Source organism: Micromonospora sp. RHAY321 (genome assembly GCF_023896955.1).
Taxonomy (GTDB): Bacteria; Actinomycetota; Actinomycetes; order Mycobacteriales; family Micromonosporaceae; genus Micromonospora.
Window position 1 is genome coordinate 226,898 of sequence record NZ_JAMHIW010000006.1, and the last position, 114,009, is coordinate 340,906.

102 protein-coding genes, 3 tRNA genes and 1 other RNA gene (2 of these 106 only partly in view) are annotated in these 114,009 nt (G+C 72.2%); 49 read left to right on the forward strand and 57 right to left on the reverse strand.

The window, feature by feature from the left end:
- The 4 genes from eccCa to M8C17_RS16565 all read left to right on the forward strand — a co-directional run.
- Positions 1-2,308, forward strand: the 3' portion of a protein-coding gene (gene eccCa / locus M8C17_RS16550; RefSeq protein ID WP_252417364.1) for a type VII secretion protein EccCa. The gene continues 1,667 nt to the left of window position 1, outside the view; 2,308 of the gene's 3,975 nt are visible here — the last part of the coding sequence; its start codon lies off the left edge, out of view; its stop codon occupies positions 2,306-2,308.
- Positions 2,309-2,382: 74 nt separating this feature from the next.
- Positions 2,383-3,723: a type VII secretion-associated serine protease mycosin gene (gene mycP / locus M8C17_RS16555; protein ID WP_252417365.1), complete on the forward strand. Its 1,341-nt coding sequence runs from the start codon at positions 2,383-2,385 to the stop codon at positions 3,721-3,723.
- 55 nt (positions 3,724-3,778) lie between these two features.
- Entirely contained in the window at positions 3,779-4,570 is a 792-nt protein-coding gene (locus M8C17_RS16560; RefSeq protein ID WP_252417366.1) for a phosphatase PAP2 family protein, read from the forward strand.
- A gap of 37 nt (positions 4,571-4,607) precedes the next feature.
- Positions 4,608-5,315, forward strand: coding sequence for a phosphatase PAP2 family protein (locus M8C17_RS16565; protein ID WP_252417367.1), 708 nt, complete (start codon positions 4,608-4,610; stop codon positions 5,313-5,315).
- A 12-nt stretch (positions 5,316-5,327) separates the two neighbouring features.
- Here M8C17_RS16565 and M8C17_RS16570 read toward each other — a convergent pair whose 3' ends face one another.
- From M8C17_RS16570 to M8C17_RS16595, 6 genes are all read right to left on the reverse strand, one after another.
- Positions 5,328-6,506, reverse strand: coding sequence for a MarP family serine protease (locus tag M8C17_RS16570; protein ID WP_252417368.1), 1,179 nt, complete (start codon positions 6,504-6,506; stop codon positions 5,328-5,330).
- 63 nt (positions 6,507-6,569) lie between these two features.
- On the reverse strand, positions 6,570-7,262 hold the full coding sequence (locus tag M8C17_RS16575) for a CoA pyrophosphatase (protein WP_252417369.1): 693 nt from the start codon (positions 7,260-7,262) through the stop codon (positions 6,570-6,572).
- Entirely contained in the window at positions 7,259-7,873 is a 615-nt protein-coding gene (locus M8C17_RS16580) for a TlpA disulfide reductase family protein (protein ID WP_252417370.1), read from the reverse strand. The genes M8C17_RS16575 and M8C17_RS16580 overlap by 4 nt, the downstream gene beginning before the upstream one ends.
- Positions 7,870-8,658 carry an endonuclease III gene (gene nth, locus M8C17_RS16585; protein ID WP_308209445.1) on the reverse strand — a complete coding sequence of 263 codons (789 nt, stop codon included), beginning with the start codon at positions 8,656-8,658 and terminating at the stop codon, positions 7,870-7,872. Before nth ends, M8C17_RS16580 begins: the two co-directional genes overlap by 4 nt.
- Positions 8,659-8,698: 40 nt before the next feature.
- Positions 8,699-9,877, reverse strand: a complete 1,179-nt coding sequence (locus M8C17_RS16590; protein ID WP_252417371.1) for a CapA family protein — start codon at positions 9,875-9,877, stop codon at positions 8,699-8,701.
- A gap of 56 nt (positions 9,878-9,933) precedes the next feature.
- The gene (locus M8C17_RS16595; RefSeq protein WP_252417372.1) at positions 9,934-10,596 is read right to left on the reverse strand and encodes an adenosylcobinamide amidohydrolase; all 663 of its coding nucleotides are present in this window, start codon (positions 10,594-10,596) and stop codon (positions 9,934-9,936) included.
- Between the two features lie 143 nt (positions 10,597-10,739).
- Here M8C17_RS16595 and M8C17_RS16600 point away from each other — a divergent pair, with 143 nt between their 5' ends.
- The 9 genes from M8C17_RS16600 to M8C17_RS16640 all read left to right on the forward strand — a co-directional run bounded on the left by M8C17_RS16600 (position 10,740) and on the right by M8C17_RS16640 (position 21,627).
- Positions 10,740-11,417 (forward strand): Crp/Fnr family transcriptional regulator, encoded by a 678-nt coding sequence (locus M8C17_RS16600; protein ID WP_007466162.1) that lies wholly within the window; start codon positions 10,740-10,742, stop codon positions 11,415-11,417.
- A gap of 133 nt (positions 11,418-11,550) precedes the next feature.
- Positions 11,551-12,294 (forward strand): metallophosphoesterase, encoded by a 744-nt coding sequence (locus M8C17_RS16605; RefSeq protein WP_252417373.1) that lies wholly within the window; start codon positions 11,551-11,553, stop codon positions 12,292-12,294.
- Between the two features lie 84 nt (positions 12,295-12,378).
- Positions 12,379-12,984: a TetR/AcrR family transcriptional regulator gene (locus M8C17_RS16610; RefSeq protein ID WP_252417374.1), complete on the forward strand. Its 606-nt coding sequence runs from the start codon at positions 12,379-12,381 to the stop codon at positions 12,982-12,984.
- An 11-nt stretch (positions 12,985-12,995) separates the two neighbouring features.
- Positions 12,996-13,805 (forward strand): TIGR03084 family metal-binding protein, encoded by an 810-nt coding sequence (locus tag M8C17_RS16615; RefSeq protein ID WP_252417375.1) that lies wholly within the window; start codon positions 12,996-12,998, stop codon positions 13,803-13,805.
- Positions 13,802-15,511 carry an acyclic terpene utilization AtuA family protein gene (locus tag M8C17_RS16620; protein ID WP_252417376.1) on the forward strand — a complete coding sequence of 570 codons (1,710 nt, stop codon included), beginning with the start codon at positions 13,802-13,804 and terminating at the stop codon, positions 15,509-15,511. The genes M8C17_RS16615 and M8C17_RS16620 overlap by 4 nt, the downstream gene beginning before the upstream one ends.
- Positions 15,508-16,704 carry an acyl-CoA dehydrogenase family protein gene (locus tag M8C17_RS16625; protein WP_252417377.1) on the forward strand — a complete coding sequence of 399 codons (1,197 nt, stop codon included), beginning with the start codon at positions 15,508-15,510 and terminating at the stop codon, positions 16,702-16,704. Before M8C17_RS16620 ends, M8C17_RS16625 begins: the two co-directional genes overlap by 4 nt.
- A 55-nt stretch (positions 16,705-16,759) precedes the next feature.
- Positions 16,760-18,361 carry a carboxyl transferase domain-containing protein gene (locus M8C17_RS16630; protein ID WP_252417378.1) on the forward strand — a complete coding sequence of 534 codons (1,602 nt, stop codon included), beginning with the start codon at positions 16,760-16,762 and terminating at the stop codon, positions 18,359-18,361.
- Between the two features lie 72 nt (positions 18,362-18,433).
- The gene (locus M8C17_RS16635) at positions 18,434-20,467 is read left to right on the forward strand and encodes a biotin carboxylase N-terminal domain-containing protein (protein ID WP_252417379.1); all 2,034 of its coding nucleotides are present in this window, start codon (positions 18,434-18,436) and stop codon (positions 20,465-20,467) included.
- Complete coding sequence (locus M8C17_RS16640; RefSeq protein WP_252417380.1) at positions 20,464-21,627, forward strand: acyl-CoA dehydrogenase family protein; 1,164 nt, start codon at positions 20,464-20,466, stop codon at positions 21,625-21,627. Before M8C17_RS16635 ends, M8C17_RS16640 begins: the two co-directional genes overlap by 4 nt.
- Positions 21,628-21,643: 16 nt before the next feature.
- Here M8C17_RS16640 and M8C17_RS16645 read toward each other — a convergent pair whose 3' ends face one another.
- Entirely contained in the window at positions 21,644-22,819 is a 1,176-nt protein-coding gene (locus M8C17_RS16645) for a hypothetical protein (protein ID WP_252417381.1), read from the reverse strand.
- The gene (locus M8C17_RS16650; RefSeq protein WP_252417382.1) at positions 22,816-23,757 is read right to left on the reverse strand and encodes a transporter substrate-binding domain-containing protein; all 942 of its coding nucleotides are present in this window, start codon (positions 23,755-23,757) and stop codon (positions 22,816-22,818) included. Before M8C17_RS16650 ends, M8C17_RS16645 begins: the two co-directional genes overlap by 4 nt.
- A gap of 169 nt (positions 23,758-23,926) precedes the next feature.
- On the opposite strand from M8C17_RS16650, the gene M8C17_RS16655 reads away from it, so the two are divergent.
- Complete coding sequence (locus tag M8C17_RS16655) at positions 23,927-24,268, forward strand: hypothetical protein (protein WP_252417384.1); 342 nt, start codon at positions 23,927-23,929, stop codon at positions 24,266-24,268.
- Here M8C17_RS16655 and M8C17_RS16660 read toward each other — a convergent pair.
- The 7 genes from M8C17_RS16660 to M8C17_RS16690 all read right to left on the reverse strand — a co-directional run bounded on the left by M8C17_RS16660 (position 24,255) and on the right by M8C17_RS16690 (position 32,137).
- Positions 24,255-25,754, reverse strand: a complete 1,500-nt coding sequence (locus M8C17_RS16660) for a serine/threonine-protein kinase (protein ID WP_252417386.1) — start codon at positions 25,752-25,754, stop codon at positions 24,255-24,257. The two genes, M8C17_RS16655 and M8C17_RS16660, sit on opposite strands and share 14 nt — an antisense overlap.
- Before the next feature lie 30 nt (positions 25,755-25,784).
- Positions 25,785-26,297: a hypothetical protein gene (locus M8C17_RS16665; protein WP_252417387.1), complete on the reverse strand. Its 513-nt coding sequence runs from the start codon at positions 26,295-26,297 to the stop codon at positions 25,785-25,787.
- 125 nt (positions 26,298-26,422) lie between these two features.
- Entirely contained in the window at positions 26,423-30,043 is a 3,621-nt protein-coding gene (locus M8C17_RS16670; protein ID WP_252417388.1) for an adenylate/guanylate cyclase domain-containing protein, read from the reverse strand.
- Entirely contained in the window at positions 30,040-30,876 is an 837-nt protein-coding gene (locus M8C17_RS16675; RefSeq protein ID WP_252417389.1) for an MBL fold metallo-hydrolase, read from the reverse strand. The genes M8C17_RS16670 and M8C17_RS16675 overlap by 4 nt, the downstream gene beginning before the upstream one ends.
- A 120-nt stretch (positions 30,877-30,996) precedes the next feature.
- Entirely contained in the window at positions 30,997-31,458 is a 462-nt protein-coding gene (locus M8C17_RS16680; RefSeq protein ID WP_252417390.1) for a RidA family protein, read from the reverse strand.
- Positions 31,455-31,610 carry a DUF4177 domain-containing protein gene (locus M8C17_RS16685; RefSeq protein WP_007466198.1) on the reverse strand — a complete coding sequence of 52 codons (156 nt, stop codon included), beginning with the start codon at positions 31,608-31,610 and terminating at the stop codon, positions 31,455-31,457. The genes M8C17_RS16680 and M8C17_RS16685 overlap by 4 nt, the downstream gene beginning before the upstream one ends.
- 44 nt (positions 31,611-31,654) lie before the next feature.
- Positions 31,655-32,137, reverse strand: a complete 483-nt coding sequence (locus tag M8C17_RS16690; RefSeq protein WP_252417391.1) for a hypothetical protein — start codon at positions 32,135-32,137, stop codon at positions 31,655-31,657.
- Between the two features lie 702 nt (positions 32,138-32,839).
- Here M8C17_RS16690 and M8C17_RS16695 point away from each other — a divergent pair.
- The 3 genes from M8C17_RS16695 to M8C17_RS16705 are packed head-to-tail and all read left to right on the forward strand — an operon-like array spanning position 32,840 to position 35,547.
- Positions 32,840-33,337, forward strand: coding sequence for a hypothetical protein (locus M8C17_RS16695; RefSeq protein ID WP_374558565.1), 498 nt, complete (start codon positions 32,840-32,842; stop codon positions 33,335-33,337).
- Between the two features lie 26 nt (positions 33,338-33,363).
- Positions 33,364-34,341 carry an ArsA-related P-loop ATPase gene (locus tag M8C17_RS16700; RefSeq protein WP_252417392.1) on the forward strand — a complete coding sequence of 326 codons (978 nt, stop codon included), beginning with the start codon at positions 33,364-33,366 and terminating at the stop codon, positions 34,339-34,341.
- A gap of 54 nt (positions 34,342-34,395) precedes the next feature.
- Positions 34,396-35,547, forward strand: coding sequence for an ArsA-related P-loop ATPase (locus tag M8C17_RS16705; RefSeq protein WP_252417393.1), 1,152 nt, complete (start codon positions 34,396-34,398; stop codon positions 35,545-35,547).
- A gap of 6 nt (positions 35,548-35,553) precedes the next feature.
- Here M8C17_RS16705 and M8C17_RS16710 read toward each other — a convergent pair whose 3' ends face one another.
- Positions 35,554-35,874: a WhiB family transcriptional regulator gene (locus M8C17_RS16710; protein ID WP_030328078.1), complete on the reverse strand. Its 321-nt coding sequence runs from the start codon at positions 35,872-35,874 to the stop codon at positions 35,554-35,556.
- Positions 35,875-36,278: 404 nt separating this feature from the next.
- Between M8C17_RS16710 and M8C17_RS16715 the strand changes: the two genes are divergently transcribed.
- Positions 36,279-38,723, forward strand: coding sequence for a transglycosylase domain-containing protein (locus tag M8C17_RS16715; protein ID WP_252417394.1), 2,445 nt, complete (start codon positions 36,279-36,281; stop codon positions 38,721-38,723).
- An 88-nt stretch (positions 38,724-38,811) separates the two neighbouring features.
- On the opposite strand, the gene M8C17_RS16720 is transcribed toward M8C17_RS16715, so the two are convergent.
- Positions 38,812-39,267 (reverse strand): GatB/YqeY domain-containing protein, encoded by a 456-nt coding sequence (locus M8C17_RS16720; protein ID WP_252417395.1) that lies wholly within the window; start codon positions 39,265-39,267, stop codon positions 38,812-38,814.
- Between the two features lie 25 nt (positions 39,268-39,292).
- Here M8C17_RS16720 and M8C17_RS16725 point away from each other — a divergent pair, with 25 nt between their 5' ends.
- The 5 genes from M8C17_RS16725 to M8C17_RS16745 all read left to right on the forward strand — a co-directional run bounded on the left by M8C17_RS16725 (position 39,293) and on the right by M8C17_RS16745 (position 42,455).
- The gene (locus M8C17_RS16725) at positions 39,293-40,186 is read left to right on the forward strand and encodes a metallophosphoesterase (RefSeq protein ID WP_252417396.1); all 894 of its coding nucleotides are present in this window, start codon (positions 39,293-39,295) and stop codon (positions 40,184-40,186) included.
- Positions 40,187-40,388: 202 nt separating this feature from the next.
- Positions 40,389-40,465 (forward strand) — tRNA-Pro (locus M8C17_RS16730).
- A gap of 79 nt (positions 40,466-40,544) precedes the next feature.
- A complete protein-coding gene (locus M8C17_RS16735) occupies positions 40,545-40,745 on the forward strand; it encodes a hypothetical protein (RefSeq protein WP_252417397.1) in 201 nt (66 codons plus the stop codon).
- A gap of 110 nt (positions 40,746-40,855) precedes the next feature.
- Positions 40,856-41,218 carry a hypothetical protein gene (locus M8C17_RS16740; protein WP_374558530.1) on the forward strand — a complete coding sequence of 121 codons (363 nt, stop codon included), beginning with the start codon at positions 40,856-40,858 and terminating at the stop codon, positions 41,216-41,218.
- A gap of 421 nt (positions 41,219-41,639) precedes the next feature.
- A complete protein-coding gene (locus tag M8C17_RS16745; protein ID WP_252417398.1) occupies positions 41,640-42,455 on the forward strand; it encodes a class I SAM-dependent methyltransferase in 816 nt (271 codons plus the stop codon).
- A gap of 88 nt (positions 42,456-42,543) precedes the next feature.
- Here M8C17_RS16745 and M8C17_RS16750 read toward each other — a convergent pair whose 3' ends face one another.
- The 5 genes from M8C17_RS16750 to M8C17_RS16770 all read right to left on the reverse strand — a co-directional run bounded on the left by M8C17_RS16750 (position 42,544) and on the right by M8C17_RS16770 (position 53,976).
- On the reverse strand, positions 42,544-45,177 hold the full coding sequence (locus tag M8C17_RS16750; RefSeq protein WP_252417399.1) for a right-handed parallel beta-helix repeat-containing protein: 2,634 nt from the start codon (positions 45,175-45,177) through the stop codon (positions 42,544-42,546).
- A gap of 157 nt (positions 45,178-45,334) precedes the next feature.
- Positions 45,335-47,947 (reverse strand): right-handed parallel beta-helix repeat-containing protein, encoded by a 2,613-nt coding sequence (locus tag M8C17_RS16755; RefSeq protein WP_252417400.1) that lies wholly within the window; start codon positions 47,945-47,947, stop codon positions 45,335-45,337.
- Positions 47,948-47,997: 50 nt separating this feature from the next.
- Positions 47,998-50,601, reverse strand: coding sequence for a right-handed parallel beta-helix repeat-containing protein (locus M8C17_RS16760; protein WP_252417401.1), 2,604 nt, complete (start codon positions 50,599-50,601; stop codon positions 47,998-48,000).
- 183 nt (positions 50,602-50,784) lie between these two features.
- Positions 50,785-53,394, reverse strand: a complete 2,610-nt coding sequence (locus M8C17_RS16765) for a hypothetical protein (protein ID WP_252417402.1) — start codon at positions 53,392-53,394, stop codon at positions 50,785-50,787.
- Positions 53,395-53,502: 108 nt separating this feature from the next.
- Positions 53,503-53,976, reverse strand: a complete 474-nt coding sequence (locus M8C17_RS16770) for a hypothetical protein (RefSeq protein ID WP_252417403.1) — start codon at positions 53,974-53,976, stop codon at positions 53,503-53,505.
- A 151-nt stretch (positions 53,977-54,127) separates the two neighbouring features.
- Between M8C17_RS16770 and M8C17_RS16775 the strand changes: the two genes are divergently transcribed.
- Positions 54,128-55,411, forward strand: a complete 1,284-nt coding sequence (locus tag M8C17_RS16775) for an MFS transporter (protein WP_252417404.1) — start codon at positions 54,128-54,130, stop codon at positions 55,409-55,411.
- A gap of 137 nt (positions 55,412-55,548) precedes the next feature.
- On the opposite strand, the gene M8C17_RS16780 is transcribed toward M8C17_RS16775, so the two are convergent.
- From M8C17_RS16780 to M8C17_RS16790, 3 genes are all read right to left on the reverse strand, one after another.
- Positions 55,549-57,276, reverse strand: a complete 1,728-nt coding sequence (locus M8C17_RS16780) for a bifunctional UDP-sugar hydrolase/5'-nucleotidase (protein ID WP_252417405.1) — start codon at positions 57,274-57,276, stop codon at positions 55,549-55,551.
- Between the two features lie 348 nt (positions 57,277-57,624).
- The gene (locus tag M8C17_RS16785) at positions 57,625-58,293 is read right to left on the reverse strand and encodes a histone deacetylase (RefSeq protein ID WP_252417406.1); all 669 of its coding nucleotides are present in this window, start codon (positions 58,291-58,293) and stop codon (positions 57,625-57,627) included.
- Between the two features lie 11 nt (positions 58,294-58,304).
- A complete protein-coding gene (locus M8C17_RS16790; protein ID WP_252417407.1) occupies positions 58,305-59,084 on the reverse strand; it encodes a phosphodiesterase in 780 nt (259 codons plus the stop codon).
- Between the two features lie 198 nt (positions 59,085-59,282).
- Here M8C17_RS16790 and M8C17_RS16795 point away from each other — a divergent pair, with 198 nt between their 5' ends.
- Positions 59,283-60,704: a diguanylate cyclase gene (locus M8C17_RS16795; protein ID WP_252417408.1), complete on the forward strand. Its 1,422-nt coding sequence runs from the start codon at positions 59,283-59,285 to the stop codon at positions 60,702-60,704.
- A gap of 135 nt (positions 60,705-60,839) precedes the next feature.
- Here M8C17_RS16795 and M8C17_RS16800 read toward each other — a convergent pair whose 3' ends face one another.
- Together M8C17_RS16800 and M8C17_RS16805 are read right to left on the reverse strand one after the other, a co-directional pair.
- Positions 60,840-61,898 (reverse strand): aspartate-semialdehyde dehydrogenase, encoded by a 1,059-nt coding sequence (locus tag M8C17_RS16800; protein ID WP_252417409.1) that lies wholly within the window; start codon positions 61,896-61,898, stop codon positions 60,840-60,842.
- Between the two features lie 5 nt (positions 61,899-61,903).
- Entirely contained in the window at positions 61,904-63,169 is a 1,266-nt protein-coding gene (locus M8C17_RS16805) for an aspartate kinase (RefSeq protein ID WP_252417410.1), read from the reverse strand.
- A gap of 269 nt (positions 63,170-63,438) precedes the next feature.
- On the opposite strand from M8C17_RS16805, the gene M8C17_RS16810 reads away from it, so the two are divergent.
- Positions 63,439-64,230, forward strand: coding sequence for a hypothetical protein (locus M8C17_RS16810; RefSeq protein WP_252417411.1), 792 nt, complete (start codon positions 63,439-63,441; stop codon positions 64,228-64,230).
- 84 nt (positions 64,231-64,314) lie between these two features.
- Positions 64,315-64,845 carry a nitroreductase family protein gene (locus M8C17_RS16815; protein ID WP_252417412.1) on the forward strand — a complete coding sequence of 177 codons (531 nt, stop codon included), beginning with the start codon at positions 64,315-64,317 and terminating at the stop codon, positions 64,843-64,845.
- A gap of 12 nt (positions 64,846-64,857) precedes the next feature.
- On the opposite strand, the gene M8C17_RS16820 is transcribed toward M8C17_RS16815, so the two are convergent.
- Positions 64,858-65,844, reverse strand: coding sequence for an ArsR family transcriptional regulator (locus M8C17_RS16820; protein WP_252417413.1), 987 nt, complete (start codon positions 65,842-65,844; stop codon positions 64,858-64,860).
- Positions 65,845-65,920: 76 nt separating this feature from the next.
- Here M8C17_RS16820 and M8C17_RS16825 point away from each other — a divergent pair, with 76 nt between their 5' ends.
- Positions 65,921-67,192 carry an MFS transporter gene (locus tag M8C17_RS16825; RefSeq protein ID WP_252417414.1) on the forward strand — a complete coding sequence of 424 codons (1,272 nt, stop codon included), beginning with the start codon at positions 65,921-65,923 and terminating at the stop codon, positions 67,190-67,192.
- A 237-nt stretch (positions 67,193-67,429) separates the two neighbouring features.
- Entirely contained in the window at positions 67,430-69,181 is a 1,752-nt protein-coding gene (leuA, locus tag M8C17_RS16830) for a 2-isopropylmalate synthase (RefSeq protein WP_252417415.1), read from the forward strand.
- A 27-nt stretch (positions 69,182-69,208) separates the two neighbouring features.
- Here leuA and M8C17_RS16835 read toward each other — a convergent pair whose 3' ends face one another.
- Positions 69,209-70,702 (reverse strand): MFS transporter, encoded by a 1,494-nt coding sequence (locus tag M8C17_RS16835; RefSeq protein WP_252417416.1) that lies wholly within the window; start codon positions 70,700-70,702, stop codon positions 69,209-69,211.
- Between the two features lie 107 nt (positions 70,703-70,809).
- Between M8C17_RS16835 and M8C17_RS16840 the strand changes: the two genes are divergently transcribed.
- On the forward strand, positions 70,810-71,451 hold the full coding sequence (locus tag M8C17_RS16840; protein ID WP_252417417.1) for a DUF1524 domain-containing protein: 642 nt from the start codon (positions 70,810-70,812) through the stop codon (positions 71,449-71,451).
- Positions 71,448-71,840, forward strand: coding sequence for a hypothetical protein (locus tag M8C17_RS16845; protein WP_252417418.1), 393 nt, complete (start codon positions 71,448-71,450; stop codon positions 71,838-71,840). Before M8C17_RS16840 ends, M8C17_RS16845 begins: the two co-directional genes overlap by 4 nt.
- A gap of 88 nt (positions 71,841-71,928) precedes the next feature.
- Here the strand turns inward: M8C17_RS16845 and M8C17_RS16850 are convergent, their stop codons facing one another.
- The 7 genes from M8C17_RS16850 to M8C17_RS16880 all read right to left on the reverse strand — a co-directional run bounded on the left by M8C17_RS16850 (position 71,929) and on the right by M8C17_RS16880 (position 78,982).
- On the reverse strand, positions 71,929-73,032 hold the full coding sequence (locus tag M8C17_RS16850; protein ID WP_252417419.1) for an ABC transporter ATP-binding protein: 1,104 nt from the start codon (positions 73,030-73,032) through the stop codon (positions 71,929-71,931).
- Positions 73,029-74,042 carry an ABC transporter ATP-binding protein gene (locus tag M8C17_RS16855; protein WP_252417420.1) on the reverse strand — a complete coding sequence of 338 codons (1,014 nt, stop codon included), beginning with the start codon at positions 74,040-74,042 and terminating at the stop codon, positions 73,029-73,031. Before M8C17_RS16855 ends, M8C17_RS16850 begins: the two co-directional genes overlap by 4 nt.
- 8 nt (positions 74,043-74,050) lie before the next feature.
- Positions 74,051-75,013, reverse strand: a complete 963-nt coding sequence (locus M8C17_RS16860) for an ABC transporter permease (protein ID WP_252417421.1) — start codon at positions 75,011-75,013, stop codon at positions 74,051-74,053.
- On the reverse strand, positions 75,010-76,014 hold the full coding sequence (locus M8C17_RS16865) for an ABC transporter permease (protein WP_252417422.1): 1,005 nt from the start codon (positions 76,012-76,014) through the stop codon (positions 75,010-75,012). Before M8C17_RS16865 ends, M8C17_RS16860 begins: the two co-directional genes overlap by 4 nt.
- A gap of 82 nt (positions 76,015-76,096) precedes the next feature.
- The gene (locus M8C17_RS16870) at positions 76,097-77,758 is read right to left on the reverse strand and encodes an ABC transporter substrate-binding protein (RefSeq protein WP_252417423.1); all 1,662 of its coding nucleotides are present in this window, start codon (positions 77,756-77,758) and stop codon (positions 76,097-76,099) included.
- A 314-nt stretch (positions 77,759-78,072) separates the two neighbouring features.
- Positions 78,073-78,666 carry a recombination mediator RecR gene (recR, locus tag M8C17_RS16875; RefSeq protein ID WP_252417424.1) on the reverse strand — a complete coding sequence of 198 codons (594 nt, stop codon included), beginning with the start codon at positions 78,664-78,666 and terminating at the stop codon, positions 78,073-78,075.
- A 7-nt stretch (positions 78,667-78,673) separates the two neighbouring features.
- Positions 78,674-78,982, reverse strand: coding sequence for a YbaB/EbfC family nucleoid-associated protein (locus tag M8C17_RS16880; protein WP_252417486.1), 309 nt, complete (start codon positions 78,980-78,982; stop codon positions 78,674-78,676).
- Positions 78,983-79,481: 499 nt separating this feature from the next.
- On the opposite strand from M8C17_RS16880, the gene M8C17_RS16885 reads away from it, so the two are divergent.
- Entirely contained in the window at positions 79,482-80,174 is a 693-nt protein-coding gene (locus M8C17_RS16885; protein ID WP_252417425.1) for a DUF998 domain-containing protein, read from the forward strand.
- A gap of 9 nt (positions 80,175-80,183) precedes the next feature.
- Here M8C17_RS16885 and M8C17_RS16890 read toward each other — a convergent pair whose 3' ends face one another.
- Both M8C17_RS16890 and ffs read right to left on the reverse strand, forming a co-directional pair.
- Positions 80,184-82,955, reverse strand: coding sequence for a DNA polymerase III subunit gamma and tau (locus M8C17_RS16890; RefSeq protein ID WP_252417426.1), 2,772 nt, complete (start codon positions 82,953-82,955; stop codon positions 80,184-80,186).
- Between the two features lie 182 nt (positions 82,956-83,137).
- Positions 83,138-83,227: signal recognition particle sRNA small type (ffs, locus tag M8C17_RS16895), an RNA gene on the reverse strand.
- Positions 83,228-83,309: 82 nt separating this feature from the next.
- On the opposite strand from ffs, the gene M8C17_RS16900 reads away from it, so the two are divergent.
- Positions 83,310-83,394: transfer RNA gene (locus tag M8C17_RS16900), tRNA-Ser, on the forward strand.
- Between the two features lie 480 nt (positions 83,395-83,874).
- Here the strand turns inward: M8C17_RS16900 and M8C17_RS16905 are convergent.
- The 4 genes from M8C17_RS16905 to M8C17_RS16920 all read right to left on the reverse strand — a co-directional run bounded on the left by M8C17_RS16905 (position 83,875) and on the right by M8C17_RS16920 (position 87,720).
- A complete protein-coding gene (locus M8C17_RS16905; RefSeq protein WP_252417427.1) occupies positions 83,875-85,137 on the reverse strand; it encodes a DUF11 domain-containing protein in 1,263 nt (420 codons plus the stop codon).
- A gap of 410 nt (positions 85,138-85,547) precedes the next feature.
- Positions 85,548-85,940, reverse strand: a complete 393-nt coding sequence (locus M8C17_RS16910) for a hypothetical protein (RefSeq protein ID WP_252417428.1) — start codon at positions 85,938-85,940, stop codon at positions 85,548-85,550.
- Positions 85,941-86,209: 269 nt separating this feature from the next.
- Entirely contained in the window at positions 86,210-87,208 is a 999-nt protein-coding gene (locus M8C17_RS16915) for a hypothetical protein (protein WP_252417429.1), read from the reverse strand.
- Positions 87,209-87,210: 2 nt separating this feature from the next.
- A complete protein-coding gene (locus tag M8C17_RS16920; RefSeq protein ID WP_256482800.1) occupies positions 87,211-87,720 on the reverse strand; it encodes a SigE family RNA polymerase sigma factor in 510 nt (169 codons plus the stop codon).
- Positions 87,721-87,813: 93 nt separating this feature from the next.
- On the opposite strand from M8C17_RS16920, the gene M8C17_RS16925 reads away from it, so the two are divergent.
- Positions 87,814-88,653: a class I SAM-dependent methyltransferase gene (locus M8C17_RS16925; RefSeq protein WP_252417431.1), complete on the forward strand. Its 840-nt coding sequence runs from the start codon at positions 87,814-87,816 to the stop codon at positions 88,651-88,653.
- 7 nt (positions 88,654-88,660) lie between these two features.
- Here M8C17_RS16925 and M8C17_RS16930 read toward each other — a convergent pair whose 3' ends face one another.
- Entirely contained in the window at positions 88,661-88,900 is a 240-nt protein-coding gene (locus tag M8C17_RS16930; RefSeq protein WP_252417432.1) for a flavin reductase, read from the reverse strand.
- A gap of 197 nt (positions 88,901-89,097) precedes the next feature.
- Between M8C17_RS16930 and M8C17_RS16935 the strand changes: the two genes are divergently transcribed.
- Together M8C17_RS16935 and M8C17_RS16940 are read left to right on the forward strand one after the other, a co-directional pair.
- Positions 89,098-89,865 (forward strand): helix-turn-helix transcriptional regulator, encoded by a 768-nt coding sequence (locus M8C17_RS16935; RefSeq protein WP_252417433.1) that lies wholly within the window; start codon positions 89,098-89,100, stop codon positions 89,863-89,865.
- Positions 89,856-90,047, forward strand: coding sequence for a DUF397 domain-containing protein (locus M8C17_RS16940; protein WP_252417434.1), 192 nt, complete (start codon positions 89,856-89,858; stop codon positions 90,045-90,047). Before M8C17_RS16935 ends, M8C17_RS16940 begins: the two co-directional genes overlap by 10 nt.
- Here M8C17_RS16940 and M8C17_RS16945 read toward each other — a convergent pair.
- Positions 90,022-91,257, reverse strand: a complete 1,236-nt coding sequence (locus tag M8C17_RS16945) for an MFS transporter (protein WP_252417435.1) — start codon at positions 91,255-91,257, stop codon at positions 90,022-90,024. The genes M8C17_RS16940 and M8C17_RS16945 overlap by 26 nt on opposite strands.
- A gap of 152 nt (positions 91,258-91,409) precedes the next feature.
- Between M8C17_RS16945 and M8C17_RS16950 the strand changes: the two genes are divergently transcribed.
- The 3 genes from M8C17_RS16950 to M8C17_RS16960 all read left to right on the forward strand — a co-directional run bounded on the left by M8C17_RS16950 (position 91,410) and on the right by M8C17_RS16960 (position 94,739).
- The gene (locus tag M8C17_RS16950; RefSeq protein ID WP_252417436.1) at positions 91,410-91,964 is read left to right on the forward strand and encodes a hypothetical protein; all 555 of its coding nucleotides are present in this window, start codon (positions 91,410-91,412) and stop codon (positions 91,962-91,964) included.
- Between the two features lie 92 nt (positions 91,965-92,056).
- On the forward strand, positions 92,057-92,551 hold the full coding sequence (locus tag M8C17_RS16955; protein ID WP_308209449.1) for a hypothetical protein: 495 nt from the start codon (positions 92,057-92,059) through the stop codon (positions 92,549-92,551).
- A gap of 79 nt (positions 92,552-92,630) precedes the next feature.
- Complete coding sequence (locus tag M8C17_RS16960; RefSeq protein WP_252417438.1) at positions 92,631-94,739, forward strand: NACHT domain-containing NTPase; 2,109 nt, start codon at positions 92,631-92,633, stop codon at positions 94,737-94,739.
- A gap of 102 nt (positions 94,740-94,841) precedes the next feature.
- Here the strand turns inward: M8C17_RS16960 and M8C17_RS16965 are convergent, their stop codons facing one another.
- Positions 94,842-95,474 carry a TetR/AcrR family transcriptional regulator gene (locus M8C17_RS16965; protein WP_252417439.1) on the reverse strand — a complete coding sequence of 211 codons (633 nt, stop codon included), beginning with the start codon at positions 95,472-95,474 and terminating at the stop codon, positions 94,842-94,844.
- Positions 95,475-95,602: 128 nt separating this feature from the next.
- On the opposite strand from M8C17_RS16965, the gene M8C17_RS16970 reads away from it, so the two are divergent.
- Positions 95,603-96,352: an SDR family oxidoreductase gene (locus M8C17_RS16970; protein ID WP_252417440.1), complete on the forward strand. Its 750-nt coding sequence runs from the start codon at positions 95,603-95,605 to the stop codon at positions 96,350-96,352.
- Between the two features lie 58 nt (positions 96,353-96,410).
- On the opposite strand, the gene M8C17_RS16975 is transcribed toward M8C17_RS16970, so the two are convergent.
- Positions 96,411-96,497, reverse strand: a tRNA-Ser gene (locus M8C17_RS16975).
- A gap of 75 nt (positions 96,498-96,572) precedes the next feature.
- On the opposite strand from M8C17_RS16975, the gene deoD reads away from it, so the two are divergent.
- From deoD to M8C17_RS16990, 3 genes are all read left to right on the forward strand, one after another.
- Positions 96,573-97,280 carry a purine-nucleoside phosphorylase gene (deoD, locus tag M8C17_RS16980; RefSeq protein ID WP_252417441.1) on the forward strand — a complete coding sequence of 236 codons (708 nt, stop codon included), beginning with the start codon at positions 96,573-96,575 and terminating at the stop codon, positions 97,278-97,280.
- Between the two features lie 125 nt (positions 97,281-97,405).
- Positions 97,406-98,044, forward strand: a complete 639-nt coding sequence (locus tag M8C17_RS16985) for a TetR/AcrR family transcriptional regulator (protein WP_252417442.1) — start codon at positions 97,406-97,408, stop codon at positions 98,042-98,044.
- Positions 98,041-98,496, forward strand: a complete 456-nt coding sequence (locus M8C17_RS16990; RefSeq protein ID WP_252417443.1) for a thioesterase family protein — start codon at positions 98,041-98,043, stop codon at positions 98,494-98,496. The genes M8C17_RS16985 and M8C17_RS16990 overlap by 4 nt, the downstream gene beginning before the upstream one ends.
- An 88-nt stretch (positions 98,497-98,584) precedes the next feature.
- On the opposite strand, the gene M8C17_RS16995 is transcribed toward M8C17_RS16990, so the two are convergent.
- Genes M8C17_RS16995 through M8C17_RS17010 form a run of 4 tightly spaced genes read right to left on the reverse strand, consistent with a single transcriptional unit; the run spans position 98,585 to position 102,130 of the window.
- A complete protein-coding gene (locus M8C17_RS16995) occupies positions 98,585-99,787 on the reverse strand; it encodes an ABC transporter permease (RefSeq protein WP_252417487.1) in 1,203 nt (400 codons plus the stop codon).
- A 32-nt stretch (positions 99,788-99,819) separates the two neighbouring features.
- Entirely contained in the window at positions 99,820-100,533 is a 714-nt protein-coding gene (locus tag M8C17_RS17000) for an ABC transporter ATP-binding protein (protein ID WP_252417444.1), read from the reverse strand.
- A complete protein-coding gene (locus tag M8C17_RS17005; RefSeq protein WP_252417445.1) occupies positions 100,530-101,612 on the reverse strand; it encodes a peptidoglycan-binding protein in 1,083 nt (360 codons plus the stop codon). Before M8C17_RS17005 ends, M8C17_RS17000 begins: the two co-directional genes overlap by 4 nt.
- Positions 101,609-102,130, reverse strand: coding sequence for a hypothetical protein (locus tag M8C17_RS17010; protein WP_252417446.1), 522 nt, complete (start codon positions 102,128-102,130; stop codon positions 101,609-101,611). Before M8C17_RS17010 ends, M8C17_RS17005 begins: the two co-directional genes overlap by 4 nt.
- 159 nt (positions 102,131-102,289) lie before the next feature.
- On the opposite strand from M8C17_RS17010, the gene M8C17_RS17015 reads away from it, so the two are divergent.
- Both M8C17_RS17015 and M8C17_RS17020 read left to right on the forward strand, forming a co-directional pair.
- On the forward strand, positions 102,290-102,946 hold the full coding sequence (locus M8C17_RS17015) for a response regulator transcription factor (RefSeq protein WP_252417447.1): 657 nt from the start codon (positions 102,290-102,292) through the stop codon (positions 102,944-102,946).
- The gene (locus M8C17_RS17020; protein WP_252417448.1) at positions 102,943-104,100 is read left to right on the forward strand and encodes a HAMP domain-containing sensor histidine kinase; all 1,158 of its coding nucleotides are present in this window, start codon (positions 102,943-102,945) and stop codon (positions 104,098-104,100) included. Before M8C17_RS17015 ends, M8C17_RS17020 begins: the two co-directional genes overlap by 4 nt.
- A 49-nt stretch (positions 104,101-104,149) precedes the next feature.
- Here the strand turns inward: M8C17_RS17020 and M8C17_RS17025 are convergent, their stop codons facing one another.
- The 4 genes from M8C17_RS17025 to M8C17_RS17040 form a co-directional block, all read right to left on the reverse strand.
- The gene (locus M8C17_RS17025) at positions 104,150-104,596 is read right to left on the reverse strand and encodes a nucleoside deaminase (protein ID WP_256482873.1); all 447 of its coding nucleotides are present in this window, start codon (positions 104,594-104,596) and stop codon (positions 104,150-104,152) included.
- Between the two features lie 178 nt (positions 104,597-104,774).
- Positions 104,775-105,302 carry a tRNA adenosine deaminase-associated protein gene (locus M8C17_RS17030; protein WP_252417450.1) on the reverse strand — a complete coding sequence of 176 codons (528 nt, stop codon included), beginning with the start codon at positions 105,300-105,302 and terminating at the stop codon, positions 104,775-104,777.
- A gap of 118 nt (positions 105,303-105,420) precedes the next feature.
- Positions 105,421-105,588, reverse strand: coding sequence for a hypothetical protein (locus M8C17_RS17035; RefSeq protein ID WP_252417451.1), 168 nt, complete (start codon positions 105,586-105,588; stop codon positions 105,421-105,423).
- A 112-nt stretch (positions 105,589-105,700) separates the two neighbouring features.
- Positions 105,701-106,093: a hypothetical protein gene (locus M8C17_RS17040; protein WP_374558550.1), complete on the reverse strand. Its 393-nt coding sequence runs from the start codon at positions 106,091-106,093 to the stop codon at positions 105,701-105,703.
- A gap of 64 nt (positions 106,094-106,157) precedes the next feature.
- Here M8C17_RS17040 and M8C17_RS17045 point away from each other — a divergent pair, with 64 nt between their 5' ends.
- Together M8C17_RS17045 and M8C17_RS17050 are read left to right on the forward strand one after the other, a co-directional pair.
- Positions 106,158-106,919: a M23 family metallopeptidase gene (locus M8C17_RS17045; RefSeq protein ID WP_252417452.1), complete on the forward strand. Its 762-nt coding sequence runs from the start codon at positions 106,158-106,160 to the stop codon at positions 106,917-106,919.
- 29 nt (positions 106,920-106,948) lie between these two features.
- Positions 106,949-108,019: a PHP domain-containing protein gene (locus tag M8C17_RS17050; protein ID WP_252417453.1), complete on the forward strand. Its 1,071-nt coding sequence runs from the start codon at positions 106,949-106,951 to the stop codon at positions 108,017-108,019.
- Between the two features lie 17 nt (positions 108,020-108,036).
- Here the strand turns inward: M8C17_RS17050 and M8C17_RS17055 are convergent, their stop codons facing one another.
- Positions 108,037-109,017 carry an EamA family transporter gene (locus M8C17_RS17055; RefSeq protein WP_252417454.1) on the reverse strand — a complete coding sequence of 327 codons (981 nt, stop codon included), beginning with the start codon at positions 109,015-109,017 and terminating at the stop codon, positions 108,037-108,039.
- 142 nt (positions 109,018-109,159) lie between these two features.
- Between M8C17_RS17055 and M8C17_RS17060 the strand changes: the two genes are divergently transcribed.
- Positions 109,160-110,830, forward strand: coding sequence for a DUF885 domain-containing protein (locus tag M8C17_RS17060; RefSeq protein ID WP_252417455.1), 1,671 nt, complete (start codon positions 109,160-109,162; stop codon positions 110,828-110,830).
- Between the two features lie 71 nt (positions 110,831-110,901).
- Here M8C17_RS17060 and M8C17_RS17065 read toward each other — a convergent pair whose 3' ends face one another.
- Complete coding sequence (locus M8C17_RS17065) at positions 110,902-112,386, reverse strand: DUF6114 domain-containing protein (RefSeq protein ID WP_252417456.1); 1,485 nt, start codon at positions 112,384-112,386, stop codon at positions 110,902-110,904.
- Positions 112,387-112,462: 76 nt separating this feature from the next.
- A complete protein-coding gene (locus M8C17_RS17070; RefSeq protein WP_252417457.1) occupies positions 112,463-113,077 on the reverse strand; it encodes a DUF6230 family protein in 615 nt (204 codons plus the stop codon).
- Positions 113,078-113,492: 415 nt separating this feature from the next.
- Here M8C17_RS17070 and M8C17_RS17075 point away from each other — a divergent pair, with 415 nt between their 5' ends.
- Positions 113,493-114,009 carry the 5' portion of a class I SAM-dependent methyltransferase gene (locus M8C17_RS17075; protein WP_252417458.1) on the forward strand. The gene runs 233 nt beyond the window's last position, so 517 of the gene's 750 nt are visible here — the first part of the coding sequence; its start codon is at positions 113,493-113,495; the stop codon falls past the right edge of the window.

Consider the following 114,009-nt stretch of genomic DNA (forward strand, 5'->3'; position numbering starts at 1 on the left):
GGTGGACGCCATCAACGGGGAGCTGGTGCGCCGGCAGGAGCTGCTGCGCCGGGCCGGCAACTTCGCCAGCGTGCGCGACTACGAGCGCGCCCGGGCGGCCGGCAGCCCACTGGCACCGCTGCCGTCGCTGCTGCTGATCTGCGACGAGTTCTCCGAGCTGCTCTCCGCCAAGCCCGACTTCATCGACCTGTTCGTGCAGATCGGCCGGCTCGGCCGGTCGCTCGGCGTGCACCTGCTGCTCGCCAGCCAGCGCCTGGAGGAGGGGCGGCTGCGAGGGCTCGACACGCACCTGTCGTACCGGATCGGTCTGCGTACCTTCTCCGCTCTGGAGTCGCGCACCGTGCTCGGGGTGCCGGACGCGCACGAGCTGCCCCGGTCACCGGGCCACGGCTACCTGCGCGCCGGCACCGACCCGCTGGCCCGGTTCAAGGCCGCGTACGTCTCCGGCGCGGTCCACCGCCGAGCCACGGCGACCGGCGCCACCGCCGGTGGCGGTGCCCGCCTGCTCGCCTTCACCACCCACGTCGTGCCGGTGCCCGAGCCGGCGACGCCGGCCGTGCCCGTCGAGTCCGACGAGGACGGTGCCCGGGAGACCCTGCTCGACCTGCTGGTCGACCGGCTCGCCGGGCAGGGCCCGCCCGCGCACCAGGTCTGGCTCCCGCCGCTCGGGCAACCGCCCGCCCTGGACGAGCTGCTCGGCCAGGTCGAGGTCGATCCGGCTCGCGGGCTCAGCGTGGGCAACCCCGAGCTGCACGGCGCGCTCGGGGTGCCGGTGGCCGTGGTGGACAGGCCGCTGGAGCAGCGCCGGGACCTGCTCTGGCTGGCGCTGGACGGCGCGGCCGGGCACGTCGCGGTGGTCGGTGCGCCGCAGAGCGGCAAGTCGACCGCGTTGCGCACGCTGATCTGCGCGCTGGCGCTCACCCACACCCCGACCGAGGTGCAGGTCTACTGCCTCGACTTCGGCGGTGGCGGGTTGGCCGCGCTGCGCGACCTGCCGCACGTGGGTGGGGTGACGGGCCGCGCCGACCCGACCGCCGTGCGGCGCACCGTCGGCGAGATGAGCACCCTGCTGGCCGACCGGGAACGCCGCTTCGCCGAGGTGGGCGTGGAGTCGATGGCCGCGTACCGGCAGCGCCGGGCCGCGGTGGGGACCGCCAGCCAGCCGGGCGCCGACCCGTACGGCGACGTGTTCCTGGTGATCGACGGCTGGAGCACCGTGCGCGGCGAGTACGACGACCTGGAACCGCTGGTCACCGACCTGGCCACCCGGGGCCTGTCGTACGGGCTGCACGTGGTCGCAACGGCGCTGCGCTGGCTGGACTTCCGCCCGGCGATCCGGGATCTGTTCGGCTCACGGCTGGAGCTGCGGCTCGGCGACCCGTCCGACTCCCTGGTGGCGCGGCGGGCGGCGGCGAACGTGCCGGAGCGCCCCGGTCGGGGGGTGACCGCGGAGAGCCTGCACTTCCTCACCGCGCTGCCCCAGCTCACCAGCGGGGACACCGCCGACCTGGTCAAGCGGGTTGCCGGCGGTTGGGCCGGCCCTCCGGCGCCCCGGGTCCGGCTGCTACCGCCGGTGCTGCCGTACGCCGAGCTGGACCTCGCCGCGACGACCGGGCTGCGGCTGCCCATCGGGATCGCCGAGGCGGACCTGCGCCCGGTGGTGCTCGACTTCGCCACCGAGCCGCACTTCGTGGTCTTCGGTGACTCGGAGTGCGGCAAGTCCTCGTTCCTGCGCGCGCTGGCCACCTCGATCATCACCCGGTTCAGCCCGGAGCAGGCCCGGGTGATCCTGGTCGACTATCGACGCAGCCTGCTCGGCGTCATCGAGACGCCGCACCTGATCGGTTACGGCACCGCGGCGGCGCACACCGCCGACCTCGTCGAGTCGGCCGCCGGCTACCTGGAGCGCCGGGCGCCCGGGCCGGAGGTCACTCCGCAGCAGCTGCGCGAGCGGTCCTGGTGGTCCGGGCCGGAGCTGTTCGTGCTGGTGGACGACTACGACCTGGTGGCGGCCGGGCCGGCGAACCCGTTGCGGGCACTGGAGGAACACCTGCCGCACGCCCGCGACGTCGGGCTGCACCTGGTGCTGGCCCGCCGCTCCGGCGGTGCGGGCCGAGCCCAGTACGAGCCGATCGTGCAGCGGTTGCGGGAGCTCTCCACGGCTGGCCTGGTGATGGCGGGCAGCCCGGAGGAGGGCGCGCTCGTCGGGCCGGTCCGGCCCGGGCCGCTGCCGCCGGGGCGTGGTCGGTTGGTCACTCGGCGGGAGGGTGTACGCCTCGTCCAGCTCGCTCAACTGCCGCCACCGTGACCTGTCTCCCCGGTTCCTCCCGTGACAGGTGGGGAAACCGGTAATCTCCGATCGTCATGGTTCCGTCGGGATGAATGGCTGAGGATGTGACTGGGGTTCGGCACAGCGGTCCGGCAGCGGCCCGACGGGCGACCGGCCGCGTCGTGCTCGGTGTGGTGGCGGCGCTTGCTGTCGTCGCCCCGGCCGCAGCCGCCACGCCCGTCGCCGTGCCCACGGCGGGGGGACAGCTCGCCGGCGCGCCGGTCGCGTTCGCCCCCGGTGACAGCGTGGCCCGCGGCGACCAGGTCCGCGACGAGCAGTGGCAGCTCGACGAGCTGCGCGCCGAGACGGCGTGGCGCACCTCGACGGGACGGGGCGTGACGGTCGCGGTGGTCGACTCCGGAGTGGACGCCAACCATCCCGACCTGGCCGGTCAGGTGCTGCCCGGCGAGGACCTGGTGGGTCCCGACGGCGGCGCCGGGCCCGATCCGGTGGGGCACGGCACCACCGTCGCCGGCCTGATCGCCGGGCGCAACGACGACAAGCGGGGCGTGGTCGGCCTGGCGCCGGACGCCCGGATCCTGCCGGTGCGTGTGCTCGACGAGGAGAACCGGTACGACGACGCGCTGATCGTCGCCAAGGGAGTCCGTTGGGCGGTCGACAACGGCGCCCGCGTGATCAACCTGTCGCTGGGCGGCAGTGGTGACAGCCCGGCGCTGGCGGCCGCGCTGGACTACGCGTTCGCCCGGGACGTGGTGGTGGTCGCCTGCACCGGCAACCTGGCCACCTCCAGCAACTCCAAGGTGTGGTACCCGGCCCGCGAGCCCGGCGTGATCGCGGTCGCCGGCCTGGAGCGCAGCACCGACAACCTCTGGTCCGGCTCGATCACCGGGCGGGCGACGGTGCTGACCGCCCCCGCGACCGGGCTGGTCGGCGCCAAGTCCCCTGGTGGGTACTGGCGGGTGCAGGGCACCAGCTTCGCCGCGCCGCTGGTCACCGCCACCGCCGCGCTGGTCCGTTCCCGCTACCCCCGGATGCCCGCCGGCGAGGTGGTCAACCGGCTGCTGGCCACCGCCCGTGACCTCGGCCCGACCGGGCGCGACGACCGCTTCGGGTACGGGGTGGTGGATCCGGTGGCCGCCCTGACCGCGCAGGTGCCTCCGGTGACCACCAACCCGTTGGACGACTCGACGTCGCCGGGTGTGGTCGGCTTCGGTCCCGCCCCCGGTTCCGCCGACGACGATGCCGTGACCGGCGCGGGCAGTGACCCCCTCGGTCTCACCGCACCCCGGCAGCAGACGCGGTGGACGGCCCGGGTGGCGGGCGCGCAGGACGACTCGGCACCGGAGCAGCTGTGGACCGGGGCCGCGCTCTTCGTCGCCCTGGCCACCGGCGCGGTGTTGATGCTGCGGCGGTTCCGCCAGCGCGCCCGCTGATCGCGGCCGCCGCCCGCAGGCCTGATCGCGCCGCCCGTGGGGTAGAACCGTCCGCATGAGTACGCCCGGCCCGCGCACCCTGGCCCCCGCCGACCACCCGTCCTGGCGGCGGCGCCGTCTCGACCCGGATCATTCGCTGGGCCTGCGGCTGACGCTGGCCGCCACGGCGGCGTTCCTGGTGCTTGTGCCGTTCGCACTGCTCACCCTGCTGGTGCTCGGGGCCTGGGCGCCGCTGCACCGGCTGGACGCGACGATCACCGACGCGCTGCACGGGCATGCGCTCGACCATCCGGCCTGGGTCGCGCTGATGCGGATCTGGACCGAGGTGTTCGCACCGATGCCGCTGCGGGCGGTCGTCCTGCTCGTGGTGATCTGGCTGCTGCGCCGGGGAGCGCGCCGGCTGGCCCTCTGGGTGACCACCACGATGGTGGTGGGCGGGTTGATCGGCCCGCTGCTCAAGCTGCTCGTCGGCCGGAACCGGCCGGAGCTGCTCGACCCGGTCGCCCGGGCTGCCGGTTACTCGTTCCCCTCCGGGCACGCGCTGAACGCCACCCTGGCCGCCGGGGTGCTGCTGCTGGTGCTCCTGCCGTACGCGGGGCGGGGGGTGTGGCGGGTCGTGCTCTGGGTCGCCGCGGTGCTGCTCGTCGTGGTGACCGGGCTGAGCCGGGTGGCGCTCGGCGTGCACTTCGCCAGCGACGTGCTCGGCGGTTGGCTGCTCGGTGCGGCGGTGGTCGCGGCGACCACGGCCGCCTTCACCAGCTGGCGGGCGCACAGCGGTCTGCGACCCGTCCGGCCGACGCGCGACGGTGTCGCCCCGGAGGTCGAGCGGCACCCCGGAGCGGCCTGAGGCGTGCCGACGACCGCGACAGGGTACTGGCCGACCCATGTCCGACACCGTGGTCCAGATCGTCCGGCGTGTGCTGCTGCCGGTGTCCCTCCTGCTCGGCGTCATGGTGCTGCTCGGTCTGCTGGTCACCCGCGTGTTCGCTCGGACCTGGCCGTTCACCGCGGAGGACTCGGTGAACCGGGAGCTCGCCGGGGACCGCACCGCCGGCTGGAACGACGTGTCGCTGGTGTTCAGCACCTTGGCCAGCACCCAGATGATCGTCGTGGTGACCGTCCTGGTGGCGCTGGCACTGCGGCTCTGGCTGAACCGCTGGCGGGAGCCGCTGTTCCTGTGCGCGGCGGTGACCGCCCAGGCGTTGGTGTTCCTGCTGACCACGCTGGCGATCGACCGGCGGCGGCCGGCGGTCGAGCACATGGACGTCTCCCCTCCCACGTCCAGCTTCCCGTCCGGGCACACCTCGGCGGCGGTGGCGCTCTACGTCGGCATCGCGCTGCTGCTGGCGCTCCGGGCACGGAGCACCGGCGCGAAGGTGGCCTGGTGGACACTGCTGCTGGTGGTGCCCCTGGGCGTGGCGCTGACCAGGATGTACCGGGGAATGCACCACCCCAGCGACGTGGTGGCGTCCTTCCTCAACGGCGGCACCTGCGTGGCGATCATGGCGCGCAGCGTGCTCGACCGGGGGGTGAAGTGGGGACGGGCGAAGCTGCCCACCGGCAGCAGGTCGACGGCGCCAGCCCGGAGCTGACCCGGGCGAGGATCAGGTGCACTCGCCGGTGCCGACCCGCCGGTTGCGTTCGGCGCCGGCCAACGCGACCGGACGGGCCTCGGCCGCCGTCACCGCGAAGCCCGTGTTCGGGTCGTCGGCCGCCGCCGCGAAGATCACGCCGAGCACCAGCCCGTTGGCGGAGAGGAGCGGGCCGCCGGAGTTGCCGCTGCGGACCAGCGCCCGGATCGTGTAGACCTCCCGGGTGACGTCACCGGAGGAGTAGATGTCCGGCCCCTTGATCCGGTCGACGTCACGAACCCGTGCCGACTGCGCGTTGTACGGGCCGTCCAGCGGGAAGCCGAGCACGATGGCGTCGGAGCCGCTGCCCGCGTTGCCGGCGGCGAACCGCAGCGACGGCCCCGGCAGCCCGGGGACGAGCAGCACGGCGAGGTCGCGGTCGGGGTCGTAGACCACCACCTCGCCGTCGTACCGGTCGCCGCCCAGCTCGACCGCCACCGAGCGGGTGCCGGCCACGACGTGCGCGTTGGTCATCACCCGGTCGTCGGCGTAGACGAAGCCGGAACCCTCGATCCGGCGCGAGCAGCTGGGCGCGGAGCCGAGCACCTTGACCACCGACCGCTGGCCGTTGACCACCACCTGGGAGCCGGCCAGCGCCGGATCGGGCGGCTCGACCTGCCGTGCCCGGGTGGGTGCGAGGTCGCCGAAGACGTCCGGGAAGCCGTCGGTGTCGACGGTGTCCCGCAGTGCGGTGGAGAACTGGTGGGCCTGGTCGGGCAGGACCCGGTTCACCACCGTGATCAGTGCGCTGTTGCGGACCGACGCGGCCAGCCACGGCAGGGACGACGACCCGAGCGGCACGGCGACCAGCCAGGCGAGCAGCAGCACCGCGAACAGCGACACGAAGGCACCGCCGACATCGTCGGCCCGCTTACCCACGTCGCTGGTGATCGTCTTGCGCAGGTGCGAACCGAGCCAGCCGGCCAGCGCCTGACCGACCACGGCCAGGCCGAAGACCACGACCAGGGAGATCAGCACCCGGGTGCCGGCGTCCGCGAACTGTCGGGCGAACAGCGGCCCGAGCTGGAGGCCCAGCAGCAGCCCCAGGAAGAACCCGGACAGCGACGTGATTCCGATGACGAAACCCTGCCGGTATCCGCTGATCGCGAACACGAGCATGAGCAGCAGCAGGACGAGATCCACGACCGACACGGGTCAAGCGTACGGGCAGCGCGCCCGGCGGATGACCATCGCTCGCTGAAGGTGACCGCGCGGTCAGCGCAGGGCCGTCTGGTCGACGTCGTCAGTGCCGGCGGAGGGCGCGGGTGTCGCCCCGGTCGGCGGCAGCTCGACGACCCTGCCGCGCGACCACGGCCCGGCCCAGCCGCCCATCTCCAGCAGGGTGGCCAGCACCCCGGCGGTGAAGCCCCAGACCAGCATGCCGCGCGCCGAGAACGCCGGCCCGATCCAGCCGCTGGGGTGGCGGACCCGCAGCCGGTTGGCCGGGTCGACCAGCTCGCTGACCGGCAGCCGGGCCACGTGCGCCACCTCGGCGGGCTCCCGGGGGTGCACCGGGTGCGGGTCGTGCCACCAGGCCAGCACCGGGGTGACCACGAAGTCGCTGACCGGGATCCAGAGCTTCGGCAGCTCTGCCAGCACGGTCACGCTGGAGGGGTCGAGGCCGACCTCCTCGTTCGCCTCGCGCAGAGCGGTTGCCCGGACGTCGGCGTCCTCCGGGTCGGCCGCGCCACCGGGGAAGGCCGGCTGACCGGCGTGATTACGCAGGGTGGCGGCTCGTTGCAGGACCAGCACGTCCGGGCCGATGCCGGGTTGCTCGCCGAGCAGCACCAGCACGGCGCTCTCCCGGCCGCCCTCGGCCGGGGTGGTCAGCCGGGTGAAGTCCTCGGCGCGGGCGGTGCCGAGCCGCGTCAGCAACGGCTCGATCCAGTCGGGCGGTCGGCGGGTCACGCCGCAACCTCCAGACCGAGGTGCTGGCGCACCAGCTCGGCGAGCCGGGTGTCGTCGAGCGCGCCGGTGGCGTCGACGTGTCGGATCCGGCCCTGCGCGTCGACGAAGAGGGTCAGCGGGATGGCGTTGCGCTTCAGCTCCCGTTGCAGAGCCTCGCCCTGGTCCACCAGGATCGGGAACCGGACGCCGAAATCCTCGCCGATGGACTGGGCGCCGCTGCGGCTGTCCCGGCTGTTCACACCGACCACCTGGAGCCGGCCGGCGGCCCGCTCGCTGAGCCGCTGGAAGGCGGGCAGCTCCTTGCGGCACGGCGGGCACCAGGAGGCCCAGACGTTGATCACGGCCGGACCGGCGATGGACGGCAGCGTGACCGGGGCGCCGCCGGTGAAACAGGCCAGGGTCAGCTCCGGCAGCGCCTGACCGCCCGAGGTGGGTGTCGCCACGCCCGCGGCGGACGGGGGTGCCGTGCTCAGCGCGGCGCAGTCCTGGAAGGGGGACGGGCGCTCGGCGGCCGCCGGCCGGGGTGGAGGCTCGTCGGCCGTGCCGTCGGTGCAACCGGCACCGACCAGCAGGAGCAGTGGCAGAAGCAGCGGGGCGAGGCGCCGGTTCACGGCACCTCCGCCGCGACCGCCTGGGCGGGCACCAGCGCCGGGTCGACCCCGGCCGCCGCTGCCAGGTCACGCGCCCGGGGGCCCTTGAGCAGCTTGGCGGCGGCAGCCGGCTCGGTCGGGCCGGTGCCGTACGACGGGCAGAGCTTGGCCAGCGTGCACGCGCCGCAGGCCGGCTTGCGGGCGTGGCAGACCCGCCGCCCGTGGAAGATGATCCGGTGCGACAGCATGGTCCAGTCGCGCTTGTCGTACAGCGCGCCGATCGCGTGTTCGATCTTGACCGGGTCGGTCTCCGTGGTCAGCCGCCACCGGTGCACCAGCCGCTGGAAGTGCGTGTCGACCGTGATGCCCGGGACGTCGAACGCGTTGCCCAGGATGACGTTGGCGGTCTTGCGGCCGATCCTGGGAAGCGTCACCAGGTCGACGAGCCGGCCGGGAACCTGGCCGTCGTACCGGTCGAGGAGGGCCTGCCCGAGCTTGAGCAGCGAGTCGGTCTTGTTGCGGTAGAAGCCGGTGGGCCGGATCAGCTCCTCCATCTCGCCCCGGTCGGCGCCGGCGTAGGCGGCGGCGGACGGGTAGCGGGCGAAGAGCTTCGGAGTGACCTCGTTGACCTTCTTGTCCGTGCACTGCGCGGAGAGGATGGTGGCGACGGCCAGCTCCAGTGGGCTGGAGTGGTCCAGCTCACAGTGCGCGTCGGGGTGCGTCTCGGCCAGCACCCGGCCGATCTTCCGAGCGCGACGTTTGCGCCCGAGGTCGGTCTCGCTGGCACCGGGAGGGCTACTGGTCACGACGGTCAGCCTACGTCGCGCCCCGGACGTTCCCGACGGGTCAGCCGGCGGTCGGCGGCGAGATCCTGCCCTGCCCGTCCAACCGGGCGCCGCCCTTCGGGAAGTCACTGCGACTCAGCTCGGTGACGAGCCCCAGGCCCCGGTCGTCCGGGTCCATCGTCGGCTTGCCGGCCGAGTTCATGTAGGTCGAGGTGAACGAGCCGCCTGCCCAGGAGCCGTCCGGCTTCAACGACACCTTGAGCACCCCGCCCCAGCCGAGCCGGCCGGTGTTGCTCAGCGAGTTGCCACCACCGGCGAAGTTGCCCAGGCTGTACGCGATCAGACGCCCCTGGTAGAACTCCATCCCGCGCAGCACGTGCGGCCCGTGGCCGACGATGAGATCCGCGCCGGCGTCGATCATGGCGTGCGAGAACTTCACCGGGTCACCGCGGTTCTCACCGAGGAACATCTCGGTGCCGGGCTTCACCCGGGTCTTGTCCGCGCCCTCACCACCCATGTGCACCTGCACCACGACCAGGTCGGCCAGGGTGGCGGCCTTGGCGACCACCGTCTTCGCCTTGGCGATGTCGACCAGGCTGTTGGACCAGACGTACGACGAGAAGCCGGCCACCGCGACCTTGACGCCCTTGACGTCGACCACCGTGATCTGGTCCGGCGCGCCGGTGTGCTCCAGGTCGTACTTCTCCAGCGCCTGCTGGGTGTTGCGGTAGCCCTTGGGGCCGTAGTCGTAGCCGTGGTTGTTGGCCTGGTTGAGCACGTCGAAGCCGGCGTCGCGCAGGTGCGCGGCGTACTCGGGCGGCGCCCGGAACTGGAAGCAGCGGGTGGAGTTGGCACCGCACTTGCCGGTGCCGGTGTCCACCGTCAGCGGCTCCTCCAGGTTGCCCATCACCAGGTCGGCCTTGAGCGCCTCGGTGACCGAGGTGAAGAAACCCTTCCCGCCGGCGGCGGGCAGCCGGCTCGGGGCGTTGCCCATGATGATGTCGCCGGTGGCGGAGAGCGAGATCGCGTCGCCCCCGCCGGAGGCCGAGGGCCCGCCGCTGGCCGTCGGGCCGGCCGTGGCGACCGGCGCGCCGGTGCCACCGCCGCCGGCGCCCGGCTGCCAGACCGGCGCGTCACCGGACTCGGCGCAACCGGCGACGAGCAGGGCGGCCAGCAGCGCGGCGAGGCCGAGGGCGACACGGCGGCGCGGTCGGGGCGAGAGGAACTCGGAAGCGTACATCGTTCGCGACCCTACCGGGCCGTAAACGCGCCGACGATGGCCGATCGGTCGGAAATTCAGCCGGTCAACCGCTCCGACCAGGGCACCACCGGCCGGCCACCACCGGCGAGAACCGCGGCGTGCACCGCCCGGGCCAGCGGGGCACCCCAGGTGGAGCGCGGTCCGCCGTACGCGGCCTCCGGCCCGTCGACCGGGCAGAGCACGGTGACCGCGTCGGTCGGGGTGCCGGTTCCCGACAGTCCCAGCTCCCCGATCGCCTGGGTCTTCGCCTCGGTAGCGGTGGCCACCGCGTTGACCAGGGCCGAGTCGGCGAGCCGGGCCGGCACGTACACCACGATGTTGACCGTGCCGACCCGCTGGGTTAGCGCGGCCGGAGCCGGCGCGGCGGCGAGCACCGGGATGCCGAGCCCGACGGTCGCCCAGACCCGCACTCCGGTGTCGGTCCGGGCCACCACCTCGGCCACATCGACGCCGGTCAGCAGACCCACTCCGGGCCCGTCGAGGGTGAGGTCGGCGGCGAGCGCGGCCAGGTGCCCGGCGGGGTCGTCGCGGTCGTACGACATGGGCACGGTCGCGTTCAGCACCCAGTGCCGGACGCCGATGCCACCGCCGAGCGGGCCGCTGCTGACCGCCCGCAACGGCGCGTCGGCGCGCCAGACGAGCAGCGGAATGTGCCGCCCGTCTTCGGCGCGGCTGGTCAGGGTCGGGTCGCTCAGCACGTCGGGCAGGTTACGCCCACCGATCAAGATTCCAGGGGCGACCTCTGATTCATGCTCACGTGCGCCTAGACTTGGCGGCGCGCGAGGGGATCAGCGGACGGCGGCCCCGGCCGACGGACGGCACGCGCAACCGGAGGTGCGCGATGGACGAGGTACTGGCCCGCAGCGGGATCTTCCAGGGTGTTGACCCGGAAGCTGCCGAGGCGCTCGCCAAGGAGATGGAGACGATCGAGGTCCGCAAGGGCGAGATCGTCTTCAATGAGGGCGAGCCCGGCGACAGCCTCTATATCCTGCTGTCCGGGAAGATCAAGGTTGGTCGCCGCGCGGCGGACGGCCGGCAGAACCTGATCGCGGTGATGGGCCCGTCGGACATGGTCGGTGAGCTGTCGCTCTTCGACCCGGGTCCGCGTACGGCGACCGCCACCGCGGTGACCGACACCCGGCTGGTGCGACTGCGCAAGCAGGCGCTGCGGCCGTGGCTGAACAACCGTCCGGAGATCGCCGAGCAGTTGCTCCGGGTGCTCGCCCGGCGGCTGCGCCGGACCAACGACTCGCTCGCCGACCTGATCTTCACGGACGTGCCGGGTCGCGTCGCGAAGAACCTGCTCCAGATGGCCGGCCGGTTCGGCACCCGGGACGGCGGCGTGCTGCGCGTGACGCACGACCTCACCCAGGAGGAGATCGCCCAGCTCGTCGGCGCCTCGCGGGAGACGGTCAACAAGGCGCTGGCCGACTTCGCCTCGCGCGGCTGGCTGCGCCTGGACGGCAAGAGCATCATCATCCTGGACCCGGAGCGCCTCGCCCGTCGCGCCCGCGTCTGACAGCACGTTTCGTCCCCGCCCACCGTCACCGACGGTGGGCGGGGACGTTTCGTTTCCCGACCCGCCTCCCGTCCCTCTCTGCCCGGCGCAGAATCGCTGGACTCGGCGCAGCGACGGCGGAGAGGGTGGGGCCATGCTGAACCGGGTCGCGGTGCTGTCCGACATCCACGGGGTGCTCCCCGCTCTGGAGGCGGTGCTGGCCGAGCCGGACGTCGCCGCCGCCGACCTGATCGTGCTCACCGGCGACATCGCGGCCGGTCCGCAGCCGGTCGAGGTGCTGGACGTCCTCGCCGGCCTCGGCGACCGCGTCTGCTGGGTGGGCGGCAACGCGGACCGTGAGCTGGTCGAGGCCCGGGCCGGCCGGGCCGCGTCGATCGAGGTGTCGAACTGGGCCGCCGGGCAGCTCAGCGATGACCACCTCACGCGGCTCGCGGCGCTGCCGCTGACGGTGACCCTGGAGATCGACGGTCTGGGCCCGGTGCTGTTCTGCCACGCCACTCCCCGGGACGACGAGGAGGTCGTGCTCGTCGACACCCGGATGGAGCGTTGGGCGGAGGTCTTCGCCGCCCTGCCGGCGGAGGTGACCACGGTGGTCTGCGGCCACACGCACATGCCGTTCACCCGGTTGGTCGACCGCCGGCTGGTGGTGAACCCCGGCAGCATCGGCATGCCGTACGGCGGGGCGGGCGCGTGGTGGGCGCTGCTCGGGCCGGGTGTGCACCTGCGCCGTACGGACTTCGACGTCGACGCCGCGTGCGCCCGGGTTGCTGCGGAGTCGACCTTCCCGGACGCGGCAGCCTGGGCGGACGAGTACCTGCGCTCCCAGCACAGTGACGCCGACGCGCTGGCCGTCTTCGCCCCGCGCGACGGCCGCTGACGCCAGCACCGACCCGGGCCAGCGCCGGCCACGGGGTAAAAAATCAGTCTTGACTGTTTGTTTCGTAGGCCGCAGGCTGTCCCCGTGTCCACCGCATCGACGCGCGTCCCTCAGCAGGAACGCAGCCGAGCCACCCAGGCCCGGCTGCTGGAGGCGACCGTCGACTGCCTGATCGAGCACGGCTGGTCCGGCACCACCACCACCGTGGTCGCCGCCCGGGCCGGCGTCTCGCGCGGCGCTCAGCTGCACCACTACCCCACCAAGGCCGCGCTGGTCACGGCCGCCGTCGCTCACCTGGCCGAGCGCCGGGCCGACGAGCTGCGCACCGAAGCGGAGGCACTGCCCACCGGGCCGCGGCGGCTGGACGGCGTGATCGACCTGCTCGGGGCCGCGTTCACCGGACCGCTCTTCGTCGCCGCTCTCGAACTGTGGGTCGCCGCCCGCACCGACCGCGAGCTTCGCGACGCCCTGGTGCCCCTGGAGGCGACGGTCGGCCGGGAGATGCACCGGCTCACCGTGGCCCTGCTCGGCGTGGACGAGCGCCGGCCCGGCGTCCGCGAGGCGGTGCAGGCCACGCTCGACCTGCTGCGCGGTCTCGGGGTGGCCAACCTGCTCACCGACGACTCCGCCCGCCGCACGGCCCTGCTCGCCACCTGGAAACGCCAGCTCGCCACCCTGCTCACGCCCTGACCGGAGGCATCATGGTCGACCTCAAGGACCTACTCGCGGACCTGGCCGACGAGTCCGATCAGCTGGACGCCCTGGTCAGCGAGCTGCCGACGACCGACTGGGCGCGGCCGACCCCCGCACCGGGCTGGAGCATCGGGCACCAGGTCGCCCACCTCGCCTGGACCGACCACGTGGCGCTGCTGGCAGCCACCGACGCGACGGCCTTCTACGCCTCGGTGACCGCCGCCCCGGATCCGGCCCGACTCGTCGACCACGGCGTGGAGCAGTTCCTCGCCCCGCCGGTCGAGCTGCTGGCCCGCTGGCGCACCGGTCGGACGGCGCTCGCCACCGCGTTGGCCGCCGTTCCGACCGGCGAGAAGCTGCCCTGGTACGGCACCCGGATGTCGGCCACCTCGATGGCGACCGCCCGGATCATGGAGACCTGGGCGCACGGCGAGGACGTTGCCGACGCGCTCGGCGTCGTCCGCCCTGCCACCGACCGGCTCCGGCACGTCGCGCACCTCGGCGTGCGTACCCTCGGGCACGGCTTCGCCGCGCACGGCCGGCCGGCACCGACGGCACCGGTCCGGGTCGAGTTGACCGGGCCCGGCGGCGACACGTGGAGCTGGGGTCCGGCGGAGGCCGCCGACCGGCTGACCGGCCCGGCCCGGGACTTCTGCCTCCTGGTCACCCAGCGCCGGCACCGCGCCGACCTCGCCCTGCTGGCGAGCGGCCCGGTCGCCGACGAGTGGCTCGACGTGGCGCAGGCGTTCGCCGGTCCGCCAGGTGCCGGCCGCGAGCCGGCCGCCGCGACGGCGGGTGGCGACGGAGCGCGGGCATGATCCGGATCGGCAACGCCTCCGGCTTCTACGGCGACCGGTTCACCGCCTGGCAGGAGATGCTCGACGGCGGTGAGCTGGACGTGCTGACCGGTGACTACCTGGCCGAGCTGACCATGCTGATCCTCGGCCGGGACCGGCTGCGCGACCCCGACCTCGGCTACGCGAAGACCTTCCTGCGGCAGCTGGAGACCTGCCTCGGCACCGCCCTCGACCGGGGGGTACGGATCGTCACCAACGCCGGCGGGTTGAACCCCGCCGGCCTGGCCGCCGCCATCGACCGGCTCGCCGACCGGCTGGGCCTACCGGCCCGGGTGGGGTACGTCGAGGGCGACGCGATCACCCGGCCCGACGCGCTGACGGCGAACGCCTACCTGGGCGCGTTCGGGATCGCCGCCTGCCTCGACGGTGGGGCGGACGTGGTCGTCACCGGACGGGTCACCGACGCGTCGCTGGTCGTCGGGCCGGCCATCGCCCGCTACGGGTGGGGCCGCGACGACCTGGACGAGCTGGCCGGGGCGACCGTCGCGGGGCACCTCGTCGAGTGCGGCGCGCAGGTCACCGGTGGCAACTTCAGCTTCTTCACCGAGCTGCCCGACGGTGGGCACCGGCCCGGCTTCCCCATCGCCGAGGTGCACCCGGACGGCTCCACGGTGCTCACCAAGCATCCGGGCACCGGCGGAGCGGTCACCGTGGAGACGGTCACCGCCCAACTGCTCTACGAGATCGGTGGGCCGGCGTACCTCGGGCCGGACGTGGTCACCCGGTTGGACAGCGTGACGCTGCGCCCCGACGGGCCGGACCGCGTGCTGGTCTCCGGTGTCCGGGGCACCCCGCCGCCCGCCACGCTGAAGGTGGGCGTCAACAACCTCGGCGGCTTCCGCAACTCCATGACGTTCGTGCTCTGCGGGCTGGACATCGAGGCGAAGGCGGCCCTGGTCCGCGGCCAGGTCGAGGAGGCGGTGGGCAAGGACGGGCTGGAGTTCACACTGGCCCGGACCGACCATCCGGACGCCGTCGACACCGAGGCGGCAAGCGCCCTGCTCCACGTACACCTGCGCGACAGCGACCGGACTCGGGCCGGGCGGGCCTTCTCGGCCGCCGCGGTGGAACTGGCGCTGGCCTCCTACCCGGGCTGCACGTTGACCACCCTGCCGGGCGACGCGACACCGTACGGCGTGTTCACCGCCGACACCGTGGCGCAGGACGCGGTGGCGCACGTGGCGGTGCTGCCCGGCGGCGAGCGGGTGCCGATCGCCCCACCGATCCGCACCGTACCGGCGCCCGCCCCCGACGCCGAGACGTCACCGGGTGGCGGGGCGGCGGTCGACGGTCCGACCCGGCGAGGGCCCCTCGGCGAGATCGTCGGCGCGCGCTCCGGGGACAAGGGCGGGGACGCCAACCTCGGCGTCTGGGCACGCTCGGACGCGGGGTACGCCTGGCTGCGCGAGTGGCTGACCGTCGAACGGCTGGCCGAACTCCTGCCGGAGACGTCGCCGCTGGGCGTGCGGCGGTACGAGCTGCCGAACCTGCGCGCCGTCAACTTCGTGATCGAGGGACTGCTCGGGGCGGGGGTGGCCGCGTCCACGCGGTTCGACCCGCAGGCCAAGGCACTCGGTGAGCTGCTGCGCTCCCGAGTGGTCGACCTGCCGGTGGACGTGCCGAGCGGCCCGGCGACCCCGGTCGGGACGGGTGAGGTGACGGCGTGAGCATCGTGGACACACCGGAGCGTCGGCAACTGCGCGAGCTGACCCGGGCCTTCGTGACCCGCGAGGTGCTGCCGCACCTCGACGAGTGGGAACGCGCCGGTGAGGTGCCCCGCGCACTGCACGCCACCGCCGCGAAGCTCGGCCTGCTCGGCATCGGCTTCCCCGAGTCGGTCGGCGGTAGCGGCGGTGACCTGCTCGACTCCATCCTCGTGACCGAGGAGCTGATCCGCTCCGGCGGCTCGTCCGGCCTGGTCGCCGCCCTGTTCACGCACGGCATCGCGTTGCCGCACATGGTCGCGGCGGCCGGCGCCCGCTCCGGCGGGTCGCTGGGCGGCCGGCTCGGCGGCGGGTCGACACCCGGTGGCGACGACCTGATCGAACGGTACGTCCGGCCCACCCTGGCCGGCACGACGATCGGCGCGCTGGCGATCACCGAGCCGGACGGCGGCTCGGACGTGGCCGGAATCCGCACCACCGCCCGCCGCGACGGCGACCACTACGTCGTGAACGGGTCGAAGACGTACATCACCAGCGGGCACCGGGCCGACTTCGTGACCACGGCGGTCTGCACCGAGTTTCCGGGCAGCGGCGAACTCACCCTGCTGGTGATCGACAAGGGCACGCCCGGCTTCACCGTGGGCCGCCGGCTGGAGAAGCTCGGCTGGCACTGCTCGGACACCGCCGAGCTCTCCTTCGTGGACGTCCGGGTGCCGGTGGCGAACCGGATCGGCGCGGAGAACACCGGCTTCCTGGCGATCATGCAGCACTTCGCGGCGGAGCGACTGTCGCTGGCGACCCAGGCGTACGCCACCGCGCAGCGCTGCGTCGAGCTGGCCGTGCGCTGGTGTCGGGACCGGGAGACCTTCGGCCGCCCGCTGGTCAGCAGGCAGCTGGTCCGGCACCGGTTGGCCGAGATGCACACCCGCACCGAGGCGGCCCGCTCGTACGTGCACGAGGTGGCCGCGCGGGTGGCGGCCGGTGAGCCGGTGGTGACCGAGGTGGCGATGGCCAAGAACATCGCGGTGGCCGCCTGCGACCACGTCGTCGACCAGGCGTTGCAACTGCACGGGGGCTTCGGTTACCTGCGCGACGCCGAGGTGGAGCGGCACTACCGCGACGCCCGGATCCTCGGCATCGGCGGCGGCACCACCGAGATCATGAACGAGATCATCGCGAAGGGGATGGGTCTGTGAGCGTGCGGAGTGAACCGGGCCTGCGAGCCCCGCAGTCGCGAACGCAGGAGGCACGGTGAGCATCCTGGGCAGCGCGATCGACCCGTCCGCGGCCGGCTACACGGCGAACCGGGCGGCGCTGCTGGACCGGCTGGCCGAACTGGACGCCGCACTGGATCAGGCTCGGGCCGGTGGTGGCGAGAAGTACGTGTCCCGGCACCACGCCCGCGGCAAGCTGCTCCCCCGGGAGCGGATCGAGCTGCTGGTGGACGCCGACAGCCCGTTCCTGGAGCTGTCGCCGGTCGCCGCGTACGGCACGGACTTCCCGGTCGGCGCCAGCGTGGTCACCGGCATCGGTGTGGTCGAGGGCGTGGAGTGCTTGATCGTCGCGAACGACCCGACGGTACGCGGCGGCGCCGTCAACCCGTGGTCGCTCGCGAAGACCCGGCGGGCCGGCGAGATCGCCCTGGCCAACCGGCTGCCGATGGTCAACCTGGTCGAGTCGGCCGGGGCGGACCTGCCCACCCAGGCGGAGATCTTCATCCCGGGCGGCCGGGTGTTCCGCGACCTGACCCGGCTCTCCGCGGCGGGCATCCCCACGGTCAGCGTGGTCTTCGGCAACGCCACGGCCGGTGGGGCGTACGTGCCGGGCATGTCCGACCACGTGATCATGATCCGGGACCGGTCGCAGGTATACCTGGCCGGGCCGCCGCTGGTGAAGATGGCCACCGGCGAGGTCACCGACGACGAGTCGCTGGGCGGCGCGGCGATGCACGCCGGCACCTCGGGGCTCGCCGACTACCTGGCCGAGGACGAGCGGGACGGCATCCGGCTGGCCCGGCAGTGCGTCCGCCGGTTGAACTGGCGCAAGCAGGGCCCGCCGCCGCGTACGCCCGTTCCGCAACCACCCAGGTACGACCCGGAGGAGCTGCTCGGCATCGCCAGCGCCGACCTCAAGGTGCCGTTCGACCCGCGCGAGGTGCTGGCCCGGATCCTGGACGGCAGCGACTTCGACGAGTTCAAGCCGGCGTACGGGGACGCCCTGGTCACCGGCTGGGGCGAGCTGCACGGGTACCCGGTGGGTGTGCTGGCCAACGCCCGCGGCGTGCTGTTCAGCGAGGAGGCGCAGAAGGCGGCGCAGTTCATCCAGCTCGCGAACGCCGCCGACACCCCGCTGATCTTCCTGCAGAACACCACCGGCTACATGGTGGGCACCGAGTACGAGCAGCGCGGCATCATCAAGCACGGCGCACTGATGATCAATGCGGTGTCCAACTCGACGCTGCCGCACCTGACGGTGAACCTGGGCGCCTCGTACGGGGCCGGCAACTACGGCATGTGCGGCCGGGCGTACGAGCCGAGGTTCCTGTTCACCTGGCCGAACGCGAAGTCGGCGGTGATGGGCCCGGCGCAGCTCGCCGGCGTGCTGTCCATCGTGGCCCGGCAGGCTGCCGCCGCCCGCGGGCGCGACTACGACGAGGAGTCCGACGCGGCGATGCGGATGATGGTCGAGCAGCAGATCGAGTCGCAGTCGGGGGCGCTCTTCCTCTCCGGCCGGCTCTACGACGACGGGGTGATCGACCCTCGGGACACCCGGACCGTCCTCGGGCTCTGCCTCTCGGCGATCCACAACGGACCGGTGAAGGGCGCCGAGGGCTTCGGCGTCTTCCGGATGTAGGGGGCTGACAGCCGTGAGCGCGAGGAACGCAGCGAAGCGGAGTCCCGCAGTCGCGAACGAAAGGCAGGCACAGTGATCTCGAGATTGCTCGTTGCCAACCGGGGGGAGATCGCCCGTCGGGTCTTCGCGACCTGCCGGTCGCTCGGCGTGGAGACAGTCGCCGTGTACTCGGACGCCGACGCCGCCGCGCCGTTCGTCGCCGAGGCTGACCAGGCGGTCCGGCTGCCGGGGGACACGCCGGCCGAGACGTACCTGCGGGTGGATCTGATCCTGGACGCGGCCCGCCGCAGCGGCGCGGACGCCGTCCACCCTGGCTACGGCTTCCTGGCCGAGAACGCCGAGTTCGCGGCAGCGGTGACCGACGCCGGGCTGACCTGGGTGGGGCCACCGGCCAAGGTGATCGCCACGATGGGCGACAAGCTGGCGGCGAAGGCGCTGCTCGCCGAGGCGGGAGTGCCCATGCTGCCCAGCTGGACCGCCACCGACGAGATCACCGACTTCCCGGTGCTGGTGAAGGCATCCGCCGGCGGCGGTGGGCGCGGCATGCGGATCGTCCGGGACGCCGGCGGGCTGCCCGAGGCCGTCGCCTCCGCGCGCCGCGAGGCGGCGTCGGCGTTCGGCGACGGCACGGTCTTCATCGAGCGGTACGTCGAGCGCGGCCGGCACGTCGAGGTGCAGATCTTCGGTGACGTCCACGGCACGGTCGCCGCTCTGGGAGTGCGGGAGTGCTCCATCCAGCGCCGACACCAGAAGATCATCGAGGAGGCGCCCGGGGTCGTCCCCTCGGAGCTGCGGGAGCGGCTGCACGAGGCGGCCGTGGCCGCCGGGCGGGCGGTCGACTACGTGGGGGCCGGCACGGTCGAGTTCCTGCTGGCGCCGAGCGGGGAGTTCTTCTTCCTGGAGATGAACACCCGCCTCCAGGTGGAGCACCCCGTCACCGAGCTGATCACCCCGGTCGGGCTGGACCTGGTCCGGCTGCAACTGCTGGTGGCCGAGGGCGCCCCGCTACCCGAGCACGCCCACTATCCCGCCGCGCGCGGCTACGCGATCGAGGTGCGGCTGTGCGCCGAGGAGCCGGCGCAGGGCTGGCGGCCTGCCACGGGCACCCTGCACCGGTTCAGCGTGCCCGGGGTGGACCGGGAGTTCGGCTGGCTCCAACGGGCGGGCCTGCGGCTCGATTCCGGCGTGGTGGCGGGCTCGGTGGTGGGCGTGCACTACGACTCGCTGCTCGCCAAGCTGATCGCCGTGGCGCCGACCCGGGCGGAGGCGACCCGGGCGCTGGCGGGCGCCCTGGCCCGGGCCGAGCTGCACGGGGTGGCCACGAACCGCGATCTGCTGGTCCGGGTGCTGCGCAGCCGCGAGTTCGCGGCGACGGAGATCGACACCGGGTTCCTGGACCGGCACCCGGAGGTCTTCGAACCGCTGCTCCCCGCCGACCAGCTTCCGGTCACCGCCCTCGCCGCGGCACTGGCGGCCGCCGCGCACCGCCGGGCGACCGCACCGGTGCTTTCCGGGCTCCCCTCCGGCTGGCGCAACGTGCCCGCCGTCCCGCAGGTAGCCCGGTTCGCCGGCCCCGACGGCGACGAGATGGAGATTCGCTACCGCCTGGACCGGACCGGCCGGCTCGCCGACTGGTCCAGCACGCCGGCGGCTTCCGGTGCCACCGAGGGCTCCCCGGACGAACGGGAGGCGGCTGCCACGCCCATCGTGGCGCTGGTGGAGGCCGCCCCGGACCGGGTCGTGCTCGACGTCGTCGGGGTGCGGCGCGCGTATCGCGTACACCGGGTGGGGTCGGAGATCTTCGTGGACGGCCCGGACGGGGCGACGAGCCTGACCGAGCTGCCGCGTTTCCCGCTGCCCACCGCGGAGCTGGCCGCCGGGTCGCTGCTCGCGCCGCTGCCGGGCGCGGTGACTCGGGTGCACGTCCAGGTCGGTCAGCGGGTCGCGGCCGGCGACCCGCTGCTCACCCTGGAGGCGATGAAGCTGGAACATCCCGTGCTCGCCCCGACCGACGGCGTCGTCGCCGAGCTGCCGGTGCCGGCCGGCGGTCAGGTGCGCACCGGCGCCGTACTGGCCGTGGTCACTTCTGAGGAGGACTCCCGATGACCTTCGACCTCACCTCCGAGCAGGACCAGCTGCGCGACGCCGTACGGGCGTTGGGTCGCCGGTACGGTCACGGCTACTTCGTCGAGAAGGCCAAGGCCGGCGAGCACACCACCGAGCTGTGGGCCGAGGCCGGCCGGCTCGGCTACCTGGGGGTCAACATCCCCACCGCGTACGGCGGTGGCGGCGGTGGCATCACCGAGCTGGCCATCGTCTGCGAGGAGCTGGCGGCGGCCGGCTGCCCGCTGCTGCTGCTGGTGGTCTCTCCCGCCATCGCGGCCACCGTCATCAACCGGCACGGCACCGAGGAGCAGCGCAAGCGGCACCTGCCCGGCCTCGCCGACGGGTCGGCGAAGATCGTCTTCGCGATCACCGAGCCGGACGCCGGGTCCAACTTCCACCGTCTCGGCACGGTGGCCCGCCGCGACGGTGACGGCTGGCTGCTCTCCGGCCGAAAGTGCTACATCTCCGGGGTGGACGAGGCGGACCACGTGCTGGTCGTCGCCCGTACCGAGGATGCCGGGACCGGAAAGCTCAAGCCGGCGTTGTTCATCGTGCCGACCAACGCCGCCGGGCTGACCCGGTCCAAGCTGGACATGGAGATCGTGTCCCCGGAGAACCAGTTCCTGCTCTACCTTGACGACGTGCGGCTGCCCGCCGACGCGCTGGTCGGCGAGTCACTGGACGCCGGGTTGCCGGCGCTCTTCGCCGGTCTCAACCCGGAGCGCATCACGGTCGCCGCGATGGGCGCCGGCACCGGCCGGTACGCCATCGAGCGCGCCAGCGGGTACACCGCCACGCGCAAGGTGTGGGGTGGCCGGAGCATCGGCTCACACCAGGGGGTGTCGCACCCGCTGGCACACGCGGCGGTGCAGGTGGAGCTGGCCCGACTGATGATCCAGAAGGCGGCCACCCTGTACGACGCGGGCCGCGACCTGGAGGCCGGTGTGGCCGGCAACATGGCCAAGTACGCCGCCGGGGAGGCCGCCGCGCTCGCCGTGGACACCGCCGTCCAGGCGCTCGGCGGGGCCGGGATGACCACCGAGTACGGGGTGGCCACCCTGCTCGGCGCCGTACGGGCCGGCCGGATCGCCCCGGTCAGCCGGGAGATGATCCTCAACTTCGTCGCCCAACACGTCCTCGGCCAGGACAAGTCCTACTGAGCAGGCGGCACGGTCGTCAGCCGGGGGCGCGGCAGGCGGCGTCGATGCGGTGCACCGGCCGGACGCGGCGGCCCATCCCCTCCAGCAGCGAGTCCTCGACGTGGAAGTCGTGGATGCGCAGCCGGTGTCGAGGCAGCTCCTCCTCGCTCGGGCAGAGCACCTGGGCGCGAACCTGGTCGACCGGGACGTACCGCACGCCGCCCCGCTCCTGAAGGATCACCATGTTGACGTCGTCGGTGGTGACGACATGCCCCCGCACGTCCTCGGTGGGCCCGTTCTCCGCGCCCACCGTCGTGACGGTGAGCGGCAGCACCGGCGTGCTGATCACCGGCAGGGCGGCCCAGACCAGCATGGCCAGCACCGCCACCTCGGTCACCGACGCCAGCGGTCGGATCACCATCCCGGGCAGCGGGCCGGCGATGAAGAGGGCCAGCACCGGCGGCACCACGATGAGCGCCAGGACCAGCCGCTCGCCGCCCTGCTCGACCGCGTCGCGCAGTGTGGGCAGCACCAGCCAGCCGTACGCCGCGAGCAGCGCGACGATCAGCAGCAGCCGTGGCGCGACCCGCTCGTGCAGCCGCCCGGGGCGGAGCTGGAAGGCGGCCACGATCGCCGGCAGCAGCAGCGGCAGGTAGAGCAGCGGCCAGGTGAGCAGGGCGAGCAGGAAGCTGGCCAGCACCACCCAGGCCGGGGTGAGGTCGGCCCAGCGGGCGAAGAGCGGGCGGCGGGTGCCCGGCGGCAACCGGTCCACACTGACCGCCAGCACGGCACCGAGCGCGAAGACGGCGACCAGCCCGGTGGAGAGCAGTCGGGCCGCGGTGGTCAGGAAGCCGGCGAGCAGGTTGACCGGCCCCACGTTCGCCACGAGCAGCAGCGTGGTCTGGAGTTCACCGCCCGCCTCCACACCGAGCCGGAGGACCGAGAAGATCGCCGGTACGCCCACCACCGCCGTCCAGAACGACTGGCTGGCCCGCGCGCGCCGCTCCGCCGGGTCCCACCGCACCCGCCCGGGCTCGACGGCCGCGACGACCGGTTCGGCGGGTTCGGCGACCGGCACGCCCGCCGGCCAGCGGGCAGAGTCCGCGTCGACAGCGGTTGGAACGTCGACACCCGGCGTGGCGGCGGTGTCGCCCGGCACGGACGCCCGGGGCGGCGGGACCGGGCCGTCGGTGGCGGTCGGCGTCGTGCTCACCTCCGGGGCGCCTTGTCGTCGAAGTCGACCAGCTTCGGCACGTCCAGCGGCTGCGGTTGGCGCTTCTCGGCCCGCAGCCACGGGCCGAGCGTCCGGTTGTACGCCGTCTGCCACGGGCTCGCCTGCCCGTCCCGACCCTGCTCGTAGCTCTTCTGCAGGAAGAACGCGACCAGGTCGCGCAGCGCGGGGTCGCCGATCGGCACACCGATGCCGAGCAGTTCGCTGGTGCCGAACGGCATGTCCACCAGCTCGAACTCCTTGGGGAAGCTGGCCAGGAAGCCGGCGAGGATCGCCTCGTCGGAGCTGACCGCGTCGTACCGGCCCTCCCGGATGCCGTCGACGCAGTCGCCGACGTCCTTCACCACGAACGTCCTGACCTGATGCTTCTCCAGCTCGGCCTCGGTGGTGGAGCCGCCGCTGGTGCAGACCTTGTAGATCGGGTCGCGCAGGTCCTCGATGGTGCGGATCTTGTCCTTGAGCCGGGTCGGCACCATCACCTCCTGCGTGGTGACGAGGTACGGCCCCGCGAAGCTGACGAGCTTCTTGCGGTCCTCGGTGATGGAGAAGCTGGACACCACCAGGTCGACCGTGCCGCCCTGGAGAGCGGGAATCCGGTCCTCCGTGGACACGGACACGAACTCCAGCCGCTGGTCGCCCTCGTAGCCCAGCGAGGCCGCGACGTACCGGCCGATCTCCACGTCGAAGCCGTAGTGCTGGCCGTTGCGCAGCTCACCCATCAGTGGCTCGTTGGTGGCGACCCCGATGCGCAGCTTCGACTGCCCGTAGATGTGCGACTCGCGGAGTTTCTCCTGCACCGACGGGAGGTCCGGTTCCTGTCGACTGTCGCACCCGGCAGCGGCGGCCAGGGTGAGCGTTAGGGCGACCGCCACCGTCGTCGCGATCGAGCGGAGCCGGGACTGGGAACTGCCTGCGTTCATGGGCGACCTCGCTGACCGAACGGCCCTGTGGGACACCGAGAGTAGCGGCTTCGGTCCATTCCGTGTGGACGCCGATCGGCCCGCCTCGGGCGACCGGTCGGGCGACGTGATCGGCGCGCCGGGTCGGCTCCGCGGTTGACAGCCGGCCCACCCGCGACATGCTGGTGGGGTGAGCAGACTGTCCAGGCTCGACGCGCGGGTCGTGGCGGCCGTCGCGGCGCTGGGAGCCCTTGCGCTGCTGGTCATGCTGGTCGTCTGGCGCCGTCAGGATCTTCTCGGCGTGGTCCTCGCACTGCTCTGCGTCCTGCTGGCCATGGTCACCGGGGTGGCCGTCTCCGCCGCCCGTCAGGCCCAAGACCCGGAGCCGACGGACCGTCCGGCGGCCGCCGGGCCCCCGGAGTTGATGCCGTACGGGCTCGACGCGGACACCCTCGACGCCCTGGACAGCCGGGACGCGTTGCGTGCGGTGCGTGACCGGCGACGCGGGCGGGGCGGGGTCAGCGACCGGTGAGGGTGGGCGCGGTGAGCGCGTCCACGCCCCGCCCGGCCAGGCACCGGTAGGTCCGGTCGATGCTGCCGTCCACCGGTGGCAGCACCTCCAGGTGCCAGCCGGTCGACTCGGTGATCCCGGTGGTCAGCCGGAACGTGGTCATGCTGCACACCTGGCGCACCGGCTCGGCGGCGACCACCTCGGCGTGTTCCGCGCCGATCAGCGACACCGGCAGGATGCCCTCGGCGTACGTCTCCCAGGTGTGCCGCCCGGCGCAGGGCACACGTGCCGCCTCGGCGCTGGTGCCGCGGATTCGCACCGGACCGAAGCACTCGAGCTCGGGCAGGCACCGCGCACCGTCGGGCAGGGCGCTCGGCGCGCCCGCGCCGGTGGTGCAGCCGGGCAGCGGACCGGTGGCCGGCGCGGCGACCCGGCTGACCGAGGGGGTGGGTCCGGGCGACTGTGGATTGCCGGCCACCAGGGCTCCGGCGGTGGCCGAGGCGGCCAGCGCGAGCACCCCGGCGCCGCCGAGGAACCAGCGTCGCAGCGAGCGCCGCCCGCCGGGGACCGTCGGGTGGACATCCTCGACCGGAGGTCGGGGCACCGGCTGACCGGCGGCGTACGGGCCGGTGTGGGTGGCGCCGCCGCTGACCGGGGCACCGCTGACGGGTGCCGACGGCGAGCCGAACGGCAGGCTGACGAGCAGGTCGTGCAGTTCGAGGGCGGAGGGCCGCTCAGCCGGGTCGTTGGCCATGCCGGCGCGCAGCACGTCGATCAGCTCGTCCGGCACGCCGGGCAGGCCGGGGACCGGCTGGTTGAACATCTCCAGCACGGTGACCAGGCTGGGGTTGCGCTCGGACTGCCAGCGCGGCGGCCGACCGTGCATCACCGCGTAGAGGGTGGCGCAGAGCGCGTACACGTCGACGGACGGCGACGGTGGGCTGTGGCTGAACATCTCCGGTGGCGCGTACGCCGGGGTGAGCACCTCCAGGGTGACCGAGGCGTCCCGGGCCTCGGCCAGCACGGCCAACCCGAAGTCGGCCAGCACGGCCGGGTTGAAGTGGGAGTAGAGGATGTTCGCGGGCTTCACGTCGCGGTGGAGCACGCCGGCCGCGTGCGAGTGGGCCAGCGCGTCAGCGATCTTGATGCCGAGGTCGCGGGCCTCGATCGGGCCCAGCCGCGACGTGCGCATGCGTTCGGCGTACGACCCGTCGCAGAGTTCCATGATCAGGTAGGGATGCTGGTCGACGGTGACCCCGACGTCGAAGAGGTCCACGACGTGCGGGTGCGACGACATCCGCCCGGCCGCCCGCGCCTCGCGGAGGAAACGCGCCTGGTCGCGTTCGCTGTCCAGCGTGCGGTTCTCCACCTTGACGGCGACCTCACGGCCCACCGAGATCTGGGTGGCCTGGTAGACCGTCGCGTAACCACCTCGGGCAAAGACCCGCAAATCGGTCAGACCGGGCACGATCGGCACCGGTAGGCCGCCGGTCGGAGTGTCGGTCACTGCTCGAAAATACCCAACCCGGCCGGTCGCTCAGCGCACCGCGTCCGCCGGAGCGGCACCGGCCGAGCCCGTACCCTCCCCGGCGTCGGCCGCGGGCGGCACCGGGTCGGTGCCATCGGGCGTCGCGTCACTGTCGACCGGCGCGCCCCTGCGGGCGTCCAGGCGCAGGCCGACGGCGGTGGCCAGCGCGCCCAGCCCCTCCCAGGCGGCCACCCCGAAGAACCGGTCGGGGGCGATGTCGGCCAGCACCGCGATGCTGAACACGGTGAACGTGACCAGCCGGAAGACCACCGTGAACCGGTAGAACGCCCGCCACTCGGTGACCGTGGCCAGCAGGTAGTAGACCCCCATGTTGAACGACGCCATCGACGACGCGAGAACGAACGTGCCGGTGTGGTCACCCGTCGAACGGGCGGCCGGCACCTCCAGCCCGAGCATGCGCAGCATCGCCTCCGGCCAGAGCAGCCCGAGCGTGCCCATCATCAGCGCCAACACGCCGAAGACCGCGATGGTCCAGCCCGCGACGGAACGCGGCAACCTCATGGAGTGCCTCCCCAGGCGCGGCGACGGTCACCTGTGGACCGCCGCACGGTGTTGACACGCTAGCCGCTACCCCCGACCACCACATCCCCAAAACCGCCAAAATCCGCCCTCGCGCGGGCGGAGGGTCAGAGGGCTGCGGCGAGACGGGCGCGCAGGGCATCGGCGGCGGCTCGCTCGCTGCGCTGCTCGGTGGAGTACGCCAGGCGGACCGCCTCCTCCGCGCAGGACAGCGCCTCCGCCGGGCGGCCACAGGCAGCCAGTGCCTCGGCCAGCACACTGGCCGCGATCACCTGGCTGCGCACGTCCTCGGCCGGCGCGGTGACCGCTCGCCGGGCCCAGTCCAGCGCCTGGTCCCGCTGACCGTGGGCGAGCAGCGCCGACGCGTACCGGGCCATCGTCTGGCGGCGGGAGAAGAGCAGCGAGGGTGCGCTCGCGGCGGCGGTCGCCACCGGGGCGAGCAGCCCGACCGCGGTCGCCGGGTCGCCGGCGGCCAGTCGGGCGGTGGCCAGCAGCACCCGGGGTGCGACCTGCGCAGGGGCCTGCGGGTTGTGCGGCTCGACGGCGGTCAGCACCGCGCGGGCGACCTGCTCGGCGGTCTCGCAGTCCCCCATGTCCAGTGCCACGAAGCCGCGGAGCGTGCCGGCCATCCCGGTGAGCAACGGGTGCGAGGTCCGCTCGGCGTACGCCAGCGCGTCGGTGAGCAGGTCGGCCGCGTGCTCCGGCTCGCCCAGCCCGCGCGCCACCACGGCCCGGACCACCAGTGCGAACCCGCGCCCCCAGTCGTCGGAGGCGGCCGCGAACTCGCGGTACGCCCGGCGGGCCTCGCGGTCCGCCTCGGCCAGGTCACCCAGCTCGGCGGTGGCGAACGCCGCCACCGCCCGCAGCGTGCCCACCGCCCACGCCTCGCCGACCCGCTCACCGAAGGGCAGGAAGACCTGCGCCATCCGACACGCCTCGCGCAACCGGCCGGCGAGCAGTCGGGCGAACGCCGTGGTGCCCCGCAGCCAGGCCCGCCCGTACGGATCCTTCAGCTCGGCGAAGAGTCGGGCGGCCCGGCCGAGCACCGCGTCGGTGCCGGCGAAGTCGCCACGGGTGGTGGTCACCCAGGCCAGGTTCTGCAACGACCAGGCCTGCCCGCGCCGGTCCTGCGCGCCGAGGCTGACCTGATAGGACGATGCCAGCCGGCTGCTCGCCTGACTCAGCCGGCCGGCCACGAAGTCGGCCATGCCGAGCCGGCGCATCGCCGAGGCGCGCAGGGTGGGCAGGCCGCCGGCCGTGGCCACCTGCAGGGCCTCCTGCCAGGCGGCGACCGCCCGGGCCTGGTCGCCGAGGGTCTGCTGGGCCTGCCCGGCGAGCAGCAGTGCGCTGCCCCGGACGGCCTCGTCCCCCGCGTTCGCGGCGATCTTCTCGGCGTAGGCGAGCGCGTCGACGACCCGGCCGATCTGGAGCAGCGCCCGGGCGTGCACGACCCGGTCGGCCGCCGGGACCCCGTCGCGGGCCAGCTCGTTGGCGCGTTCGGCGTACTCCACGGCCAGCGCCGGCTCGCCGGCGGACAGCGACCGGCGGGCGGCCCGGCCGAGCGCGGCGACCCCGAGCGGGACCACCGCCCGGGCCGGCGCGTCCGGGCGCAGCTTCACCGCGTCGGCGAGCGTGGCGGCCCGCTCGACGTGCGTCGCCACGAAGTCGTCCCGGGCCTCCTCGGTGAACCCGCCCGGTGCCCCGGCCGCGGTCTCGTCCCCCGGCGCCGCCCAGCGGGCCAGCGCGGCGTGCCGCTCGGCCAGCTCGGCCTTGCTCACCCCGGCGTACGCGGCCTCCCGCATCAGCGGGGTGGCGAACGCGTAGCCCGTCCGGGTGCGGTGCAGCATCCGTCGTTGCAGCAGTTCCTCGACGGCCCGGTCGAGTTCGACGGCGACCACGGCCGAGGGCCGGCCGTCACGGCCGGCCCGCTGATCACGCAGTGCCTCCAGGGCTCCGGTGGGCACCGTGTCACCGATGACCGCGGCGTCGCGCAGCACCGAGCGGGCGTCCGGTGGCAGCGCGTCGATGCGTGCGGCGAGCACGGCGGCGAGGTCCCGGGAGAGCAGCCGGCTGCCCAGTGAGCCGGGCACCAGCCGCCAGCCGGCCGTGCCCTGGTCCCGCTCGCCGGCCGCGGTCCGGCCGCCGCGCCCCGGTTCGACCGTGGTGAGCGCTCCGCGCTCGATCAGCAGCGTGACCAGCTCGGCCAGGTAGAACGGGTTGCCCTGGGCGGTGGCGAGCAGCCGGTCCGCGTCGGCCGGCGGCAGCTTGCCGCCGCCGAGATAACTGGTGAGCAGGCGGGCGGCATCGGCGCCGCGCAGCGGAGGCAGGGAGTGCACCTCGGCGTCCGCGACCCGGGTCAGCGCGCCGGCGGTACGGACCAGCTCGGGACGGCCGAGCAGCAGCACCAGCACCGGGCCGGTGAGTCGGGACAGGGTCAGCCCGAGCGCCCGGATCGTCTCGGAGGTGGCGTCGTGCAGGTCGTCCACCACGATCACCAGCGGCGCCTCCGTGGCGAGCCCGCTGAGCAGGTCGGCCACCGCGTTCGGCACCGCTTCGGCGTCAGCCGCCGGGACGGTCGCGCCGGTCCACTCGCCGTTGTCGGTGCCGCCGTGCGCGGGAAGCTCGGCGTAGCCGAGCAGGGCGAGCAGCTGGTCGGTGACGATCGGCGGCTGTTCACCCCCGGCCCGGGCGAGCCGCTGGCCGAGCCGGCGCAGCCGTTCCTCCACCGCCGGCCGGGTCAGGGCGGTGGACGCGTCACTGGGCAGGCCGACGGCCGCGCGGACCAGGTCGGCCAGGGGCGCGAGCCGGCGCCGCTCACCGAAGGCGGCGCAGCGCACCGAGAGCACCCGTGCGCCGGTGTGCGCGGCGTACCGGCCGGCGCCCACGTCGTACCCGGCGGCGAGGCGTTCCACCTCGGCGGCGAAACGGGACTTGCCAATGCCCGCCTCGGCGGTCATCAGCAGCACCCTCGGGTCACCCTGGTCGATCACCTCGGCGAGCCGGCCGGCGACCCGGCCGATCTCGGTCTCCCTGCCCACGTAGGGCGCCTCGTCGCCGAGGCCCGAACGGGTGCCCGGCGCGTCCAGCAGACCCAGCAGCTCGTACGCCTCGACCGGCTCGCGCTTGCCCTTGAGCCGCAGCGGGCGCAGCGCCCGCCAGGAGGCGACGTGCCGGGTGGCGGCGGCGGTTCGCGCGCCGGCGTAGACGGCGCCGACCGCGGCGGCGTCGGCCAACCGGGCGGCGGTGTTCACCGTGTCCCCGATGACCGTGTACTCGATGGCCGCCTGGATGCCCGCGATGACGTCACCGGTGTTCAGCCCGACCCGCAGCCCCAGCGGCGCACCGCCGCCCCGCTCGTCGTCGAGCACCCGGCGGACCGCCCGCTGCATCGACAGGGCGGCACGGACGGCCCGTTCGGCGTCGTCCTCGTGCGCCACCGGGGCGCCGAAGACCGCCATGATGCCGTCACCGGTGAGCTTGTCGACGTGCCCGCCGAAGGTCTTCACCGCGCCGGCGAGGGCGGCGAGCACCCGGTCGGTGACGGCACCGACCCGTTCCGGGTCGAGATCCTCGGACCAGGACGTGAAGTCGGAAAGGTCGCCGAAGAGCACGGTGACCACCCGGCGCTCGGCCGCCGGCAACGTCGCGGCGGCCGGCAGCGCGGCGCCGCAATTGTGGCAGAACCGGGCACCGGGAACGGCGACGGTTCCACACACGGGGCAGGTCACGCTTGCTCCAACCCGCTGACCCCGCGCTCAGATTCCCCGGTGCCGACGCCCAGATACTCCAGTTGTGCGCGGACCGACCATTCGGCTGCCCACCAGAGCGAGCGGTCCACGTCCGCGTAGACCGCGGCGACCACGTCGGCGGGGGTGCGGGCGCCGGCGGTGACCACGGCCCGGACCTGGTCGAGCCGGGCACGACGGTGGGCGAGGTAGAAGTCGGCGGCGGCGGCACAGTCGGCCAGCGCCGGGCCGTGTCCGGGCAGCGCCGGAACCCCCCGGTACGCGGACAGCAGCTCCAGGCTGGCCAGGTAGTCGCCGAGGTGCCCGTCCGGGTGGGCCACCACGGTGGTGCCCCGGCCGAGGATCGTGTCACCGGTCAGCACCACCCGCTCGTCGCCGTGTTCCACGAGGAAGCAGACCGAGTCGGCGGTGTGCCCGGGGGTGTTCAGCAGGCGGATCTCCAGGCCGAAGCCGCCGAGGTGCTCGGCCGGCTCGGTGAGGGGCTCACCGCCGATGGTGTGTGCGGGGTCGGCGGCCAGGACGTGCGCCCCGCCGAGCAGCTCACTCAGGCGGGCCGAGCCCTCGGTGTGGTCCGGGTGGCCGTGGGTGATCAACACGAACCCGATCGGGCCGTGCGCGGCGATCGCCGCCAGGTGCCCCTCGTCGGCCGGTCCCGGGTCGACCACGACGCCGTACTCCGACGCCGGGGCGCGCAGCACCCAGGTGTTGGTGCCGTCGAGGGTCATCGGGCCAGGGTTCGGCGCGCGCAGCAACGTCACCCAGCTCGGCAACTCGTCGGCGAGCGCCGCCGCCGGCGCCGTCACGTGCCCGCTCATGGCTGCGATCGTACGACCCCGCCCGCCACACCCCGCGATCATGCACGTGCCGCCCCTGATTCATCCCCGTTCAGGGCTTTTCATCCGGGCCGGACGTGCACGATCGCGACGTGGCGACGGTCAGGCGACTTCGACGATGAGTTCGATCTCCACCGGAGCGTCGAGGGGAAGCTCGGCCACCCCCACGGCACTGCGGGCGTGCCGGCCGGCCTCGCCGAAGACGGTGCCGAACAGGTCGGAGGCGCCGTTGACCACGGCGGGCTGACCGGTGAACCCGGGCGCGGACGCCACGAAACCGGTCAGCTTGACCACCTTGACCACGTTCTCCAGGCCGACCAGTGAGTCGACCGCGGCCAGCGCGTTGAGGCCACACCGCTGGGCCAGGTCCTTCGCCTGCTCGGCGGAGATCCCGGCGCCGACCTTGCCGGTGGCCAGCAGCTTCCCCTCGGCGATCGGCAGTTGGCCGGAGACGTACACGTGCTGCCCGGACTGCACGGCCGGCACGTAGCTGGCCACCGGCGGCACCACCTCGGGCAGTTCGAGACCCAGCTCGGCGAGCTTCGCGTGCGGACCGTTGCTCATGCCTTGGGCCGCTTCAGGTACGCGACCAGCTGGTCCGGGTTGGGCCCGGGGACCACGGCGACGAGTTCCCACCCGTCCTCGCCCCAGTTGTCGAGGATCTGCTTGGTCGCATGGACCAGCAGCGGGACCGTGGAGTATTCCCACTTCTGCATCGCTGGAGGGCTCCCTCTCGGTGCGGACTTCTTCGAGGCACAGCCTACGGTCCGCTCGCCGGGTGGGGCGCGGGACGCTGCTCCGGCGCGGTCGGCAGCTCTCCGCAGGGTCCCTGGTGCTCGTACCCCTGGGGGCAGCGGGACCGGTCGGGCAGCAGCAGGTCGCAGAAGACCCGGTGCCGGTTGTTCTGGTCGTCGGCGTTGGACACGGTGGTCTCGCCGGCGTCCAGCTCGGGCAGGAAGCCCAGGGACACCGCCACCCGACCGGCCAGCGTGGTCGCCGCCGCCAGGTCGGGCACCCGGATCGGCAGGTGGATGACGAAGCCCGGCTCGTCGTCGTCGCGGGCCCGCTCGGCGGGGCGGCTCGTCACCCGGGCCACCTCCGTCGGTTCCGGGACCCGGCGGTACGACCGCTCGTTGACCGGCAGGCTGCCGACCGGCGCGTCGACCTGGCCGACGGCCCCGGGCCGGTGCGACCGGTCGTTGGTCGGAAACTGGGTGCGAGGGATGTTGTCCGCGTCGCGCATGCACTGCCTCCGGGTCGTACCTCTCGGATCACGCTTCCGGTCCGAACCATTCGTCCGTTCCGGTCCCCCGCACCGGACGAAGGTAGGTCCCGGACCGCAGTCCCGCCAACAGGACGCGCACGACCGGTCACCGATAGTCACATATGCGACACATCGCAGGTCGGAGACCTGACGGTGCCGAACCGGCAGGGTCCCGTCGGCCGGATTCGAAGCGGGCACGACGCGACACGGGCGACATCGACGCGGTGGTTGACCGCTACCCTTCCGGTCGGACGGTCGCGCAGCGCCCGGACGCCCGCTCGATCACGCTCGACGCCAGGGGTGGCGGCGGGCGCCGCACCCCCGGGGGAAGAGATGACCCAACCGCCCAGCGGCGACCAGGCCGGCCCGCCCGCACACCCGCCGGCCCACCCGGGTCCGGCCGACCAGCCCGAGACGTCGGCCGTCCCCGGCCAGCCCGCGCAGCCCGCCCGACCGGCGGTCCCTGCGCAGCCGGCCGAGCCGGCCTTCCCGGCCTCGCCAGCCGGGCCGGCCTTCGCCGCCTCGCCGGCCTTCCCCACGTCGCCCGCCGGGTCCACCTTCCCCACCCAGTCCGGTGGGACGACCTTCCCCGGGCAGGCTGCCGGAGCTGCCGGTGCCGGTCAGCCCGAGGGCCCGGTCGGCGCGGCCACACCGGTGGCGCCCGGCACTCAGGACCCGTCGATGGTTCCGCCACCCCCTCCCGGTTACCCGCCCTACGCGGGCGCTGCCAAGCCGAAGAAGAAGCGGGGCCTGCTCATCGCGGCGATCGCGCTGGTCGTGATCATGGTGCTCTGCGTGGGCGGCGGCGCGGTGGCGTTCCTGACCCTGCGCAACGCCGAGAACGGCGAGGGCGCCAAGGAGCCGGCGGTCGCCGTCGACGAGTTCCTCACCGCGGTCTACAAGGATCGGGACGCGACCAAGGCGGCCAGCCGCGTCTGCGCCGCCTCCCGCGACGACAAGAAGATCGCCGCGAAGGTGGCCGAGGTGCAGAAGTACGCCACCGAGTACCAGAACCCCCGTTTCCGGTGGACCAGCCCGAAGGTGGACAACCAGACCGGAGACCGGGCCACCGTCTCCACGCGGGTCACCATGACCACCGCGGACGAGAAGGTGGCCGACCAGGACCTGCGCTTCACAGTGGTGCAGAAGACAGGTTGGTGGGTCTGCGAGGTCGCGTGACGGCCAACCCTGGATAGGCTCGACGGGTGCGTGCAGCTGAGCGGCCGTCCGACCCGGCCGGTACCGGATGGTCGGCCCGCCTCCATGTGGTGACCGGCAAGGGCGGCACCGGCAAGACCAGCGTGGCGGCGGCGCTGGCTCTGGCGCTGGCTGCGGGCGGCCGGCGCACCCTGCTGGTGGAGGTCGAGGGGCGGCAGGGCATCGCCCAGCTCTTCGGCATCGACCCGCTGCCGTACGAGGAGCGGCACCTCGCCGACGCCCCGGACGGCGGCGAGGTGCGCGCGCTGGCGGTGGACGCCGAGGAAGCGCTCCTCGAGTACCTGGACATGTTCTACAAGCTGGGTGCGGCGGGTCGGGCGTTGCGCAAGCTCGGCGCCATCGACTTCGCCACCACCATCGCCCCCGGCCTGCGCGACGTGCTGCTCACCGGCAAGGTCAAGGAGGCCACCACCCGCACCTCCGGGCAGCGGCGGGTGTACGACGCGGTGGTGCTGGACGCCCCGCCGACCGGGCGGATCGGGCGTTTCCTCAACGTCACGGCCGAGACGGCCCGGCTGGCCAAGGTCGGCCCGATCAAGACCCAGAGCGAGGGGGTCGCCGCTCTGCTGCGCTCCCCGATCACCGCGGTGCACGTGGTCACGCTGCTGGAGGAGATGCCGGTGCAGGAGACGGTGGACGCCATCGCCGACCTGACCGCCCTCGGCTTCGGGGTCGGAAAGGTGATCGTCAACGGCACCCGGCCTCCGCTGCCGGCCGGCCGGCCGGTCAGCGCGGCCGAGCTGAGGCGCGGGCTGGTCGCCGCCGGGCTGCCGGCTGACCGGGAGACCGTCGCCGGCCTGCACGACGAGGCACGCGACCAGCTCATCCGGCGCGAGCTGGAGGATTCGCTCCGGGCCGACCTGGTGGAGCTGGGGCTGCCGATGACAGAGCTGCCGTTGCTGCCTGACGGGGTGGACCGGGCGGGGCTCGCGACGCTGGCCCAGGCCCTCGTCAGCGCCGATTGACTCACACCTGAGCTCCGCACGGGCGCGCGGACCCAGCCGGCCCGATACGCTCGATTGGTGCCTTCCGAAGACGCGGCGCCGCAGCTGGACGTCGACCAGATCCTCGCCGACCCGGGCGTGCGGATCATCGTGTGCTGCGGGGCCGGCGGAGTCGGCAAGACGACCACGGCCGCGGCGCTTGCGCTGCGGGCCGCCGAGCAGCACGGCCGGCGCACGGTGGTGCTCACCATCGACCCGGCCCGCCGGCTGGCCCAGTCACTGGGCCTGACCGAGCTGGACAACACCCCCCGCCAGGTCAAGGGGATCGACGTCGAGACCAGCGGCGGCGAGCTGCACGCCATGATGCTGGACATGAAGCGCACCTTCGACGACGTGGTGCTCCAGCACACCGATCCGGCGAAGGCGGCGGAGATCTTCGCGAACCCGTTCTACCAGGCGATGAGCTCGACCTTCGCCGGCACCCAGGAATACATGGCGATGGAGAAGCTGGGTCAGCTGCACGCCCGCGGCGAGTGGGACCTGATCGTCGTCGACACCCCGCCGTCCCGCTCGGCACTGGATTTCCTGGACGCGCCGGCCCGGCTCTCCCGGTTCCTCGACGGCCGGATGCTGCGACTGCTGCTGGCTCCCGCCCGCAGCGGCGGCCGAAGCATGTTCAGCCTGGTCACGGCCTCGTTCGGGATGTTCTCGAAGGTGGTCCAGAAGGTGCTCGGCGCGCAACTGCTCACCGACCTGTCCGGCTTCGTGGCCGCCCTGGACTCGATGTTCGGCGGTTTCCGGCAGCGGGCCGAGCAGACGTACCGGATCCTGCAGGCACGGGAGACGGCCTTCGTGCTGGTCGCGGCGCCGGAGCCGGACGCGGTCCGGGAGGCCGCCTACTTCGCGGGCCGGCTGCGGGAGGAGAAGATGCCGCTGGCCGGCCTCGTGCTCAACCGGGTGCACCGGCCGGCGGTGCCGGAGCTGGACGCCGAGCAGAGCCGGGTCGCCGCGGAGCGACTGGCCGAGCTGGGTGGGCACGAGGCCACCGCCGAGGTGCTGCGGGCGCACGCCGCGCTGGCCCGTCAGGCGGTACGCGAGCAGCAGGTGGCCGCGCGGTTCACCGAGGCGTTCCCGGCGGTGCCGTCGGTGTCGGTGACGGCGCAGCCCGCCGACGTGCACGACGTCGACGGGCTGCGGACGATCGGCGCGGCGATCAGCCGGCCGTGACCGGTGTCAGTTGGCAGCGCTAACGAGAATCTTGTCCTTGCCGGCCTTGTCCTTGCTGTTCTTCTTCATCGCGGCCTCGAACATCTTGCGCCAGCTCGTCACCTGCGGGTGACGACGCAGCAGCGCCCGCCGTTCGCGTTCGGTCATGCCACCCCACACACCGAACTCGATCCGGTTGTCCAGCGCGTCGGCCAGGCACTCGTACCGAACTGGGCAGCTCCGGCAGATCCGCTTCGCCACGTTCTGTTCGGCGCCCTGTACGAACAACGCGTCCGGGTCCCCGTTCTGACACGCCGCCAGCGACGGCCAGTCAGTGATCATGCCCATGTGTACTCGTCCCCCCTTGCAGTACCTACCGACCTCGTTGCACGTCAGCCGGCAATTCCCCCCGATCGCCCGGCCGGCCTTCCCCAAGGCGGCGCGGACGACATGTGGCGCTGTCGCCGCCCTCATCATGCTCTGTAGTCGACTGATTACGCAACGTTGTCGGCGAAATCCATCATTCCGGACACTCCCGGCTTCCCGGGCTCTCGACCGCCGGTTACCCCTCCGAGGTCGACGAAAACGCTGCGCCGTCTCCGCCAATCAGAGGAGACTCACGCCAGGTCAGACGCAACCACGCACCGGGGGTCGTGCGTTTAGCACAACGAGGGCAGCGCGCGCAGGAAATGGGGAAAGAACGCCCCAGCGCCCCTCGTTCCCTACTCGCGTACCCTGCTGAGGTGACCTGGATGCGGAAACGTGACCACAATGTGCTGACCAACGCCGCATCGCTGCTCATATGTGGCCTGTTGGCTGGCGTGGTGGTCGCTGCGGCGGCCTTCCCCGCGGTGGCGATGTCCGGCTTGGCCGCCAAGGCCGGTGCCGAAACCTTCGGCGCCCTACCCACGGAGCTGACGGTGGCCCGCGCGCCGCAGATCAGCTACCTGCTCGCCTCGGACGGCAAGACGCCGCTCGCGACGATGTACGACGAGAACCGGCGGGACGTGAAGCTCGCCGACATCTCGCCGTACATGCAGAAGGCCATCATCGCGGCCGAGGACCACGACTTCTACAAGCACAACGGCGTCGACATCAACGGTGTCGCCCGCGCGTTCGTGAACAACCAGAACGAGGCCGCCGGCCGGCAGGGCGCCTCGACGCTGACCATGCAGTACGTCCGGCTGGCCATCGCCTACTCGGCGACCCACCCGGCCGACGTGGTCGCGGCGACCGAGGACACCAGCGCCCGCAAGCTCCGCGAGATGCGGCTGGCCCTGCAGGTCGACAAGGAGTTCTCCAAGGACGAGATCCTCACCCGCTACCTCAACCTCGCCTCGTTCGGCAACGGCGCGTACGGCATCTACGCCGCCAGCCAGGTCTACTTCGGCAAGCCGCCGAGCAAGCTCAAGATCGAGGAAGCGGCGCTGCTGGCCGGCATGGTGAAGGCGCCGACCACCAACGACCCGACCACCAAGGCCGGCTACCCGCTCGCGCTGGACCGACGCAACTACGTCATCCAGAACATGCTCGACATCAAGGCCATCACCCAGCAGGAGGCCGACGCGGCCAAGGCGACCAAGCTGGAAGTGAAGGACAAGCGCACCCCGAACGGCTGCGTCGCCGCCAACGTCAACAGCTGGGGCTTCTTCTGCGACTACTTCTACCGCTGGTGGATGCAGCAGGAGACGTTCGGCTCGACGTCGTACGACCGGGAGCGGCGACTCAAGAGCGGCGGCTACACCGTCGTCACCTCGATCGACGTTCAGGCGCAGAAGGGCGCGGACGCGGCGGTTCGCAGGGCCAAGAGCGAGAACAGCAAGGAAGCCGCCATGGTCGCCGTGGTGGAGCCCGGCACCGGCCGGGTCCGGGCGCTCGCGGTCAACCGGCAGTTCAAGCTCGACGACCCGAAGAAGCCGAAGAACAAGATTTCCAGTGATCCGGCGAAGAGCAGGAAGGGCATCCGGGGCAACTACCCGGCGACGGTGAACCCGCTGCTCACCGGCGGCGACGGCATCGCCGGATACCAGGCCGGCTCGACCTTCAAGATCTTCAGCATCGTCGCGGCACTGGAGAAGGGCATCCCGCTCAGCTACCAGATCAACGCGCCGCAGCAGTTCAAGTCGGAATACATCATCGACAGCAGCAGCCCGGCGGCCTGCAAGGGGACGCACTTCTACTGCCCGACGAACTCGAACAACAAGGCGGGCGGCGTACAGAACATGTGGAGCGCCTTCGCCCAGTCGGTCAACACCTACTTCGTGCCGCTGCAACAGCAGGTCGGCGCGGAGAACGTGGTCGACGTCGCCAAGCGGGCCGGCATCCAGTTCCGGGCCAGCAGCGACGCCAAGTTCGCTTCCACGAAGGACTACGCCCACCAGTGGGGCGCCTTCACGCTCGGTGTCTCCTCGACCACGCCGCTCGACCTGGCCAACGCGTACGCCACCCTCGCCGCGGACGGCAAGTACTGCGAGCCGATCCCGGTGCAGGAGATCCGGGACCCGGAGGGCAAGAAGCTGGACATCGCCAACCCGCGCTGCGAGAAGCGGTTCAGCACCGACGTGGCCCGGGCCGCCGTGGACGCCGCCCGCTGCCCGGTCGGCGACAACTCCAGCACCAGCAAGTGCGGCGGCAGCCGCACCGCCGCCATCGTGAAGAGCGTCGTCGACGCGCCGGTGGCCGGCAAGTCCGGCACCACCGACTCGGAGAAGACGGCCGCCCTGGTCGCGATGACCAAGCAGTACGCGGTTGCCGGCATCATGGCCGACCCGGACTGGCCGCAGACGAACGTCAAGATGAAGCACAAGGAGAAGGACGGCATCAACCCGCCGGTGTACGAGACGCTGCGGGACGCGATGAAGGGCAAGCCCCGCATCAACTTCGAACCGCCGGGGCAGAAGATCTCCGAAGGTGACCAGCGCAGCATCCCCGACGTGAAGTGTCAGTCGGTGGAGACCGCGAAGTCCCGACTCAAGGGCGCCGGCTTCGAGCCGATCGTCTCCGAGACGAGGGTCCCCTCGTCCTGCAAGGCGGGCGACGCGGCCGGCACCAGCCCGGACGGACGCACCATCAAGGGCGGCGTGGTGACCATCCAGGTCAGCAGCGGCGGCGGAGCCACCCCGCCGGGCACCAACAACCCGGGCAACGGGCCCGGCAACCAGCCCGGCCGACCCGGCACGGGCCGCCCCGGCGGCTGAGCAGGGCAGACGTACGAACGGGCGGGCACCCACTCCGGGTGCCCGCCCGTTCGCCTGTCGGGAACTGTCGCCGGCGTGCGCCGATCGCTCAGAGGCCGAGCTGCCGGCGTACCTCGGCGGCCACCCGGCCACCCTCGGCCTGACCCGCCACCGCGGCCTGGGCCGCCTTCATGGCCGGGCCCATCTGGGCCTTGCCGGTGAAGCCGCCCTCGGCGAGCGCCGCCGACACCAGCTCGGTCAACTCGGCGTCCGAGAGCTGCTTGGGCAGGTAGCGGTCGAGCACCTCGCCCTCGGCGGTCTCCTTCGCGGCCTGCTCGGCGCGGCCCGCGTCGGCGAAGGCGGTGGCCGCCTCCCGACGCTTCTTGGCCTCCTTGGTCAGCACCGCGAGCACCTCGTCGTCGGTGAGCTCGCGCTTGGCCTTGCCGGCGACCTCGGCGGTGCCGACGGCGGCCAGGGCCATCCGCAGCGTGGAGGTGGTCAGCTCGTCGCGCGCCTTGAGCGCGGAACGCATGTCGGCAGTGAGGCGGTCCTTCAGCGTGCTCATGGACGGTCAAACTACCCTGAACGCCATGCGAAAGCGCACACTATTCCGACTCGCCGCCGGAACCGCCGCAGTCGGCGCGGCCACCCTCGCGTACGCGTCGCTCATCGAGCGCAACATGTTCACCCTGCGGCGGTACGACGTGCCGATGCTGCCGGCCGACGCGGAACCGCTTCGCGTGCTGCACCTGTCGGACCTGCACATGATGCCCGACCAGGCGCGCAAGCAGCGCTGGGTGGCGTCGCTGGCCGCCCTCGACCCGGACCTGGTCGTGGTGACCGGCGACAACATGGCCCACCCGGGCGCCGTGCCGGGGGTGCTGCGGGCGCTGCAACCGCTCCTCGACTACCCGGGCGCCTTCGTGTTCGGCTCCAACGACTACACCGGGCCGGTGTGGAAGAACCCCTTCACCTACTTCCTGCCCGACCGGGAGTACACCGAGGGCACCGAACTGCCCTACGAGGAACTGCGCCAGGTGTTCACCGGTGCCGGCTGGGTGGACCTCAACAACGCCCGGACCACGCTGAAGGCCGGCGGCCGGCAGCTCGACCTCGTCGGCGTGGACGACCCACACATCGACCGGGACGACTACGAGTCGGTGTCCGGCGCGGTCTCTTCCTCGGCCGACCTGTCCATCGCGCTGGCGCACTCCCCCGAGCCCCGGGTGCTCGACCAGATGGCCGCCGACGGCTTCGGGCTGCTGCTGGCCGGGCACACCCACGGCGGGCAGGTCTGCGTACCGGGCGCCGGGGCGCTCGTGACCAACTGCGGGCTGCCCCGCTCGATGGCGCGCGGACTGCACCGGTGGCCCGGCTCGGACTCCTGGCTCCACGTCTCCGCCGGCCTCGGCACCCACCCGACCGCCCCGGTCCGCTTCGCCTGCCCCCCGGAGGCGAGCATCCTCACCCTGATCCCCCGCTGACGCATCCCGGGACGCCTCGGGCGTCCCGGCGCGTCCGGCGTCAAGATCCGCGCAACATCAGGGATGTAGGCGACTCGCGGCGTCGGGAGGCCACAACATCGGTGAAGTTGCGCGGATCTTGGCTGCTCGGGGCGCGGTCCGGTGCGCGGGGGTACCGAGTTTGACCATCGGGGCGGGTGGGCTACTATTTGTCGGCACCACTCGGGGTGTGGCGCAGCTTGGTAGCGCGCTTCGTTCGGGACGAAGAGGTCGTCGGTTCGAATCCGGCCACCCCGACCAGGCAAGAGGGCACATCCGATCCATGGATGTGCCCTCAGTGCTTTCTGTCGGTGGATCATGTGGCGTCTAAGCTGCCGCCGTGGACAGAAGGCATGGAGAGATCGTCGGCGGCCTCGGGACAGCGGGCGCGACCATTGGAGCGGTCCTTGTCTTTCTTGGCCTTGTCGGCCTTTACGACGACGAGGTTCTCTTCGCCGGTGCGCTGCTGGTGATCGCTGGCCTGCTGCTACGTATCGAGGCTGCCGTGTCGAGGGGCGGGAGGACGGGACCAGGCCTCTGACGGTGAGACGCCGAACGACCCGTCACATGGAGTCGGACAGCCGGCTACCGGCGAAGTGGACGCTTTTATTTCCGCACGACCTGTAGATCACCATCTGCGAGACTCGGCTCGTGTCTGGCAGCGGTGGGCAGCGTGATGTGACGGTCCTGTGGCGTCCGACAGGGCCGAGGGAGCTTGAGTTGGTCGCTGCCTCCGGTTGGCGTCGCTGGCCGCCGCGACTGCCGGACCAGCCGATCTTCTACCCGGTGCTGAACGAGGACTACGCGGTCAAGATCGCCCGCGACTGGAACGTCGCGGCCTCAGGCGTGGGCTACGTGACGAGGTTCGGCGTGGATTCCGCCTTCGTTGCTCGCTATCCCGTCCAGCAGGTCGGTGGGCAGACGATCCTGGAGTTGTGGGTGCCAGGCGAGGAGCTGGAAGAGTTCAACGACCACATCATCGGCAAGATTGAAGTGGTTCACGAGTTCCGGTGACCTTGTCTTGGTCGATGCCTGAGTGCGGGCCACAGGTCATCGCGGCCTGCACCGAACAGAAGGCCGCCTCGGCGTCAGGTCGCTCGACCGTCCCGGCGTCACACCCGGCCACGCACCACGAGGCGCTCCCCCGGCCGGTCTCGGCAAGACGCGTGATACCTCAGAGGCATATTCATGCCTCTGAGGTATCGCAACCACCGCAACGACTGCCACCAGGCCGGGACCTGCCGTGCCCGGGGGCAGGTATCAGGACGTGGCCGTCTGATGACCGGGGCACCGAGCGGCACCGCCCCGGGCGCGGACATCAGAACCTGTGGTGCGGCGGCCTGGTGCGGCCAAGATAGGTGTTTCTGCCGATCCCCCGGCCTCGGGCGGCACCTAGCGTCGGTGGCACAGCGAACCGTCCGAGGGGGGACCACCGATGAGCACCGCAATCGATCTCAGCACCGTCAAGGCACGACAGCAGGTGACCTGGGCCAGCGGCGACTACGGCGCTGTCGCCGCGCTCATCCATCCGATCTCCGAATGGCTGGTGGCGGCGGCCGACCTGTCGGCCGGTTCCCGGGTGCTGGACGTGGCGACCGGCACCGGCAACGCCGCCATCGCCGCCGCGCGCTGCGGCTGCCTGGTGACGGGCGTCGACTACGTACCCGAACTGCTGGAGCGCGGCCACGCCCGGGCGGCGGCGGAGCGACTGCCGGTCACCTTCGTGGCCGGTGACGCGGAGCGGTTGGCGTACGCCGATGGTTCCTTCGACGCCGTGCTCTCCGTCGTCGGTGTGATGTTCGCGCCGGACCAGGAGCGGGCTGCCGCGGAGCTGGTCCGGGTCTGCCGGCCCGGCGGCACGGTGGCGCTGGCGTCGTGGACGCCGCAGGGATTCATCGGCGACCTCTTCCGCACGGTGGGGCGGCACGTGCCGCCGCCAGCGGGGCTGCGCCCGCCGGTCCAGTGGGGAGACGAGGACCGGGTCCGCGAGTTGCTCGGCGGGGCCGTCGGAGAACTGCGAACGGTACGTCGGGAGTTCGTCTTCCGTTTCGGTACGCCGGAGGAGTTCGCGCACTTCTTCAGAGCCAACTACGGGCCGACGCTGAAGGCTTTCGAGGCGCTGCCCGAAGAGCGGCGACCGGAGCTGCAGGCCGACCTGGTGGAGCTGGCGCGGACGCACAACCGGTCCACGGACGGCACCGTGCGGATTCCGGCCGAGTACCTGGAGGTGGTGGCCGAGCGGTCGGCCTGATCCGCGTCGGAACGCGATCGGTCAGCGGGGGGAAACGACCGGGGCCGGCACCACCAAGCGGCGCCGGCCCCGAGTCGGTGACGGTCGGTCAGGAGGCGGCGGCGATGAAGTAGCCGGCCTGGTCGACGATCACGTCCGTGCTGCCCGAACTGGCGTTGTACAGCGCCACCGAAGTCACCCCGACCCGGACGACGGCCAGGTTGGAGGCCGTCTCGCCAGCGACGAAGTTGAGGTTGGACGTCGTCGGGCGCGGCTCTTCGAATGGGTAGGCGGTGAGCACGCCCGCGGTGGTCGGCCGAGTGACCGTCAGGTTGGCGATCAGCGCGGTCGGGCAATCCTTGCTGCTGCTACTGCAGTACGACCTGTTCTGCACGTTCGCCGGGGCGAAGCCGATCGACGAGTTCGACGCGACCGGCCCGATGGGGCGGTACGACAGGCCGGTGCCGTCCCGCGTGTCGGCCACCCGGCGCGGGCCGTACGGCACGTAGGTCTGGTCGGCGCCGGAGACCGTCGAGCCGAACCAACCGGCCAGGTCGGCGATCACGTGCACGGTGCCCGAGCTCTGGTTGTAGATGTTCACCTTGCCATTGACGACCGGCACCATCACCAGGTTGGGAATCGTCTGCCCGGCCGCGAAGTTCAGGTTGGACGCCACCGGCACCAGGGACCCGCCGGGGAACACCTTCAGCACGCCGGCGGCCGTCGGCGCGGTGACCGTCACGTTCAGGACAGCGGCGGTCGCGTCGACCGGCAGCCTGGACGACAGGTCGATCTGCCGCGACGTGTCCGGCAGGTACGGGCCGGCGGTTCCCTCGCGGCTGTCGGCCACCCGCACAGGGTTGAGCGGCTTGAACCCGGAACCCGTGGCGCCGAACCAACCCTGGAGGTCGGCCAGCACGTGAACGGTGCCGCCGCTGCTGTTGCGGAACCGGATCGTTCCGTTGGTCAGCGGAATGGTCACCAGGTTCGGCACCGTCTCGTTGGCGACGAAGTTGACGCTCGACGCGCTCGGCAGCGGGGTGCCGTCCGGGTAGACGGTGAGGAATCCGCCGGTCGTCGGCTGGGTCGCCGTCACGTTCAGCACCACCGCGCTGATGTCCGCCGCCGGCACACCACCGATGCTCGGCACCGGCAGCAGCACCTCGGCGTTCGGCGCGACCGGCACGGAGGTGCTGGTCCCGATCCCGGACCGGGTGTCCAGCAGCCGGGTCGGGGTGACCGGGTTGTAGCGGGCGCCGACCACCGTGCAGCCACCCTTGTACAGGTCGAACTCCGGGACGACCCGGAAGCCGTTCGCGCTCGCGTACACCCGCACGCAGGCCTGGCCAGCCCGGCGCACCGTCTGCTCGTGGACCGGGCTGCCGGCGAGCTGCATGAAGCGATCGCCGAGCAGGTGGTAGGCGAAGGTGCCGCCAGCCGTCTCCACCGGCCACGAACGCGTCCAGGGCAGCCGGGTCACGATGTCGAACGGGCCACCGCCCACCTTCCGGCTGACGGTGACGGTGTCGCTGCCGGTCCAGGGGCTGGAGACCTCGACCGCGCCGCGGTCCCGGTACCCCGACCCGGTGCCCGTGTTCGGTACCTCCGGCACGTCGGAGCGAGGGTTGCCGAGCATGTCGAGCGGGCCGGAGCCGACCGCGCCCGCGTCCGCCGAGTCGATTGCCGGCGACGTGCGGTCGACGGCGATCCACGGCCGCTCGGCACCCTGCTGCGGCGTGAGCTTCGGATCGGCGGCGATGTCCTGGGCGCCCTGGCCGGTCGCCGCGCGGAACGCCGCGAGGTCGGCGTAGGCGGTGTCGCCCCAGGCGTACAGCGCGCCACCGCTCGCCGGGTCGATCAGGTTGTGGTCGGCGACGCTCTGCCCGACGGACGCCGCAGAGAGCGTGATCGCGGTGGCGGCGGCCGGGTCGGCGCAGGCGGCGGGCGCACTGCCCGACAGGTCGGCGGCCTGCACGATGTTGTTCCGAATGGCCACCCCCGGCGAGGAGCCGGTCACGGTGATGCCCGAGGCGCAGCCGGTCACCAGCGTGTTCCCGGTGATCGCCGTGCCGGGCGCGTCGGTGACCGTCAGGCCACCCCGGAACTGGTTGCCGGTGACCACGGCACCGGACACTCCGGCACCGATCGTCACCCCGGGCGCACCGGAGGCGCCGAACCAGCTCCTGCTGACGGTGACGTCACCGGACGCCCCGGTGACACGGACCCCGACCACGCCGGACAGCGGGCGGACGCTGAGCCCGTCCACGGTCACCCGGGTCGATCCGTCGACCAGGACCGGCTCGGCGGCGCCCGACGTCCGCACGGAGAAGCCCTCGACCCTGACGTCATGCACACCGTTGAGCGAGAACGCGTTGCCTCCGGAGGCGGGCGCGCTCACCGTCACAGCGCCGTTCGGACCGTTCACCGCCCGGAAGGTGATCGGTGCGTCGCTGGTGCCCGAGCGGGTGATCGCCACCTTCTCCACGTAGGAGCCGGGTTGCACGAGGATCGTCTGGCCCGGCTGCGCGGCCGCAGAGGCGGCCGAGATCGTGCAGTACGGCCGGTCGACCGTGCCCTCGCCCGGGCCAGGGTAGGGACAGCCGGCCCTGCTGACGTACACATCGGATCCGCTCGCCACCGCCTGCCCGGCGGCCGGTGCCGCTCCCGCGGGCGGCGTCGGCCCGACCAGGCCGACACCACCAACCAGTGGTACGAGCGCAAGCGACCACAGTCTTGTTCTCATCACAGCCCCCGCTGAAAGATCGACCATCTGCGGACGGGAGCCTATACCGACGTTCGGCTATGCGGGGCCGCCGACCGGTGCACTGTCGGGTCCCCGGTACGGGTGTGTGGAACGGCCGCCCATCGATGGACGATGGACGGCCGTGGACACTCGACGGTCAGGGCGTGCCGGCGATGAAGTGGCCCGCCTGGTCGACAATCATGTGGATGTAGCCGGAGCTGTTGTTGAACAGCACGATGGCTCCCTCATCGCCGACGCCCACGATGGCGTGGTTGGCGGCGGTCTCACCGGCCACGAAGTTGACGTTCGACGCGGTCGGCTGGTCCGACCCGTTCGGGTGGGCGGTGAGCACGCCGCCCTTGGTCGGTGCGGTGACGGTCAGGTTCGCCACCAGCGCCGTCGGCCGCGGTGCCGTCTTGTCGCCCAGGGGGTCGAGGAACGGCACGGGGATTCCCGCCGAGCTGAAGGGCGACTGCGGCCATCCCTCTCCGGCCTCTCCCCGGCTGTCGTAGATCCGGCGCGGGCCGAACGGCACGAACACGTCGGTGGCACCGCCGCCGAACCAGCCGGCGAGGTCGGCCACCACATGGGTACGCCCGGAGCTGACGTTCTGGATGGCCACCTTGCCGTCGACCACCGGCACCATCACCAGGTTGGGGATGGTCTGCCCGGCGACGAAGTTCAGGTTCGACGCCACCGGCACCGCCGTGCCGTACGGGTGGACGGTGAGCACACCGCCGGTCGTCGGCGCGGTCACGGTCACGTTGAGCACGGCGGCCGTGACCCCCGACGGAATCCGCCCGGTCAGGTCCAGCGTCCGGCCGGTGTTCGGTGCGAGCGGCGAGCTGCCCGTGTTGCGGGTGTCCAGGACCCGCAACGGGGCGATGGACCGGAATCCGGAGCCGCTGGCCGAGTAGTAACCCTGGAGGTCGGCGACGACGTGCACGGTGCCGCTGGCGGTGTTGCGAATGCGCAGGTTGCCGTTGGTCATCGGCACGGTGACCAGGTTCGGCACGGTCTCACCGGGCACGAAGTTGACGTTCGACACGTCCGGCAGGGTGGCGCCGTCGGGATAGACCCGCAGGAACCCGCCGGTGGTCGGCGCGGTGACGGTCACGTTCAGCACCACGGCGCTGATGTCCGCCGCCGGGAGCCCGTTGACCTGCGGCAGCGCGAGCACGACCTCGGCGTTCGCCGGGATCGGCACGGTGTCCGGCACCCCGATCGCGGCGCGCGTGTCCAGCACCCGCTGCGGTGGCAGGGGCGTGTAGGCGGCACCGACCACCGTGCAGGTGAGGACCGGGGTCCCGAAGACTCTCCGGAAGTCGTTGAAGCTCACCTGGTGGGTTTCGCAGGCCTTGCCGGCCCTGCGGAAGTGACGGTCCTCCGGCCCGACCCGACCGATCCGGCGGAACGGCTCGTCGCTCCAACTGCGGGACACCTTGCCCACCGGGCCGTCGGTGGTCCACGCGGCGGTGACCGAGAGGCCGACGGTCACGTCCAGGGGCGAGCCACCGGGCTTGTGGTGGACCGGGATCTCCCGCACCGTCACCGGGCCCTGCGCCTCGACGGCACCCCGGTCGTGGTAGCCGGGACCGGTGCCGGTGTTGGGCGTCTCCGGGCTGTCCGTGTGCGGGTTGTCCAGCAGGTCGGTACGGGAGACACCCTCGGCGGTGGCGTCGGCCGAGTCGACGGCCGGAGAGTGGCGGGAGATCTCGTAGTACGGCCGCTCGTACGCCTGGGTCGCCGTCAGCCACGGCACGGCGGCGATGTCGTGACCACCCTGGCCGGTGGCGGCGACGAACTCCGGCAGGCCGGTGTACTCGGTGGCACCCCAGCGGTAGAGCGGCCCGCCGCTGGCCGGCTCGATGAGGTTGTAGTCCGCCACTGTCTGGGGAACGCTCTCGGCTGAGACGGCGATGGCGGTCGCCTCCGACGGCACCTCGCACGCCACGGCGTCACTGAGGGGGCCGGTTGCGGTCTCCAGGATGTTGTTCCGGATCGACACGCCCGGCGAGGTGCCGGTGACGTCCACGGCGAGGGTGCAGTCGGTCTCCAGGGTGTTGCCGACGATCTTCGTACCGGGCGCGTCGCGCACCGTGATCCCGCTCTGGGTGAAGGTGCTGGCGGTGACCAGCGCCCCGGCGACTCCCGGATCCACCACCAGGCCCCTGCCCGGTCCGACGTAGCTGCGGCTCACCGTGATGTGCTCGGACGCGCCGGTGATCCGGATCGCTGCGGGGGCGTCGTACTCGGAGGCGACGAGCCGGTCGAGGGTGATCCGGCTGGAACCGTTGACGAGGACCCCCTCGGCCGTTCCGTCGCCTGCGGCCAGGAAGCCATCGAGGACGACGTCGTGGACCCCGGTGAGGGTGAAGGCACTCTCGTTGCCATTGGCACCGCGCCGTTTGCCGACCTTGACCACGGTGGTGCTGAGGCCCGGCCCGTTCAGCGCCCGGAAGGTGATCGGGGCGCCGTCCGTACCTGACCGGGTGAGCGTCACCGACTCCCGGTAGTCCCCCGGCTGCACCAGGACCGTCTGGCCGGGTCCGGCCACCGCCGCGGCCTGGGTGATGGTGCAGAACGGCGCCTCGATGGTGCCGTTGCCGGCCATGGTGCAGCCCACCTTGCTGACGTACAGGTCGGTGCCGGAGGCAGCGGCGGCTGGTGCGAGGGCGGGCACGGATGCCGGCGTGCGGGCGGCGGCGGGCGCCGCCGGGCCGACCAGGCCGGCGGCACCGATCAACGGTACGAGCGCGAATCGCGCCATCACAGATCGTGTCATCGATAACCCCAGGAAAAGTAGATCTCAAGCAACGGTCAGGACGCGGCGGCGATGAAGTAGCCCGACTGGTCGACGATGACGTGGGACGTACCCCCGCTGTTGTGGAAGAGGTCGACGCCGGAGCCCACCGCGACCACGGCGGCGTTCGACGCGGTTTCGCCCGCGACGAAGTTGACGTTCGAGGCGGTGGGTCGCTGCCCCCCGCCCGGATAGACGGTGAGCAAGCCGGCCGTGGTCGGTGCGGTAACGGTCACGTTGCCCACGATCGCGGTCGGGGCCGGGCAGGCCGGCACGCAGGTCACGCTGCTCCGGAACGGCGCGAACCGGACGGTCTCCCGCGCGGCGAGCGGGGCCGGCGCGCGGCCGGCCAGCCCGGTGCTGTCCCGGGAGTCCACGATCCGCGTCGGCGTGATCGGTACGAACGTCTGGGCGGCGTCCGGGCTGAACCAACCGGCCAGGTCCGCGACGACGTGCGTGGTGCCGGAGCTGTTGTTGAAGATGTTGACCTGACCGTTCACGACCGGCACGGTGACCACGTTGGGGATGGTCTGCCCGGCGACGAAGTTGAGGTTGGACGCGGTGGGTGCCGTCGAGCCGTACGGGAAGACCGTGAGAACCCCGCCCGCGCTCGGCGCGGTGACCGTCACGGAGAGCACGGCCGCCGTCGCGCCGACGGGCAGCCGCCCAGAGAGGTCGAGGGTCCGGGTGCCCTTGGCGGCGATCGGGCCTCCAACGCCCTCCCGGGTGTCGAGGACCCGCACCGGCGGTGCCGAGGCGAAGCCGGAACCGGTCGCGGCATAGAAGCCCTGAAGGTCGGCGACCAGGTGGACGCTGCCCGAGCCGGCGTTGTGGAACATGACCGACCCGTTGCGGACGGGTACGGTGACCTGGTTCGGCACTGTCTCCCCGGCAACGAAGTTGACGCTGGAGGCGGAGGTCCGCTCGCCGGCCGGGAAGACGCTGATGAAGCCGGCGGACGCCGGCTGGGTCACCGTCACGTTGAGGACGACCGCGCTGATGTCCGTGGCCGGAACACCACCGAGGGTGCCGATCGGCAGCTCGAGCACTCCATCGGGTGCCACCGGCTGGGAAATGGGAACACCGACCTTGGCTCGGGTGTCCAGCAGGCGGGTCGGGCTTACCGGTACGTAACGCGCGCCGACCTGGGTGCAGACCCGCTCGTCGCCTCCGGCGGGCGACCGGAAGTCGGACACGCTGATCTGCACCTGGACGCAGGCATCACCGGCCCGTCGCAGCGTGAACTCCGCAGTGGCGGAGTCGGTCACCCGCCACAGGTGCCCACCGTCGAGGGAATACGCGTACTGGGCCCGATCCTGCTCGACCGGCCACGTCTGGTGCCAGCCGGCCCGCGCGACGATGTCGAGCGGTCCGCCGCCCACCTTGCGCTCGACACGTACCGGATCCTGGGTGACAGCCGATCGGGCTTCCACCGCTCCCCGGTCGCGGTAGCCGCTGCCGGTGCCGCTGTTCGCCGCGCCCGGATCGTCGGCGAAGGAACCGTCGAGCATGTCGGTGTCCAGGGCACCGGCGGCGGTGGCGTCGGCGGAGTCCCGGGCCGGCGACCCGCCCAGGGTGAAGAGGTAGTCACGGTGCAGGGCGTTCGTCCACGTGAGCTTCGGGTCAGCCGCGAGGTCGTGGGTGGCCTGCCCCGTCGCCGTCACGAAGGAGGCGAGGTCCGGGTAGTCGATGCCCGCCCAGTTGTAGGGTGCCCCGCCGCTGAGCGGTTCGATCAGGTTGTAGTCGGTGCTGGTCCCGGACACGGACTGGGCGGACACCCGGATCCCGGTCGCGTTCGTCGGGGTGGAGCAGCGCTTGCGCTGCCGGGCGGTGACGACGATGTTGTTGCGGATCGAGGCGCCCGGGGAGCTTCCGGCCACATCGATGCCGCGTCGACAGTCGACGTAGACCGTGTTGCCGGTGACGGCCAGACCGACGGCGTCCGTCGCGACGAGGCCGGAGTTGTCGAACTGGTTCGCGGTCACGGTCGTAGCGGTCACGCCGGGCTCAATGGACACGGATGGATTCTGTGCGGCCCGGATGACACTCCGGCTGAGCATCACCGTGTCGGACTGGCCGCTGATCCGCACCCCGCTGAGGCCGCCGAGGCCGAGGTGGACGGTGAGCTTGTCAAGGCGAACCCGGCGGGAGTCCCGCACTGTCACGGCGTCAGCGAGATTGGCCCCGAACACGACCAGGCCCTCCACCGTCACGTCGTGCACATTGGCGAGATCGAGGACGGTGCCCGTCACGGACGTGGTGTCGAAATTGCCGACTCGCGCCATCTGCCAGTTGACGTTGACCGCGCGAAAGGTGATCGGCGCGCCCTCGGTGCCGGACCGGGTGAACCGCACGCTCTCCCGGTACTCCCCCGGGTGGATCAGCACCGTCTGGCCCGGGCCAACCACCGCCGCCGCTTCCGAGATGGTGCAGAACGGCCGCTGCTCGCTGCCGTCTCCGGTGCTCTGACACCAGGTATCGCTGACGTGCAGTTCGTTGGCGACCGCCGCCGCGGTGACCGGTGCGGCCGCGGCGGGCGCGGGCGCCGCCGCGGGGCCTACCAGGGCCGCGCCACCGATCAGTGGTACGAGCGCGAGTCGCGCCCAACGTCGCATGTCCATCAAGGGCCCCCGTGCAAATGTCGATCATGCAAGTTCGCGGAGAATACCGTGACAGACACCGATGTGGGCAGTGCTGGCCGGGTCGCGCGTCAGGACCGATCGGCTCGACAACAGAGTCGAACGGCGCAGCGGCCGGGTACCGGGTTGACCCGGTACCCGGCCGCTGCGGACCGTCGGCAGGCGTCAGAACACGGGGGCGAAGAAGTAGCCCGACTGGTCCACCACCACGTGCGTCTGCCCGCTGCTGTTGTTGAAGGCATCGACATACCCGTCGCCAACCCTCACGACGGCGAGATTGGACGCCGTCTCCCCGGCCACGAAGTTGACGTTGGACGCGCTCGGGGTCGCCACCCCGCTGGGGTACGCGGTCAGCACGCCCCCTGCCGTCGGCGCTGTGACGGTGAGGTTCAGCGCGGCGGCGGTCACCGGGGGGCACTCCTGCCCGCACCACGACTCCCCGAAGACCGCGACACTGCCCTTGGCGAACGGGTTGAACGGACCGTCGTAAACCTTGATCCACCCGGCGTTGACGCGGGAGTCCGCGATCCGCGCCTCGGAGGGTACGTATGTCTGGTTGGCGCCGGAGGCGACCGAGCCGTAGTAGCCCGCCAGGTCGACGATCACGTGGGTGGTCCCCGAACTGACGTTGCGAATCATCACCTTCCCGGCCACCACCGGCACGGTGACCAGGTTGGGGATGGTCTGCCGAGCCACGAAGTTCAGGTTCGAGGCCAGCGGTACGGGCGACCCGTCGGGGTAGACGGTGAGCACACCGGCCGTCGTCGGCCCGGTGACCGTGACGTTGACGACCGCCGCCGTCGCGTCCGCGGGCAGCTTCCCGGAGAGGTCCAGCCGCCGCTCACCGTTCGCGGCCAGCGGGGTGCCGGCACCGGTACGGGTGTCCAGCACCCGAGCCGGGTCGAGCGGCATGAACCCGGATGAACCGTGCCGGCTGTAGACGCCCTGAAGGTCGGCGATCAGGTGGACGGTGCCGCCGCTGCGGTTGACCAACCGGACGACCCCTCCCCGCACGCTCGTCGTGACCAGGTTCGGGACCGTCTCGTTGGCGACGAAGTTGACGCTCGACGTGGTGACGACCCCACCCTCCGGGCGGGTACCGATGAAGCCGGCCGCGGTGGGCGCGGTGACGGTCAGGTTCAGCACCACCGCGCTGATGTCGGCGGCCGACACGCCACCGACGGCGGGAATTGCCACCACGACCTCGCCGTTGGCCGGAACCGGGGTGGTGGTGGCGATGCCGACCGCTGCCCGGGTGTCCAGCACCCGGGTCGGGGCGGACGGCGTGTAGCGGGCCCCGACCCTCGTGCAGCGCGAACCTCTCTTCGGGTCGGTTCGCCGGAACCCGTCGTAGCTGATCGAGATGGAGACGCAGTTCCGGCCAGCGCTCCCGAACGAGTGCGCGACCGTGCTGGCGGTGGTGGTCCGCGGGTACCGCGCGCCATCGAACTGGTAGGCGATGGTCCCGCCCTCCCCGTCCACCGGCCAGGTGTACTGCGGGATCCCGGTCGCCGTCACTGCGAAGGAGTCGTCTCCGGCCTTGTGCCGCAGGTCGTACTGCCCGTCCTTCAACGGGCCCTGAACCTCGATCGCGCCACGGTCGTGGAAGCCGTTGCCCGTCCCCGTGTTCGCCACGGCGGGGTTGTCGCTGTGCGGATTGCCGAACATGTCGGTGCCCGGGACGCCCGGCGCCGCGGCGTTCGCGGAGTCGACGGCGGGCGAGGCCGGATCGGCCGGAAGGAAGGCCCTGGGGCCACTCTGGCTCGCGCCGATCAGTGGGTCGGCGGCGAGATCGTGCCCGCCCTGCCCGGTGGCCGCCCGGAATGACGCAAGGTCGGGATAGGCGGTACCGGCCCAGTGGTAGCTGGGACCACCGCTGATCGGGTCGATGAGGTTGTAGTCGGCGACGGCCCCGCTGGCGGCCGACGCGCCGACCGCGATGGCGATGGCATCCTGCGGTGTCTTGCAGGCGCCGTGGAACGGGCTGGTACGCACGATGTTGTTCTGGATCGACAGACCGGTCGACGTGGCGGTCGCGTCGATTCCCCGCACGCAGTTGGTGATCACGGTGTTGTTGGTGACGACCGTGTCGGCGCCGGCGGCCAGCAAGCCGCCCATGTACAGCTGGTTGCCGACGACCTTGCTGCCGCTGACATCCGCGTCGATCCGGATGGCCGGGGTTCCCGACCCGTTCAGCCAGGACCGGCTGATGGTGATGGCGCGCGAGCTACCGGTGACGTGTACCGCCGCGGAGGCACCCGATGCGCGGGTGGCGATGTCGTTGATGGTGACCCGGGTCGAGGTGTCGACCACGACGGGTGTGGCGCCGGTGGTTCCCACGACGTGGAAGCCCTCAACGACGACGTCGTGCACGTTGGCGATCCTGAAGACACTGCCCACGACGGTGGCGCCGAGGTTGCCGACGTTGATCGGGCCACTCAGGGTGTTGACGGCGCGGAAGGTGATCGGGGCGCCCTCGGCGCCCGAACGGGTCAGGTCCACGGACTCCGGGTATTCACCCGGCTGCACCAGCACGGTCTGGCCGGGCTGCACCACGGCCGCCGCCGCCGAGATCGTGCAGTACGGCGCCCACTCGCTGCCGTCCGCGCCTGACGTGCAGCCCTGGCTGCTCACGTACAGCTCGTTGCCCGGAGCGGTCGCCGCCCGGGCAGCCGGCTCCGGGGCTGCCGCCACCGCGGGCGCCACCGGCCCCACCAGGCTCGCGCCACCAAGCAGCGGTACGACCGCGAGCCCAACCCATCTACGTTTGTCCATCAACAGCCCCCGTGGCAGAGTCGATCAAGTGCGCGTGAGCGTAGCGTGACACCGCTCGCTGCGAGCAGCGCCGATCGGTCGATGCCCTCGGCCCTTTGGCCCGAGGTGTCAGTCGTGGCGTTCGGTGCGCTCGATCTCTGCGAACGCCGCGCTCAGGTACGCGTCGAACGGCCGAGGTGTCAGCGCCAGCAGATCGGCCACGAGCAGCGGGGCGTGCCGAGCGAGCGCAACGGAATCGGGTGGGGAGTCGTCGTCGCCCGGGTCGTACACGCCGAGCGCCCCGGCCAGCAGGACCAGCACGACATGCGGGTCGACGTCCGGTCGCCACGGGGCGGCCGCCCGGACGCACTGCTCCAGCACCTGACGGACATCGTCGCCGTCCAGCCCGTCCGGGTGGGTCTCCTCCAGCAACAGCCGCACCACGGCACCGAGGACCAGACCCGATCGCTCGGCGGCGGCGAGGCGAGCCACCGCCACCTCGTACGCCTCGCTGTCCTGGGCCTTCGCGGCCTCGACCGCCTCGGTGGCGGCACCGGCGATCTCGCGGGCCGATGCGGGCAGGTGTCGCCAGGTGCCGGTCATCGGCCCAGCATCGCAGACCCGCCGGACATCGACGGATCGTCGTCGAGCTGAGTGGATCATCGTGCGATTGGTCACCCGACGGCCCCGGCCGCAGCCTGGTGCCGCCAAAACGGTTCGCGCGACGTCACACCCGGCGAACAGAATGCGGGTCATGCTGCGTCGCGCCCTACCCCGCCGCTCGGAAGCTCGCCGGCTCCTCATCGGCACCCTGCTGTCGGCGATCGGGCGCGGCCTGACCCTGCCGTTCCTGTTCATCTACCTGACCGATGTGCGAGGGCTCACCGACACCCGCGCCGGGCTCGTGATCGGCTGGTACGGCGCGGTCACCCTGGCCCTGTCGCCGCTGGGCGGGACGCTGATCGACCGGTTCGGTGCCCGCCGGGTGGTGGTGCCGTGCCTGCTGATCGAGGCGGTCGGCACGGGCTCGCTGGCGCTGGTCCACTCGACCGGCTCGGCCCTGCTGGTCATGACCGTGGTCGCGATCGGCAGCTCGGCGATCTGGTCGGGGCAGAACACCATCCTCGCGTCCCTGACCGACGACGACGAACGGCAGCGCGTCTTCGGGCTGAACTTCGCCCTGCTCAACCTCGGCATCGGTATCGGCGGCATGACCTCCGGCGCGATCGTCGACACGGCGCGACCCGGGACCTTCCAGGCGATCTACGTGCTCGACGCGGTGAGCTACCTGATGCCGGCGCTGATCCTGCTCACCCTGCCCGGCGTCGGCCACCGGCTCGGCAAGCGCCGCACCGGCAACGAACCCTCACCCGGCGGCTACCTGACCGTGCTCCGCGACCGTCCGTTCCGCCGACTGGTGATCTTCGGCCTGGTCCTCACCACCTGCGGGTACGCCCAGATCGAGGTGGGCTTCGCCGCGTACGCCGTGCGGGTCGTCGAGGTGACGCCCCGGGTGGTCGCCTGGGCGCTCGCGGCCAACACGGTGATGATCGTGCTCGCCCAGCTCCTGGTCATCCGCCGGATCGAGGGGCGCAGCCGCACCGGTGCGCTCGCCGTGGTCGGGGCGGTGTTCGCCGCCGCCTGGCTGGTCCTCGGCGCCGGCGGCCTGGTCAGCGCGGGCAACGCCGTGACGGCCGCCCTGTGCGTGGTGGCGTGTTCGGCGATCTTCGGCTTCGGCGAGACGATGCTGTCGCCGGTGATGCCGGCGCTGACCAACGCGCTGGCCACCGACGAGCTGCGCGGGCGCTACAACGCCATGAGTTCGATGATCTTCGGGATCAGCGGCGTCATCGGTCCGGTCACCGCCGGCCCGCTCCTCGGCGCCGCCGACGGCAAGGTCTGGGTGGCGACGGTCGTCGGCGGCTGCCTGGTCGCCTCGCTGGTCGCGCTCTCCCTGCGCCGACTGCTCACCGCCGCCCAGGACGGCCGGACGACGACGGCACCGACCGCACCCGACCCGGCCTCCGTCCCGGCCTGACCCAGGCTGGGCCGGACCGGGCCACACGGCGGGCGGGTCCGTGCAGCAACCCGGGCGTTGGGGCATGTGGGATGCGTCGGAGACGGGTCGGGCCCCGGAGCGAATGCTCCGGGGCCCGGTCGTCGCGGGGTCGTCCGTCAGGCGGCGGGGACCTCGGCGGTGGTGCGGATCCGGTCCAGCGTCGGAGCGGAGACCGGCGACTGCGCGGTCAGGTACGCCACGAACGCGTCCAGGTCGATCATGCCGGTGACCAGGTTCGTGCCCGCGGTGAGCGCGCTGAACCCGTCGCCGCCGCCGGCCAGGAAGTTGTTCACCGTGATCCGGTAGGTGGCGGCGGGGTCGACGGCGGTGCCGCCGATGGTGAGGCTGCCCCGGACCACGCGGGTGCCGGCGCACGGGTCGGCCGCGGTGGCGGTGGTGCCGTTCAGGTCGACCACGTAGCGCAGGGTCGAGGACGGGTAGAGCGTCCGGCCGGTGACGAACTGCTGCTCCAGCACGCAGTAGAGCTGCGCGCCGGTCAGGTCGAGCGTCACCAGGTTGTTGGCGAACGGCTGCACCGTGAACGCCTCCCCGTAGGTGACGGGACCGGCGTCCAGGCCGGCGCGGACCCCGCCCGGGTTCATCAGAGCCGCGACCGCGTTCTGCTCGTCGTCGGTGGCGGCCAGTTGAGCGTCCGCGATCAGGTTGCCCAGCGGCGACTCACCGCACGAGTTCGGCACCTGCACCGAGCAGGTGGCGAGCAGGTTCTCCTGGGTCGTCGGGATCGCGGTGGCGGTCACGCCGACCTGGCGGTCGGCGACCGGGCCGAGCACGGTCTTGTAGCGGTCGATCAGGTCAGTCTGCTTCCGGTCCCTGGCGACGTCCCGGGTGACCACGACGTTCTCCGCGCCGGCGGAGAGCACGTCACCGGTCCGACGGTCGATCTTGAGGTCGATGTCGGTGACCAGGCGACCGAACGAGCTGGCACTGGTGACCAGCTTGCCGTTGATGTCGCAGTTGTACGCCTGGTGGGTGTGCCCGCTGACCACCACGTCGATGGACGGGTCCATCCGGTTGGCGATGTCCACGATGGGGCCGGTGAGACCCACGCAGTCGTTGATGCCGCCGGTGGCGGCCTGGGCACCACCCTCGTGCAGCAGCACGACGATCGTCTCCACGCCCTTGGCGCGCAGCTCGCGGGCGTACCGGTTGGCGGTGACCGCCTCGTCGGCGAAGGTGAGCCCGGCGACGCCCTGCTGGCTGACGATCTGCGGGGTGCCCTCCAGGGTCATCCCGATGAAGCCGATCTTGACGCCCTGCACCTTGTGGATCGCGTACGGGGGCAGCAGCGGACGACCGGTCTCGGTCTTGAACGCGTTCGCGGAGAGGTACTGGAAGCCGGCGCCCCGGTACGGGGTGCCGTCGGCGCAGCCGTCCACCGGGTGGCAGCCGCCGTTCTGGATCCGCAGCAGCTCGGCGGCGCCCTCGTCGAACTCGTGGTTGCCGACGCTGGCGTAGTCCAGCCCGGCCATGGTCAGCGCCTCGATGGTCGGCTCGTCGTGGAACGCGGCGGAGAGCAGCGGCGACGCACCGATGAGGTCACCGGCGGCGACCGTGATGGTGTTCTGCTTCTTGGCGGCGGCGCGCAGCTCGGCCAGGTGGGTCGCAAGGAACTCGACGCCGCCCGCGGCCTGCCCGGCGATGCTGCCGCTGGAGCCGGTCGGGGGTTCGAGGTTGCCGTGGAAGTCGTTGAGGGCCAGCAGGGTGACGTCGACCGGCTTCGGCCTCGCGTCGGCCTGCTCGGGGGTGGTGGCGACCGCGCCGAGCGCGGCCACCGCGAGTGCGGTCAGGCCGATGCCGGCCCGACGCATCCCGGGGATGGACATGGAACTCCTCGTGAGAATCGGCGCGTGCGGTGCCCGGACTGTGGGTCGACCGGGCCGCCGACCGACGCCGTCGGAAGGGTCGATCGCGGATGCCGGCGGTGGGGATCGCCGCCCGCCCGGACAGCCTCTCATCCGGACGCCGACCGGTCGAGCCGGGCGGCACATCAGAGCTGCAGATATGCACAACCGCCCGCATCCATCGGCGCCAACAGGGTCCTTTGCTGGTGGACCCCGCCGCTGGTCCAGAAAGGACGGGACAGGCGGTGCGAACGCGGGCGACCTCGTGAGCCGACGGCCCGCGACGGCTCACCGTCGGGCCGCGACGCCGGCCGGCACCGTGACCCCGCGTCAGGCCGTGGTCAGCGCCTCGGTGACCAGCGTCGCGACGGCACCGGCCGGCCAGCCGTCAGCGACCCCCGGGCGCTGCGCCAGGTAGTCGGCGATCCGCTCGGCCGGCCAGCCGTGCGACTCGCACAACCCTCGGGCGATCATGCCGAGGTAGACCGGCGCCGGTGGCCGGCACCGCCTGGCGGACGCCGGCTCCGGAGCGGTGAAGGTGAGCATCGGCAGCCCGGTGTGGTGGCCCGGGCAGACCAGCGTCTCGTAGCGGCCCGGGCCGAGCGTGGCCCGTCCGTCGGCGACGGCCGCATCGATCGCCGCGCCCGTCGCCGGGATGAGGTCGGCCGTGTCGCCCGGCGGCCGGTACATCTCCTGCGCCGCGATGTCGGTGAACTGCTCGACGGTGACCAGGTAGGCGCGGGCCGCGGCCACGCCCGGCAACTGCGGGTCGTAGAACGCCATGCCGCCGGTCCAGGCGCCGGACTCGCCGGCGAAGTAGATCCCGCCGGGCAGTGACACCGGCACCGATCGGCTCGGTGGGCGGGGGTCCCGGCAGCCGGGGTACGTCCGTCGCCCGCCGGGCGGGCAGCCACCGCCGATGTACCACGCCAGCCGGGCGGCGTGCATGTTCGAGCCGTACGCGACGTACCAGACCAGCCGCTCCTCGGCGCCGACCACGACGGGTGTCCTCAGAAGCCGCAGATCTGGCCGGCGGAGTGGCTGACCTGGACGGTGTGCGTCACGCAGCCGCCCGGCTCGACCAGGTGCAGCAGGAAGGCGGTCGGCTCGGCGACCCAGCCGATCTGCTCGTCGGCACTCATGGTGAGCGTGCTCTGCCGCCAGGTGCTGGGCGCCACCGTGAGCACCGTGCCGGCGTACCCCGTGGTGACCGGCCGGTGCAGGTGCCCGGCGGCGACCCGTACGACGTGCCGGTGCCGCCCGATCACCTCGGCGAACGCGTCGGAGTCGGCGAGGCGGATGCCGTCGGCCACCGGGATGCCGACGGCAACCGGCGGGTGGTGCAGGCAGACCACGGCGGGCACCTCGGGCCGCCCGGCCAGCACCCCGTCGAGCCAGCCGAGCTGCTCCTCGCCGAGTTGACCGCCGTCGCTGCCGGGGACGAGCGAGTCGAGCACCACGACGGTCGCCGCCTCGTGGTCGACGTGGTAGTACGCGGAGAACCCGCCGCCCAGCCAGGGCGTGCCGCCGAACGCGTCGAGCAGCGACTCCCGGTCGTCGTGGTTGCCGGTGACCAGGTGCACCGGCAGCGGGAACCGGCCGATCAGCTCGCGGAGCGCGGCGTACTCGTCGGGCCGACCGTGGTCGACCAGGTCACCGGTGATCACGACGCAGTCGGGTCGGGGGCGCAGCGCCAGCACCCGGCCGAGCGCGCGGTGCAGCCCGGCGGCCGGTTCGGCGGCGAGCACGCCGGTGGTCAGGTGGGGGTCACTGAGCTGGGCGATGAGCATGAGCCCGCCTCCTCGGCGCCGGGAACTCCACGCTATCGCTGGTCGACATCCTCCGGGGTCCCTGCGCCCACAGGCCCTGTCCACAGCCTGTGGATGGCACATGTGTACGAAGACAGATCGACTCCGAGCCACCGTGAGTACGCTTGATCGCGCGGCTCGGCGCCGGCCGGCCCCTCCCCTACCTGGAACGACGTGCGAGTGGATCATCAGCGAGTCATCCGTGACGTCACCGTCCGCCTGCCGATGGCGTCGAGCGCTCTCGAGGCCTGCCGGTGGACGGTCAACGCGCTGTCCCGCCACACCCCCGCGACCATCTCCGTGCTGCTCGATGTCCACGACCGGCTGCGCTGCGTCGCGGCGACCGGTGCGTGGCAGGTCTTCGCCACCGTGCCGCCGCGGACCGGGATCGTCGGCCGGGTGTACGCCACCGGCAGCACCGCCGTCGTCCCGGACGTCTCCACCGACCCGGACTACCTGCCGATACGCCCCGACGTGACCGCGGAGTTGTGCGTGCCGGTGCTGGACCCGGCGGGCCGGGCGATCGGTGTCCTCGACCTGCAGTGGAGTGAGCCGGTCGACCTGGAGCCGTGGCGGGAGACCGCCGAGCGGGTGGCCGTCCGACTCGGCGCGCGGATCGTCGCACTCGGCGGCACGCCAGCGGAGAGTCGCAGCGAGAAGCTGCTCCGGCACGCCGCCGCGCTCTCCTCGGCGCCGACCGAGCTGGACGTGATGGGCGCGGCGACCTGCGCGGCCCGGGAGGTCTCCACCCTTTCCGCGGCGATACTGCTGGTCGCCGACCCGGAGGGTGCCGGGCTCGGGCCGTCTCCGCTGATTGCGGGCGAGCTGGAGACGCGGATCCGGGCCGAGCTGGACGAGGCGGGTCCGGCCGCGCTGGGCCGGATGGTCGACCGGGCGCACCGGTACGGCGCCGGCTACACGCTGGGCGAGGCGGGGCACCCTCCGACCGAGGACTACCGGCCGCTGACCCGGGCCGGGGTGCGCACTCTGATCGCCGTACCGGTCGGGCCGTCGGACGCCGGCGGGGTGCTGCTGGTGGCCGACGAGCGGTTGCTGCGCCCGGACCCGACCACGGTCAGTCTGATGGAACTGCTCGCCGGGCAGGCCTGGACCAGCCTGGACCGGCTGCGCACGCTGGCACGGCTGCGGGAGCAGGCCAGCTCCGACCCGCTGACCGGGTTGCGGCACACCGGCCAGTTCGGGCGGCGGATCGCGGCGGCCACCCCGGGGCGTACGGCCCTGCTGGCGATCGACGTGGACGGCTTCAAGATTGTCAACGATACGTACGGCCACCAGGCCGGCGACCAGGTGCTGGTCGGGCTGGCGCGGGCGTTGGAGGGTGCGCTGCGGCACGGCGACGAGCTGTACCGGATCGGTGGCGACGAGTTCGTCGCGGTGATCGAGGTGAGCCGCCCGGAGGAGGCGGTCCGGATCGCGGAGCGACTGACCGAGGCGGCCCGCCGTACCGGCCGCACCATCAGCGTGGGCGTGGCGCTGCCCCGCCCCGGCGAGACCCCCGACCTCACCCTGCGAAGAGCCGACCAGGCCCTCTACGCGGTAAAACGCCAGGGCCGCGACGGCGTCCACCTGGCCGCCGCCTGACCCACCCCCCTCCCCCACCCACCCTCGCGATCTTGCACTTGAGGTCCTGCTTTTGCGAGGTTCACCCCGTTTGTCAGGGCAGGAACTGCAAGATCGCGGGGCGGGGGCGCGGCGGCGCGGGGAGAGGGAGGGCGGTTAGGCCGTCAGGTCCTTGGCCAGGAGTTCGGCGATCTGGGCGGTGTTGAGGGCGGCGCCCTTGCGGAGGTTGTCGCCGGTGATGAAGAGGTCGAGGGCGCGCGGGTCGTCGAGGGCGCGGCGGATCCGGCCGACCCAGGACGGGTCGGTGCCCACCGCGTCGATCGGCATCGGGAACTCTCCGGCGGCGGGGTCGTCGACCAGGATCACCCCGGGGGCGTTGCGCAGCGCCTCGCGGGCGCCCTCGGCGTCGACCTCGGTGGCGAAGACCGCGTGCACGGCCACCGAGTGACCGGTCACCACCGGCACCCGCACGCAGGTGGCGGAGACCTTGAGGTCGGGCAGGCCGAGGATCTTCCGCGACTCGTTGCGGACCTTCATCTCCTCCGACGACCAGCCACCGTCGGCCGGCGAGCCGGCCCAGGGCACCACGTTGAGCGCCAGCGGCGCCGGGAACGGACCCAGGTCGTCGCCGACCGCCTGCCGGACGTCACCGGTGCGCGAGCCGAGCGCGCGGTCCCCGGCGACCTTGGCGAGCTGGTCGTGCAGGATGTCCACGCCGGCCTGACCGGACCCGGAGACCGCCTGGTAGGAGGCGAGCACCAGCTCGCGCAGGCCGTACTCGCGGTGCAGCGGCGCGACCGCGACGATCATCGCGAGGGTGGTGCAGTTGGCGTTGGCGATGATGCCCCGGGGTCGGTTGCGGACCTGCTCCGGGTTGATCTCCGGAACCACCAGCGGGACGTCCCGGTCCATCCGGAAGGCACCGGAGTTGTCCACCGCGATCGCACCGCGGGCGACGGCGATCGGCGCCCACTCGGCGGAGACCTCGTCGGGTACGTCGAACATCGCCACGTCGACGCCGTCGAAGGCCTCCGGGGTCAGCGCCTGGACGACGAGATCCTCGCCCCGGCAACGCACCCGCTTTCCGACCGAACGCTCGGAGGCGAGCAGGCGGATCTCACCCCAGACGTTGCGACGCCCGGTGAGCAGCTCACACATCACGGTGCCGACGGCACCGGTCGCTCCGACCACTGCGAGGGTGGGCAGCGCCGTCATCGGCGCTACCTACCCGTCCCCGCGTAGACCACGGCTTCGGTGTCGCCGCCCAGCTCAAAGGCGTCGTGGATGGCACGGACCGCGGCGTCGAGGTCGGTGTCCCGGCAGACCACGGAGACCCTGATCTCGGACGTGGAGATCATCTCGATGTTGACCCCGGCCGCGCCGAGGGCGGCGAAGAAACCGGCGGCCACGCCGGGGTGCGAGCGCATGCCGGCACCGATCAGCGAGACCTTGCCGACGTGGTCGTCGTAGAGCAGGCCCTTGAACTTGACCGACTCCTGGATCTTGCTGAGCGCGGCCATCGCGGTCGGGCCGTCGGTCTTGGGCAGGGTGAACGAGATGTCGGTCCGGCCGGTGCCCTCGGTGGAGACGTTCTGCACGATCATGTCGATGTTGATCTCGGCGCCGGCGACGGTGTCGAAGATCCGCGCGGCGGCGCCCGGCTCGTCGGGCACGCCGACGATCGTGATCTTCGCCTCGCTGCGGTCGTGCGCAACGCCGGTGATCAGTGCCTGCTCCACGGAAAGGTCCTCCATCGATCCGGTGACCATCGTGCCGGTGTTGGTCGAGTATGACGAACGGACGTGGATCGGCAACCCCGCCCGCCGGGCGTACTCCACGCTACGCAGGTGCAGCACCTTCGCGCCGCACGCGGCCAGCTCCAGCATCTCCTCGTAGGTGATCTGCCGGATGTGCCGGGCGTTGGGGACGATCCGCGGGTCCGCGGTGAAGATCCCGTCGACGTCGGTGTAGATCTCGCAGACGTCGGCGTGCAGCGCGGCGGCGAGCGCCACGGCGGTGGTGTCCGAACCGCCCCGACCCAGCGTGGTGACGTCCTTGGTGTCCTGGGAGACGCCCTGGAAGCCGGCCACGATGACCACCGAACCCTCGTCGAGCGCGCCCTTGAGCCGCCCGGGGGTGACGTCGATGATCCGCGCGCGGCCGTGCACCGAGGTGGTGATCACGCCGGCCTGGGAGCCGGTGAACGACCGGGCCTCGTACCCCAGGTTGTGGATGGCCATGGCCAGCAGCGCCATGGAGATCCGCTCGCCAGCGGTGAGCAGCATGTCCAGCTCACGGCCCGGCGGCAGCGGGCTGACCTGGTTGGCCAGGTCGAGCAGCTCGTCGGTGCTGTCCCCCATCGCGGAGACCACCACCACCACGTCGTCGCCGGCCTTGCGGGCGGCGACGATGCGCTCGGCCACCCGCTTGATGCGCTCGGCGTTGGCGACGGAGGACCCGCCGTACTTCTGCACCACGAGTGCCACGACCGTGCACTCCCTCCCAGCGACCCTGAGCGTGCCGACGCCGCCGGAACCGGGGCCGGCGGCGCGTGTCAGACCCCTTGAGGGTATCCGGCGGGTAACGACGCCGGGTCAGGTGATCCCACCATCCGGCCCGCACGGCCCCAGGGCGGGCCGACCTGCCGCGCCCCACCAGGTCCCCGAGGTACGCCGGCCCGGCCCGCCCGACACGCCGGACCGGGCCCGGTGCACGGCGGCCCCCGCCGCCCGTCCGCACCCACCAGAATGGGCCGGTGCCCGTCCTCACCCGCTCGGCCGGCCGCGTGCTCGGGCCGCTCGTGTTCGCCCTGCCGACTCTCCTGGTCGCCTGCACCAGCGAGCAGCCCCCATCCCCGCCGCCGCCGACCGATCCCGGGCCGGTCGAGGTGGCCGCCGCCCGCGACGAGCTGGCCGCGCTGGCCGCCGCGGCTCAGGACCGCCACCTGGTGGCGCAGTACGTGTACAGCCAGGCCGGCCAACCGGACCGGACGATCGTGTTCACCAGCGCCAACGACGGCGGCTGGCGGGTCGACGTGCCGGGTGGCGCGCTGGGCGGCACCGTCGACGTCTCGCTGGCCGCCACCGCCGACGGGCTGTTCCAGTGCGCCCTGCCGTCGGCCGGGCGGCCGGAGCCGGCGCACTGCGTACGCCTCGGCGAGCGCGACGACGCCCTCCCGCGCAAGCTGGATCCCCGGGTTCAGCACCCGCTGACCGACTGGCTGGACGTGCTCACCGACCGGCGCGCGCCGCTCGCCGTCGCTCCGGCCGACACGCCTCGGGGCTTCACCGGCACCTGCTACTCGGTGGACTCCACGTCCGCCTCGCTCAACGCCCCGCTGGACGTCGGCATCTACTGCTACGACCGGGACGGCACACCGACCGGTGTCCGGACCGAGGCGGGGTCGCTGAAGCTGGCCGCCCCGCCCGGGCCGGCGCCGGCCAGCGTGCAGTTGGCCGGCCCGGTGGTGGTGGACCAGGAACCGCTGGACACCGCCGCGCCACCGACACCCGATCCGTCCGAAAGCCCGAGCGCGGGAACGCGCTGATCTTCTTCCCGTTACGGGTGCGTTTGCCCACATTCAGCGAGGCTGGCCTGAGCCGCGAATCACCCATACAGGACGATTCTCGCCATGGCTGACCTGACCCCGCTGCTCGCCTTCCGCTGGAGCCCTCGGGCCTTCGACCCCAGCGCCGAACTGACCCCGAACGAGGCGGCCTCACTGCTGGAGGCCGCGCGGTGGGCACCCTCGGCGGACAACGGGCAGCCCTGGCGGTTCGCCCTCGGTCACCGGGACGACGACAACTGGAAGCGGATCCTGATCAGCCTCCCGGGCAGCGACCAGGTGTGGGCCCGGCACGCCGCGACCCTGGTGGTCGGCGCGCACACCGGCGGCGACGCCGAGCGGGCCGCGTACGACCTCGGTCAGGCGATGGCCCACCTGACTCTGCAGGCCACCGCGCTCGGCCTGCACGTACGCCAACTCACCCGCTTCGATCAGGCCGGCCTCGCCACCGAACTCGACCTGCCCGGCGGCGTCCGACCGCTGGTGGTCGCCGCCGTCGGCCGGCTCGGCGACCCGTTCGCCCTCCCGGCCGAGCTGCGCGCCCGGGAGACCGGTCTGCGCCACCGCCGCCCGGTCGCCGACCTGCTGCTCGCCTGATCGCCCCTCGGGTCACCCGCCCCGGCTGGCCCGGAGCAGGACCCGTGCGGCATCGGTGTTGCGGTAGAGGACGTGCCGGCCCTGTCGGGACCGGTGGACCAGGCCGGCGGCGTGCAGCGCGGCCAGGTGCTGGGAGACGTTTCCGGCGGACATCCCGGCGAGTCTGGCCAGGTCGGTGGTGGTGGCCGCGGTGTCGAGCAGGTGCAGCAGCGCGGCACGCCCGGGGCCGATCACCCGTGCCAGCGGGTCGCCGGCCGGTGTCCCGGTCGCCTCCCAGAGCGTTCCGACCGCCCGGACCGGGTACGCCCCGGCCGGCAGCGAGTCCTCCAACAGGTTCCACAGCACCCGCCGCTCGGTGAACACCGTCGGGTTCAGCGCCAACCCACGACCGCGGAGGTCGAAGTCCCGCTCGAACGGGTCGTCGCTGACCACCCGGTCACCGTGCCAGCGCAGACTCGGGTGGAGCTGCTCGAAGAACTGACCGGCACCCCCTTCGGCGAGCTGAGCAGCGCGGTACGCCACGTCGGCGTCGAGCAGCGCCCGCATCCGCGGCCAGTCCGGGGCGATCGCCTCGTCGTACCAGACCCGCACCGCGTCGACGAGCTGCGGCAGCAGCTCGCGGGGCTCGGTGAGCAGCGCCCGCCCGTACGCGCTCAACGGCCGACGCGGGGTGGTCGCCAGCAGATCCTGGACCACCACGTCCGGTGGCGTCGCCGCGATCTGGTCGAGCTGCTCGGCCATCTCCACGTTCGGCCGGGCCGCCGGGGTGAGGAAGTCGGGCAGCCAGCACCGCGGCCGGGCCAGCTCCACCAGCGGTCGGACCCGACCGGCCACCTCGGGACGACGCAGAGTCACCCGGGCGCGGTCGATCCAGGGCAGATGCACCGCGTAGTGAACCGGGCTGGCCAGCGCCCACATGCTCATGACCGTCTCGTTGGCCGGCGACACGGCGAGCCGCACTCCCGCCACGTCGGCCAGGCTGAACCGCAACTCGGACATGGCCACCCCCGGCGCAGGATTTGACTCAGCCTAAAAGGCTCGACCGAGGTCGTGGGGGCACGGTTCACTCCCGGCCATGGGGGCCAGAGAAACCATCCGCATCGCTGTCCGAAACGTCGTACCGCCGGCCGGGCTGACCCGCGCCCTGGCCGTGCAGGCCATGGTCTACGCCGTCGGCAGCGGCCTGTTCCACGCCGGCAGCGCCGTCTTCTTCACCCGGGCGCTCGGGCTCAGCGCCGCCCAGGTCGGGCTGGGGCTGTCCATCGCGGCGGGGGTGTCGCTGCTGGGTACGGTGCCGCTGGGCGGGCTCACCGACCGGTACGGACCGCAGCGGGTCTGGATCTGCGGGCTGGTACTGGACGCGGCGCTGTTCGCGACCTACCCGTTCGTGGGGGGCTTCGCCGGGTTCCTCGCCGTGGTGGTGGCGCTGGCCGCCGTGGACGCCTCGACCGGCGTGGCCCGGCAGGTCTACTCGATCAACGCGCTCCCCCCGGCCGAACGGGTCACGGCGATGGCGTACCAGCGTTCGTCACTGAACGTCGGGTTCGGGCTCGGTGCGGTGATCAGCGGCGTGGTGCTGGCGGTGGACACGATGGCGGCGTACCGAGGGATGGTCTGGTTCATCGCGGCGGTCTTCCTGGTGACGGCTCTCTTCGTGCGGCGACTGCCCCGGCTCCCGGAGGTAGCCCGGCCGGTGGAGCCGATGGGCCGGCTCGCCGTGCTCCGGGACCGCCCGTTCATGGCGGTGTCCCTGCTCTCCGGGCTGCTCACCGCGCACCAGACGCTCTACCTGACGGTGATGCCGCTCTGGATCCTCACCCACACCGACGCTCCGAAGACGGTCATCGCCGGGCTGGTGCTGCTCAACACGGTCCTGATCGTGCTGCTTCAGGTACGCGCCAGCCGGGGTGCCGACACCGCGTCGGGCGCCGCTCGGGCCTCCCGCCGGGGAGCCCTGCTGATCGCCCTGTTCTGTCTGGTCCTGCCGATCTCCGGGCTGACCCGGGGCGCGCTCACCGTGGTGGTGCTGGTGGCCGCCGCGACGGTGCTGATCCTGGCCGAGCTGATCGAGTCGGCGGGCGCCTGGGGCCTCACCGCCTCCCTCCCGCCGGCCGGCCAGCGCGGCGCGTACGTGGGGGCGTTCCGGCTCGGCTCCCAGGTGCAGTACCTGATCGCCCCAGTCGGTCTGACCGCGCTCGGGGTGACCACCGGCGGGTGGGGATGGTTACCGGCCGCAGCGATCTTCGCGCTGGTCGGGCTGGCGATCGTACCCGTGGTGGGTTGGGCCGGGCGGACACCGCGGCTGGGTGCTGCGGCGCCGGAACGGACCATGACGCCGGTCCCATAGTCCGGACCTACCTTCCCACCCCCCGTTCCATCACGTAGGGTGACTTGGTCATGTGGCAGGCGCTGCTTCTCCTTAGCCGCCGCGACGAGGCCTAACCGGCCGGCACCTCGTCGCGGAGTCGCATCGCGCCGTCCAGCACATCCGAGTTTCTTCTCGGCACCGCCGCGCACCGTCGCCCGGCATCTCGCCGACACCTTCCGATCTGCTGACGCCACATGTTCCAGGGAGCACTCTGAGATGGCTCAACCTGCCACCGACGCTGAGACCGATCCGATCGCCCGGCAGCGCCCCAGCCGGATGCCGTACCACCGCTACCAGCCCTACCGCGAGCAGTTGCGGGTCGACCTGCCCGACCGCGCCTGGCCCACCCGGCACGTCGACACCGCGCCGCGCTGGTGCGCCGTGGACCTGCGCGACGGCAACCAGGCGCTGATCGACCCGATGTCGCCCGAGCGTAAGCGCCGGATGTTCCAGCTGCTGGTCCAGATGGGCTACAAGGAGATCGAGGTCGGCTTCCCGTCGGCCAGCCAGACCGACTTCGACTTCGTCCGGCAGCTCATCGAGCAGGACATGATCCCCGACGACGTCACCATCCAGGTGCTCACTCAGTGCCGGGAGCACCTGATCGACCGGACGTTCGAGTCGCTGCGCGGGGCGAAGCGGGCCATCGTGCACTTCTACAACTCGACCTCCACGCTCCAGCGGCGGGTGGTCTTCGGCCTGGACCGCGACGGCATCGCCGACATCGCCACCACCGGCGCGCGGCTCTGCCAGAAGTACGCGGAGATCCACACCCCGGACACCGACATCTACTACGAGTACTCGCCGGAGTCCTACACGGGCACCGAGCTGGAGTACGCGCTGGAGGTCTGCTCACGGGTGATCGACGTGATCGACCCGACGCCGGACCGGAAGCTGATCATCAACCTGCCGGCCACCGTCGAGATGGCCACTCCGAACGTGTACGCCGACTCGATCGAGTGGATGCACCGGCACCTGCCGCGGCGGGACAGCGTGGTGCTGAGCCTGCACCCGCACAACGACCGGGGCACCGGGGTGGCCGCCGCAGAGCTGGGCCTGCTGGCCGGCGCCGACCGGATCGAGGGCTGCCTGTTCGGCAACGGCGAGCGCACCGGCAACGTGGACCTGGTGACGCTGGGGCTCAACCTCTTCTCCCAGGGCATCGACCCGATGATCGACTTCTCGAACATCGACGAGATCCGGCGGGCCGTGGAGTACTGCAACCAACTGCCGGTGCACGAGCGCCACCCGTACGCCGGTGACCTGGTCTACACCGCCTTCTCCGGCTCCCACCAGGACGCCATCAAGAAGGGCTTCGACGCCCTCGCCGTCGACGCGGCGGCCGCCGGCGTACCGGTGGACGAGCAGACCTGGGCGGTGCCCTACCTGCCCATCGACCCGAAGGACCTGGGCCGCACCTACGAGGCGGTCATCCGGGTCAACTCGCAGTCCGGCAAGGGCGGCGTCGCGTACATCATGAAGAGCGAGCACCAGCTGGACCTGCCCCGCCGGCTCCAGATCGAGTTCTCCGGAGTGGTGCAGCAGGTCACCGACCACGACGGCGGCGAGGTCGACCCGACCGCCATGTGGGAGATCTTCGCGACGCACTACCTGCTCGACCACCAGCCCGACCCGGCCTTCCGGATGGCCGGCTACACGCTCGGCACCACCGACGGCAAGGTCGAGATCGAGGCCCAGGTCGGTGTGGGCAGCGAGCAGCGGTCGCTCACGGCGGTCGGCAACGGCCCGATCGACGCGTACGTCAACGCGCTGCAGTCGGTCGGGGTGGGCGTGCGGGTGCTCGACTACCACGAGCACGCGCTCTCCTCCGGTGGTGACGCTCAGGCCGCCGCGTACGTGGAGTGTGAGGTCGACGGTCGGACGGTCTGGGGCGTCGGCACCGACGCCAACATCGTCACCGCGTCGATCAAGGCGGTCACCAGCGCCGTCAACCGCGCCCGCAGCTGAGACACCCGCGCCACACCCCCGCAGTGCTCAGTGCGGGGGTGTGGCGGTGGGCATCGAGTGGCAGGGCTGCGACGGTGGAGCGGACCGGGGCGGTCGGTGGACCAGGACGAGGGCCAGCACCGCACCGGCCAGCAGCAGCCCGGCACACCAGATCATCGCGCCCCGGAACGCGTCGGTCAGCTCGGCCTTCTGCTCGTACCCGCCTCCGGAGAGGCCGACCAGCAGCGGCAGCGCGGCCACCGCCAGCAGGCCCCCGGCCCGGGAGGCGGCGTTGTTGAAGCCGCTGGCCACCCCCGAGAACCGGTCCTCGACGGCGGCCAGCACAGACGCGGTGAGTGGGGCCACCACCAGGGTCAGTCCGATGCCGAAGAGCAGCACCCCGGGCAGCACGTCCCGCCAGTACGACGCGCCGGGGCCGACACCGCGCAGCAGCAGCAGACCGACGGCGGCCACGACCGGGCCGATGCTCAGCGGCAGCCGGGGGCCGATCCGCGCCGACAGGGCGCCGGCCCGGGCCGATCCGACCAGCAGCAGCACCGTCATCGGCAGCAGCGCGATCCCGGTGCGGAAGGCCGACCACTCGACCACGTTCTGCAGGTAGACGGCGAAGAAGAAGGTGAACCCGCCGAGCGCGGCGTAGACCACGACGGTGAAGATGTTCAGCACCGAGAAGAGCCGGCTGCCGAACAGCCCGGTGGGCAGCATCGCGGCGTCGCCGCGCCGTCGTTCCAGCACGACGAAGGCCACTGCCGCCAGCACCCCGACCAGCGCCGCGATCAGCACCGGGGCCGAGTCGAAGCCGCGCGCCGGCGCGTCGATCAGGGCGTACGTGACGCCGGCGAGGGCGAGTGCGCCGAGCAGCGCGCCGAGCACGTCGAACCGGTGCCGGGTCCGACCCGGCCCGGCGGTCCGCGAGGCGCTCTCGTCCCGGCTCTCCGGCACCCAGCGCAGGGCGGCCAGCAGCACCAGCACGGCCACCGGCAGGTTGAGGAAGAAGATCCACCGCCAGGAGAGCGCGTCGATGAGCCAGCCGCCGATGAACGGACCGAGGGCGGTGGACACGCCGGACAGGCCGGCCCACGCGCCGATCGCCCGGCCCCGGTCGTCGGGGTGGAAGCTGGCCTGGAGCACCGACAGCGATCCGGGGGTGAGCAGGGCGCCGCCGGCACCCTGGAGGAACCGGGCCGCGATCAGCCAGCTGGTCCCCTGGGCCAACCCGCACAGCACCGAGGCGGCGGTGAACCAGACCACCCCGACGAGGAAGACCCGCCGCCGGCCGAACCGGTCGCCGAGTGCCCCGCCGAGCAGCACGAACGCCGCCAGCATCAGCAGATAGCCGTTGATGGTCCACTGGAGATCGGCCACGTTCGCGCCGAGGTCCTGGCCGAGCTTCGGCAGGGCGACGTTGACGACCGTGCTGTCCAGGAAGACCATGCCGGATGCGAGCACCGCGGCGAGCAGGGTGCCCCGGCCGGCGGCGGTGCCCATCCGCAGCGCGGGCGCCGGTACGGGAGCGGTCATCCCACCAATCTGCCTTGCACCATGTGGGAGACGCCACGAAACGCCGAAACCATGCCCGGGTACTGTGCGCAATCGCCGGGAGCCCGCAAGCTGGAGAGGTGTCGTCTGTGCGTACCAGATCAGGACCGCGCGTGGCGGTGGCCGCGCTCGTCGCCGCGCTGGCGCTCGGCGTAGCCGGGTGCGTCCCGCCCGCTGAGCCGGACACGCCGCCACCGAGCGGCGGTGGCAATGCCGTGGAGCTGTTGGGCCAGCTCACCGTCGCCACCGCCGGCTCGATGAAGGGCTACAGCCGCGACCACTTCCCGCACTGGCGGGACACCGGCAAGAACTGCGACGTGCGGGACAGCATCCTGCAGCGCGACGGCAAGGACGTGAAACTCTCCGGTTGCAACGTGGTCGGCGGGCGCTGGGAGAGCGTGTACGACGGTCGCAGCGCCACCGATCCCTCCGACGTGGACATCGACCACATGGTGCCGTTGGCCAACGCGTGGCGCTCGGGTGCCAACGAGTGGGACGACGCGAAGCGCGGCGACTTCGCCAACGACACGACACGTCCGCAGCTCATCGCGGTTTCCGCGTCCTCCAACCGGGCAAAGGGTGACCAGGACCCGTCCCAGTGGAAACCGGCGAACCGGTCGTACTGGTGCCAGTACGCCAAGAACTGGGTGACGGTCAAGCACCACTGGCGGCTGACGGTGACCAGTGCCGAGAAGACCGCCCTGACCGACATGCTGGAGGGCTGCACATGAGCGAACAAGCCGTGACAGGCGGCGAGGCGGCCGGTGACACCGCCCCGACCACCGCCGGGATGACCGCCGACGGCACGGCCGAGACGCCGGCCGCCGTGCCGGGGGCCGGCATGGTGGCTGATGCGGACGGCGCCGGCGGTGCGCAGAACCGGACCGCCGACATCGTGCCCGGGCCGGGCGGGGTGATGACCGACGAGGTCGGGGTCGTGACCGGCGATCTGACCCTGCGCACCGAGTACGCGGACGGCCGGGTCACGCTGCGCGTGCAGTACAAGGACGCGGACGAGTGGTACGTGGTGACCGGCGGGACGGTCGGGCTGGCCGACCCGGCGGGGCTGGACGCGGTGCACGGCATCGCGGTGGCCCTGCTGCACCGCCCGGAGGGCTGATCCCCCCTCGGGCGGCGGTCCGTCGAGCGTGACACCTCTCAGGAATGTCGATGCCTGAGAGGTGTCACGCTCATCGGGACGGTGGGGCTCAGACGTAGGAGCCGGGCTCGCTGGGGGCGGACACCACGCCCGGCGACTCGCCCTCGCCCTCGGGGCGGACGATCTCCACGCTGACCTGGTGCGGACGCAGCTCGCCGGTGGCGATCTGCTCGGCCCAGTGGCAGGCGACCCGGCTGGCGCCGATCTCCCGCAGCACCGGCCGCTCGTCCTTGCAGCGGGTGGGCTGCGCCCACGGGCAGCGGGTGTGGAAGCGGCAGCCGGACGGCGGGTTGGCCGGCGAGGGCAGGTCGCCCGCGAGCAGGATCCGCTCGCGGTTGTCCTCCACGTCCGGGTCCGGCACCGGCACCGCGGACATCAGCGCCCGGGTGTACGGGTGCAGCGGCTCGGTGTAGAGCCGGTCGCTCGGCGCCTCCTCGACCAGCGCGCCCAGGTACATGACGCCGACCGTGTCGGAGATGTGCCGGACCACCGCGAGATCGTGCGCGATGACCAGGTAGGTCAGCCCCAGGCTGTCCTGCAGCTCGTCCAGCAGGTTCACCACCTGGGCCTGGATCGAGACGTCGAGCGCCGAGACCGGCTCGTCGGCGACGATCAGCTCCGGCCCGAGCACCAGCGCGCGGGCGATGCCGATGCGCTGGCGCTGCCCACCGGAGAACTCGTGCGGGTAGCGGGACAGCGCCCAGCGGGGCAGCCCCACCGCGTCCAGCGTCTCGCCGATGATCCGCCGCCGGTCGGTACGGTCGGTGCCGATCCCGTGGGTCTGCAGACCCTCGGTCAGGATCGACTCGACGTTCTGCCGCGGGTCGAGACTGGACATCGGATCCTGGAAGATCATCTGCATCCGGCGACGCATGCTGCGCAGCTTGCCCGCCGGCAGGGTCGTCAGCTCGACGCCGTCGAAGCTGACCTCGCCCGACGTCGGCGGGTTGAGCTGGAGCAGCGCCCGCCCGAGGGTGGACTTCCCGCAGCCGGACTCGCCGACCAGGCCGTACGTCTTGCCGCGCGGGATGCTCAGGTCGACCCCGTCGACGGCCTTCACGTGGCCGACCACCCGGTCGAAGAGCACTCCCCGCTTGATCGGGAAGTGCACCTTCAGGTCGCGCACCTCGACGAGGATGTCCTTGTCACTCACGCTGATTCCTCCTCGCGCGGGGCGGGCACCGTGCCGGGCACCGGCTCCGGGTTGACGCACCGGTAGCTCCGCCCGTCGTAGGTGTGCACCAGCTCCGGTGGCTGACCCACGCAGTCGTCGATCCGGCGGGCGCAACGCGGGGCGAAGGCGCAGCCGTCCGGCCAGGGCAGCAGGTCACGCACCGAACCGGGGATCGGGTTGAGCTTCTCGCCCCGCCCGGCGTCCAGGCGCGGCACGGAGCCGAGCAGACCCACGGTGTACGGGTGGCGCGGCTCGCGGAACAGCGGACGACGGCGGGCCGTCTCCACCACCCGGCCGCCGTAGAGCACGTTGACGGTGTCACACATGCCGGCCACCACACCGAGATCGTGCGTGATCATCAGCAGGGCGGTGCCGGAGTCCCGGACCAGCCCCTTGAGCAGCTCCAGGATCTGGGCCTGGATGGTGACGTCCAGGGCGGTGGTCGGCTCGTCGGCGATCAGCAGCCGAGGCTGGCAGGCCACCGCCATGGCGATCAGCGCCCGTTGCCGCATCCCGCCGGAGAGCTGGTGCGGGTACTCCTTCAGGCGGCGCTTCGGGTCCGGGATGCCGACCCGGTCCAGCAGCGACGCCGCCTCCTTCGCGGCGGCGTCGCCCTTCATCCCCCGGTGCCGGGTGAGCACCTCGGTCACCTGCAACCCGATCGGGATCACCGGGTTCAGTGACGACAGCGGGTCCTGGAAGATCATCGCGATGTCCCGGCCGCGGATGTCCCGCCGGGACCGGTCGTCGAGCTGGAGCAGGTCGGTGCCGTCGAAGACGGCCTTGCCCCCAACGCGCAGACCGGGCTGCTTCGGCAGCAGTCCCATGATCGCCAGCGAGGTGACGCTCTTGCCACAGCCGGACTCGCCGACCAGGCCGACCACCTGACCGGCGTCGACCGAGAAGGACACTCCGTCGACCGCGTGCACGGCACGCTGGCCGCGCCGGGCGAACGTGACGGAAAGGTCGTCCACTTCGAGCAGTGCCATTACTGGGCCTACTTCCGCAGCTTCGGGTCGAGGGCCTCGCGCATCGCCTCACCGAGCAGGGTGAAGCCGAGCGCGGTGATGATGATCGCGACCGCAGGGTAGATCGCCAACGACGGCCGGATGCCGAGGTACTGCTGCGCGTCGGCGAGCATGACCCCCCACTCCGGAACGGCGGTGTCGGGGTTGCCCAGGCCGAGGAAGGAGAGTGCCGCGGCCTCAATGATCGCGGTGGCCAGGGTCAGCGTGGCCTGCACGATCACCGGGGCGAGCGAGTTCGGCACCACGTGGGTCAGCGCGATCTTCGACTTCTTCACGCCGAGCGAGGTGGCCGCCAGCACGTAGTCGCTGTTGGCCTGGGAGATCATCGAACCGCGCAGCAGCCGGGCGAAGACCGGCACCGAGACCACGCCGACGGCGATCATCACCGTGGTCAGGCTGGCGCCGAGCAGGGCGGCGATGCTGACCGCCAGCAGCAGGCTCGGCATCGCCAGCAGCATGTCGATGAACCGCATCAGGGTGGTGTCGATCCACCGCCCCCACCGGCCACCGAGGCCGGCAGCGGCGCCGGAGACGCCGCCGATCAGCGCACCGATCGCCAGACCGATCAGGGTGGAGACCACGCCGACCAGCAGGGTCTGCCGGGCGCCCACGATCATCCGGCTGAACTCGTCCCGGCCCTGGTGGTCGTAACCGAACCAGTGATCGCCGTTGACGCCGGGGATGACACCCGGCTTGATCAGCCCTTCGCGGATGCCGATCGTGTCGGTCGGCGCGTACGGCACGAGGAACGGGCCGACCACCGCGACCAGCACGAAGAGCGCCAGGATGATCGCGCCGACGATCGCCGCCGGGTTGCCCCGCAGCCGGCGGAACGCCTCCTGCCAGAGGCTGACCCCACGCTCGTCGTCGCGGGCAGCCAGCTCGGAGAGCCGGTCGATCTTTTCGCGCTTCTTGCCCGGGCTGAGGGTCATCGCACCCTCACCCTCGGGTCGATGAAGCTGTAGGAGAGGTCGACCAGAAGGTTCACCAGCACGTACACCACCGCGATGATCAGAATGAAGCCCATCAGCACCGGATAGTCGCGTTGGCCGATGGCCTCGGCGACGAAGGCTCCGATGCCACTGAAGGCGAAGACGGTCTCGGTCAGCACGGCGCCGGAGAGCAGACCGCCGGCGAGCAGGCCGATGGAGGTGGCCACCGGCAGCATCGCGTTACGCAGCACGTGCCGGCGACGGACCGTCTGCTCGGTCAGGCCCTTGGCTTCGGCGGTCCGGACGAAGTCCTCGTTGAGCACCTCCAGCACGCTCGCCCGGGTGATCCGGACGATGATCGCCAGCGGGATGCTGGCGAGCGCGATGGCGGGCAGCACCAGATGCCAGAGGGCGTCGGCGGCGGCGTCCCACTCGCGGGTCATCAACCCGTCGAGGACGAAGAAGTTGGTCACCCGGGTCGCGCCGAGCGTCGGGTCCTGCCGGCCGCTGGACGGGAACCAGTGCAGGTTCTCCGAGAAGATCGCCTTGAGCACGTAGCCCAGAAAGAAGACCGGGATGCAGATGCCGATCAGCGAGCCGCCCACGGAGGCGTGGTCCAGGAACCGGCCGCGACGGCGGGCGGCCAGATAGCCCAGCGGGATGCCGATACCGATCGCGATGATCATCGCGGTGATGGTCAGCTCGACGGTGCCGGGGAAGCGCTCGATGAACTCCGTGGTGACCGCCCGCTTGGTGGAGGTCGAGGTGCCCAGGTCGAGCTTGATCATCCGCCGTACGAATCGTCCGTACTGCACGAGGATGGGCTCGTCGAGGCCCATGTTGCGGCGGATGGCGGCACGCATCTCAGGCGTGCCGCGCTCGCCGAGGATGGCGGTCTCGGGGCCGCCGGGGAGCCGGCGGAGCCAGATGAAGAGCAGAAGGGAGAGCCCGAACAGCGTGGGTATCAGCTGAAGCAGGCGTCTGACGATGAACCGGAACACGGCGGCCTCGAAGGGGTGCGGAGGGTTGCGGGCGGGCGCTGTGCGACAGCGCCCGCCCGCGTTCCTTGCGTCAGATCAGGACTTACTTGAACTCGGCGGTGGCGTACCGCTCGTCGGTGAGCGGGCTCGCCTTGACGCCGGTCACGTCCTTGCCGAACACGATCGCCGGCGGCGAGTGCGAGATCGGCACACCGGGCAGGAACTCCATCACGGACTTGTTCAGGGCCTTGTACTTCTCGGTCCGGGCCGCGATGTCGGCGGTGGTGTCCGCGTCCTTGAACTGGTCGAACAGGGCCTTGTTGTTGAAGCCCCACTCGTCCTTCGGCCGGTCGAAGAAGGTACCGATGAAGTTGTAGGCGTCGCCGTAGTCACCGGTCCAGCCCAGGAAGTGGATGTCGTGCTTGCTGCCGGAGGTGGTGGCGTTGAGGTAGTCCGGGCTCCACTTGAGCGGGATCGCCTCGACGGTGATGCCGACGGCCTTCAGGTCCGCCGAGAGCAGCTCGAAGATGTCCTTCGGGTTCGGCATGTACGGCCGGGTGACCTCGGTCGGGTAGTGGAACTTCAGCGTCAGGTTCGACGCGCCGGCCTCGGCCAGCAGCGCCTTCGCCTTGGCGGGGTCGTAGGTGTACTTGGTGACGTCGCCGTTCCAGCCCTCGACGGTGTCCGGCATGAAGTTGTCGGCCACCTTGGCGCCCGGCGGCAGCTTCGAGTCGACCAGCTGCTGACGGTTCAGCGCGTACGCGATCGCCTGCCGGACACGGATGTCGGCGAGCTTCGGGTTGCCCTTCTGGTTGATCGCCAGGTAGAGCACGTTGAACGCCGGGCGGGTGAGGACGTTGAAGCCCTCGCCCTTCAGCGGCTCGACGTCGGCCGGGCCGACCAGGTCGTAGCCCTGGATGTCACCGGAGCGCAGCGCCTGCTTGCGGGCGTTCTCGTCCGAGATCGTCTTGAAGATCAGGGTCTTCAGCTTGGCCTTGGTGCCCGCGTAGTCCTCGTTGCGCTCGAGGGTCAGCGTCTTGTTCGCGACGTCCCAGGCCTTGAACTTGAACGGGCCGGTGCCGGTCGGGTGCTCCGTCGCGTACGACGGGTACTTGATGTCCTCCGCGGTGCCGGCGACGTTGCTGGCGTCGAACTCCTGCAGCGCCTTCGGGCTGTGGATGGAGAACGAGGGGAGCATCAGCGCAGCCGGGATCTTGCTGGAGACCCGCGTGAAGGACAGGTCCACAGTGGTGGCGTCCTTGGCGGCGCAGGACTTGAAGAGGCTCGGCGGCAGGTCCGCGTCCTCGTTCTTGGCGAAGCCGCCCATGACGTCCTGCCAGTACGCGGTCACGTCCGGGCTCTGCATGAGGCCCTTGGCGTTGTACCACCGGTTGAAGTTGGCGCAGACGGCCTCGGCGTTGAACTCGGTGCCATCGTGGAACTTGACGCCCGACCGGAGCTTGAAGGTCCAGGTGGTGCCGGCGGCGTCCGGGGTCCACGACTCGGCCAGGCCGGGGGTGACCTTGGTGCCACCCTCCTCCGGTCGGACCAGGGTCTCGAAGACCTGACGCGCCACACGCAGCGACTCACCGTCGCTGGCGAAGCTCGGGTCGAGCACCTTCGGGTCTCCGGCAACGCCGAAGACGAGGGTGTCCTTCTTGCTACCGCTGGAGCTGTCGTCGCGGTTGCTCTCGGCGCAGCCTGCTACCGCGAGGGCCGCGACCGCGACGGCCGCGATCGCGACCTTCGGCCTGGGTGCACGCATCGTGCTTCACCTCGTCCTTGGGGGTACGGACAACGTGGTGACAGGGGTCACCGATGGCGGTGACCATAGCTCCCGTTGCGTCCACCCGGAAACCGCCGGGTGGACGGTTGGTATCGGATCGTGCCTCAATCGTCGCTTGACATTCGATTCGAAGGTCAACAGGGCTCGAAACCGTGCAATCCGCACCCGTGATGCCAAACTGTTACGTCGAACAGGCCGCAGGAGGAAGCAGGTGTCAGATCATTTCCGGGCATCGACGCGACGATGGCCGGCACCCGTACAGGGCACCGACCATCGGTCGTACGTAGTCCGACTCAGACGGCCCGGCGACCCTCGAAGGCCCGGCCGAGGGTGATCTCGTCCGCATACTCCAGGTCGCCGCCGACCGGCAGGCCGCTGGCGAGCCGGGTCACCGAGATCCCCATCGGCTTCACCATCAGCGCCAGGTACGTGGCGGTCGCCTCGCCCTCGGTGTTGGGGTCGGTGGCCAGGATCAGCTCCCGGACCGTGCCCTCGCCGAGCCGGATCATCAGCTCCCGGATGCGCAAATTGTCGGGCCCGATCCCCTCCAGCGGATTGATCGCGCCACCGAGCACGTGGTAGCGGCCGCGGAACTCACCGGTCCGCTCGATGGCCACCACGTCCTTGGGCTCCTCCACCACGCACAACACCTCGTTGGTGCGGCGCGGGTCGCGGCAGATCCGGCACTGCTCGGACTCGGCCACGTTGTAGCAGGTCGTGCAGAACCGGACCAGCTCCTTGACCTTGCGCAGCGCGCCGGCCAGCCGGTTGACGTCGGTCGGATCGGCCGACAGGACGTGGAACGCGATCCGCTGGGCGCTCTTCGGGCCCACGCCCGGCAGCCGACCCAGCTCGTCGATCAGATCCTGGATGGCACCTTCGTACATCTGCCGCTCAGAAACCGGGCAGGCCGAGGCCGCCCATGCCGCCGGTGACCGGGCCCATCTTGCGCTCGGTCAGCTCCCGTGCCGCCTCGGCGGCGTTGTGCACGGCCGCGACGACCAGGTCCTCCAGGGTCTCCACGTCGTCCGGGTCGACGGCCTTCGGGTCGATCTTGATCGCCTTCAGCTCGCCGGCACCGGAGACGGTCGCGGTGACCAGCCCACCGCCGGCAGTGCCGGTCAGCTCCGCCTCGGCCAGCTCGGCCTGGGCGGTGGCGATCTGCTGCTGCATCTTCTGCGCCTGCTTCAGCATCTGCTGCATGTTCGGCTGTCCACCTGGGCGCACGGATGGCTCCTTCTCGCACTCGTCTGCTGGGCCGCCGCCCAGCCTAACCGCTGTGACCGACCCCGCCCCGCCCGGTGCGTCCGCCCACGCCGGGTCTTCCGGGCTCCTCCGGAAACAGGGGACGGCGCGGGTCAGAGCCGGTCGTACTGCTCGCGGACCAGGGACTCGACGACGGGCACGGTGTCCGCCGAACCGCCGACCGCGCTGACGATCACGACGATCTCGTCCCGGCCCGCGACGGCCCACACGCCGGCCCGCTCGGCACCGACGAAGGCCGCCGAACTGAACTGGTGTCGGCGGAGTCCGCGGCACCTCCCTCTGGAGTCGAGGTGATCTTCACGGCGCACATCCTGACAGCGCCCGCGAACACCGTCCACCCCGCCCGAACGGCCTGCCGGGGTACGGCTACCACCACCCCGAACCGGCCATCTGGAGGTAGTGCGCCGGGGTCGGGCGCACTGGTCTGCTCGACGGCATGAACCTCAACCGCACCGGACGGATCGGCGCGCTGTGCTGGGCCGCTGCCGCGCCGGCCTTCCTCGTTGCCAGCCTCGTCACCGGCCTGCGCTGGCGCCAGCCGACCTACAGCTGGGCCATCCACAACATCAGCGACCTCGGCAACGTCCACTGCGGGATCTGGGACACCACCCGACCCCGCTACGTCTGCTCCCCCTGGCACCCGCTGATGAACATCGCGACGCTGGCCACCGCCGTCCTGCTCGCGGCCGGGCTGCTGTTGACCTGGCGGCTCCTCGGTCGGGGTGGCGTGGTGCGGTCGGCCCAGACGCTCCTGCTGCTGGCCACCGGCGGGTACGCCCTGGCGGCCCTCTACCCGGCGGATGTCGACGAGAACCTGCACGTCCTCGGCGCAGTCCTGATTATGGGGCTGGGCAACGTCGGGCTGCTTCTCGCCGGCTTCGCACCGGGCACCACGCTGCTCGGCCGGTGGCGACGGCTCACCCTCGCCGCCGGGCTGACCGCGCTCGTGGGCACGGTGCTGTTCTTCGCCCAGCAGGGCATGGGGATCGGGGTGGGCGGCATGGAACGGGTCGCCGTGCTGCCCTTCCCGCTCTGGGCCTGCTGCCTGGGCGTCCTGCTCGCCGAGACGTCCGCCGGCCGGGCAACGTCCGCCCGGTCGGACACACCGACCGGAGCCACCGCCGAGTGACCAGCGCTGCTAGCGCGCGTCGACCTCGTCGATCTTCTCGGCGCCGAACGTCTCGCGGAGCAGCCGTACCGCCTGCTCCTCGCTGGACTCCCGGGCGGTCTTCTCGTCGATGACCTCGTCCAGCGGCTCGTCGCCCGGATCGAACCCCTCGTAGGTCGGGGTCGCCGGGGGCGCCGCGCCACCCGGCTTGCCGCCGCGTACCGGACCGTCGAAGTCCGGGTCGTAGGGCGGTTCGCCGGCCCATTCGGCGTCCGCGACGGGCCGGGCCGCCGCTCCGGTACGCGGACCGCGCCCCGCCGCCGCAGCGCGGGCCGCGGCGATGGCACTGCTCACCGGGGCACCGCCGGTGGCCGGCTGGCGGGCCGCCGGCGTCGGGTTGGCCCGACCGCCGGGCCTGCCGTCTCCGGCCGCCGCACCCGAGCCGTGCCCGTTCGACTGGGCGCCGGTCCCGTTGGTACGCCCCGGGCCGGCGCCATTCGCACCGGTCGCGCCGGAACCGCCGGTGGGGTCGTCCGCGGCCGAGCCGCCCGGCCGGGCGGCCTCCGGCCAGTCCTCGTCGTCCGTCGCCTCGGCGGCGGGGGCGCTGCCGCCGGGTCGGGCCGCTTCCGGCCAGTCGTCCTCGGCGTCGGCCGGCGCGGCCGATCCGCCGGGCTGGCCACCGCCCTCCCGACCCGCAGTATGGCCGACGGGCCGGGCTGCGCCCTGCCCACTCGCACCGTGGCCGACGGGCTGGCCACTGCCCTGCGGACCCGCACTGTGGCCGACGGGCTGGCCACCGCCGTGCGGGCTCGCGGCCTGACCGGCGGACGAGACACCGGGGCCGCCGCGCGCACCGGGCGACCCACCGGGCAGGTCACCCGGGGCGCCGCTCGGGACGGGTGCGGCGTTGGTGCTCGGCGGGGTGGCGGGAGCGGGAGGGGTGTCCACCGGGGCGGGTCGGGCCGGCGCGGCGGGCTGCGAGCGTGGCGGGCCGGACAACGACACGCCGCCCCGCTCGCCGGCCACCTCGCAGCGGATCTGCCAGCGCCCGCCCAACTCCTCGTAGAGCGCGTCGGTCAGCACCGCCGCGTGGTCGGCCATCATCTTGGCCAGCACGGTGGACTTCACCGTCAGCACCAGCATGTCGCCGTCGAGTTCGCGCACCACCGCGTCACGCATCAGGGCGGCGATCCGCTTGTTGGTCCGGTTGACCTTGCCGATCACGTCGGGCCACGCCCTGCGGACCGTGACCGCGTCCAGCGCAGCCGGCGTGGCACCGGGTCGGGGCGGCTCCGGCGTCGCCGGGTCGGGGAGCACCGCCGACGGCGGCACCGCGCGACGTGGGGCCGGCGACCCCCCGGGCGAACCGGTGCCGGCGGGTGCGCCCCGGTCGGCGGAGGTCGGCGCGGCGGTCGCCGACGCGCCGGGTGACGCCGGGATCGGGGAGTCGGCGTTCGGGGCCGTCACGTTCGAGCCTGCGGCGTTCGGGGCCGGAGCGCTCGGGGCTGGGTCGACGTTCCACGGGGGTGCCGAGGTCGGGGCGGCGGCGGGTGCCGGGGCGGCGGCAGCCGGGGACGGAGTGGCCGGCTGTGGGCGTACCACCGGGTTGGTGGCCGGCGCGGAGCCGGCGTCGGCGCCGCCCAGGGTGAGCCGGCGTTCCATCCGCTCCAGGCGCTGGAGCAGGCCGCCGGTGGTGTCGTCCGCGCCGGGGAGCAGCATCCGGGCGCAGATCAGCTCCAGCAGCAGCCGGGGCGCGGTGGTGCCGCGCATCTCGACCAGCCCGTTGTGCACGATGTCGGCGCAGCGGGACAGCGTGGCCGAGCCGAGCTGCGAAGCCTGGGCGGCCATCCGCTCGATCTGGTCGGCGGGGCCGTCGATGAGGCCCTTCGCGGCGGCGTCCGGCACCTGCTGGAGAACGATCAGGTCGCGCAGCCGCTCCAGCAGGTCGGAGGCGAACCGGCGCATGTCGTGCCCGGCCTCGGCGACCCGGTCGACGGTGGCGTACGCGGCGGCGCCGTCACCGGCGGCCAGCGCGTCGCACATCTCGTCGATCAGCGCCGAGTCGGTGACCCCGAGCAAGGCGACGGCCCGGGCGTAGCTGACCCCCTCCGCGCCGGCGCCGGCGATGAGCTGGTCGAGCACGGAGAGGCTGTCCCGCATGCTGCCGCCACCGGCGCGCACCACCAGCGGAAAGACCGCCGGCTCGACGGTGACCCCCTCCGCCTCGCAGAGCTGCTCCAGATAGGGGCGCACCACCTTCGGCGGGAACAGCCGGAACGGGTAGTGGTGGGTCCGAGACCGGATCGTGCCGAGGACCTTCTCCGGCTCGGTGGTGGCGAAGATGAACTTGACGTACTCCGGGGGCTCCTCGACGAGCTTGAGCAGGGCGTTGAAGCCCTGCGTCGAGACCATGTGCGCCTCGTCGATGATGTAGATCTTGAAGCGGCTGCTGGCCGGCGCGAAGAAGGCACGCTCGCGCAGCTCGCGGGCGTCGTCGACACCGCCGTGGCTGGCCGCGTCGATCTCGATCACGTCGATGGAGCCGGTGCCGTCGGTCGCCAGCGAGCGGCAGGACGCACACTTGCCGCACGGCTCGGGGGTGGGGCCCTGCTCACAGTTGAGCGAGCGGGCCATGATCCGGGCGCTGGTGGTCTTGCCGCAGCCACGGGGGCCGGAGAAGAGGTAGGCGTGGTTGAGCCGCCCGCTACGCAGGGCCTGCGACAACGGCTCGGTGACGTGCTCCTGCCCGATGACCTCGGCGAAGGTACGCGGCCGGTACTTGCGGTAGAGCGCCAGCGTCACTCGTCCCGCCTCCTCTCGACCGAGCCATTCTGCGCCGGTCGGGCGCGGGTGACCACCCACCCCGCCGGGCACCTTGGGTTACCGCGCTTGATCGACTCGGCTTCCTGGAAACCGGGGTGTCCGCATGCCCGGGATGCCCCGACATCACCGATGTCGAGTGGATCAACCAGGCCCACAGACAAAAAGGCCTCCCGTGCACCCGGCAGAGCTCGCTTATCCTTGCTGCCTTCCGGCCCTGGGGAGGTTCACGAGATACCGCCGCACGGGAGGTGACGCCAAGCCTACCCGACGGCCCGTCGATCTTCAGGGGGTGGTGGGGTGACCCTGCCCGTGGGGGCCTGTATCCTGGCTCGCGGAGGATTCGCCTAGAGGCCTAGGGCGCACGCTTGGAAAGCGTGTTGGGTTTACACCCTCACGAGTTCGAATCTCGTATCCTCCGCTCGCCTGAGCAGCACGAACGACAGGGCCGGCCCCTACGGGGACCGGCCCTGAGTCGTCTCTACGGCCGCTGCCGTCCCAGTTGTCGTCTCACTTGCCCTGCGCCGGGCGCTCGGGCGGCGGTCTGGCGCCGCTCTCCCCCGCCTTTGCAAGGCAGCGCTCAGGGGTGCTAGCCGCTCCGACGGTTCGAACCACGGCGAGGGGTTGCAGCCGCACAACCGGGGCAGTCCAGCAGGCCGAGGATTCGGTCGCGACCTCTGCCCCGCAGGTGCACACCAGGTTGGGGCCATCGCAACCGTCTAGGCCCCAGCAGCCGTTCCGGCGCTTGCGGTCCGGATGTAGGCGACGCACAAGCAGGCTCGGGACAAAGAGATCAAGAATTAAGGCGACAGGCCAGTCTTTGATCTCGATGACGCTGATTCGAAGCGACTCGATCCGGGGCGATACCCGCGCCGCCCCGGATCGAGTGCTCAGCGGGCGGTCAGCAGGTCACGACGGCCGCGTTGACGACAGCTTCGCCGCCGGCGGTAACGGTGACCGGGTTGGTCCAGGCCCGACTCTCGTAGGGAGAGCTGTTGTCGTAACTGGCCAGGGGTGCGTCGGCGGTGGGAGTGAAGCAGTACGGCTTCCGAAGGTAGAAGTCCGCCACGACACCACCGGGCCGGATCTGCGCGGTGAACGTGCCGTCCGCGTTGACCGACGCGGATACGCGGTTGTGGCCCGTCGAGTCGGAGTGCACCGAGACCTGAAGGCCGCTGTTCGTCACGCCCGACTCCTCGGCATCCCGCACCCCGTCCCGGTCAGCGTCCAGCCAAACGGTGCCGCGCACTGTCGCCGGCTCAACGATCGCGACGGTGGACTGGGCGGTGTTGTCGGAGATGTCGTCTTCCAGCGACGTGGTTGTCGCCGTAGCGGTCACGGTCGCGATGTCACCCGGCGCGGCGCTGGCCACCGTGGCGGTCAGTTGCATTGGATCGGGGGTGTATCCGGCCGCGATGTAGGTGTTTACGCAGTCCCAGGCTGGCCGGCCGGAGGCGGGGTCGGTGCCGAACGTGCAGTGCCAGGGATAGTTGTACGGCTCTCCGACACGGGCGAAGCCGTCCGGCAGCGGCACCGTGACGTGGATGTCGCGGGCGGCCATGTTGCCCGCGTTGCCCACCTGCACGGAGATGTTCACTGTGTCGCCGACGATCGCCTCGGCGGGATTGGCCTGAACCGCCGTGACCTCCAGGTCGGTCACCCCCCGGACGTAGGCGATCGTGGCCTCGCCCACGTTGTTGGCCGTGGACAATTCGCTGCTGGTCGTCGTGGCCGTCGCGGTCACCGCTGCGGTCGTGCCGGCCGGGGCGGGCGGAAAGGAGAAGTCGAATCGCAGCTTCGGGGCGCTCGCCCCCGCAGCGAGCGTCCCGTACGTGCAGGTGCCGGCGACGAAGTCACACTGCCAGCCCTCTGGCGGCCAGTTGCCGTCAGTGAAGTAGGCGCCGGCCGGTAGACCGTAGGTCAGGGTGACGTCCTCGACCCGATTCCTGCCGATGTTGCGGACCTCGACCTCCACGGTGACTCCACCGCCGACGTCGACGACCTGGTCACGGGGGGCGACACCGGTGGCGGTTACCGTCAGGTCAGCCCGGCTGGGCGCTGCGAGGGCCGGTGACGCGGGCAGCACCGCGGTCACCAACGACACAAGTAAGCCCAGGCTGAGCGCCTGGGCGAAACGACGACGTGGATGAGAGGTGGAAGACATGGGGTCCTGTCTGCCGTAGGGGCCGGCCGGCATGTCGCTGGACCGGTAGGGGCGTCTGCGCCCCTCGCGTCATGAGCGACGATCGAGCGGGTCACGTTACAAATCCCTTATCCCGTCGGGCTTTAGCGTGTTGCGATGCGTCAGGCCGACCAACGGCGGTCCACTTACGACAGAGATCACGGGGGCGCTGACAGGAGGGACGACGGCGGCGGTGCCCGGACCAGGAGGCCGGACACTGCTGCAGCCCTTCCATCGGGGAGACGCTCCCGTTGCTGGTGGGATCCCCGGACGGATGGGCTACTGCTGCTGGAAGCGGCTCAGGAACTCGTCCACTAGGTGCGGTTTGGTGTAATCCATCCGGGTCCGAGTGCCCGACGTGAGGCCGCCCGCCTGGCCGCCACACGGGTAGATCAGCGGCACTGGTGCCGGTCCGGATAGCGCAGCACGAACGAGTGCTCGTGGCTGTATCCGATCAAGGGGCAGGCCTCGCCCATCGGCTCTGGGGCGGCATCGGGCCACCAGCCGCTGTGTCGCCGCTGCCACTGCCGCCAGGCATCGTTGCGGTTGGGTAGTCGGTTGAGCAGCGCGGCGAAGTCGGCGGCCCCGGCACGCAGCACCCGCTGAGGTGGCGGGTGCGCCACCCCGGGACGCTGGATAGGCAGTGCCGTGGGTGTGGTGCACAGCAGCACCTCCGTGACGCCGGGCGGCACCAGCGGGCCATGGGCGTCGACGAACTGGCGCCGCTCCTCGATGACCGGGCAGCCATCCGATCCGAGTAGAATTTCATACGGAGTGCCAGCCATTGCTGGCCAAGGAGACGCGGTACGCCGGACCCAGGCGATCGTGACCACACCCGCGGCCACCGCGACCACCGTCACCACGACGACCACCGCCCGACGTCGGCGTGGGCTCCACTTGGATCCTCCGCTCGCTTGAGCAGACGTGAACGCCCGGCAGGTCCGCAAGGACCCGCCGGGCGTTCGTCTTGTGGTCTCCGTCGGCCGGCCCGGAGGGACGGCGCGAGGACGCCAGGGCCGACGGACGGGCCGGCCCTGGCGTCAGTCGGTGCGGGTCAGAACTTGCCCTCGGCCACGTCCGCGAGAGTCACGCGGGTCACCGTGTAGTTGATGGTCACGCCCACGCTCTCCGAGACGTATTTGATCAGCAGGCCGGTGTCGGCGTCGATGGTCAGGCTGTCGGTGCCGCCGCTGGTGATCAGCGCGCCGGCGGCGAGGGTGATCACCGGCTGGCCGTCGAGGTTGCCCTCCGTGACCTTGACCTCGGGCATCTGCCCCAGCAGCCGCACCACCCCGGCGCGGACCGTCGGGCTGCCGGCGCCCGCCTTCAGGGCGTCCATCGAGTTTTCCCAGACCCAGTTGTCGGTCCGGTTGCCCACGGAGGACGCGTCCTGACCGGTGGCCTTGAGCTTCGCGGCGATATTGGCGTCGATCGACGGCTTGGCGCCGGGCGCCTCGAGAGTCGGCGCGGTCCTCGCGTCCTTCACGTACGCGAGCGCCATTCTCTTGCGGGCCTCGTTCAGGTCGCCCTTGGCCGCGTACTCCGCCGCCGCGACCGCCTTCTTCCTCCCGGCCTCGTCCTCGCCGCTCGTCGCGTGCTTCCCCTTCACCTGTGCAGGGAGGGCACCCCGGGTCTTGGCGAAGTAGAGGTCGCCGTTGTCGGCGAACAGGTCCCAGACATCGACCTTGAGGCCGTCCGTGTAAACCTGGTCGCGCAGCACGAGCGTCGCGTCGCCCTCGGGCTGCGGGGCGGTGGTCAGATAGCCGACCAGCTTCACCAGCGGAGCGTTCTCGGTGGTCGCGCTGCCGGTCGCCGCGGGCTTCGGGGCGGCGAGGTTGGGTGCCGGGGCCTGGGTGCCGGTGCCGGCGGTGACCACGGCGACCGCCGCGACCGCGGCGGCGAAGCCGGTGCCGGCGGTCGCGCGCCACGCCAGGCGGCGGTGCCGCAGCTTCCGCCCGCGGCTCTCGATCTGCTCGAGGTCGGGCGCGTACGGCCGGTCCCCGACGATGCCCTGCAGAGTCGCGCTCAGACGTGCCTCGGTGTCGTGTGGCATGGTCAGATCTCTCCTCGGTTCAGTACGGACTTGAGCTTGATCAACGCCCGGCTCGTCTGGCTCTTGACGGTGCCCTCGCTGCACCCGAGGACCGCGGCGGTCTCCCGCTCGCTGAGCCCTTCGAGAAACCGCAGGACGACGGTCGCCCGCTGCCGCGCGGGCAGCGACTGCAACGCCTGGAGCAGCTCGGCGCGGTTCACCACCTCGTCGGACATGTCCGCGACGGTGCCGTCGACGTCGGCGTGCACGGTGATGTTCCGGACCCGGCGCCAGCCGCGTCGCGACTCGTTGATCAGGATGCGTCGCACGTACGCGGACGGGCTGTCGGCCCTCTGGACCTTGCGCCAATTGCTGTACGCCTTCGCCAGGGCCTCCTGGACAAGGTCGTCGGCCAGGTACCAGTCCCCGCAGAGCAGGTACGCCGTGCGGTGCAACGATGGGGCGATCCCCTGGACGAAAACCCGAAAATCGTGCTCCGAGTCGCTCGCCGTCCCGGCTGGTCGGTGCTTCATTGCGGTCGTCACATGAGGGAAGACACCCGTGTGTGCGCGGACGTTGTCAAGGGTGTCGGATCTTTCTCCGGATCCTGTGGTCTCATCGACGTCGTGGCAGCGACGGCGTGGGAATGGGACGAGACGTTGTACGCGGGCAGCGCGAGCCACTACAGCGTCGGGCGCATGCCCTACCCGCCCGGCCTCGCCGAGGCCGTCGCCGAGGCACTCGGGCTCGACGGCACCGGCCGACTGCTGGACGTCGGATGCGGACCCGGATCGGTGACGCTCCTGCTCGCGCCCCTGTTCGAGGCAGCGGTGGGCGTCGACGCCGACCAGGGCATGATCGACGAGGCGCAGCGCAGGGCCGGCGAGGTCGGGGTCACCAACGTCGGGTGGCGGCACCTCCGCGCCGAGGCCCTGCCGGCCGGCCTGGGCACGTTCCGGGTGGCCACGTTCGCCCAGTCGTTCCACTGGATGGATCGGCTCCTCGTGGCCCGTCTCGTCCGCGACATGCTCGCACCGGGCGGAGCCTGGGTCCACGTCAGCGCCAACACCCACCAGGGCGTGATCGGGGACGACCCGCTGCCGTACCCCCGGCCGCCGTGGCAGCAGATCGACGACCTGGTCGCTGGTTACCTGGGACCGGTCCGCCGGGCCGGTCAGGGGTGGCTGCCCGCCGGCACCCCCGGCGGGCAGGAAGAGATCATGCGGCAGGCCGGCTTCTCCGGTCCCTTTCGCATCACCGTCGAGCAGGGGATGGTGGTGGTGGAGCGCGGCGTCGACGAGATCGCCTCTGCGGTGTTCTCGCTGTCCAGCTCGGCACCACACCTGTTCGCCGATCGACTTCCCGCTTTCGAGGCGGACCTGCGTCGCCTGCTGTCCGAAGCGGCCCGAGATGGTCGTTTCGCGGAGCGGAGGCGAGGGATCGACGTCGCCATCTGGCACCCCTGACCGCGCTTCACCCGCGGGCGCGGGCCCAGGAAAGGAAGCGGTCGGTCAGCCGGGCCGGATCCACTCCGGTGAGCTGTTCGCCGGCCTCCGCCTGAAGCGTCGCCAGGTAGACCGTCAACGCCACCCGGTCGTGCCGGTACTCGGCGAGCAGCCGCAACTTCGCCGCCGAGCAGGGCCAGGCGATGCCGCACGACTGGCAACGCCAGGTGGGACGGGTCGGTAGATGATCCCGGTAGCGGCGGGGCATGGCCGGGCCTCCTTCGAGGTGGAAGGGGGCCGCCCGGCCTCCGCGCCCGGGCGGCCCCTGACTGACGCCGACCGCCGGGCTCTTTCGCCTCCACCGGCCGCGCCGTCTTCTGCGGATCACCCTCGCGCGCGTCACCAGACAGATACACCGCGTAGCGATATGGTCAGCAGATATTCGAGACATCCGATGGAGGGGCCGTGAACGATGCGCTTCGGGTGGCACTGAGCGATACCGGGCACACCACCGAATCCCTCGCCGAGACCGTCGGCGTCGACCCGAAGACCGTGGCGCGTTGGTTGACCGAAGGCCGCATCCCGCATCCTCGGCACCGGTTCGCGGCAGCGGAAGCTCTCCATAAGGACGTGTCGGACATCTGGCCGGACACTTCAAGACGTCGGGATCCGATTTGGTTCCGTCCCTGGCAGGAGATCGAGCGCGAGGCAGTGTCACTGCGCTGGTTCGAATCGACCGTCCTGCCGGGACTACTTCAGACCGAGGCGTACGCCCGCGCCGTGCTCAGCGGCGCCGGCCTGATCCCCCGCCCTGACATCGAGCGGCATCTGACGGTCCGACTCAGCCGGCAGGGCGTACTCAAGCGGGACGACCCGCCCCAGTTCACGGCGGTCATCGACGAGGCCATCCTCCACCGGCCGGTCGGCGGTCGACCGGTCATGCGTGAGCAACTGCTGGCCGTGGTCGCGGCCTGCGCCGAGCCGCACATCCGGGTGCACGTCGTGCCCGCCACCGTCGGCGCCTATGCCGGCCTCAACGGGCCGTTCGTGATCGCCCACAGTCACGACCACCGGGTCGCCGGCTACCTGGACAACCAACTCCAGGGACAAGTCGCTAGCGACCCGGAGGACATCGCGGCCATGATGGCGGCGTGGGAGAACGTGCGCGGCGAGGCGCTGTCCCACTGGCAGTCGGTCGACCTACTTACGGAAGTGGCGGAGACATGGAGCTGAACGGCGCCCGGTGGCGCAAGAGCAGCCGCAGCAGCGGCAACGGCGGCGCATGTGTCGAGGTCGCCGACAACCTGCCCGGCGTTGTGGGCGTACGGGACTCGAAGGACCCGACCGGTCCGGCGCTCACCTTCACGCCAGTCGCCTGGCGCGCGTTCGTCACCCGGCTCGCTCCGCCGGCCTGACCGGAACCGCCTCGTCCGGCCGGTCCGGCAGCACAGGCGGGGTGCGGAGAGACCAGAGCGCCAGGGGTACGGCGGCGACCGCGGCGGTCAGCAGGATCAGGCGGTGGTCGACGAGTTCGAGCAGGCTCGCGCCGGCCAGCAGGGCCACGGTGGACGGGCCGAAGGTCAGCGTGTTGACCGTCGACGCCACCCGGCCGACCAGCTCGCCCGGCGTCTCCCGCTGGACGGCCGTCCAGACGGTGACCAGCACCAGCGGCACGCCGAGGCCGACCGCCAGCCCGCCGGCGACCACCGGTGCGACCGAGGTCGTGGCCCGTAGGGCCAGCCCGATGGCGAAGACGGCGACCGCCCCGGCCACCACCCGCCGGTCGCCGAAGCGGCGCAGCAGTGACCCGGCCGCCAGCCCGCCGATGAGCGACCCGACGCCCTGCACGGTGGCGAGCACGCCGTTGAACTCCGGCGGCCGTCCCAGGCCGGCGTCGACCACGGCGTACGCGACGGCGCCGTTGAGCCCCATCAGCACCATGGTGAGCGCGGCGCAGCCGACCACGTGCCGCAGCGCGCGATGCCGCCGCAGGTGCCCCCAACCATCGGCGAGCTGCCGCGTCCAGCGCTCGGGACGCCCGGGCGGCTGCTCCCGGACCCGCAGTGACCAGAAGACAATGCCGGCCAGCACGAAGGTGACCGCGTCCAGGAGCACCACGGGGTGCGCGCCGTACGCGGCGAACAGCCCCGCCCCGGCCAGCGGGGCGAGCAGCTTCATCCCCTCGTTGATCGTGGTGCGGAGCCCGTTGAAGTCTCCGAGCAACGGGCCGGGAACGACCGCCGGCACCAGCGCGGCCTCGGCCGCGTCGGTCAGCACGAAGGTGATCCCGTACGCGGTCATCACCGCGAAGATCAGCCACACCCGGGTTGCCGAGTCGACCAGCAGCAGCACCGGCAGCAACGCCGCCATCACCGCGTGCAGGACGATCAGCAGCGGCCGGCGACGGAACCGGTCGGCGAGCAGCCCGAGCAGCGGCCCGAGCAGGGTGGGTGCCCACACGCCCAGGGTCACCAGGGCGGCGAGGCTGCTCGACCCGCTCAACTCCTTCACCCAGATGCCGGCCACCAGCAGCATCGCCGCGGTGCCGAAGCCGGACACCAGCACCCCGCCGAGATAGCGGCCGGCGTCGCGATCGGTCAGCACCCTCGCCGTACCCCAGCTCATCGCACCTCCCCGCCAGCGGCAGATTCTGCCCCAGCGGTGGCTGCGGCGGGTGCCTCGCCGCGCGGCGGGTACGGTCCGGGGATCGACGCCGGCACGGCCGGAATCCGTCGTACACATGTTCTATCCACAGCCTGTGGACGGCGGAGGGTTCGATGGGTTACCAGCTCAGCGCGGTGGTCGCGGACGCCGAACTGCTCCGCGAGCAGACCGCCGAGCTGGATCACGCGGTCCTCGGCGAGCTGCGCCAGGACTTCGCGCTGCTGCCGATCACCCCGCAGCTGGTGGTGGAGCTGACCGGGTCGCTGCCGGACTTCGCGGTGGACGACCGGAGCCCCGAGCATCCGTTCGGGCTGGTGTTGTCGCCGGCGCTGGTCGAGGTGCTGGTCCGTTGGTCGTTGCAGGGGCCGGTGGCATACCTGGAGGCCGAGTTCTTCGGCGGCGCCGGCTACCAGTCGGCGGCGGTGTGGCTGGGTGGCGCGCTGTCCTGGGGGCCGCGGTTCGACGGCGTGCTCGACGCGCCGCGCGACCAGTGGCCGATCAACTCGGCGCTGACCCGGCTCGGTGTCGAGCCGGGCACCTGGATCGACCCGTTCGCGGAACTGGGGTTGCACCTGGAGCGGAACACGGACGGTTGGCTGGCGCACGGGCGGCGACGGCTCAGCGCCGACTACTGGGATGAGCTGGTCGAGGAGTGGGAAAACCAGTAATCCGGCGATCGGCAGCAACCTGAACGGCCTGGTCCCGTTGGGGACTGGGGGATTCCATGAAATTGCGACAATTTGCTTTTATTGCCACGCTGCTGACGGCTGCCTGGATTTCCGGCAGCGGCGCTCCGCCATACGGGCCGACCCCGGACGAGCGACCCGCCGGCAGCGTGGAGGTCATCGACCTGAACGGCCTGCGCAACATCGAGTTCGGCGACACCGAGGACGAGCTGACCCGCCGGGGCATCCTGCGTACCGACATGGACGCCTGCGGGCCGGTGCTCGCCGGCCACGACATGGTCAGCCCGGTCTTCGCCGAGGAGAAACTGGTGCTGCTCTGGGTCGGCGACCCGATGCGGACGCCGGAGGGCATCACGGTGGGCTCACCCGTCGACGAGGTGTGGTCGCGCTACCCGTCGGTCACCCGGTTGCGTGCTCCACAGGGGACACACCGGTTCGACGGGCTGCTGGCCCGCAGCGGCGATCGCGCGTACCTCTTCCTGCACGACGGGCTCACCGTCCGGAAGACCATCGCCGGGTACGCCGAATGGGCGCGCCGCCTCTTCGACGAGGGCACCGGCCCCTGCTGACGACATTCGGACCGTAACCGGGACGTGAGGGCCCGGCCGGCCGCTTGTGTGCGTCCCAGGTGGACGGTAGAGACGACGCATGCATCGGGTAACCACGGTCGTCCTGTCGGTGATCTGCGTGGCGCTGCTCGGCGTCGCCACGAACGTCGCCACTGGCGCGTTGCCCGATCGCTGGTCGCCGTACCTCTGGTTGGCCTGGCCTCTGCTCCTGCTGCTGGTCCTGGCGCTGGTGGCGGTCGAGGTGATCCGATCGCGGGAGCCACGGCAGATGGGCGCCCCCGCGACGGCGCGGGCGCGGCGGGTGCTGTTGGAGCGGGTCCGCCGCTACTGGGTGACCAGCGTGTTGGAACGGTCGCTGCACGAGGAGGCCCGCATCGAGCTGGGCATCGCGGCCACGGCCGACGACCGCCGCCATCCGTGGGCGTTGCAGGCCACCCGCCGGGACGGGTTCGCCGCCACCCTGGACGACCGGGCGTCGATGTACGCGCTCTTCGACGAACTCGACCGGGCCGTGGTGATCCTCGGCGCGCCCGGCTCCGGCAAGACGACCACGCTGCTGGAACTCGCCCGCGACCTGCTCGACCGGGCCGAGGCCGACCCGGACGCCCCGATCCCGGTGGTGCTGAACCTCTCCTCCTGGCCGACCCGCCGACTGCCGCTGGCCCGCTGGCTGACCGAGCAGCTCGGCGAGCGGTACGGCATCCCGCCCGCGCAGAGCGCGGCATGGGTGGACGCCGGTGAACTCCTCCCCCTGCTCGACGGCCTGGACGAGGTGGCCGAGGAGCACCGGGACGCCTGCGTCCAGGCGATCGCCGACTTCCACCACAGCCAACCCCTCACCCCGCTCGCTGTCTGCTGCCGGTTGGCCGAGTACGAGCAGCTCGGCACCCGACTGCCCGTCTACGGCACCGTCACCATCCAGCCGCTCGACCGGGCGCGGATCGAGCGGTACGTCGAGCGGGCCGGGCTCGCCGGGCTGCGCAGCGCGCTCGCCGCCGACCCGGGCCTGTGGGACCTCGCGGACTCACCGCTGCTGCTCAGCATCATGGCCCTCGCGTACGCCGACGATGCCGACGTCCGGACCGGCCCGACGGCAGCCGGGACTGGTTCGGGCCGGTCGCGGCTCTTCTCCCGGTACGTCGAGGTGATGCTGAACCGCCGGCCGCACCGGAGCTACTCGCCCGCGCAGACCCGTTCCTGGCTGACGACCCTCGCCGACGAGTTGCGTCAGCGCCAGCAGACGGTCTTCGTGCTCGACCTGATCACCGAAGGCTGGTCGCCCCGGTACGGCCTGATGCCGACGGCGCAACTGATCGCCCACCTGACCGGCCTGCTCGGCCTGAGCCTGGTACTCGCCCCGGCGGGCTGGTGGCTCGGCGGCCCGGCCGGCCTGGTCACCGCCGCCGGTCTCGTGGCGGTGACCCAGGTGCTCTACGCCGACCAGCACAGCAACCTCTGGTCCCTCGCCTTCTCCGCGAAGGAGTCGGACCCGGTGGGCGGCCTTGGCTGGCTGTCGGGGGTGGCCATCAGGCTGGCAGGCGTCTTCGTGGATGACTGGGCCACCGTGTTCCGTATCGCGGCGCTCTCGGTGACCGTCGGGATCGGTGCCACCCTGGTCGACGGTGGCCCGTCCTGGGAGGTCGCCCTCGGCTACGGCGCCGGCTTCTTCATGGCCAACCTCATCGCGTTCGTGGCCGTGGACGAGGCGCAGATGATCCTCTATTTCGAGCCGCCCGCACCCGGCGCCGGCCGGCGCGAGCTGCCCAGCCCGATGCTGCGGCAACGACTCGCCTTCGCCCTGGGCGGGGCGGCCCCCATCGGGACGGCCACCGGTTGTCTCGCCGGGGTGTTCGTCGCGGCGGCGACGGACGGGGCGCACGGTGTCCGCACCGGGGCTCTCGTCGGCCTCGGCGCGGTGCTGATGGTCCTGACCCTGATGGCGTTGGCACCGATGCTCGATCAGTGGCTGGTCCGCCGCCGACTGGCCCGGCAGGAGATCCTGCCCCACCCGCTGCTGCCCTTCCTCGGCCACGCTGTGCAGTGCCTCCTGCTGCGCCAGGTCGGCGACGGCCACATCTTCGTGCACCGGGAACTGCTCGACCACTTCGCCGACCGGGCTCAGCTTCCCGAGCCACGGACCACCACCGGCCTGGCCGAGGACGACCTCGGCGCTCGGGCACGGGAATGAGCAGAACGGCGTCAGCGATCGACCTCAACGTCGAGAGTCTCTTCGAATTCGGCCTGCAACGCCTGCTCGACGGGGTGACGGCGCTGCCCGATCGGTGAACGCTCAGGCCGGGTTGGTGGCGTGCTCGGGCAGCCGCGCCCCGGACGCGGCGGCGAAACCGGCGAGCGCGATCTCCGCCGCCTGCCGCAGGTCCTCACGGCTGACCCCGGCGGCGGCGTGTATCGCGTGACCCTCGGTGACGATCATGACGAAGCGGGCGAGCGCGGCGGGGTCTGCGTCGGCGGGTAGGTCCCCCTCGGCGACCGCGCGGACGAACCGGTCGGCGAGGGCGCGTTCACCGGCCAGGCGGCTGGCGGCGAGGAACCCGGCGACCGGGGCGTTCTCGGTGGAGCAGGCGGTGCCGCCCTGGATCGACAGGCAACCGGCCGGGCGGTCGGGTCGGGTCACGGCGAGCACGTTCTCGCGGAGCAGGGTGGCGACGACCTCGTACGCGGTGGGCTGGGCGAACGCGGTGCGCGCGTACTCCATGTCCTGTTCGGCGTAGCGGGCCACGACCTTGCGGAACAACTCCTCCTTGCCGCCGAAGGCGGCGTAGAGGCTCGGTTTATTGATGCCCATCGCGGCGGTGAGGTCGGTCACCGAGGCGCCCTCGTACCCCTGACGCCAGAAAACCTCCAACGCGCGCTCCAGCGCCTCGTCGGCGTCGAACCCGCGTGGTCGCCCTCGCTGCGGCACAGCCACCACCTCCGCCCACCATGCTACCCACCGTGAAAACCGATCGGTACAGAAATTTGCGGCCAGGCCGGGAGGTTGCTACGGTCGGATCAGTACCGATCGGTACAGAAATCGTGAGGAGATCGATCGTGGGACAGCTTGACGGCAAGACCGCCCTCGTCACCGGGGGAACCACGGGCATCGGCCTGGCCGCCGCCCGCCGCTTCGCCGCCGAAGGCGCGTACGTCTTCGTCACCGGCCGACGCAAGGGCCCGCTGGACGAGGCGGTGGCCAGCATCGGCGCCAACGTCACCGGTATCGCCAGCGACGTCAGCAAGCTCGACGACCTGGACCGGGTGATGCGGGCGATCCAGGACCGGGGCGCGGGGCTGGACGTGGTGTTCGCCAACGCCGGGGGCGGCGAGTTCCGTCCGCTCGACTCGATCACGGTCGAGCACATCGCGAACACCTTCGACACCAACGTCCACGGCACCATCTTCACCGTGCAGAAGGCCCTGCCCCTGCTCAATGAGGGTGCCTCGATCGTGCTGACCGGCTCGACCGCCGCGAGCAACGGCACCCCGGCATTCAGCGTCTACGCCGCGTCCAAGGCCGCCATCCGCTCGTTCGGCCGCACCTGGGCCGCCGAACTGATCGGCCGGAAGATCCGGGTCAACACCCTGGTTCCCGGCTCGACCGAGACCCCCGGGCTCGCGGGCCTGGCACCCAGCCCCGAGGAGGCCCCCGGGCTGCTGGAGGCCATCGCCTCGGGCGTGCCCATGAAGCGAATGGCACACCCCGACGAGATCGCCAACGCGGCGCTGTTCCTCGCCTCCGACCAGAGCAGCTTCATGACCGGCGGCGAGCTGTTCGTCGACGGCGGCGAGCAGCAGCTCTGACGCGGAAAACGCCCGGCCGATCCTCGCGGATCGACCGGGCGTTTCTGCATTTCAGGAGCGGTGGCGGAGGGATTTGAACCCTCGGAGGGCGTTAACCCTCACACGCTTTCGAGGCGTGCTCCTTAGGCCGCTCGGACACGCCACCGCCGACGAGGGTACAGGACCAGTGGTTCCGACGCCGAACCGGTATCGCCCGCACCGGCCTGGCAGGATCTTTGCCATGAGTACGCACATCGGCGCGAAGCCGGGCGAGATCGCCGAGCGGGTCCTGATGCCGGGCGACCCGCTGCGGGCCAAGTGGATCGCGGAGACCTACCTCGAGGGCGCGACCTGCTACTCGACGGTTCGGGGCATGTTGGGCTTCACCGGCCGCTGGAACGGCGTCGAGGTTTCCGTCCAGGGCTCCGGCATGGGCATGCCGTCCGCCTCCATCTACGCCCACGAGCTGATCAACGAGTACGGCGTGAAGACGCTGATCCGGGTCGGTTCCTGTGGCGCCCTCAGCACCGACCTGCAGCTGCGCGACGTGGTGGCGGCGATCGGGTCGTCCACCGACTCGAACATGAACCGCATGCGGTTCGACGGGTTGATCGACTACGCGCCGGTGGCCGACTTCGGGCTGCTGCGTACCTCGGTCGAGGTGGCCGAGCGGCGCGGCATCGCCATGCGCGTCGGGCCGATCCTGGCGGCGGACGCCTTCTACACCGACCGGCCGGACCTCTACGACACGCTGGCCGACTACGGCGTGCTGGCGGTGGAGATGGAGAGCGCGGCGCTCTACACGATCGCCGCCCGGTTCAAGGCCCGCGCGCTGACCGTGCTGACCGTCAGCGACCACATCAAGACCGGCGAGAAGACCACCTCGGAGGAGCGGGAGCAGACCTTCAGCCAGATGGTCGAGATCGCGCTGGACACCATCATCGCCTGACCGTTCGTCGTACCCGCCGCCCCGTCGTCCGTCCGGACGGCGGGGCGGTGCGCTGTGGGGCGGGGTGACGGCGGTCACGGGTGAAAACAATACGACCGGTCGTGCTTGTTTAGTACGGTGTCCGCATGACCGTCGACGGACGCCTGGCCCGGGGCGAGCGCACCCGCAACGCCGCGCTGGACGCGGCCGTCGTGCTCGCCACCCAGGCCGGCCTCGACGGGCTCAGCCTCGCCCAGCTCGCCGACACGCTCGGGGTGAGCAAATCCGGCCTCTTCGCGCACTGGCGGTCGAAGGAGGCGCTCCAGCTCGCCGCGATCGACCGCGCGGTGACGCTCTGGCAGGAGCGCATCGTCGCGCCGGCCCTGCTCGCCCCGCGGGGCGTACGGCGGCTCCGCGCCCTGCACGAGGCTCGGCTCGACTTCTACGCCACCGGGGTCCTCCCCGGCGGCTGCTTCTTCGCCAACACCCAGTTCGAGTTCAACGCCCGCCCCGGCCCGGTCCGGGACCGGCTCGCCGAGACGTACGGCCAGTGGACGGCGTTCCTGGAACGCCTCGTCCAGCAGGCGGTCGACGCCGGCGAACTCCCCGCCGACCTGGACGTCCCCCAGTTGGCGTACGAGATCGACGCCCTCGGGATGGGTGCCGCGATGCAGTCCCGGCTGCTCGACCCGGACGCCGCCTACCGGTACGCCCGCGCCGGCCTGCTGGACCGCCTGCGGGCGCTCTGCCCCGACCCGACCCTGCCAACGGAAGGCTCCCCATGACCCGCGCCGTCGCCGACCAGCCCACCGTCGAGTTCGGACACGTCGAGCACGTCACGGTGCACTTCGACGACCTCGACGCGATGGGCATCCTGCACAACGCTCGTTACGCGGTGCTGCTGGAACGGGCCCTGACGCCGTACTGGACCGAGCGGGGGCTGGCCTACCGGGGCGGCGCCACCCCGCCGGACCTGTTCCACGCGGTCCGCGAGTTCACCATCACCTACCGGGCGCCGATCGCCGCCACCGGCCCGGTGGCGGTGCACTTCTGGCTCGAACACTTCGGCACCAGCAGCGCCGAGTACGCCTTCCAGTTCCGCTCCGTCGACGGCGCGACGGTGCACGCCGAGGGCCGGCGGGCCATCGTCCGCCTCGACCCGGCCACCCTGCGGCCCGCACCGTGGACCGAGGCCGCCCGGGCGGTGGCCGCCACCCTGCTCCGCCCCGCCGCCTGACGCGCTGCGGCAACGCCTTCGGGTGCGTCCACTGTCGCCGGAGCGACAACAGACGCACCCGATGGAGGCGTCCCGGGCCGGCGAGGGCTCAGCCCAGCGCCTCGGTGGGGGCGAGCCGGGCGGCGCGGACGGCCGGGTAGAGACCGGCCAGACCGCCGATCAGCAGGGTCGCCCCGACGCCGCCGGCCATCGCCCAGACCGGCACCACGGTCGGCCACTGCCGCCAGAGGGCGTAGCCGGCGGTGACCAGGATGCCGAGCAGCACCCCGCCCGCCCCGCCGAGCGCCGAGAGCAGCAGCGACTCGGCCAGGAACTGGACCCGGACCTGCCCCCGGGTGGCACCCAGCGACCGCCGCAAGCCGATCTCGGCCCGCCGTTCCAGCACCGAGATCACCATCGTGTTGGCGACCCCGACACCACCGACCAGCAGCGCCACCGCGCCCAACCCGAGCAGCAGCCCGGTGAACGCCTCGTCGGTGGCCGCCGCGGCGGCCAGCGCGTCCGAGGGCCGGGAGACCTGCACCTCGTTCGGCGCCTCCGGGTTGGCCGTCGCGCCGAGCACCGTCCGGACCGCCTCCACCGAGGCATCCCGCGACCGGGTGTAGACCGTGGTCGGGTGCCCGTCGAAACCGAGGTACGCCGCCGCGGCGGGCCAGCCGACCAACGCCGAACTGTCCAACTCCGGGGCGAGTGGGGCCGGGGCGAGGATGCCGACCACGGTGAACCAGCGCCCGCCCAGGTGGACCTGCACGTCCGGTCCGGCCGCGCCGAGCCCCAGCCGCCGGGCGGCGGCGTCGCCGAGCACCACGGCCGGATAGCGCTCGGTGGCCTCGTTCAGCCAGGTGCCGCTGCGTACCGTCGCGCCCACCGTGCCGAGCAGGCCGAGGTGGGCGGCCCGGGTGGCGATGCCGCCCGTCTCGCCGGACGGGATGCGATCACTGCGGTAGACCGGGGTGTCCGGCAGTTGGGCGGTGGCGGCGACACCGGTCACCGGACCGATCCGGCCGATCATGGCCACCGACTCCACCGGCAGCTTCGCCTGATCACCGAAGAGCGTGTTCCCGGGCGCCACGGTCAGCAGGTTGGTGCCGAGCCGGTCCAGCGTGCGGTCCAGGTCGGCACGGGACGACGAGGAGATTCCGACCACCGCGACCATCGCCGCGATGCCGATCGCGATGCCCAGCGCGGAGAGGAACGCCCGCAGCGGACGGGTGCGCAGCCCCACCCCGCCGACCCGGAACACGTCACCCGGGCCCAGTCGGGCCGGCGTGAGCCGTGGCCGCGCGTCCACCGGCACCAGCCGCAGACGGGTGTCGGCCGCCATCAGCGCACCTCCTCGACGAACGGGCCGGCGGCCGGGCCGGTTGCCGGATCGGCCACCACCCGGCCGTCGCGCATCCGCACCTGCCGGGGCAACCCGGCGGCGATCTCCCGGTCGTGGGTGATCACCAGGACCGTGGTGCCGGCCGCGTGCAGGTCGCGCAGCAGAGCGAGCACCGCGGCACCGGCGACCGAGTCGAGGTTGCCGGTCGGCTCGTCGGCGAGCAGCACCGCCGGCTCCCCGACCACCGCCCGGGCCACCGCGACCCGCTGGCGCTCGCCGCCGGAGAGTTCGTGCGGCCGGTGGGTCAGCCGGTGGCCCAGCCCGACCCGGTCCAGCGCCGCCTCCGCGCGCCGCCGCCGCTCCCTTCGCGGTACGCCCGCGTAGAGCAGCCCGTCGGCCACGTTGTCCACCACCGGCGTGCCGGCGGCCAGGTGGAACTGCTGAAAGACGAAGCCGATCCGGCGGGCCCGCAGCGCCGAGAGCTGCCGGTCCGGCAGGGTCGCGACGTCGTACCCGTCGATCCGTACCCGGCCGGCGGAGGGGCGGTCCAGGGTGCCGATCAGGTGCAGCATCGTCGACTTGCCGGAACCCGACGGGCCGACGATCGCCACCAGTTCGCCGTACCCGACGCGCAGCGAGACCTCGCGCAGCGCGGCGACCCCGCCCGGGTACGTCCGACTCACCCCGTCCAGCACCACGGCGTCACCGGTCACGCCGGCACCCCCACGGTCAGGCCCTCGACGATCTCCGGGCCGCTGACCTCGACCCGGCCGGCGGCGAAAAGCCCGGTGGTCACCGCGACGATCCGGCTGCGACCGCCGTCGACCACCTCGACTCCGTAGCCGCCCTCGGCGAGCGCGAGCAGCGCCGCCACCGGCACGGTGAGCACGTCCGGGCGTTCGGCGGCGGTGAAGGTGACCTCGACGCTCGCCTGGTCGTAACCGACGAGCGTCGCCGGGTCGGTCACCGAGACGGTCACCTCGATCTTCGTCTCGGCCTCCTCGGACTGCCCGGTCGCGCCGGCCGAACCGGCCTCGATCACGGTCTGCACTGACTCGATCTTTCCGGCCACCGGGTCGCCCTCTGGCAGGGCGACGCTCACCGCGCCGCCCTCCTTCGCCAGCCGCTGGTCGTCCACGTCCAGCTCGACGGTGACCAGCCGAGTGGTGCCGGTGTACGTGAGCACCGCCTGACCGGGCTGCGCCGCGTCCCCGGTCGCCGCCTGGTGGCTCTCCACCCGCACCGCGCCGTCCGCGTAGACGATCCGGCCCGGTTCGACCCGCCCCGTCTCGGGCAGCCCGAGCTTCTCCTGCCACTCCCGGACCGCGTCGGCGGTGCTGCCGGTGTACTCGTCGTCGACGGTGAAGCCGTCGTGGCCGAGCGCCCGTAGGTTTCGCTCGAACTGCGCGACGTCGGACCCCTCGACGCCCGGTTGGAGCACCCGGTACGCCGGCAGCGATCCGTAGAGCAGCAGCACCGGGTCGTTGTCCACCGCGTACAGCCGGCCGCCCCGCTTCACCACCGCACCCGTCTCCGGCAACGCGGTGATCGTCCCGTCGAGCCGGGCGGTGGCGGTCCGGGTGGTGCCGTAGCCCAGCTCCCCGTCCACGCTCTGCGCGTCGGTCAGCGTCTGCCGGGTGACCGCGGCGGTGGCCGGCGGGGTGGTGCCGGCGGCTGCCGTACCCCGGTCGGTGCCGCCGAATCCGACGGCGGCCGCGACGCCGGCCGCCGCCGCCACCACGACGGCGACGGTCAGCGCGACCGTCCGGAGCCGAAGGCGACGAGCCCTCACCGGGTGGCTCCGGCGATCTTCGGCGCGTACTGCCGGCACTTCTCCATGGCGGCCTTCACCTTCGGGTCCTTGATGTTCACCTGGTCGAGCCGCAGCTGTATCCCGCCGTCGGCCGACGGGTCCGGGAACTCCGGCACGCCGTTCTCCCGCATGCACACGGCGAGCTTGCGCAGCCGCTCCACCTGCTCCGGGTCGAGCTTGAGCTTCTCGCCACCGTTGGGCAGGTGCTGGCGACACTTCTCCATCGCCGTCTGCACCTTCTGCGGGTCGGTGTCCTTGCCGAACTTGAACAGCCGACCGCCGCCGGGCTCCGGATCCGGCACCTCCACCCCGTTCTCCCGCATGCACTCGCTGAACTTGAGCTGCCGTTCGTCGTCGCTGAGCTGGGCCGCCGGGCTGGCGGACGCCGCTTGCGCCCCACCACCGGCGGTCGCCACCGCCGGTTCGTCGCTCGACCCGCCGCAGCCGGCGACGGCCAGCGCGAGCAGCAGCGGCAGCGCGAACAGTCCTCGTCGCATCGCACGCTTCCTCTCCCGGCCCGGCGAAACCGCCGGGCGCTCCGATCCGCCCGACGGAACCCGCCGGGCGTCCCGGTCAGTCCACGACAAGGGGCGTATCCCGGGCGTAACCGCCGACGTTTACGGTGGCGTTATCCGGGCGCGGAGCACTATTGCCGGGTGAGAGTGCTGGTGGTCGAGGACGAGAGCCTGCTCGCCGAGAGCATCGCCGAGTGGCTGCGCCGGGAGGCGTTCGCGGTGGACGTCGCGTACGACGGCGACGCGGCGCTGGAACGGCTCGGCGTCAACGACTACGACGTGGTCGTCCTGGACCGGGACCTGCCGGTGGTGCACGGCGACGAGGTGTGCCGGGCGATCGTGGACAGCGGCGGGGAGACCCGGGTGCTGATGCTCACCGCGGCAGCGGCCGTCCGGGAGCGTGTCGCGGGCCTGGCGCTCGGCGCCGACGACTATCTGACCAAGCCGTTCGCCCTGGTGGAACTGTCCGCCCGGGTGCACGCGCTGAGCCGGCGGACCCGCCGGGCCGCGCCGCCGACCCTGAACCGGGCCGGCATCCTGGTCGACCCGGCCCGCCGCGAGGTGCACCGTGACGGCCGGTACGTGCCGCTGTCCCGCAAGGAGTTCGCCGTGCTGGTCGAGCTGCTGCGTGCCGACGGCGCGGTGGTCTCGGCCGAGGAGTTGCTGGAGCGTGCCTGGGACGAGCACATCGACCCGTTCACCAACGTGGTCCGGGTCACCGTCATGAAGCTGCGCCGCAAGCTGGGCGAACCGCCGGTGGTCGAGACCGTGCCGGGTGTGGGATACCGGGTGCCGTGAAGCGTTTCTCCCTCCGGGCCCGACTCACCCTGATCTACGGCGGCCTCTTCCTGGTCGCCGGTCTGGTCCTGCTCGCGGTCACCTACGTGCTCGTCGAACAGCGGACGGCCCAGCCGTTCGGGGTGGCGCTGCGCGACGCCAAACCGATCATCCCCGAGCCGGGGACGAAACTCTCCGGCAACCAGGCCGAGCAGCTGCGCCTCATCATCAACAAGGCCCAGGACGACGCCCGGGACCAGACGCTCTACTCCCTGCTCACCCAGGGCGGGATCGCGCTCGGCCTGGTCTCCGTGGTGGCCATCGCCTTCGGCTGGCTGATCGCCGGCCGGGCGCTGCAACCGCTGCACCAGATCACCGGGACGGCCCGGCGGATCGCCGTGGGCGGTCGCGGCCTGCACGAACGGATCTCGCTCCCCGGCCCACCCGACGAGGTACGCGAGCTGGCCGACACCTTCGACGAGATGCTGGAACGGCTGGACCGCTCCTTCGACGGGCAGCGCCGCTTCGTCGCGAACGCCTCGCACGAGCTGCGTACGCCGCTGGCGCTGAACCGGTCGCTCATCGAGTTGGCGGTCACCCGGCCCGGCGCCTCCGAGGACGTACGCCGGCTCGGCGAATCGCTGCTGGCGGTGAACGAGCGGCACGAACGGCTGATCGACGGACTGCTCACCCTGGCCGACTCGGAGAACGAGCTGACCGCCCGGTCCCGGGTGGACCTGGCCGACCTGGCCGACCACGTGCTGGACCAGGCCGGCCCGGGTGAGGCCGCGCCGACGGTGACCCGGGAGCTGGCGCCTGCGATGGTCCACGGCGACCCGGTGCTGCTGGAACGGCTCACCACCAACCTGGTGGAGAACGCGCTGCGGCACAACCTGCCGTCCGGCGGTTGGGTCGGCGTGAGCACCGGGCTGCGGGACGGCCGCTCGACGCTGACCGTGCGGAACACCGGTCCGGTGGTGCCCGGCTACGACGTCGAGGTCATCTTCGAGCCGTTCCGCCGGCTCTCCGGCGAGCGGGTCGGCGGCGGGCGCGGGTTCGGCCTGGGGCTCTCCATCGTCCGGGCGGTGGCCCGGGCACACGGCGGCACGGTGACCGCCCGACCGCGCGACGGCGGCGGCGGTCTGGAGGTCACGGTCAGCCTGCCGCCGGCCTGAGCCGGCTCCTGGCGGAACACCGGGCCACCGTGAGGTTCAGCCCGAACCGTCAGCGGAAGAAGGCGCGGAGGACGGCTGCGGTCTCGGCCTCCAGCACGCCGCCGTAGACCTCCGGGCGGTGGTTGAGCCGACGGTCGCGCAGCACGTCCCAGAGTGAGCCGGCGGCGCCGGTCTTCGGTTCCCAGGCGCCGAACACGACGGTGGAGACCCGGGCCAGCACCAGCGCCCCGGCGCACATGGTGCACGGTTCCAGGGTGACGACCAGGGTGCATCCGTCCAGCCGCCACCGGCCGGCCCGTTCGGCTCCCCGACGCAACGCCAGCACCTCGGCGTGCCCGGTGGGGTCGCCGGTCAACTCCCGCTCGTTGCGCCCGATCGCCAACTCGCTGCCGTCGGGGCCGTAGAGCACCGCGCCCACCGGCACGTCGTCCACGTCGGCAGCGCCCGTGTCGTCAACGGCCGGGCCGGTGACGGCGACCTCCAGGGCGCGGCGCATCCACAGCTCGTGTCGCTGGCGGCGGCCGACCTCACCCGGGTCGGCCAGACCCTCGTGGGCGCCGGGTCCGGCGCGGCCCACCGCCCCGGGGGTCGGCTGCCCCGGTCGGATCGTCTCGAGCTGAGGATCGGTGGCGTCGGTCGGCTCCGTACCACCGCCCGCCCCCGCGCCGGTGGGCTCAGACCTCACGCAACTCCTCGACCTGGTCGGTGCAGCCGAGCACCTGGCAGATCTCGGCGGTGACGTCGGCCGGCATCATTCCCTCGTGCGAGCAGAGGGTCAGCAGTCTCTGCGCGGAGATGCCCAGGTTGGCGAGGAGGTCGGCGTCGCCCACCGGATCGGCCTCCGGGTCGACGACGGGCTGCTCGCTCTCCTCGTCGCCGCTGGCCACCGGGCGTGGCTCGTCGCCGTCGTCGAGCCCGGTGACCGAGGTCTTCAGGTCGGCGACGAGCAGCGCCCCCAGCGGGGACTCCTCGGCGTACGCGGAGTCCGACCCGAACACCCGCAGGTCCTCACCCTCGTCGAGGCGCAGGATCACCAGGTAGGCGTCATCGGCCTCGACGAAGAGCAGCGACACGTCGGCCTCCGGGTCGACGTCGCGCAGGCGATCGGCGACCTCGTCGATGTCGGTGGCGCCGCGCAGACTGACCTCTGCGGCGGTCCAGCCACTGTCGTCGCGCACCACGGCCGCAGCGAAGTACGACACGGTCCCCCCAATAGCCCCTCGACACAGCGCCGACTCGTTACGCGTGCACGTTAGCCGGTCGGGTCGGCAGGCGACCGGTCAACGCCCCGAAGGGCCGGTCATTCCTGACAAAGTCGGATCAGCCGGCTACCCGACGGCGGGTGGCGATGAGCTGGCGCAGACGCTCGGTGCGCAGCCGCTGTGGCCGGTTGCGCTGGCGTACCGCCCGGGCCCCCGCCAACTCGGCGAGCAGCTGCAGGCGGCGGCGGCTTCGATCGGGGTCCTGCCGCGGGGTGTTCCAGGCCATGGTGCCGAGCGTGCCGAGTCTCGGCGGCCACGTCAAGACGGCGTTCGCTACGCAGCCAACCGGGCACACGGTGCAGTCGCCGGCACCCGGTGTGCGGCCGATCCGGCCCCCGTCACCAGAGCGGCCAGTCGCCTCCGGTGGCCCAGCGGACCGCCACCACGGCGGCGGCGATGCTCCAGCCACCGGCGGTGACGATGGCCACCCCGGTGGCCACCCCGCGGTCGCCGAAGCGGACCAGCACCAGGGCGGTCAGCCAGGCCAGCAGGCCCGCCAGGACCGTCCACCAGGCGTAGCTGGACACGTCGGTGCCGAGGAGGCCGAACAGCAGCAGCCACACGGTCGCCGCGCCGCCGCCGGCGGCGACACCACCGCCGGTGACCGGGTGCGGTTCGCGGTAGGTGGGGCGCGTCGGTGGCCCGGCCGGGAAGAGCCCCGAGGGGGTACGCGGCAGCGGGCGATCGGCGAAGCCGGGATCCGGGTTGGGGCCGGGCTGGGCGATGGTCACCGTCGCTGCCCTCCCCTCACGCGCGTCGTTCGTGCCCACGGTACCGGTCTGCCAGGATGACCGGATGCCCTCGCCGACGATCCGCCGGGCGCGTCCGGCGTACCCGATCCTGCTGCTGCTCGCCCCGCTGCTCGTCGGCGGCTGCGCGACCACCCGGCCGGGGGTGCCTCCGGGCGGCGCCGCGCCGACGACGCCGGCGGCATGGGCGACGGGCGACCAGCCCGCGGCGCCGTCGGCGACGCCGACGGTGACCGGCCCGGCGCGCCCGGCGCCGTCGTCGGCCGGGCCGTCGGCGACCACACCCCGCACCGGGCTGCGGCACGTCTTCCCGGTACGCGCCGACGACGTCGCCTACCACCCGACGCACGGTGCGTACCCGGCGACGGACATCTTCGCCGACTGCGGTGAGCCGTTCGTGGCGGTGACCGAGGGGACGGTGCTGGAGGTGAGTCGCACCGACCGGTACGACAAGCGCGGGCCACAGGGTCCGGAGAACGGCGGCCTGTCGGTCGCCCTGCTCGGTGACGACGGGGTGCGCTACTACGGATCACACCTGAGCGTCGTGGCCGCCGGTGTCGACGCCGGGGTCCGGGTCCGCGCCGGGCAGCAGCTCGGCAAGGTCGGCCGGACGGGCAACGCCAACAACGTGTGCCACGTGCACTTCGGCATCTCACCCCCGTGTACGGGCAGGGACGGCTGGTGGATCCGGCGCGGGGTGCTCTGGCCGGCGCGCTACCTGGACTCCTGGCGGCGGGGCGGCAACAAGGAGCCGGCCGCCGAGGTGACCGCGTGGCAGCGCGAACACGGCTGCCCCAAGGCTCCCTGACCGACGTCGCACCGACTAGGTTCGGTGGGATGAAGGCCCGGGACCCCATTGCCGACCTGCGCCGGATCGCGTTCCTGCTGGAGCGGGCGAACGAGGCCACCTACCGGGTGCGGGCCTTCCGGTCGGCGGCGAAGGCGCTGGCCGGCCTGCCTGCGGCCGAGGTGGCCGAGCGCGCCGACAACGGCACGCTCACCAAACTGGCCGGGGTCGGTGACGTCACGGCCCGCTGCGTGACGGAGTCGCTGGCCGGCGAGGAGCCGGTCTACCTGCGCCGCCTGGTGGCGACCGAGGGCAGCGACCTGGACGCGGAGGCGACGGCGCTGCGCGTCGCCCTGCGCGGCGACTGTCACACCCACTCGGACTGGTCCGACGGTGGTTCTCCGATCGAGGAGATGGCGCTGGCCGCCGTGGAGTTGGGCCACGAGTATCTGGTGTTGACCGACCACTCGCCCCGGCTGACGGTGGCCCGGGGGCTGACCGCCGACCGACTGCGCCGCCAGCTCGACCATGTGGCGCAGGTCAACGAGGCGCTGCCGGAGGGTTTCCGGATCCTGACCGGGATCGAGGTGGACATCCTCGCCGACGGCTCGCTGGACCAGGACGAGAAGCTGCTGGCCCGGCTGGACGTGGTGGTCGGCTCGGTGCACAGCGGCCTGAACGACGAGCGGGCGAAGATGACCCGGCGGATGTTGACCGCGGTCGCCAACCCGCACCTGGACATCCTCGGCCACTGCACGGGCCGGATGGTGTCGTCCCGACCGGTCGGCGTGACCGGGCCCGGCGATCGGGGGCACCGCGCTCGCACCCGCAAGGAGAGCGACTTCGACGCGGACGCGGTCTTCGCCGCCTGCGCGGAGCACGACACCGCAGTCGAGATCAACTCTCGGCCCGAGCGGCAGGACCCACCGAAGCGGCTGATCCGCCGTGCCCTGGAGGCCGGCTGCCGGTTCGCGATCAACACGGACGCGCACGCGCCGGGCCAGCTCGACTGGCAGCGGTTCGGCTGTGAGCGGGCCGCCCTCTGCGGCGTCCCCGCCGACCGGGTGGTCAACACCTGGTCGGCGGAGCAGCTCACGGCGTGGACCGGCGCGCGGGCCTGAGGCGCCCCGCCGGAGCCTCAGCGGCCGACGGGCTCCGCGGCGGGCTCGGCGGGCGCGCCGACGCCGACCACCGGTCGGGGCCGCCGCCGGCCGAACACGCCCTGCGAGACCGCGACCCCCACCAGCACGATGAGCGCACCGACCGGCTGGTGCCAGTTGAGCCGCTCGCCGAGCACCACGGCCCCGATCAGCACCGCGAAGATTGGAATCAGGTAGGTGACGGTGGAGGCGGTGCTCGCCCCGGCCACCCGGATGTTGCGCATGTTGATGACGAAGGCGAGCCCGGTGCCCAGCGCGCCGAGAGTCAGCACACTGGCCAGCACCTTCGGCGAGAGGTCGGTGGGCAGCGGCGGCGCGCCCGCCACGAACGGGGTGACGATGGCCAACTGCACGGCGGCGAGCAGCAACTGCGCCGTGGAGAGCGACAGGCCCGAGTGCGCGCTGCCCGCGATGAACCGCTTCTGGTACGGGATGGAGACGCCGTAGCAGGCCGCCGCGCCGAAGCACATCAGCTGCCCGGTGAAGTGGGCTCCGCCGAGCCCCTCCCAGACACCGAGCACCACGAGGACGCCGAGGAAGCCCAGTGCGAGCCCGACCGCTCGGCGCGCGGTCAGCCGCTCGGTGCGGAAGACCAGCACCGCCAGCGGCAGCACGATCAGTGGCGTGGTGGCGTTCCAGATGCCGGCCAGCATCGACTCGACGCGCTGCTCGCCGTAGCCGAAGAGGGTGAAGGGCACGGCCACGCCGAACGCGGCGACGACGGTCAGGTGCGCCCAGACCCGGGGCTCGCGGGGCAGGCGGTCGCGCAGCATCGCGAGCACCACCAACAGGGTCAGCGCGCCGGCGGAGACCCGGTAGAGGGTGAGCTGGACGGGGTGCAGCTCCGCCACCCCGACCTTGATGAACAGGAAGCTGGAGCCCCAGATCACGGCGAGGGCGACGAAGCCGGGCAGCCAGGCGCGCAGCGGTGCCCTGTCAGGAGTGGTATCGGCGGTCACCCCTGACACTCTGCCGGAGCCGTACGACAAAGTCCCGCGACTTTCGGACACCGTGGCGACCACCACCATGCCGCCGGTTCTGCTGGTCGAACACGACAAACGGCGTCGACATCGGGGCGGGTCGGTCACGTAGGGTCGCACCGTGGGACGAATTGATGAACTCGCCAACCGCTACGTTGCCGAGTGGGCGCCGTTGAGCCCCACCGGCGCCACCTACGTCGGCATCGCCGGCCATGACGACCAGCTCGACGACCTGTCGCCCGATGGCTACCAGGCACGCGCAGACCTGACCCGCCGCACGCTCGCCGAGCTGGAGGTCACCGAGCCGGCCACCGAGGCGGAACGGACCGCCAAGGAGGCCATGCAGGAACGGCTGGGCCTGGATCTCGCCCGGTACGACGCGGGCGAGGCGACCAGCGAGGTCAACGTGATCACCAGCGGGCTGCACGACATCCGCATGGTGTTCGACCTCATGCCGACCGAGACGGCCGACGCCAAGGCCAACATCGCGGCCCGACTCAGCGGCTTCGCCAGCGCGCTGGAGGGCTACAAGACCACGCTGCGCGAGGCGGTCGCCGCCGGCCAGGTCAGCTCGAAGGTGCAGCTCATCGAGGTGGCCAAGCAGTGCGACATCTGGGTCGACCCCGATGGGGACAACTTCTTCCACGGGCTGGTCGAGCGGCTGGGCGCCGACGGCACGCTCGGCGCTGACCTGCGCCGGGGCGCGGCGGCCGCCACCGCGGCGACCGCGGAGTTCGGCCAGTTCCTGCGTACCGAGCTGGCCCCGCACGGGCGGGACAAGCAGGCCGCCGGCCGCGAGCGCTACGAACTCGCCTCGCAGTACTTCCTCGGCGCCAAGGTCGACCTGGACGAGACGTACGCCTGGGGCTTCGCCGAGCTGGCCCGCCTGGAGGCGGAGATGCGCGTCGTCGCCGGGCGCATCGCGGGTTCCGGCGCCAGCGTCGACGACGCCGTACGAGCGCTGGACGCCGACCCGGCGCGCACCATCCAGGGCAAGGAGGCGTTCCGGGACTGGATGCAGACGCTCGCCGACAAGGCGATCAGCGAGCTGCACGGCACCCACTTCGACATCCCGGAGCAGGTCCGCCGGATCGAGTGCTGCCTCGCACCGACCAGCGACGGCGCCATCTACTACACCGGGCCCAGCGAGGACTTCTCCCGCCCCGGCCGGATGTGGTGGGCGGTGCCGCAGGGCATCACCGACTTCTCCACCTGGCGGGAGGTGACCACCGTCTACCACGAGGGCGTGCCGGGTCACCACCTTCAGGTGGCGCAGACCGCCGTCCGGGCCGACCTGCTCAACCGCTGGCAGCGGCTGCTCTGCTGGGTCTCCGGGCACGGCGAGGGCTGGGCGCTCTACTCGGAGCGGCTCATGGACGAGCTGGGCTACCTGGAGGACCCGGGCGACAAGCTGGGCATGCTCGACGGCCAGGCGATGCGCGCGGCCCGGGTGATCGTCGACATCGGCATGCACCTGGAGCTGGAGATCCCGAAGGACAACCCGTTCGGCTTCCACCCCGGGGAGCGGTGGACGCCCGAGCTGGGCTGGGAGTTCATGCGGGCGCACTGCCGGGTGCCGGACGAGAACCTGCGCTTCGAGCTGAACCGCTACCTGGGTTGGCCGGGGCAGGCGCCGTCGTACAAGGTCGGTGAGCGGATCTGGTTGCAGGCCCGCGAGGACGCCAAGGCCCGCAAGGGTGCCGACTTCGACCTGCGGGAGTTCCACCGGCAGGCGTTGGACCTGGGTGCGCTGGGCCTCGACCCGCTGCGTCGGGCGCTGGCCCGGCTCTGAGCCGGTCACGGCTCCGGGCGCCGGCGGTACGACGGCGTCGGCACCCGGGGCCGTGGTGACGGGCGTGCCGCTCAGCCGAGGGTCAGGGCCAGCCCCGGCCGGGCGGTCAGCGTGTCACTGGTGACGAACGCCAGGTCGATGACCGGGTCGGTGAACGTGATCGGGATGGGCGAGGTGACCGGGAGGCCGTCCGGCAGCGGCAGATCCGGAGTGAGCGTGATCTTGATGCCGAGCAGCCGGCCGACGAACCGGGTGGAGTAGAAGGCCACGTCACCACGGACGGTCAGCCGGTCGGTCGCGTACCGCTGGGTGCGCCCCTGCGGGCCGTCCGCGACCAGCAGGAAGTCGTCGGTCACCGCCTCGCGCATGCTGAACTTCAGCACCTTGAGGTTGCCCTTCTCGGTCTGCAACTCGGTGGTCCCGTCGAACCGCAGCCCGGTCATGGTCACCTTGGAGCCGGTGAGCTTGGACGGCGTCTGCGCCACCCTGGGCAGGCTCGGGTCGGCGGCGATACGCGGCAGGGGCTTGCCCGGCTCCACCGTGGGCGGTGTCGTGGTGCCCGGGCCGCCCGGCCGGGCCGGTGTCGGCGACGGGCAGGCGGTTTTCCCGGGGCGGGTCGGCGTGCCGGTCGGCTGCGGCGTGGGTTGCGCGGTCGGGCTCACCGACGGCGTGGGGTTGTCCCTGTGGCGTCCACCGGTGAGCAGGTCGCCGATCCCGTCCAGGATGTCGGTGATCACGTTGCCGCCCCGCTCCGGGCTCGGGCTGGGCGTCGGTGTCGCGGTCGGCGCGCTGCGGCTGGGCGACGGCGTGGCCGTCCGGGACGGGGTGGGACAGGCGGTCGCGGTGGGCCGGTTCGGTGCGGCCTGCACCGCTCGGGGTTGGGTGGCCAGTCCGATGGCGGCGAGGCCGAGCACCACCAGCGCGATGCCGAAGGCCCGCGGATCGGCGGAACGTCCCGGCCACTCGGGTGGCGCGTCCGCGCCGGTCGCGTCGCCCGCCGGGCGATCCACCCGCTCGTCGACGGCCGACGTCGTGGCCAGCACCGCATCAACGTGCTCGGGGCGGGCCTCTTCAGCCTCGACCTGTTCGGCGTTGTCCCGTTCGGCGTTGCTCTGGTCGGCGTCGACCTGGTCCCCGTCCGCCTGTTCCGCTGCGGCCGGCGACGGTCGGGCCGGCGTCCAGGCGAAGGCGAGCGCGCTGCCAACGATGCCGAGCAACAGACCGATGAAGAAGCCGCCGAGGTTGAGCCCGATCAGCGAGTAGACAGCGGTGACCGCCGCGACGACCGAGTAGAACGGCCGCTGCGCCGGGCTGAGCCAGAGCAACAGGCCGCAGGTCACCAGGATGATCGGGATCAGTAGCGAGAGCAGGCCGGTGGCGCCACTGTGGAAGCTCAGGCCGTTGATCGTCATGCGGGTGGAGGCGAACATCTCCACCCCCGCCAGGGCGGTGAGGAGGCCACCCCAGAACGGTCGGCTCCGCTGCCAGCGGCGGAAGGTCCGCCACGCCTGGGCCGTACCGCCGGGCCGGGCGTGGGACGGGTTGGCGGTTGTCACGTACTCCTCCTGGCGCAGCGGGGCGGGACAGGGACGTGGCCCCGCGGTGGTCGGCCACCGCGGGCCACGACTCACCTCAGAAGCACTCCTTGCCCTTGGCGTCGTCGCCCACGTTGACCTTCAGCTTGAGTCCGACGAGGTTGAAGGTGGCCGCCGTGGTGTACCGGGACACCTGCTGGAGGTTGGTGATGCTGACGTGGTCGGAGTTCTGGCCGAACGAACCCTTCTGCGCCGTCGGGTTCAGGTCGGTCGCGTCCCGGCCGATCTTGATGTTGGTGAACGTCGCGTTGCCGTTGAGCGAGTCCATGGCGATCAGCAGGTCCTTGGCCCGCGCGGGCTCCTTGCCCTGGCCGGCGTTGATCGTGAGCACCACCGGCATGCCGGGCAGGTCGGCGCGGACGGACTGGCAGAGGTTGTACAGCTCGGCGCTGCTGATCTCGGAGAGGGCGATCGGGTGGACCTTGCCGTCCTTGCCCTTCTCCCGGACGACCCCGCCGTACTGGGTGAAGCCGTCGCCCTCAAGGCGGTCGGCGCCGATCTTGAACGTCTGCCCGGACACCGTGATGTCGGATGCGATGGCGCCGGACGACATACCGAACAGGATGGCGCCGGCGGCGGCCGTGGCGGGCACGAGCATCGCGGCGAACCGCCGCCACCGGGTACGACCCTGACTGTCAAACCGATCCTGCACGGGTTCCTCCTCAGGTGGATGCGCGCGGGTGGTCGGTCCCGAACTGGCGGCCCGCACCGGGCCCGTCATCTGTTACCGGCGGGTAACGACCGAGCCTGATCGTGCACCCGCTGCGGCGGGCCTCACAACCCCCTGATTACCCGGCGGTAACAGGAGGGCGACCCACGAGCACGCTGCCGTCACGAAACGTGGTGGTTCTGGGATGGACAGAAGCCTTATGGCGCTACAAAAGTGGCATAGCCCTGGACTGCAGCAGCGCAGAGTGACAGAGCATCGACGGATTACAATTGAGTAACGGATGTAAAGTACGCAGGTCGGAGAGCCGGGCTCGGCTCACGCCCGCTCGCCCGAACGTCCAAGCGGACCACAAACCAGCCGCCCCCCAATGGACGCCCGGTTGCCCTAGGGTTTCGGCGTGGATCTGGGAGATGTGCGACGTGACTGGACCACCCTGGGAGCTGAAGATCCACTCTGGGCCGTCCTCGTCCAGCCCGGCAAGCGCGGCGGGCAGTGGGACGTCGAGGAGTTCCTGGCCACCGGCCGCGCCGACGTCGAGGAGACGGCGGGCCGGCTCCGCCAGCTCGGCCTGCCGAATCGTTGGGAGCGAGTGCTCGACTTCGGCTGCGGCGTCGGACGGCTGTCCCAGGCGCTGGCTCCGCACGCGGGCGAAGTGGTCGCCGTCGACATCGCTCCGCCCATGCTGGAGACCGCCCGACGACTGGACCGGAGCGCCGGGAACATCCGGTTCGTCCTCAACGATGCGCCCGACCTGAGCCAGTTCCCTGACGGCCACTTCGACCTGGTCTACAGCGCCCTGGTGTTGCAGCACCTGCCGCGCCCCGCCATCGACCACTACCTGGCCGAGTTCCTGCGCGTGCTGCGACCGGGCGGGACCGCGGTCCTGGGGTTACCAACCGAGCGGGCGTGCACGG

Bases quoted from the DNA above. Each gene is read 5' to 3' on its own strand.
- mycP (WP_252417365.1), top strand. From the start codon at position 2,383: ATGGCTGAGGATGTGACTGGGGTTCGGCACAGCGGTCCGGCAGCGGCC.
- M8C17_RS16560 (WP_252417366.1), top strand. From the start codon at position 3,779: ATGAGTACGCCCGGCCCGCGCACCCTGGCCCCCGCCGACCACCCGTCC.
- M8C17_RS16565 (WP_252417367.1), top strand. From the start codon at position 4,608: ATGTCCGACACCGTGGTCCAGATCGTCCGGCGTGTGCTGCTGCCGGTG.
- M8C17_RS16590 (WP_252417371.1), bottom strand. From the start codon at position 9,877: ATGTACGCTTCCGAGTTCCTCTCGCCCCGACCGCGCCGCCGTGTCGCC.
- M8C17_RS16600 (WP_007466162.1), top strand. From the start codon at position 10,740: ATGGACGAGGTACTGGCCCGCAGCGGGATCTTCCAGGGTGTTGACCCG.
- M8C17_RS16605 (WP_252417373.1), top strand. From the start codon at position 11,551: ATGCTGAACCGGGTCGCGGTGCTGTCCGACATCCACGGGGTGCTCCCC.
- M8C17_RS16615 (WP_252417375.1), top strand. From the start codon at position 12,996: ATGGTCGACCTCAAGGACCTACTCGCGGACCTGGCCGACGAGTCCGAT.
- M8C17_RS16620 (WP_252417376.1), top strand. From the start codon at position 13,802: ATGATCCGGATCGGCAACGCCTCCGGCTTCTACGGCGACCGGTTCACC.
- M8C17_RS16640 (WP_252417380.1), top strand. From the start codon at position 20,464: ATGACCTTCGACCTCACCTCCGAGCAGGACCAGCTGCGCGACGCCGTA.
- M8C17_RS16650 (WP_252417382.1), bottom strand. From the start codon at position 23,757: ATGAACGCAGGCAGTTCCCAGTCCCGGCTCCGCTCGATCGCGACGACG.
- M8C17_RS16665 (WP_252417387.1), bottom strand. From the start codon at position 26,297: ATGAGGTTGCCGCGTTCCGTCGCGGGCTGGACCATCGCGGTCTTCGGC.
- M8C17_RS16675 (WP_252417389.1), bottom strand. From the start codon at position 30,876: ATGAGCGGGCACGTGACGGCGCCGGCGGCGGCGCTCGCCGACGAGTTG.
- M8C17_RS16680 (WP_252417390.1), bottom strand. From the start codon at position 31,458: ATGAGCAACGGTCCGCACGCGAAGCTCGCCGAGCTGGGTCTCGAACTG.
- M8C17_RS16685 (WP_007466198.1), bottom strand. From the start codon at position 31,610: ATGCAGAAGTGGGAATACTCCACGGTCCCGCTGCTGGTCCATGCGACC.
- M8C17_RS16690 (WP_252417391.1), bottom strand. From the start codon at position 32,137: ATGCGCGACGCGGACAACATCCCTCGCACCCAGTTTCCGACCAACGAC.
- M8C17_RS16695 (WP_374558565.1), top strand. From the start codon at position 32,840: ATGGTTCCGCCACCCCCTCCCGGTTACCCGCCCTACGCGGGCGCTGCC.
- M8C17_RS16710 (WP_030328078.1), bottom strand. From the start codon at position 35,874: ATGGGCATGATCACTGACTGGCCGTCGCTGGCGGCGTGTCAGAACGGG.
- M8C17_RS16715 (WP_252417394.1), top strand. From the start codon at position 36,279: ATGCGGAAACGTGACCACAATGTGCTGACCAACGCCGCATCGCTGCTC.
- M8C17_RS16720 (WP_252417395.1), bottom strand. From the start codon at position 39,267: ATGAGCACGCTGAAGGACCGCCTCACTGCCGACATGCGTTCCGCGCTC.
- M8C17_RS16725 (WP_252417396.1), top strand. From the start codon at position 39,293: ATGCGAAAGCGCACACTATTCCGACTCGCCGCCGGAACCGCCGCAGTC.
- M8C17_RS16745 (WP_252417398.1), top strand. From the start codon at position 41,640: ATGAGCACCGCAATCGATCTCAGCACCGTCAAGGCACGACAGCAGGTG.
- M8C17_RS16750 (WP_252417399.1), bottom strand. From the start codon at position 45,177: ATGAGAACAAGACTGTGGTCGCTTGCGCTCGTACCACTGGTTGGTGGT.
- M8C17_RS16755 (WP_252417400.1), bottom strand. From the start codon at position 47,947: ATGGCGCGATTCGCGCTCGTACCGTTGATCGGTGCCGCCGGCCTGGTC.
- M8C17_RS16760 (WP_252417401.1), bottom strand. From the start codon at position 50,601: ATGGACATGCGACGTTGGGCGCGACTCGCGCTCGTACCACTGATCGGT.
- M8C17_RS16765 (WP_252417402.1), bottom strand. From the start codon at position 53,394: ATGGACAAACGTAGATGGGTTGGGCTCGCGGTCGTACCGCTGCTTGGT.
- M8C17_RS16770 (WP_252417403.1), bottom strand. From the start codon at position 53,976: ATGACCGGCACCTGGCGACACCTGCCCGCATCGGCCCGCGAGATCGCC.
- M8C17_RS16775 (WP_252417404.1), top strand. From the start codon at position 54,128: ATGCTGCGTCGCGCCCTACCCCGCCGCTCGGAAGCTCGCCGGCTCCTC.
- M8C17_RS16780 (WP_252417405.1), bottom strand. From the start codon at position 57,276: ATGTCCATCCCCGGGATGCGTCGGGCCGGCATCGGCCTGACCGCACTC.
- M8C17_RS16790 (WP_252417407.1), bottom strand. From the start codon at position 59,084: ATGCTCATCGCCCAGCTCAGTGACCCCCACCTGACCACCGGCGTGCTC.
- M8C17_RS16800 (WP_252417409.1), bottom strand. From the start codon at position 61,898: ATGACGGCGCTGCCCACCCTCGCAGTGGTCGGAGCGACCGGTGCCGTC.
- M8C17_RS16815 (WP_252417412.1), top strand. From the start codon at position 64,315: ATGGCTGACCTGACCCCGCTGCTCGCCTTCCGCTGGAGCCCTCGGGCC.
- M8C17_RS16820 (WP_252417413.1), bottom strand. From the start codon at position 65,844: ATGTCCGAGTTGCGGTTCAGCCTGGCCGACGTGGCGGGAGTGCGGCTC.
- M8C17_RS16825 (WP_252417414.1), top strand. From the start codon at position 65,921: ATGGGGGCCAGAGAAACCATCCGCATCGCTGTCCGAAACGTCGTACCG.
- leuA (WP_252417415.1), top strand. From the start codon at position 67,430: ATGGCTCAACCTGCCACCGACGCTGAGACCGATCCGATCGCCCGGCAG.
- M8C17_RS16835 (WP_252417416.1), bottom strand. From the start codon at position 70,702: ATGACCGCTCCCGTACCGGCGCCCGCGCTGCGGATGGGCACCGCCGCC.
- M8C17_RS16845 (WP_252417418.1), top strand. From the start codon at position 71,448: ATGAGCGAACAAGCCGTGACAGGCGGCGAGGCGGCCGGTGACACCGCC.
- M8C17_RS16855 (WP_252417420.1), bottom strand. From the start codon at position 74,042: ATGGCACTGCTCGAAGTGGACGACCTTTCCGTCACGTTCGCCCGGCGC.
- M8C17_RS16860 (WP_252417421.1), bottom strand. From the start codon at position 75,013: ATGACCCTCAGCCCGGGCAAGAAGCGCGAAAAGATCGACCGGCTCTCC.
- M8C17_RS16870 (WP_252417423.1), bottom strand. From the start codon at position 77,758: ATGCGTGCACCCAGGCCGAAGGTCGCGATCGCGGCCGTCGCGGTCGCG.
- recR (WP_252417424.1), bottom strand. From the start codon at position 78,666: ATGTACGAAGGTGCCATCCAGGATCTGATCGACGAGCTGGGTCGGCTG.
- M8C17_RS16880 (WP_252417486.1), bottom strand. From the start codon at position 78,982: ATGCAGCAGATGCTGAAGCAGGCGCAGAAGATGCAGCAGCAGATCGCC.
- M8C17_RS16885 (WP_252417425.1), top strand. From the start codon at position 79,482: ATGAACCTCAACCGCACCGGACGGATCGGCGCGCTGTGCTGGGCCGCT.
- M8C17_RS16905 (WP_252417427.1), bottom strand. From the start codon at position 85,137: ATGTCTTCCACCTCTCATCCACGTCGTCGTTTCGCCCAGGCGCTCAGC.
- M8C17_RS16910 (WP_252417428.1), bottom strand. From the start codon at position 85,940: ATGGCTGGCACTCCGTATGAAATTCTACTCGGATCGGATGGCTGCCCG.
- M8C17_RS16915 (WP_252417429.1), bottom strand. From the start codon at position 87,208: ATGCCACACGACACCGAGGCACGTCTGAGCGCGACTCTGCAGGGCATC.
- M8C17_RS16920 (WP_256482800.1), bottom strand. From the start codon at position 87,720: ATGAAGCACCGACCAGCCGGGACGGCGAGCGACTCGGAGCACGATTTT.
- M8C17_RS16930 (WP_252417432.1), bottom strand. From the start codon at position 88,900: ATGCCCCGCCGCTACCGGGATCATCTACCGACCCGTCCCACCTGGCGT.
- M8C17_RS16940 (WP_252417434.1), top strand. From the start codon at position 89,856: ATGGAGCTGAACGGCGCCCGGTGGCGCAAGAGCAGCCGCAGCAGCGGC.
- M8C17_RS16945 (WP_252417435.1), bottom strand. From the start codon at position 91,257: ATGAGCTGGGGTACGGCGAGGGTGCTGACCGATCGCGACGCCGGCCGC.
- M8C17_RS16950 (WP_252417436.1), top strand. From the start codon at position 91,410: ATGGGTTACCAGCTCAGCGCGGTGGTCGCGGACGCCGAACTGCTCCGC.
- M8C17_RS16960 (WP_252417438.1), top strand. From the start codon at position 92,631: ATGCATCGGGTAACCACGGTCGTCCTGTCGGTGATCTGCGTGGCGCTG.
- deoD (WP_252417441.1), top strand. From the start codon at position 96,573: ATGAGTACGCACATCGGCGCGAAGCCGGGCGAGATCGCCGAGCGGGTC.
- M8C17_RS16985 (WP_252417442.1), top strand. From the start codon at position 97,406: ATGACCGTCGACGGACGCCTGGCCCGGGGCGAGCGCACCCGCAACGCC.
- M8C17_RS16990 (WP_252417443.1), top strand. From the start codon at position 98,041: ATGACCCGCGCCGTCGCCGACCAGCCCACCGTCGAGTTCGGACACGTC.
- M8C17_RS17010 (WP_252417446.1), bottom strand. From the start codon at position 102,130: ATGCGACGAGGACTGTTCGCGCTGCCGCTGCTGCTCGCGCTGGCCGTC.
- M8C17_RS17025 (WP_256482873.1), bottom strand. From the start codon at position 104,596: ATGCGCCGCGCCCTGGAGGTCGCCGTCACCGGCCCGGCCGTTGACGAC.
- M8C17_RS17035 (WP_252417451.1), bottom strand. From the start codon at position 105,588: ATGGCCTGGAACACCCCGCGGCAGGACCCCGATCGAAGCCGCCGCCGC.
- M8C17_RS17045 (WP_252417452.1), top strand. From the start codon at position 106,158: ATGCCCTCGCCGACGATCCGCCGGGCGCGTCCGGCGTACCCGATCCTG.
- M8C17_RS17050 (WP_252417453.1), top strand. From the start codon at position 106,949: ATGAAGGCCCGGGACCCCATTGCCGACCTGCGCCGGATCGCGTTCCTG.